General features: G+C 37.8%; 107 protein-coding genes, 3 tRNA genes and 3 pseudogenes (1 of these 113 running past the window's edge). 68 read left to right on the forward strand and 45 right to left on the reverse strand.

The genetic code is table 11. The features are described 5' to 3' along the window. The 3 genes from dnaA to ABZ559_RS00015 all read right to left on the reverse strand — a co-directional run bounded on the left by dnaA (position 1) and on the right by ABZ559_RS00015 (position 3,606). Positions 1-1,362, reverse strand: coding sequence for a chromosomal replication initiator protein DnaA (gene dnaA / locus ABZ559_RS00005; RefSeq protein WP_367006700.1), 1,362 nt, complete (start codon positions 1,360-1,362; stop codon positions 1-3). Between the two features lie 202 nt (positions 1,363-1,564). Further along, entirely contained in the window at positions 1,565-2,335 is a 771-nt protein-coding gene (locus ABZ559_RS00010; protein WP_367006702.1) for a ParB/RepB/Spo0J family partition protein, read from the reverse strand. A gap of 59 nt (positions 2,336-2,394) precedes the next feature. Beyond that, on the reverse strand, positions 2,395-3,606 hold the full coding sequence (locus ABZ559_RS00015) for a trypsin-like peptidase domain-containing protein (protein ID WP_367006704.1): 1,212 nt from the start codon (positions 3,604-3,606) through the stop codon (positions 2,395-2,397). A gap of 211 nt (positions 3,607-3,817) precedes the next feature. Here ABZ559_RS00015 and rlmH point away from each other — a divergent pair, with 211 nt between their 5' ends. Beyond that, complete coding sequence (rlmH, locus tag ABZ559_RS00020) at positions 3,818-4,297, forward strand: 23S rRNA (pseudouridine(1915)-N(3))-methyltransferase RlmH (protein ID WP_273413279.1); 480 nt, start codon at positions 3,818-3,820, stop codon at positions 4,295-4,297. 437 nt (positions 4,298-4,734) lie between these two features. Here rlmH and ABZ559_RS00025 read toward each other — a convergent pair. From ABZ559_RS00025 to ABZ559_RS00060, 8 genes are all read right to left on the reverse strand, one after another. Continuing rightward, positions 4,735-4,808 (reverse strand) — tRNA-Arg (locus tag ABZ559_RS00025). Positions 4,809-4,897: 89 nt separating this feature from the next. Beyond that, positions 4,898-5,170: a Veg family protein gene (locus ABZ559_RS00030; protein ID WP_018375142.1), complete on the reverse strand. Its 273-nt coding sequence runs from the start codon at positions 5,168-5,170 to the stop codon at positions 4,898-4,900. Between the two features lie 37 nt (positions 5,171-5,207). Beyond that, positions 5,208-6,572 carry a replicative DNA helicase gene (gene dnaB / locus ABZ559_RS00035; RefSeq protein WP_273413274.1) on the reverse strand — a complete coding sequence of 455 codons (1,365 nt, stop codon included), beginning with the start codon at positions 6,570-6,572 and terminating at the stop codon, positions 5,208-5,210. Between the two features lie 34 nt (positions 6,573-6,606). Continuing rightward, positions 6,607-7,059: a 50S ribosomal protein L9 gene (gene rplI / locus ABZ559_RS00040; protein WP_367006706.1), complete on the reverse strand. Its 453-nt coding sequence runs from the start codon at positions 7,057-7,059 to the stop codon at positions 6,607-6,609. Then, positions 7,056-9,032: a DHH family phosphoesterase gene (locus ABZ559_RS00045; protein WP_367006707.1), complete on the reverse strand. Its 1,977-nt coding sequence runs from the start codon at positions 9,030-9,032 to the stop codon at positions 7,056-7,058. The genes rplI and ABZ559_RS00045 overlap by 4 nt, the downstream gene beginning before the upstream one ends. A 101-nt stretch (positions 9,033-9,133) precedes the next feature. Continuing rightward, a complete protein-coding gene (gene mnmG / locus ABZ559_RS00050; protein WP_367006710.1) occupies positions 9,134-11,023 on the reverse strand; it encodes a tRNA uridine-5-carboxymethylaminomethyl(34) synthesis enzyme MnmG in 1,890 nt (629 codons plus the stop codon). A 303-nt stretch (positions 11,024-11,326) separates the two neighbouring features. Then, a complete protein-coding gene (locus tag ABZ559_RS00055) occupies positions 11,327-11,959 on the reverse strand; it encodes an RpiB/LacA/LacB family sugar-phosphate isomerase (RefSeq protein ID WP_367006711.1) in 633 nt (210 codons plus the stop codon). 329 nt (positions 11,960-12,288) lie between these two features. Further along, positions 12,289-12,615, reverse strand: coding sequence for a helix-turn-helix domain-containing protein (locus ABZ559_RS00060; protein ID WP_018375150.1), 327 nt, complete (start codon positions 12,613-12,615; stop codon positions 12,289-12,291). Positions 12,616-12,740: 125 nt separating this feature from the next. Here ABZ559_RS00060 and ABZ559_RS00065 point away from each other — a divergent pair, with 125 nt between their 5' ends. Continuing rightward, the gene (locus ABZ559_RS00065) at positions 12,741-13,130 is read left to right on the forward strand and encodes a nuclear transport factor 2 family protein (RefSeq protein ID WP_018375151.1); all 390 of its coding nucleotides are present in this window, start codon (positions 12,741-12,743) and stop codon (positions 13,128-13,130) included. Positions 13,131-13,172: 42 nt separating this feature from the next. Here ABZ559_RS00065 and mnmA read toward each other — a convergent pair whose 3' ends face one another. Continuing rightward, a complete protein-coding gene (gene mnmA / locus ABZ559_RS00070) occupies positions 13,173-14,294 on the reverse strand; it encodes a tRNA 2-thiouridine(34) synthase MnmA (RefSeq protein ID WP_321058633.1) in 1,122 nt (373 codons plus the stop codon). Between the two features lie 201 nt (positions 14,295-14,495). On the opposite strand from mnmA, the gene sdaAB reads away from it, so the two are divergent. From sdaAB to ABZ559_RS00090, 4 genes are read left to right on the forward strand one after another with little or no spacing between them, the layout of a single operon-like run. Then, complete coding sequence (gene sdaAB / locus ABZ559_RS00075) at positions 14,496-15,167, forward strand: L-serine ammonia-lyase, iron-sulfur-dependent subunit beta (protein WP_367006715.1); 672 nt, start codon at positions 14,496-14,498, stop codon at positions 15,165-15,167. Between the two features lie 11 nt (positions 15,168-15,178). Next, positions 15,179-16,051, forward strand: a complete 873-nt coding sequence (sdaAA, locus tag ABZ559_RS00080; RefSeq protein WP_277290575.1) for an L-serine ammonia-lyase, iron-sulfur-dependent, subunit alpha — start codon at positions 15,179-15,181, stop codon at positions 16,049-16,051. Continuing rightward, complete coding sequence (locus ABZ559_RS00085; protein WP_367006718.1) at positions 16,048-16,644, forward strand: histidine phosphatase family protein; 597 nt, start codon at positions 16,048-16,050, stop codon at positions 16,642-16,644. The genes sdaAA and ABZ559_RS00085 overlap by 4 nt, the downstream gene beginning before the upstream one ends. Beyond that, entirely contained in the window at positions 16,625-17,260 is a 636-nt protein-coding gene (locus ABZ559_RS00090) for an HAD-IA family hydrolase (RefSeq protein WP_321058636.1), read from the forward strand. The genes ABZ559_RS00085 and ABZ559_RS00090 overlap by 20 nt, the downstream gene beginning before the upstream one ends. 519 nt (positions 17,261-17,779) lie before the next feature. On the opposite strand, the gene ABZ559_RS00095 is transcribed toward ABZ559_RS00090, so the two are convergent. From ABZ559_RS00095 to ABZ559_RS00135, 9 genes are all read right to left on the reverse strand, one after another. Continuing rightward, positions 17,780-18,451, reverse strand: a complete 672-nt coding sequence (locus ABZ559_RS00095; RefSeq protein WP_367006720.1) for a transglycosylase SLT domain-containing protein — start codon at positions 18,449-18,451, stop codon at positions 17,780-17,782. Positions 18,452-18,643: 192 nt separating this feature from the next. Beyond that, entirely contained in the window at positions 18,644-19,168 is a 525-nt protein-coding gene (locus tag ABZ559_RS00100) for a LysM peptidoglycan-binding domain-containing protein (RefSeq protein ID WP_367006722.1), read from the reverse strand. A gap of 130 nt (positions 19,169-19,298) precedes the next feature. Further along, positions 19,299-20,096 carry an energy-coupling factor transporter transmembrane protein EcfT gene (locus ABZ559_RS00105; protein WP_367006723.1) on the reverse strand — a complete coding sequence of 266 codons (798 nt, stop codon included), beginning with the start codon at positions 20,094-20,096 and terminating at the stop codon, positions 19,299-19,301. Next, entirely contained in the window at positions 20,089-20,931 is an 843-nt protein-coding gene (locus ABZ559_RS00110) for an energy-coupling factor transporter ATPase (RefSeq protein ID WP_367006726.1), read from the reverse strand. The genes ABZ559_RS00105 and ABZ559_RS00110 overlap by 8 nt, the downstream gene beginning before the upstream one ends. Beyond that, positions 20,907-21,746, reverse strand: coding sequence for an energy-coupling factor ABC transporter ATP-binding protein (locus tag ABZ559_RS00115; RefSeq protein ID WP_367006727.1), 840 nt, complete (start codon positions 21,744-21,746; stop codon positions 20,907-20,909). The genes ABZ559_RS00110 and ABZ559_RS00115 overlap by 25 nt, the downstream gene beginning before the upstream one ends. Beyond that, a complete protein-coding gene (pgsA, locus tag ABZ559_RS00120; protein WP_273413229.1) occupies positions 21,746-22,300 on the reverse strand; it encodes a CDP-diacylglycerol--glycerol-3-phosphate 3-phosphatidyltransferase in 555 nt (184 codons plus the stop codon). The genes ABZ559_RS00115 and pgsA overlap by 1 nt, the downstream gene beginning before the upstream one ends. 9 nt (positions 22,301-22,309) lie before the next feature. Further along, on the reverse strand, positions 22,310-23,230 hold the full coding sequence (locus ABZ559_RS00125; protein WP_367006729.1) for a RodZ domain-containing protein: 921 nt from the start codon (positions 23,228-23,230) through the stop codon (positions 22,310-22,312). A 58-nt stretch (positions 23,231-23,288) separates the two neighbouring features. After that, the gene (locus ABZ559_RS00130) at positions 23,289-24,572 is read right to left on the reverse strand and encodes a pitrilysin family protein (RefSeq protein WP_367006732.1); all 1,284 of its coding nucleotides are present in this window, start codon (positions 24,570-24,572) and stop codon (positions 23,289-23,291) included. A 3-nt stretch (positions 24,573-24,575) separates the two neighbouring features. Beyond that, on the reverse strand, positions 24,576-25,820 hold the full coding sequence (locus ABZ559_RS00135; protein WP_367006734.1) for a pitrilysin family protein: 1,245 nt from the start codon (positions 25,818-25,820) through the stop codon (positions 24,576-24,578). 84 nt (positions 25,821-25,904) lie between these two features. Here ABZ559_RS00135 and yaaA (ABZ559_RS00140) point away from each other — a divergent pair, with 84 nt between their 5' ends. Both yaaA (ABZ559_RS00140) and recF read left to right on the forward strand, forming a co-directional pair. Beyond that, the gene (yaaA, locus tag ABZ559_RS00140; RefSeq protein WP_367007665.1) at positions 25,905-26,297 is read left to right on the forward strand and encodes a S4 domain-containing protein YaaA; all 393 of its coding nucleotides are present in this window, start codon (positions 25,905-25,907) and stop codon (positions 26,295-26,297) included. 2 nt (positions 26,298-26,299) lie between these two features. Beyond that, the gene (recF, locus tag ABZ559_RS00145) at positions 26,300-27,412 is read left to right on the forward strand and encodes a DNA replication/repair protein RecF (RefSeq protein ID WP_367006736.1); all 1,113 of its coding nucleotides are present in this window, start codon (positions 26,300-26,302) and stop codon (positions 27,410-27,412) included. Positions 27,413-27,580: 168 nt separating this feature from the next. Here the strand turns inward: recF and guaB are convergent, their stop codons facing one another. The 3 genes from guaB to ABZ559_RS00160 form a co-directional block, all read right to left on the reverse strand. Then, positions 27,581-29,062 (reverse strand): IMP dehydrogenase, encoded by a 1,482-nt coding sequence (gene guaB, locus ABZ559_RS00150; protein WP_018375168.1) that lies wholly within the window; start codon positions 29,060-29,062, stop codon positions 27,581-27,583. A gap of 242 nt (positions 29,063-29,304) precedes the next feature. Then, positions 29,305-30,327, reverse strand: coding sequence for a tryptophan--tRNA ligase (gene trpS, locus ABZ559_RS00155; RefSeq protein ID WP_321058477.1), 1,023 nt, complete (start codon positions 30,325-30,327; stop codon positions 29,305-29,307). Next, positions 30,324-30,899 carry a GNAT family N-acetyltransferase gene (locus ABZ559_RS00160; protein WP_367006738.1) on the reverse strand — a complete coding sequence of 192 codons (576 nt, stop codon included), beginning with the start codon at positions 30,897-30,899 and terminating at the stop codon, positions 30,324-30,326. Before ABZ559_RS00160 ends, trpS begins: the two co-directional genes overlap by 4 nt. Positions 30,900-31,295: 396 nt before the next feature. Between ABZ559_RS00160 and ABZ559_RS00165 the strand changes: the two genes are divergently transcribed. From ABZ559_RS00165 to ABZ559_RS00175, 3 genes are all read left to right on the forward strand, one after another. Beyond that, positions 31,296-32,168: a YitT family protein gene (locus ABZ559_RS00165; RefSeq protein ID WP_018375171.1), complete on the forward strand. Its 873-nt coding sequence runs from the start codon at positions 31,296-31,298 to the stop codon at positions 32,166-32,168. A 78-nt stretch (positions 32,169-32,246) separates the two neighbouring features. Continuing rightward, positions 32,247-33,866 carry an ATP-binding cassette domain-containing protein gene (locus tag ABZ559_RS00170; RefSeq protein ID WP_273413208.1) on the forward strand — a complete coding sequence of 540 codons (1,620 nt, stop codon included), beginning with the start codon at positions 32,247-32,249 and terminating at the stop codon, positions 33,864-33,866. 48 nt (positions 33,867-33,914) lie between these two features. After that, a complete protein-coding gene (locus tag ABZ559_RS00175) occupies positions 33,915-36,497 on the forward strand; it encodes a YfhO family protein (protein WP_367006740.1) in 2,583 nt (860 codons plus the stop codon). A 152-nt stretch (positions 36,498-36,649) separates the two neighbouring features. Here ABZ559_RS00175 and ABZ559_RS00180 read toward each other — a convergent pair. Continuing rightward, a tRNA-Asn gene (locus tag ABZ559_RS00180) sits at positions 36,650-36,723 on the reverse strand. A 30-nt stretch (positions 36,724-36,753) separates the two neighbouring features. Further along, positions 36,754-36,825: transfer RNA gene (locus tag ABZ559_RS00185), tRNA-Glu, on the reverse strand. A 504-nt stretch (positions 36,826-37,329) separates the two neighbouring features. Between ABZ559_RS00185 and rpmF the strand changes: the two genes are divergently transcribed. Then, positions 37,330-37,509 (forward strand): 50S ribosomal protein L32, encoded by a 180-nt coding sequence (rpmF, locus tag ABZ559_RS00190; protein ID WP_018164771.1) that lies wholly within the window; start codon positions 37,330-37,332, stop codon positions 37,507-37,509. A 16-nt stretch (positions 37,510-37,525) separates the two neighbouring features. Then, positions 37,526-37,675: a 50S ribosomal protein L33 gene (gene rpmG / locus ABZ559_RS00195; protein WP_001265622.1), complete on the forward strand. Its 150-nt coding sequence runs from the start codon at positions 37,526-37,528 to the stop codon at positions 37,673-37,675. Positions 37,676-38,257: 582 nt separating this feature from the next. On the opposite strand, the gene ABZ559_RS00200 is transcribed toward rpmG, so the two are convergent. Continuing rightward, a complete protein-coding gene (locus ABZ559_RS00200; protein ID WP_018376949.1) occupies positions 38,258-38,863 on the reverse strand; it encodes a CoA pyrophosphatase in 606 nt (201 codons plus the stop codon). Between the two features lie 176 nt (positions 38,864-39,039). Between ABZ559_RS00200 and ABZ559_RS00205 the strand changes: the two genes are divergently transcribed. From ABZ559_RS00205 to ABZ559_RS00220, 4 genes are read left to right on the forward strand one after another with little or no spacing between them, the layout of a single operon-like run. After that, positions 39,040-39,366, forward strand: coding sequence for a PadR family transcriptional regulator (locus ABZ559_RS00205; protein WP_018376434.1), 327 nt, complete (start codon positions 39,040-39,042; stop codon positions 39,364-39,366). Then, positions 39,353-39,931, forward strand: a complete 579-nt coding sequence (locus ABZ559_RS00210; protein ID WP_367006744.1) for a DUF1700 domain-containing protein — start codon at positions 39,353-39,355, stop codon at positions 39,929-39,931. Before ABZ559_RS00205 ends, ABZ559_RS00210 begins: the two co-directional genes overlap by 14 nt. Before the next feature lie 3 nt (positions 39,932-39,934). After that, positions 39,935-40,840, forward strand: a complete 906-nt coding sequence (locus tag ABZ559_RS00215; protein ID WP_367006745.1) for a DUF4097 family beta strand repeat-containing protein — start codon at positions 39,935-39,937, stop codon at positions 40,838-40,840. A 14-nt stretch (positions 40,841-40,854) separates the two neighbouring features. Continuing rightward, positions 40,855-41,919, forward strand: coding sequence for a DUF4097 family beta strand repeat-containing protein (locus ABZ559_RS00220; protein WP_367006748.1), 1,065 nt, complete (start codon positions 40,855-40,857; stop codon positions 41,917-41,919). Positions 41,920-42,001: 82 nt separating this feature from the next. Here ABZ559_RS00220 and ABZ559_RS00225 read toward each other — a convergent pair whose 3' ends face one another. After that, positions 42,002-42,355, reverse strand: a complete 354-nt coding sequence (locus ABZ559_RS00225) for a DUF1304 domain-containing protein (RefSeq protein WP_367006750.1) — start codon at positions 42,353-42,355, stop codon at positions 42,002-42,004. A gap of 10 nt (positions 42,356-42,365) precedes the next feature. Further along, positions 42,366-42,791 (reverse strand): MarR family transcriptional regulator, encoded by a 426-nt coding sequence (locus tag ABZ559_RS00230; protein ID WP_018376439.1) that lies wholly within the window; start codon positions 42,789-42,791, stop codon positions 42,366-42,368. Positions 42,792-43,076: 285 nt separating this feature from the next. Between ABZ559_RS00230 and ABZ559_RS00235 the strand changes: the two are divergent. The 3 genes and pseudogenes from ABZ559_RS00235 to ABZ559_RS00245 all read left to right on the forward strand — a co-directional run. Beyond that, a pseudogene (locus ABZ559_RS00235) lies at positions 43,077-43,705 on the forward strand (recombinase family protein); the annotation flags it as partial. 364 nt (positions 43,706-44,069) lie between these two features. Further along, the gene (locus tag ABZ559_RS00240) at positions 44,070-44,837 is read left to right on the forward strand and encodes a hypothetical protein (protein WP_367006753.1); all 768 of its coding nucleotides are present in this window, start codon (positions 44,070-44,072) and stop codon (positions 44,835-44,837) included. A gap of 17 nt (positions 44,838-44,854) precedes the next feature. Next, positions 44,855-44,965: pseudogene (locus ABZ559_RS00245) on the forward strand (LPXTG cell wall anchor domain-containing protein); the annotation flags it as partial. A gap of 210 nt (positions 44,966-45,175) precedes the next feature. On the opposite strand, the pseudogene ABZ559_RS00250 reads toward ABZ559_RS00245, so the two are convergent. Both ABZ559_RS00250 and ABZ559_RS00255 read right to left on the reverse strand, forming a co-directional pair. Continuing rightward, a pseudogene (locus ABZ559_RS00250) lies at positions 45,176-45,383 on the reverse strand (DALR anticodon-binding domain-containing protein); the annotation flags it as partial. Between the two features lie 188 nt (positions 45,384-45,571). Next, positions 45,572-47,902, reverse strand: coding sequence for a YhgE/Pip domain-containing protein (locus ABZ559_RS00255; RefSeq protein WP_367006756.1), 2,331 nt, complete (start codon positions 47,900-47,902; stop codon positions 45,572-45,574). Positions 47,903-48,032: 130 nt separating this feature from the next. Between ABZ559_RS00255 and ABZ559_RS00260 the strand changes: the two genes are divergently transcribed. Further along, entirely contained in the window at positions 48,033-48,569 is a 537-nt protein-coding gene (locus ABZ559_RS00260) for a TetR/AcrR family transcriptional regulator C-terminal domain-containing protein (RefSeq protein ID WP_367006758.1), read from the forward strand. Positions 48,570-48,624: 55 nt separating this feature from the next. On the opposite strand, the gene rpsD is transcribed toward ABZ559_RS00260, so the two are convergent. Both rpsD and ABZ559_RS00270 read right to left on the reverse strand, forming a co-directional pair. Next, positions 48,625-49,236 carry a 30S ribosomal protein S4 gene (gene rpsD, locus ABZ559_RS00265; RefSeq protein ID WP_321058153.1) on the reverse strand — a complete coding sequence of 204 codons (612 nt, stop codon included), beginning with the start codon at positions 49,234-49,236 and terminating at the stop codon, positions 48,625-48,627. 736 nt (positions 49,237-49,972) lie between these two features. Continuing rightward, entirely contained in the window at positions 49,973-51,997 is a 2,025-nt protein-coding gene (locus tag ABZ559_RS00270) for a 4-alpha-glucanotransferase (protein WP_367006760.1), read from the reverse strand. A 277-nt stretch (positions 51,998-52,274) separates the two neighbouring features. On the opposite strand from ABZ559_RS00270, the gene hisS reads away from it, so the two are divergent. Beyond that, complete coding sequence (gene hisS, locus ABZ559_RS00275) at positions 52,275-53,552, forward strand: histidine--tRNA ligase (protein ID WP_018376082.1); 1,278 nt, start codon at positions 52,275-52,277, stop codon at positions 53,550-53,552. A gap of 29 nt (positions 53,553-53,581) precedes the next feature. On the opposite strand, the gene ABZ559_RS00280 is transcribed toward hisS, so the two are convergent. Further along, the gene (locus tag ABZ559_RS00280; protein ID WP_367006762.1) at positions 53,582-53,905 is read right to left on the reverse strand and encodes a hypothetical protein; all 324 of its coding nucleotides are present in this window, start codon (positions 53,903-53,905) and stop codon (positions 53,582-53,584) included. Positions 53,906-53,917: 12 nt separating this feature from the next. After that, positions 53,918-54,325 (reverse strand): helix-turn-helix transcriptional regulator, encoded by a 408-nt coding sequence (locus tag ABZ559_RS00285; protein WP_026217173.1) that lies wholly within the window; start codon positions 54,323-54,325, stop codon positions 53,918-53,920. 244 nt (positions 54,326-54,569) lie between these two features. Here ABZ559_RS00285 and aspS point away from each other — a divergent pair, with 244 nt between their 5' ends. The 4 genes from aspS (at position 54,570) to ABZ559_RS00305 (ending at position 59,184) form a co-directional block, all read left to right on the forward strand. Continuing rightward, a complete protein-coding gene (gene aspS / locus ABZ559_RS00290) occupies positions 54,570-56,318 on the forward strand; it encodes an aspartate--tRNA ligase (protein WP_277291202.1) in 1,749 nt (582 codons plus the stop codon). Continuing rightward, positions 56,314-57,252, forward strand: coding sequence for a YitT family protein (locus tag ABZ559_RS00295; RefSeq protein WP_367007666.1), 939 nt, complete (start codon positions 56,314-56,316; stop codon positions 57,250-57,252). Before aspS ends, ABZ559_RS00295 begins: the two co-directional genes overlap by 5 nt. A 15-nt stretch (positions 57,253-57,267) precedes the next feature. Then, positions 57,268-58,149, forward strand: a complete 882-nt coding sequence (locus ABZ559_RS00300) for a YitT family protein (RefSeq protein WP_367006764.1) — start codon at positions 57,268-57,270, stop codon at positions 58,147-58,149. A gap of 162 nt (positions 58,150-58,311) precedes the next feature. Then, positions 58,312-59,184, forward strand: a complete 873-nt coding sequence (locus ABZ559_RS00305) for a YitT family protein (protein ID WP_273403276.1) — start codon at positions 58,312-58,314, stop codon at positions 59,182-59,184. A 55-nt stretch (positions 59,185-59,239) separates the two neighbouring features. Here ABZ559_RS00305 and argS read toward each other — a convergent pair whose 3' ends face one another. Further along, positions 59,240-60,931, reverse strand: coding sequence for an arginine--tRNA ligase (gene argS / locus ABZ559_RS00310; RefSeq protein ID WP_367006765.1), 1,692 nt, complete (start codon positions 60,929-60,931; stop codon positions 59,240-59,242). A 614-nt stretch (positions 60,932-61,545) separates the two neighbouring features. On the opposite strand from argS, the gene argR reads away from it, so the two are divergent. The 8 genes from argR (at position 61,546) to ABZ559_RS00350 (ending at position 69,435) form a co-directional block, all read left to right on the forward strand. Continuing rightward, on the forward strand, positions 61,546-61,983 hold the full coding sequence (argR, locus tag ABZ559_RS00315; RefSeq protein WP_018376074.1) for an arginine repressor: 438 nt from the start codon (positions 61,546-61,548) through the stop codon (positions 61,981-61,983). Further along, positions 61,980-62,330 carry a YlbF family regulator gene (locus ABZ559_RS00320; protein ID WP_018376073.1) on the forward strand — a complete coding sequence of 117 codons (351 nt, stop codon included), beginning with the start codon at positions 61,980-61,982 and terminating at the stop codon, positions 62,328-62,330. Before argR ends, ABZ559_RS00320 begins: the two co-directional genes overlap by 4 nt. After that, on the forward strand, positions 62,320-64,875 hold the full coding sequence (mutS, locus tag ABZ559_RS00325) for a DNA mismatch repair protein MutS (protein WP_367006769.1): 2,556 nt from the start codon (positions 62,320-62,322) through the stop codon (positions 64,873-64,875). Before ABZ559_RS00320 ends, mutS begins: the two co-directional genes overlap by 11 nt. 122 nt (positions 64,876-64,997) lie before the next feature. Beyond that, complete coding sequence (gene mutL / locus ABZ559_RS00330) at positions 64,998-66,941, forward strand: DNA mismatch repair endonuclease MutL (protein WP_367006772.1); 1,944 nt, start codon at positions 64,998-65,000, stop codon at positions 66,939-66,941. Position 66,942: 1 nt separating this feature from the next. Then, on the forward strand, positions 66,943-67,533 hold the full coding sequence (gene ruvA, locus ABZ559_RS00335) for a Holliday junction branch migration protein RuvA (protein ID WP_367006774.1): 591 nt from the start codon (positions 66,943-66,945) through the stop codon (positions 67,531-67,533). A gap of 215 nt (positions 67,534-67,748) precedes the next feature. After that, positions 67,749-68,312, forward strand: a complete 564-nt coding sequence (locus ABZ559_RS00340; RefSeq protein WP_018376069.1) for a DNA-3-methyladenine glycosylase I — start codon at positions 67,749-67,751, stop codon at positions 68,310-68,312. A gap of 74 nt (positions 68,313-68,386) precedes the next feature. After that, the gene (locus ABZ559_RS00345; RefSeq protein WP_018376068.1) at positions 68,387-68,797 is read left to right on the forward strand and encodes a helix-turn-helix transcriptional regulator; all 411 of its coding nucleotides are present in this window, start codon (positions 68,387-68,389) and stop codon (positions 68,795-68,797) included. 134 nt (positions 68,798-68,931) lie between these two features. Beyond that, positions 68,932-69,435, forward strand: a complete 504-nt coding sequence (locus ABZ559_RS00350) for a CPBP family intramembrane glutamic endopeptidase (RefSeq protein ID WP_367006776.1) — start codon at positions 68,932-68,934, stop codon at positions 69,433-69,435. Positions 69,436-69,594: 159 nt separating this feature from the next. Here ABZ559_RS00350 and ABZ559_RS00355 read toward each other — a convergent pair whose 3' ends face one another. Next, complete coding sequence (locus tag ABZ559_RS00355; protein WP_018376066.1) at positions 69,595-70,443, reverse strand: helix-turn-helix domain-containing protein; 849 nt, start codon at positions 70,441-70,443, stop codon at positions 69,595-69,597. 678 nt (positions 70,444-71,121) lie between these two features. Between ABZ559_RS00355 and ABZ559_RS00360 the strand changes: the two genes are divergently transcribed. From ABZ559_RS00360 to spx, 6 genes are all read left to right on the forward strand, one after another. Further along, a complete protein-coding gene (locus tag ABZ559_RS00360; protein ID WP_273403251.1) occupies positions 71,122-71,427 on the forward strand; it encodes a lactococcin 972 family bacteriocin in 306 nt (101 codons plus the stop codon). A 57-nt stretch (positions 71,428-71,484) separates the two neighbouring features. Beyond that, entirely contained in the window at positions 71,485-73,491 is a 2,007-nt protein-coding gene (locus ABZ559_RS00365; protein WP_018376064.1) for a DUF1430 domain-containing protein, read from the forward strand. Position 73,492: 1 nt separating this feature from the next. Beyond that, entirely contained in the window at positions 73,493-74,134 is a 642-nt protein-coding gene (locus ABZ559_RS00370) for an ABC transporter ATP-binding protein (RefSeq protein ID WP_018376063.1), read from the forward strand. A gap of 497 nt (positions 74,135-74,631) precedes the next feature. Further along, complete coding sequence (locus ABZ559_RS00375; protein ID WP_317334318.1) at positions 74,632-75,891, forward strand: competence/damage-inducible protein A; 1,260 nt, start codon at positions 74,632-74,634, stop codon at positions 75,889-75,891. Positions 75,892-75,941: 50 nt separating this feature from the next. Next, entirely contained in the window at positions 75,942-77,096 is a 1,155-nt protein-coding gene (gene recA, locus ABZ559_RS00380; protein WP_018376061.1) for a recombinase RecA, read from the forward strand. 275 nt (positions 77,097-77,371) lie between these two features. Continuing rightward, positions 77,372-77,770 carry a transcriptional regulator Spx gene (gene spx / locus ABZ559_RS00385; protein ID WP_026217171.1) on the forward strand — a complete coding sequence of 133 codons (399 nt, stop codon included), beginning with the start codon at positions 77,372-77,374 and terminating at the stop codon, positions 77,768-77,770. Positions 77,771-77,841: 71 nt separating this feature from the next. Here the strand turns inward: spx and ABZ559_RS00390 are convergent, their stop codons facing one another. The 3 genes from ABZ559_RS00390 to ABZ559_RS00400 all read right to left on the reverse strand — a co-directional run bounded on the left by ABZ559_RS00390 (position 77,842) and on the right by ABZ559_RS00400 (position 80,334). After that, positions 77,842-78,285, reverse strand: coding sequence for a DUF3021 domain-containing protein (locus ABZ559_RS00390; protein WP_018376957.1), 444 nt, complete (start codon positions 78,283-78,285; stop codon positions 77,842-77,844). Positions 78,286-78,302: 17 nt separating this feature from the next. After that, complete coding sequence (locus tag ABZ559_RS00395) at positions 78,303-78,746, reverse strand: LytTR family DNA-binding domain-containing protein (RefSeq protein ID WP_273403238.1); 444 nt, start codon at positions 78,744-78,746, stop codon at positions 78,303-78,305. A 421-nt stretch (positions 78,747-79,167) separates the two neighbouring features. Beyond that, on the reverse strand, positions 79,168-80,334 hold the full coding sequence (locus ABZ559_RS00400; RefSeq protein ID WP_367005779.1) for an IS30 family transposase: 1,167 nt from the start codon (positions 80,332-80,334) through the stop codon (positions 79,168-79,170). Positions 80,335-80,537: 203 nt separating this feature from the next. Here ABZ559_RS00400 and ABZ559_RS00405 point away from each other — a divergent pair, with 203 nt between their 5' ends. The 9 genes from ABZ559_RS00405 to nrdG all read left to right on the forward strand — a co-directional run bounded on the left by ABZ559_RS00405 (position 80,538) and on the right by nrdG (position 87,332). Further along, complete coding sequence (locus tag ABZ559_RS00405) at positions 80,538-80,807, forward strand: IreB family regulatory phosphoprotein (protein ID WP_026217175.1); 270 nt, start codon at positions 80,538-80,540, stop codon at positions 80,805-80,807. Next, positions 80,804-81,223, forward strand: coding sequence for a Holliday junction resolvase RuvX (ruvX, locus tag ABZ559_RS00410; RefSeq protein WP_367006780.1), 420 nt, complete (start codon positions 80,804-80,806; stop codon positions 81,221-81,223). Before ABZ559_RS00405 ends, ruvX begins: the two co-directional genes overlap by 4 nt. 16 nt (positions 81,224-81,239) lie before the next feature. After that, the gene (locus ABZ559_RS00415) at positions 81,240-81,554 is read left to right on the forward strand and encodes a DUF1292 domain-containing protein (protein ID WP_367006781.1); all 315 of its coding nucleotides are present in this window, start codon (positions 81,240-81,242) and stop codon (positions 81,552-81,554) included. A 177-nt stretch (positions 81,555-81,731) separates the two neighbouring features. Then, complete coding sequence (locus ABZ559_RS00420) at positions 81,732-81,860, forward strand: hypothetical protein (RefSeq protein WP_273413704.1); 129 nt, start codon at positions 81,732-81,734, stop codon at positions 81,858-81,860. Between the two features lie 41 nt (positions 81,861-81,901). Continuing rightward, entirely contained in the window at positions 81,902-83,485 is a 1,584-nt protein-coding gene (locus ABZ559_RS00425) for a DUF2079 domain-containing protein (RefSeq protein ID WP_367006784.1), read from the forward strand. A 96-nt stretch (positions 83,486-83,581) separates the two neighbouring features. Further along, positions 83,582-85,786, forward strand: a complete 2,205-nt coding sequence (gene nrdD / locus ABZ559_RS00430; RefSeq protein ID WP_367007667.1) for an anaerobic ribonucleoside-triphosphate reductase — start codon at positions 83,582-83,584, stop codon at positions 85,784-85,786. Positions 85,787-86,076: 290 nt separating this feature from the next. Next, on the forward strand, positions 86,077-86,208 hold the full coding sequence (locus ABZ559_RS00435; protein ID WP_273413709.1) for a hypothetical protein: 132 nt from the start codon (positions 86,077-86,079) through the stop codon (positions 86,206-86,208). Further along, positions 86,208-86,711 carry a GNAT family N-acetyltransferase gene (locus tag ABZ559_RS00440; protein ID WP_018376116.1) on the forward strand — a complete coding sequence of 168 codons (504 nt, stop codon included), beginning with the start codon at positions 86,208-86,210 and terminating at the stop codon, positions 86,709-86,711. Before ABZ559_RS00435 ends, ABZ559_RS00440 begins: the two co-directional genes overlap by 1 nt. Positions 86,712-86,720: 9 nt before the next feature. Beyond that, the gene (gene nrdG / locus ABZ559_RS00445) at positions 86,721-87,332 is read left to right on the forward strand and encodes an anaerobic ribonucleoside-triphosphate reductase activating protein (RefSeq protein ID WP_273413716.1); all 612 of its coding nucleotides are present in this window, start codon (positions 86,721-86,723) and stop codon (positions 87,330-87,332) included. Positions 87,333-87,713: 381 nt separating this feature from the next. Here nrdG and yaaA (ABZ559_RS00450) read toward each other — a convergent pair whose 3' ends face one another. Further along, positions 87,714-88,445, reverse strand: a complete 732-nt coding sequence (gene yaaA, locus ABZ559_RS00450; RefSeq protein ID WP_367006786.1) for a peroxide stress protein YaaA — start codon at positions 88,443-88,445, stop codon at positions 87,714-87,716. A gap of 488 nt (positions 88,446-88,933) precedes the next feature. Beyond that, positions 88,934-89,653: a trehalose operon repressor gene (gene treR, locus ABZ559_RS00455; RefSeq protein ID WP_367006787.1), complete on the reverse strand. Its 720-nt coding sequence runs from the start codon at positions 89,651-89,653 to the stop codon at positions 88,934-88,936. 244 nt (positions 89,654-89,897) lie between these two features. Between treR and treP the strand changes: the two genes are divergently transcribed. Together treP and treC are read left to right on the forward strand one after the other, a co-directional pair. Continuing rightward, positions 89,898-91,868, forward strand: a complete 1,971-nt coding sequence (gene treP / locus ABZ559_RS00460) for a PTS system trehalose-specific EIIBC component (protein ID WP_367006790.1) — start codon at positions 89,898-89,900, stop codon at positions 91,866-91,868. Positions 91,869-91,967: 99 nt separating this feature from the next. Beyond that, the gene (gene treC, locus ABZ559_RS00465; protein ID WP_367006792.1) at positions 91,968-93,587 is read left to right on the forward strand and encodes an alpha,alpha-phosphotrehalase; all 1,620 of its coding nucleotides are present in this window, start codon (positions 91,968-91,970) and stop codon (positions 93,585-93,587) included. A 154-nt stretch (positions 93,588-93,741) separates the two neighbouring features. Here treC and ABZ559_RS00470 read toward each other — a convergent pair whose 3' ends face one another. Beyond that, positions 93,742-94,722: a Gfo/Idh/MocA family oxidoreductase gene (locus ABZ559_RS00470; protein WP_367006795.1), complete on the reverse strand. Its 981-nt coding sequence runs from the start codon at positions 94,720-94,722 to the stop codon at positions 93,742-93,744. A 128-nt stretch (positions 94,723-94,850) separates the two neighbouring features. On the opposite strand from ABZ559_RS00470, the gene ABZ559_RS00475 reads away from it, so the two are divergent. From ABZ559_RS00475 to dexB, 3 genes are all read left to right on the forward strand, one after another. Then, positions 94,851-95,705: a helix-turn-helix domain-containing protein gene (locus tag ABZ559_RS00475; protein WP_367006797.1), complete on the forward strand. Its 855-nt coding sequence runs from the start codon at positions 94,851-94,853 to the stop codon at positions 95,703-95,705. Positions 95,706-95,833: 128 nt separating this feature from the next. Continuing rightward, the gene (gene ugpC / locus ABZ559_RS00480; RefSeq protein WP_367006799.1) at positions 95,834-96,967 is read left to right on the forward strand and encodes a sn-glycerol-3-phosphate ABC transporter ATP-binding protein UgpC; all 1,134 of its coding nucleotides are present in this window, start codon (positions 95,834-95,836) and stop codon (positions 96,965-96,967) included. A gap of 265 nt (positions 96,968-97,232) precedes the next feature. Continuing rightward, entirely contained in the window at positions 97,233-98,843 is a 1,611-nt protein-coding gene (dexB, locus tag ABZ559_RS00485; RefSeq protein WP_367006801.1) for a glucan 1,6-alpha-glucosidase DexB, read from the forward strand. Between the two features lie 445 nt (positions 98,844-99,288). On the opposite strand, the gene ABZ559_RS00490 is transcribed toward dexB, so the two are convergent. Next, positions 99,289-100,050, reverse strand: coding sequence for a DeoR/GlpR family DNA-binding transcription regulator (locus tag ABZ559_RS00490; protein WP_367006802.1), 762 nt, complete (start codon positions 100,048-100,050; stop codon positions 99,289-99,291). A 258-nt stretch (positions 100,051-100,308) separates the two neighbouring features. Between ABZ559_RS00490 and lacA the strand changes: the two genes are divergently transcribed. From lacA to ABZ559_RS00560, 14 genes are all read left to right on the forward strand, one after another. Beyond that, a complete protein-coding gene (gene lacA / locus ABZ559_RS00495; RefSeq protein WP_273413735.1) occupies positions 100,309-100,734 on the forward strand; it encodes a galactose-6-phosphate isomerase subunit LacA in 426 nt (141 codons plus the stop codon). A gap of 16 nt (positions 100,735-100,750) precedes the next feature. After that, positions 100,751-101,266, forward strand: coding sequence for a galactose-6-phosphate isomerase subunit LacB (lacB, locus tag ABZ559_RS00500; protein WP_273413737.1), 516 nt, complete (start codon positions 100,751-100,753; stop codon positions 101,264-101,266). Between the two features lie 11 nt (positions 101,267-101,277). Then, positions 101,278-102,210 (forward strand): tagatose-6-phosphate kinase, encoded by a 933-nt coding sequence (locus tag ABZ559_RS00505; protein WP_367006806.1) that lies wholly within the window; start codon positions 101,278-101,280, stop codon positions 102,208-102,210. 7 nt (positions 102,211-102,217) lie between these two features. Continuing rightward, positions 102,218-103,195, forward strand: a complete 978-nt coding sequence (gene lacD, locus ABZ559_RS00510) for a tagatose-bisphosphate aldolase (RefSeq protein WP_367006807.1) — start codon at positions 102,218-102,220, stop codon at positions 103,193-103,195. 156 nt (positions 103,196-103,351) lie between these two features. Next, the gene (locus ABZ559_RS00515) at positions 103,352-103,663 is read left to right on the forward strand and encodes a PTS lactose/cellobiose transporter subunit IIA (RefSeq protein ID WP_018376131.1); all 312 of its coding nucleotides are present in this window, start codon (positions 103,352-103,354) and stop codon (positions 103,661-103,663) included. 12 nt (positions 103,664-103,675) lie between these two features. Beyond that, positions 103,676-105,379, forward strand: a complete 1,704-nt coding sequence (locus ABZ559_RS00520; RefSeq protein ID WP_367006808.1) for a lactose-specific PTS transporter subunit EIIC — start codon at positions 103,676-103,678, stop codon at positions 105,377-105,379. Positions 105,380-105,393: 14 nt separating this feature from the next. Beyond that, entirely contained in the window at positions 105,394-106,800 is a 1,407-nt protein-coding gene (lacG, locus tag ABZ559_RS00525; RefSeq protein ID WP_367006810.1) for a 6-phospho-beta-galactosidase, read from the forward strand. Between the two features lie 85 nt (positions 106,801-106,885). Beyond that, positions 106,886-107,782 (forward strand): aldose 1-epimerase family protein, encoded by an 897-nt coding sequence (locus ABZ559_RS00530; protein WP_367006812.1) that lies wholly within the window; start codon positions 106,886-106,888, stop codon positions 107,780-107,782. 91 nt (positions 107,783-107,873) lie between these two features. After that, entirely contained in the window at positions 107,874-108,896 is a 1,023-nt protein-coding gene (locus ABZ559_RS00535; RefSeq protein WP_367005659.1) for an IS30 family transposase, read from the forward strand. A gap of 257 nt (positions 108,897-109,153) precedes the next feature. Then, entirely contained in the window at positions 109,154-109,990 is an 837-nt protein-coding gene (locus tag ABZ559_RS00540) for a PRD domain-containing protein (protein WP_367006814.1), read from the forward strand. 10 nt (positions 109,991-110,000) lie between these two features. Continuing rightward, positions 110,001-111,401: a 6-phospho-beta-galactosidase gene (gene lacG, locus ABZ559_RS00545; protein ID WP_367006816.1), complete on the forward strand. Its 1,401-nt coding sequence runs from the start codon at positions 110,001-110,003 to the stop codon at positions 111,399-111,401. Positions 111,402-111,413: 12 nt separating this feature from the next. Further along, positions 111,414-111,725, forward strand: coding sequence for a PTS lactose/cellobiose transporter subunit IIA (locus ABZ559_RS00550; RefSeq protein WP_003063087.1), 312 nt, complete (start codon positions 111,414-111,416; stop codon positions 111,723-111,725). A 140-nt stretch (positions 111,726-111,865) separates the two neighbouring features. After that, positions 111,866-113,545: a PTS lactose transporter subunit IIBC gene (locus ABZ559_RS00555; RefSeq protein WP_367006817.1), complete on the forward strand. Its 1,680-nt coding sequence runs from the start codon at positions 111,866-111,868 to the stop codon at positions 113,543-113,545. A 30-nt stretch (positions 113,546-113,575) separates the two neighbouring features. Beyond that, the gene (locus ABZ559_RS00560) at positions 113,576-115,186 is read left to right on the forward strand and encodes a glycosyl hydrolase 53 family protein (protein ID WP_367006818.1); all 1,611 of its coding nucleotides are present in this window, start codon (positions 113,576-113,578) and stop codon (positions 115,184-115,186) included. A gap of 92 nt (positions 115,187-115,278) precedes the next feature. Here ABZ559_RS00560 and ABZ559_RS00565 read toward each other — a convergent pair whose 3' ends face one another. Beyond that, positions 115,279-115,343, reverse strand: the 3' portion of a protein-coding gene (locus ABZ559_RS00565; protein WP_367006819.1) for an AraC family transcriptional regulator. Its footprint extends 769 nt past the window's final position; 65 of the gene's 834 nt are visible here — the last part of the coding sequence; the start codon falls outside the window, past its right edge — the gene reads right to left on this strand; the stop codon is at positions 115,279-115,281.

Genomic DNA, 115,343 nt, shown 5'->3' on the forward strand with positions numbered 1-115,343 from the left:
CTATTTTATTTTATTTCGAATAGTATCAATTTCAATTCGCAAACTATCGTCTTGGGCAATCATATTTTTGATTTTATTATAGGCATGAAGGACAGTTGAGTGATCTCGTCCTCCAAATTCCTTACCTATTTTAGGCAAACTGTTATCAGTCATTTCTCGGGTTAAAAACATAGCCACCTGACGTGCTAAGACGATATTTTGTGTGCGCTTAGTAGCTTTAATCTCCTTGACAGTTACTCCATAAAATTTGCCAACTTGACTTTGGATTACTTCAATAGGAATAACGGTCATTTTTGGGCTATCTTGCTTCCGAGCTCTGATAGCCTCGGCGGCGATATCAACGGTAATGGTGTTGACTTGCTTAAAATTAGCCACTAGACTAATATCTTTTAGAGCTCCCTCAAGTTCACGAACGTTTGAATTAAATTGTCCCGCTAAATAACTAATAGTATCTGCCGGAAAAATGTAAGGATAATCCTGAATTTTATCTTCTAAGATAGCAACCCGTGTTTCAAAATCAGGAGGGGTAATATCTTGGATAAGCCCCCACCCAAAGCGCGTGACTAAACGCTTTTCAAGATCATTAAGTTGATCAGGAGTACGGTCACTGGTTAAAACAATTTGCTTCCCAGCCTTGTAAAGCGCATCAAAAGTGTTGAAAAATTCCTCTTGAGTACCAGACATACTTTGTTTAGCTAAAAATTGAATATCATCGATAAGTAGAACATCCAGATTGCGGAATTCTTCCTTTAATGAATCCATATCTTTGAGCCTGATATGAGTGATAAATTGATTGATAAAGTTTTCAGTTGTAATGTACTTAACACGCGCAGATGGTGTATTTTTTAACACGGTATTACCAATGGCATTGAGAATATGAGTCTTACCGAGACCTGGTCCACCCCAGATAAAGAAAGGATTATAAATGCCACCTGGGTCATTAGCAACAGCGAGTGCGGCTGCAAATGCCCACTGGTTACCTTTACCTTGAATAAAGTTGTCAAAGCGATATTTAGGGTTTAAATCAGATTTGATAGCAGGTAAAGGTGTCGTAGAAACTGGAACAGAATAATTAGTATCTTGTTCTTCAACGCTGTCAGGAGTAGATTGAGTAGTTTTATCAAATGTATACTCAACTGATATTTCAGCATTGAAAACTTCAAAACCAGCTGTTAGGATAACAGGTTTTAAATTTTTCTCCCAAAACAATTCTTTCATCTTATCAAGATGAATAATAGCAACGTTATTTTCGACTTTTATTAAATAAGCATCAAGCACAAAAAATTCGTAAGTAGCTTGTTTTAATTGACTTTGGGCGAGTTCCAAAATTCTATTCCAAAAAATTTGTTCATTTTTAGTCATAAAAGGTCCTCTTGTGGATAATTCTAGTAACATTCTATCATAAAAAAAAAAAGTTTTCCACAAGGTTAAAAAAGAAAATCCTCAGTGTTAAAAAAAGTTTTCCACAATCTGTGGAAAAGAAAAAAAGCCTTGTCTTTTTGAGGCTTTTTGCAATACATAAGGTGTGGAAAAACATGAAACTAGAAAAAGGAATACCAACAGGCTAATCTAACTTGTTGATAATTCTGTTAAAATCTTCCTCGTTTGAAAAATGAAAAGTGAGTTGTCCCTGTCCACCTTTTTTCTGACTAATAGTAACAGGTAGTCCTAATAATTTTGACAACTCTTTTTCTTTATCTTTTATGAAAAGATTGACTGTTTTGTTAGTTTTAACCTTAGGAGTTTCTTTTAGTAATTTTTCAAGTTGTCTCACACTCAGAGACTCTTTGAGAATGCGCTGATACCAGTATTCTTGTTTATCAGAACTGTCTAAAGTGAGGAGTAGTCGCGCATGCCCTTGAGAAAGGTTATCAGTTTCCAAGGCTTGAATTAAAAATGAAGGAAGGTTAAGTAATCGCAAACAGTTAGTGATATAAGGGCGTGATTTTCCCATATATTGGGCAAGTTCTTCGTGAGTCATCTGATTTTTATCAAGGAGTTGCTGGTAGGCTTTTGCTTCTTCAATAGGATTAAGATTGGAACGTTGTAAATTTTCAACAACGGCCTGTTGCATACTTTCTTGATTGCTTAATTCCTTAACAATAGAAGGAATTTTATCAAGTCCAGCTAATTCGCTCGCCCGTAAACGTCGTTCTCCTGCAATAAGTTCATACCCGAAAATACTGGAAGGCCTAACGATAATTGGCTGGATCAAACCATTTTTCTTAATTGAATTTGCTAACTCCTCAAGATCTTTTTGATTAAATTCCAACCGTGGTTGATAAGGATTTGGAGAAATATCCCTAATGGGTATCAATTCTAATTTTTCAGACATAAAACCTCCTAAAAAATACCTTTACATCATTGTAAAGGTATTTTACACTACTTGTCAAGTTACTCATCAGATAAATCTTTGGTTGTCTTAGTTAGTTCAATCGTTGTTGTTTTTTTCTCTGTCCCACGATAGAATGTGACTTTGATAGAATCATTAATAGAGTGACCATAAAGGATACTTTGGAGATCTGAAGAGGAGGTTACTTCTTTGCCATCAATTTCAGTAATGACATCATACTTTTCAAGTTTTCCTTGAGCAGGCATACCATCAATAACTTTTGCAACGACGACACCATTTGTAATACTGCTAGGAATATTCAGCTGTGAGATAGCATTTGTGGAGAGTTCACTGAGTGCTGCCATTCGAATTCCTAATGCTGGACGTACAACTTCTCCATTTTGTTCAAGTTGATTAATAATCTTTACAACATCGTTTGCAGGGATTGCAAAGCCCATACCTTCTACAGATTCACCAGATTGGCTCGAAGTAGAAGAAATTTTACTTGAGTTAATGCCAATGACTTGTCCTTCAACATTGATAAGAGCACCTCCAGAATTTCCTGGATTGATGGCAGCATCTGTTTGAATAGCATTAGTTGAAATAGTTTCACCATTGCTATTTGTGAGTGTTACAGTACGGCTTAGGCTGGATACGATCCCTTGTGTTACTGAATTTGCATACTCGGTACCCAGCGGACTACCGATAGCAATAGCAGTTTCCCCTACAGTTAATTTATCAGAGTCTGCAAACTCTGCTACTGTTGAGATATTTTTTGAGGAAATTTTGACGACTGCAATATCTGAATAGGTATCTTCCCCAACTAACTCACCGACGACTTTGGTGCCGTCTGAAAGCATAATTTCAATTTGTTTTGCACCTTCAATAACATGTGTGTTTGTGACAAGGTAAGCGGAGTCACCGTCTATTTTATAGATAACTCCAGAACCTTCACTATAGACACTGAGTTCATCTGAAGAAGAACTATCAGATTGATCACCGAACATTTGTGTAGAAAAATTATTTTCGAGTGAACTACTTTGTGATTGATAATTGATTACCGAAACGACAGCCTCCTGCACTTTTTTTACGGCTTCTGTAGTACTCGTTGAGTTTTTATAAGAAACGCTACTAGTGGTTACATTAGAAGAGCTAGATACAGTTGTTTGAGACTTATTTGTTATATTCAAAGCGACTAAAGCTCCTGTTAGACCTGCTAAGAATAAAATAATAACAGCTGCAACAGGTTTCAGCCAATTTTTCATTTTTTTCATTATTGAACCTCCAATATTTTGTAATAGCATATAAAATGTGACTTAATTATACCTTAAAAAAAATGAAAAAGAAAGAAATCCACAGCCTGTGGAAAACTGTTAATAAATTTTGATATTTTGGGCATAAAATGGTAAAAAAAGTAGAAAGGATGAGACTAGTAGCTTGTGGATAAGTTGTGCAATCTATGTGGATATATGTTAAAATATCTCTATGAAAGTTAAATTAATTACTGTTGGAAAATTAAAAGAAAAGTACCTTAAAGAAGGTGTCGCAGAATATGTTAAAAGGCTTGGAAGATTTGCTAAAGTTGAGCAGATTGAATTGGTCGATGAAAAAACACCTGACAATGCTAGTCAGGCGGAAAATCAAAAAATTCTCTCTAAAGAAGCAGAACGTATTTTAGCGAAAATTTCAGATAGAGAATATGTTATTGCTTTAGCGATAGAGGGAGAACAGTTTCCTTCAGAAAAATTCAGTAGGCTTCTTTCAGAGGTTACGCTAAAGGGGTTCTCAGATATCACGTTTGTCATTGGAGGAAGTCTGGGATTATCATCTGAGGTGAAAAAAAGAGCTAATCTATTAATGAGTTTTGGGCTACTTACTCTTCCCCATCAATTGATGCGTCTAGTCTTAGTCGAACAAATTTATCGTGCTTTTATGATACAGCAGGGGAGTCCATACCATAAGTAAACAGAATTGTCACTTCTACTTTATGATCCTTTATACTCTTAGAAAATCAAACTCAGACGTTGTTGCTTTTATTGATGAAGACAACAACATCTGCAACTGTGTCGCTTAGTCTGAGTATAAGTGTTTATCTTTTTGCCATACCTCAGTACAGCTTACAGTTTGCTATCTAATACTAAGAACCTGTATTCACAGTTCAGCACTTCTATCTAAGGTTAGTTTTTTTCAAAATACAGTCAGTATTTTCTCAATAAAGAACCTGCCTTGATTAGCGAAAAACTATCTCTTATCTATAAGCACTTCACTTGTGAATACAGATTCTAAAAACAATCTAATGGTTAACCTGAAATTCCTTCAAAATTTTGGGTACAAAAACATAGTGGAGACAGTAAACAAACAAAATAAAAAGTGCCTGAATAATGTTCAGACACTTTTTATTTTGATCCCAGCAGGATTCGAACCTGCGACAGTTCGCTTAGAAGGCGAATGCTCTATCCAGCTGAGCTATGAGACCACTAACCTATTTATTTTAGCAAAATATCTGTTCTTATGTCAATATATAATTTCATATTTGATAAAATAAAATGGAAAGAATTAAGGGGGTTAGTCTAAATAGTGTATAAGTGTTTTTTCTGTAAGGATATCTGAATAGGTATATGACTCAACGTAGGAGTTGTTAATCGCGCCAGGAACATCAGAATGTTCGTTGTATTCAACGACAAAAAGAGAAGGATATACCTCTGTTAAACGACCAATTTTATTTTTCTCACGTTTGCGGCCATTTTCTAAGGTCAATTCAACTAATTTTCCTTCATGTGCTTTAATTTCTTCTTTTATTTTTTTCATCTTTGCAACATCTGCAAATGCATCACTCATGTATTTTCTCCTTAAATGTAAAAATTAATTTTTTCAATTAGCGTTCTTCAAATTGTGCGATACTGGAAAATTTATTATATTCCTTTTGAAACATTAATTTAACGGTGCCACGTGCGCCAGCACGGTTTTTTTCAAGAATAACTTCAATAGTATTATCTTCCACAGCATCATCATTTTCTTCATCAGTATCTCGTCGGTAATAATCATCTCGATAGAGAAAGGCAACAATATCAGCATCTTGCTCAATTGAACCAGATTCGCGAATATCTGATAAGACAGGTCTTTTGTCTTGTCGTTGTTCCACACCACGGGAGAGCTGACTAAGCGCAATGACAGGAACTTTTAATTCTTTAGCTAAAATTTTTAATTGACGGGAAATTTCTGAAACCTCTTGTTGTCGATTTTCTGGACGGGTTCCTGTAATTAGTTGCAGGTAGTCAATGACAATCAATCCTAGTCCGCCTTCAACCTCTTGAGCAAGCTTTCGAGAACGTGCACGAATTTCTGTAATTTTAATCCCTGGGGTATCATCAATATATATGGGAGCCTCTGCTAGTGCCCCTTGCGCAATGGTCACATTATTCCAATCTTGTTCAGTCAGTTGACCTGTCCGTAAAGCATGAGAATCAACAAGACCTTCAGCAGCTAGCATACGATCAACGAGGCTCTCAGCTCCCATTTCGAGTGAGAATATGGCAACGGGTTTATTTTGCTTAGTTCCTACATTTTGAGCAATGTTGAGTACAAATGCTGTTTTACCCACTGCGGGCCTCGCAGCGAGAATAATAAGCTGATCAGGGTGTAAACCTGTTGTAATTTTATCTAAATCTCTAAAACCAGTAGGTAGGCCAGTGACATCACCTTTTTGTTGGGAACGGATTTCAAGATTTTCATAGTTAACTTTTAAAACATCTGAAATTTTACGAAAACCGGTTCGATTGCTATGTTCATTGATTTGGATAAGTGCTTGCTCTGCCTTAGCCAAAATATCTTCTGAAGTGGTCTCACCATTATAGGCTAGGTTGACACTATCTGTCAACCTAGAAATAATATTCCGCAACATAGCTTTCTCAGCAACAATTTTAGCATAGTAGTCTGCATTTGCACTTGTTGGAACGCTACTAACCAATTCTGCGATATAGGATAGACCACCGATATTTTGTAAATCTCCTTGATCAGCCAGAATTGATCGAACAGTTGCAGCATCAATCGCTTCATTTCGATCACTCAGTGTAATCATCGCTTGGAAAATGACTTTATGGGAGTGTTTATAGAAATCATCTGCCTCAATAAATTCACGGATGGTTATAAGCTTATCAGGGGAGATAAAGAGAGAACCTAAGACAGCCTGTTCTGCGAGAACATCTTGCGGTAAAACTCTTAATTCAGTTACATCAGCCACTACTACACCTCCTATGTAATCAAACTGAATAGGGTTAAGCTTGTTTGATATTAAGTTTTATTTCAGCTGTAACTTCTTTGTGTAGTTTCACAGGTACCTCAATTAAACCTAAAGCACGAATAGGATGTGACAACTCAATGTGGCGTTTATCAAGTTTTACTCCAAACTGTTTTTGAAGTTCTTCAGCAATTTTTTTAGCGGTAATTGAACCAAAAGTGCGTCCATCGGGTCCCACTTTCTCAGTAAATTGAACACGTGTAGTCTCTTTGTCAAGTTCAACTTTGATAGCTTTAGCTTCAGCAAGTAATTCAGCCTGTGCTTTTTCTTCGGACTTTTGTTTTCCTTTTAATTCACTAATAGCTTGGCTTGTTGCTTCTTTAGCTAAATTCTTCTTAATAAGGAAATTTTGAGCATAACCAGTTGGAACTTCTTTAATTTCTCCTTTTTTACCCTTACCTTTTACATCAGTTAAAAAGATAACTTTCATGATTCAGTCTCCTTATATTCGTTTAATTCTTCATTGATTTGTTTTAATAATAAAGCTTGTGCTTTTGAAAGTGATGTGTCAGGAAGTTGACAAGCTGCTAGATTGAAATGACCGCCACCACCAAGTTTTTCCATAATACGTTGAACATTAATCTTACTTCGACTGCGAGCAGATATAGAAGTAAGATTGTTAGGTGTGCGTGTTATAACAAATGTTGCTTCAATTCCCGACATTGATAATAGTGTGTCTGCAGCTTTACTAGAAATAACATTACTGTAAACAGCATTTTCAGCTCCACACGCAATAATAATATTTTCTGTAAATTTTTGACCTCGCAAGATTAACTCATTGATGAGACGGTATTCATCAAAATCAGTAGCTGAGATGTTCTGAATCTTAAGACTATCACTTCCCAAAGTTCTTAGATAACTTGCTACATCAAAAGTCCGACTTGTTACGCTAGCTGTGAAATTTTTGGTATCAAGCATAATACCAGCCATCAAAATACTGGCTTGTGTGCGACTGAGCGTATTTTTAGAACTTTGAAATTGTATGAGTTCTGTCACCAATTCGCTTGCGCTACTAGCTCCACTTTCAATGAAAGTGAGAACAGCGTTTTCAGGAAAATCTTCATCTCGACGATGATGATCAACAACAATGACATCTGTAAACATGCTGTAAAGATCTTTTGACAAAGTTAAAGCAGTTTTTGAATGATCTACCATGACCAACAACGAGTGTGGCGTCACGAGTTCTTTAGCACGTTCATCTGTTATTAACCGAGTATTCTTGTCATCTTTTATTAGATTAATTGCTCTAGAAATATCGGGGCTCATTTCATTTGGGTTATAGACGGCATAGGCATTATCAATGAGATTTCCAGCAAAAAATTGCATACCAATTGTTGCACCTAAGGCATCCATGTCAAGATTACGATGCCCAACAACAAATACGTTGTCAACCATTTTGATACGATCTGAGATAGCAGTCATCATAGCTCTGGTACGAGTTCGTGAACGTTTCACTGTTGATACTGATCCACCACCAAAATACATCGTTTTTTTATGTTCTTCATTCTCACGAACAACCGCCTGATCTCCTCCGCGAACAAGTGCAATATTCAAATTTTCAAGAGCTACTTGACCGATTTGTTGATGGTTACTTTGTCCAAAGGAAATTCCCATACTTAAAGTTAGTGGTAATCCATACTCTTTCGCTTTTAAGCGAAAAGTCTCTAAAATATCGAACTTCGTTTCAACTAAATCATTTAATACAGAGTAGTCGGTAAAAAAGTAAAAACGATCCATATTGACACGACGGTAAAATATATTTTTACTATGTGCAAAATCAGAAATGAAATTAGCAACAAAACTGTTAATTTGTGAAGTTTCCGCATCGGACAAATCATCGGTAACATCATCATAATTGTCAATAGATATGATTCCGATAACAGGTCTTAAAAAGGTAACATCCTCTTTTTGGCGATTTCCCATGAAACCATCAAAAAAGTAGAAGATACCAGATGTCAAATCGAGATATGATGAGTATTTATTTCCGCCAATTTCAAAACTTTGACTAGCGGCCCCATCACGCTTGGATTGAATAATGTCTTGAACAATATTTTCTTCAAAGTCTCCATTTTCATTGGTGAAAATAAGTTCTGCAAAGGGATTGAACCACTCAACTTCGGTTGTCTCTTCATCGAATTGAATAACACCAACCGGCATTTTTTCCAACAAGTGCTTTAGACTTAGCTCTGTTTGATTATTTAGGAGTTCGATTTGATCTAATTCTGATAACTCATAGGCTTCTTTTTGATAATAAAGCAGAGCTACCATAGCAGATAACGCTAAAAAAATCAGTAATAAAAGAATAGTTTGTGAGTGTAATAAACGTACAGAAATTGCTAGAATTCCAAACAAAATTAAACCAATTAAAACCAGATGAATGGTCTCAAAACGAAATCTTTTCATTGAATAACCTCTTAACTCATTATTATACCATAAAACAGCCCTAAGTTATAGGACCGTTAAGGGGAGATTCATTACAGTTTTGTAACACAAACTTGAGATTCTTACTTATTTTTTTGCTTTCCTTCTAGATAAACCATCAAAATAGAAATATCTGCTGGATTTACTCCTGAGATACGACTAGCTTGACCAATGGTTTCTGGATTGATCTTTTTAAACTTCTGGCGAGCTTCTGTTGCGATTGAATCAATATCATCCCAATTAATGTTTTTTGGGATACGTTTTTCTTCCATTCGCTTCATTTTAGCTACTTGCTCAAGTGCCTTATTGATATAACCTTCATATTTGATTTCTGTTTCTAATAGTTCGATAACTTTGCTATCTAGTTTTTCTGCTGCTGGTCCAACAAAGCTTGTAGCGATATCATAATTGATTTCTGGGCGACGCATAAATTCTTTGGCAGAAAGTGCATCTGTGAGTGGTTTAAAGCCAAGTTCCTCAATTCGTTTATTGGTTTCAGTAATGGGTTTTAACTTAATAGTTGACAACCTTGTCAATTCGTTGTCAAATTGACTTTTGCGAATTTTGAAACGCAAATAACGTTCATCGTCAACCAGTCCCACTTGGTGTCCAATTTCTGTCAGGCGCATATCTGCATTATCATGACGCAAAATCAAGCGGTATTCAGCACGGCTAGTTAAGAGGCGATAAGGTTCCAAGGTTCCTTTGGTTACCAAGTCATCAATCATCACGCCGATATAAGCATCACTTCGTTTCAAAATCAATTCAGGTTTTCCCTGAACTTTCAGGGCTGCATTGATACCCGCAACAATACCTTGTCCTGCTGCTTCTTCATAACCTGAAGTTCCATTGGTCTGTCCAGCTGTAAAAAGCCCTGAGATTTTCTTTGTTTCCAAAGTGGCACGAAGTTGATGAGGTAAGACAATATCATATTCGATAGCATAGCCTGTTCGCATCATTTCAGCATTTTCCAAACCTTTAATAGAGTGAATTAAATCTTTTTGAACGTCTTCTGGTAAACTAGTTGACAAACCTTGAATGTAAATTTCTTCGGTTTCACGTCCTTCTGGTTCGAGGAAAAGTTGGTGTCGTTCTTTATCTGAAAAGCGCACAATTTTATCTTCAATGGATGGACAATATCGAGGACCAACACCTTTGACAATTCCTGAAAACATTGGTGCTCGGTAGAGATTTTTATTGATAATATCGTGGCTAGTTTGATTGGTATAGGTCAGCCAGCAAGGAATTTGATTCTCGAGGTAGTCTTGGTCATTTGACATAAACGAAAAATGATTTGGTTTTTCATCACCAGGCTGAATTTCGGTGGCTTCATAATTGATAGAGGAGGCTTTGATTCGTGGAGGTGTTCCTGTTTTGAAACGGCCAATTTCTAAGCCTAATTCTTTCAAGTTGTCAGCTAATCCAATGGAAGCTAGACTATTATTGGGACCAGAGGAATATTTGAGTTCACCAAGGATAATTTCGCCGCGAAGTGCGGTTCCAGTCGTTACAACGACAGCCTTAGCCGAGAAATTTTGATTCGTAGCTGTACGGACACCGACTACCTTTCCATCTTCTACCAAAATTTCTTCAATCATGGACTGGCGGAGTGTTAAGTTTTCCTGTTGTTCAACGGTATGTTTCATAGTGCGGGCATAGAGTGCTTTATCAGCTTGTGCCCGAAGCGCTCGAACCGCAGGACCTTTACCAGTATTAAGCATTTTCATTTGAATATAGGTTTTATCAATATTGCGTCCCATCTCACCGCCCAAGGCATCAATTTCACGAACGACAATTCCTTTTGCAGATCCTCCAATAGATGGATTGCAAGGCATGAAAGCTAACATTTCAAGATTAATGGTTACTAGTAAAGTTTTACAACCCATACGGCTGGCAGCTAGACTAGCTTCAACACCAGCATGCCCAGCTCCAACGACAATTACATCATAATTTTCAGCAAATTCTCGTGTCATTATTTCTCCTTATCTGAATAGATATCAATCAGTCCCCAGAATAACATAATCCGAGTAAAACTTAGGTTACACTCTATTGAAATCATTTTAAAAAGAACATATATACTATACTCTTGATTAAGTTTATTGCGATAGACACTGCAAATGTTCCATGTATGATTTTTTCGCAACAGAGTACCTCCTTTTAATACGCAAAAACAGCCAAAACCCTCGAAAATTGTACGCCGAAAAGACCTACAACTCCCATGAGCTTTGACCATCATGTTTATTGTTACGTTTATTTTATCAAATTCAACCTAAAAGTCAATTCTTAAAAGTGTGTAATCGAGTTAATAGTGCTTGATTATTCCCATATTTAAATAAATAATCGGTAAAATTTTTTCTTTCCAAAACTTTAGAAAGCAATCTTGAGTCTAAAACATCAATAATATCTAAGAAACTTTTTTTAGTTAGTTTATTTAGCTCTAAAAAAAGCTGAACTTCTTGACGTTTTCGGTCAGCTGCTTCTGGTGGATAGCCAATATTAAATTCCCCATGAAAAAGTTCGTTTAAGGTATATTGCAAATTTAATTCACCAGACCAACCAAAATTTAAGCCTAGTGGTAAAGAAACCACATTGCCGTTGTTAATCCGACCAAATAGATAGGCATCCTGAGGTGTTTGCACAAAGCCACAACGTAAACCTGGCAAACTATTGCAAGCCATCATCATTCCTTGTCCAGAAGAACACCCCGTTACAATAAAATCAGCTGCATTTGTTTCAATCAACAGACTAATCATAACAGCTACTTCCACATAGGTGTAGTTTTCTATTTCTTCTGGAAACACGCCTAGATTAACAACATCATGTTGTCCGTCCACTACCTCACAAACTGTGTCAAACAAGAGCTGGTTGATCTCAGTTCTTGTACTAGCTTGAATAACTACAACACGCATTTTCCCCTCCTTTACACATCTGTCAATTAGATTGACAAGCTACTCCTTAATCAAAAATCGAAGACCTTTCGATTTCAAGAACAGTTTTACATCATCTGTCATCAATAACACTGTTCCATCAATCGTTTTTAGATTAGGAAACTGACTCAGTTCTGATTCTGAAATTTTTGTAATATCAAAAAGGTCATCTTCTCTCCCCAATCGCAAAAAATAGCCAAAACTCTCGAAAATTGCAGGACAAAAAAGCCTACAATTCCCATGAGCTTTGACCATCATGATAATTGTTACTCTTATTCTATCAAAAGATTTGTAGAATTTCAAATCTGGTGTTACGTTAACGTTTCAATATATTCTAAGCCCCAAACCTCAACAGCATCCAGCACCGAACGAAATTTTTCACCCATTTCAGTCAAGCTGTACTCTACACGAGGGGGGACTTCTGCATAGACCGTGCGACTAATAATGCGATCCTCCTCCAATTGTCTAAGGTGCCTTGTTAACATGGTTTGAGTAATACCTGGAATCAGTCGCTGTAATTCATTGAAGCGTTTCGTTCCTGTACTGAGTTGGTAGATAATAACCAATCCCCACTTACCAGTCAAGACTTTTTGTGTTGTTGCAAAAGGGCAAATACCATATTCACTAACTTTTTTCAAAAAAATTCTCCTTTATTTATCACAATAGTATCACTTTTGATACCAACCAATGCAAAAGTACCTACTTGCATATTGGAATGCTTCAGCTATAATTGTACTATATCAAAAAAATTGGAGGACATCAAATGTCAACAAACTTGGAAATTTTTAATGCCTATAACAATGCTCTCATCGCTGGTGATTTTGCAGCTCTTTTTGAAACAATGGCAGACGACATTATCTGGCATCAACCCGGAAATCATTCAACATCTGGTGCTAAAATTGGTAAGGAAGTACTCGGAGCACATCTAGCAACTTTCGCTGAAAAAACAAATGGAACATTCAAAGTAGTGACAAACTGGGTATCCGATAATGATACTCTTGTTGCCGCTAACGTAACATTCCTCGGTACTAGAACAGATGGTGAAGAACTAAACATGAATGGTATCGATCTTTTCCGTATGGAAGAGGGCAAAATCAAGGAAGTTTGGCTCTTCTCAGCCGACCAAAAAGCCGAAGATGCTTTCTGGGGATAAGATAAAAAGCTCAGCACGAGGGTGCTAAGCTTTTATTTTTGATTAAATATACTGACAAGCCTCTCCATCTTTATAGGCCATGTCGATCATGCCACCACCCAGACACTCTTGACCGTCGTAGAAAACAACGGCTTGTCCTGGTGTGATAGCCCGTTGTGGCTCTGCAAAGATAACCTCTGCCTTGTCCCCTTTCACCTTGACAGTCACTTGACTATCTGGTTGACGATAACGAAACTTAGCTGTACATTCCAACGTGAATTCTTCAGGCATATCGCGTGTAAAGTGGACTTGACTTGCTTGTAAAGAGGTTGACATAAGAGATTCATGATAGAAACCTTGGCCGACATAGAGAATATTTTGGGATAGGTCTTTTCCGACAACAAACCATGGAGTATTGTCCCCACCGATTTGTCCACCGATACCAAGCCCTCCACGTTGTCCAATGGTGTAATACATCAAGCCTGCATGTTCTCCCATATCACGACCATCAACCGTCATCATACGACCTTTTTGAGCAGGTAGATACTGACTGAGAAACTCTTTAAAGTTTTTTTCACCGATAAAACAAATTCCAGTTGAATCTTTCTTTTTAGCCGTTGCTAAACCAGCTTTCTCAGCAATTTCACGAACTTCAGATTTTTGCAAATGCCCCAAAGGGAACATTGTTTTCTGCAGCTGTTCTTGAGATAGTTGGCTCAAGAAGTAAGTTTGATCTTTGTTATTATCTGCACCACGTAACATATGAACTGTGCCATCTTCGTCACGAGAGATTTGCGCATAATGTCCAGTTGCTACATAGTCAGCTCCGAGTGTCATGGCATAGTCAAGAAAGGCTTTAAACTTGATTTCCTTGTTACACATAACGTCTGGATTGGGTGTGCGTCCTGCCCGATATTCCGCTAGGAAATATTCGAAAACGCGATCCCAATATTCTTTTTCAAAGTTTACAGAGTAGTAAGGAATTCCAATTTGATCAGCTACAGCTGCCACATCTTTATAATCTTCGGTTGCTGTACAAACACCGAATTCATCTGTGTCGTCCCAGTTTTTCATAAAGACACCAATAACGTCGTAACCTTGCTCTTTCAAAAGGAGAGCTGTTACAGACGAATCAACGCCGCCACTCATACCGACAACAACACGTGTTTTTGAATTATCTGTCATGATAATCCTCCCATCAAGATATTTTTAGAACATAGGCTTGAAGGGCCTAGTTTTTCAAAAATCGATTTGAAGGTCGATTTTGAATGCACCGAGGTGCTCATCTATTATAACATGAAATTGATTTTAAATAATAAATTCTCCCTCTGATCACGTTTTCTTTGTTATAATAGGAAAGCAGAAATCCACTTGCAGGAGAAAGTCATGAAACATTTAAAATTTCAATCTGTCTTTGATATTATTGGACCAGTCATGATTGGACCGTCTTCTAGTCATACTGCTGGAGCGGTTAGAATTGGAAAAATTGTCAATTCTATTTTTGGAGAGATTCCAGAAGAAGTTACTTTTCAACTTTACAATTCTTTTGCTAAAACTTATCAAGGACATGGGACAGATAAAGCATTAGTCGCGGGAATATTAGGAATGGATACAGATGATCCTGAGATTAAAAATTCTCTAGAAATTGCTCATCGAAAGGGAATTAAATTATATTGGAATATCCTCAAAGATAGCAATGCTCCTCACCCCAATACTACAAAAATTACTGTTAAAAAAGGCAGTAAGGACATGAGTATTACAGGGGTGTCAATTGGTGGAGGTAATATAGAAGTTACAGAGTTGAATGGTTTCTCTGTTTCTTTAAAAATGAATACCCCAACATTAATTATTGTTCATCAAGACATTCCTGGTATGATTGCCAGAGTAACGGATATTTTATCAGATTATAACATTAATATTGCTCAAATGAATGTTACACGTGAGAAGGCGGGTGAAAAAGCTATTATGATTATTGAAGTAGATTCACGGGACTGTCAAGATGCTGTCAAACGTATACAGGCCATTCCTCATCTCCATAATGTCAATTTTTTTGACTAGAAAGGAAGCTTATGTTTTATAGTATTAGGGAGCTTGTTAATCAAGCAGATGAAAAATTTTCAGGTAATATTGCTGAACTTATGATTGAAACTGAAATCGAACTATCTGGTCGAAGTCGTCAAGAAATTATTTCAATCATGAAACGAAATTTAGAAATTATGAAAAATTCAGTTGTCAACGGATTGACAACTGGAAAATCTATTAGCGGGTTAACAGGTGGAGATGCCTTAAAATTAAATCACTATATGACAAACGGAAAAACCTTATCTGAAAAGAGTGTTTTAACAGCAGTTCGTAACGCCATGGCTGTCAATGAACTGAATGCTAAAATGGGACTAGTTTGTGCAACCCCCACTGCAGGTAGTGCTGGTTGCTTACCTGCAGTTCTGTCAACTGCTATTGAAAAACTAGAACTATCTGAAAAGGAACAGCTTGACTTTCTCTTTACAGCTGGTGCCTTTGGACTTGTCATAGGAAATAATGCATCCATTTCTGGTGCAGAAGGAGGTTGTCAAGCAGAAGTAGGATCGGCAGCTGCTATGTCTGCTGCAGCTCTCGTAAAGGCAGCCGGAGGAACGGCTTTTCAAGCCAGTCAAGCTGTAGCCTTTGTTATTAAGAATATGCTGGGACTAATCTGTGATCCCGTGGCTGGATTGGTCGAAGTGCCTTGTGTTAAGCGTAATGCATTGGGAGCTAGCTTTGCCCTTGTTGCCGCTGATATGGCATTAGCAGGTATCAAATCTCAAATTCCAACGGATGAAGTTATTGATGCAATGTATCAAGTTGGTTCAAGTCTGCCAACAGCTTTCCGTGAAACTGCAGAAGGGGGACTGGCAGCAACTCCAACTGGAAAGCAATTGAGTAAGGAGATTTTTGGGAAATGATTACAACAGTCTATCTTGTGAGACATGCCGAACCCAATTTTTACAACCATAATGATATGGATCGAGAATTAACACCAAAAGGTTTACAAGATTGTCAATTGTTATTAAACTATTTTTCTAAACAAACTATTCATGTGATTTATTCAAGCCCCTATAGAAGAGCTATTGAAACAATTAAATCCACAGCTGAGTTTCATCAAGTGAGTGTCATTAAAAGGGATGCTTTTAGAGAAAGAAAAATTAGTAGCAATTGGATTGAAGATTTCCAAAATTTTGTGCAGAAACAATGGCAGGATTTCTCGTTTAAATTGCCAAGTGGTGAATCTTTGGAAGAAGTTCAAGAAAGAACTATTCATGCTTTAAAGTGTCTATTAAAAGAAAGGCCAGGAGAGCAGATAATTATCAGTTCGCATGGAACAGCTATTTCAACAATTGTAAATTATTTTTATCCTCAATTTGGTTTATCTGATTTTCAAAAACTGAAGCGTCTATTTCCTTTTATCATTAGAATGACATTCGATAAAGAAAGATGCCTATCTATTTATCTTGACAACATCTTTACAGGAGAATCTAATGAAATCTATTCTATTTGACCTTGACGGAACCTTGGTTGATTCCAGTCAAGGTATCTTATCTGCATTCCGCTATACTTTTGAAAAGTTACAACTATCTGTACCCTCTGATAAGGAATTGTCAACCTTTATTGGTCCTCCCTTAGAAGTTACCTTTGGTCACTACTTTCAGGACCAATCTGAGTTAGACAGAGCTATTTCTATCTTTAGAACTTACTACAATAGCAAAGGTGTCCATCAAGTTACTCTCTTTTCAGGAATTATCCCACTATTAGAAAAACTAGATTCTGCAGGTTATCAACTTTTTGTCACGACTAGTAAATATGAGCCAATGGCTGTCTTGATGTTACAAGAACTGGAAATTATTGACTATTTTAAAGCAATTTATGGTTCTCTTACAGGTCGATTTCACAAGGCAGATGTTATTTCTGCTTGTTTAGCTGAACAACAAATTTCTCAAACAGATGCTATTATTATTGGAGATACAAGGTTTGATATCATTGGTGGTAAAAAGGTAGGAATAAAAACACTTGGAGTAACTTGGGGATTTGGTTTACAATATGATTTACAGAAAGTCGGAGCCAATTATATTTGCCATCAACCTCAGGACGTTTTAAAAACGCTAGAATGTTTTTAAAAAACTTTTCACTCAGCTTTATTTAGTTTTAGTTCCAAAAATTGTTATTTTAACATATATTTTTAAGATAAAAAATGTGATGCTCTAATTCAAGTTATATAGCCTTTTAGTTTGTTTTTAGTACTAGGCAACGAGCTGCAGGCTGTACTGGAGTACGGCAAGGCGAGTGAACGAAGTAATAAAAGATAAGCTAGTTGACTATATCAGACAAGAAGTGCTCAACGACACTTATATTTGATAGCTTGTAAACATCTTTTAATGAGCGGTATTTGAATATCGTAAAAATTGTTAAGGAACCTTCCAGTAAAAATTTAGAGATAATTTTTCAAATTCATCATAAAAAATAAAATTTATAACACATAATGCAGTGAGTTGACATAGAAATGTGTTTATGGAATAGCTATATAGACTAGAATAAAAATCAGCATCTAAAATTAATTTTAAATACAGTATCATAAAAAGCCATCAAATGATGACTTTTTTAGTATGATAGGTTCAGCAATTTCTAGCTATTTTAACTCAGTATCCCCAGGCTGATAGCCCTTGTGCTTTATAAGCATTAATAGCAGAATTTACCTGATCTTGAACGGTTGCTGTGGAGCCCCATCCTGGCATTGTTTGGAATAGCCCTGATGCACCAGAAGCATTTGAAATATTTGGGTTACCGTTGGATTCACGTGCAATAATATGTTCCCACGTAGATTGTGGAACTCCGGTTGCTGCAGCCATCTGCGCTGCAGCTTCGGAACCGATTTGACCAGCAGTATTTCCATTACTTAAAGTAGTATTTACTTGAGATGTGGGGGTGTAAGATGTGGTAACAGGAGTATTTGCTTCTACATAGGAGTAATTATCTGTACTAGCATATGTTGTGTAAGCTTGTTCTTCTTCAACCACTGGAGAACTTTCGACAACAGTCACCGCATCAACAGACATTTCGGTTGTTTCTGGTGAAGTGGTACTTTCGATGACAGCGGTACTTGGTTCAGTTGAAGAAGATACAGATGAAGCAGTTTTTAGTTCCTTTGAAGAGGATATAGTATTTTCTTTAGTTGCAACAGATTCAGTGTTGACGTTTGTAGTTGAAAAAACAAAAACTAATGCGATGATACTTGACACTAATGTCAAGCTAAGCAAACTTGTAATAATTTGTTTTCGACGACGAGATTTTGCAATTCTGCTGTAGTTCATAGATTACCTCACATTATTCTACAGTTTACATCATAACTTTTTTTTATTACTTAAAGATGTTTCTTTTGTTAAAATTATTACAACAAAATTGAAATTTAAAGCTCTTTTGTAAATATATTGACAGTTTGTGTAAACCAATGAAAAATTTCGAAAACAAACGAAAAAAGCCTGAAAATATCAGACTTTCTCCTCTTAATACCAACCATTAGCATTCCAGAAGGCAAGGGCAGCAGACCATGAACCATAACGTCCTGCAACGTATGCGTCAGCAACTTTTTCTTGGTTTTCAGGCGATAGATCTCCATTTAAATATGAAAGGGATAATTGATAGCGACCATAGTATTGACCATTTTGAGCGGTATAGCTACCACTTGATTCGCGTTGAGCGATTACTTCTTTAGCTGCTGCATCAGCTGCACTCAATGAAGAAATGTAGGTTGTTTCTGTACTAGCAGTAGTACTGTTAATATCTATTGTTTCAGCTGTTGAAGAATTGATTTCCAATACTTGTCCCACACTGATCAAGTTGATGTTGCTAATTTGGTTACTGTTAGCAATTTCTTCAACACTTGTATTATATTGTTTTGCAATTGCTGAAAGAGTATCACCTGATTTTACAGTATAAGAGTCAGCGTTTATTAGTGTAGGGAGCATTAGGAAAGATAAGACTACAAGTCCAGCAACTCCGATTTTAAATTTTTGTGTTTGTTTAAGCATAAGAAGCCTCTTTCTTTTAAAAATGTATATCTTATCATACCTTCTTTTTATTACTCTAGTTTTTGTTTAAGATTAAAATTATTACAAAGAGATTGATAGCAGATAAAGAAAACGCCCACAAAGAGGCGTTTTAAGCATTCTTTAAGAAAAAAAGAAAGATTCCTAGACTAATAATGACTAAAATAGTCAGACTGTCTTTAGTAGTCCATTTTAATAGTCGATATTTTGTTCGACCATCCCCTCCTTGATAACCACGAGCCTCCATGGCAATTGCTAAGGCATCGGCTCGTTTGAAACTAGATCCAAATAAAGGGATGAGAATTGGAATGATAGATTTTACCTTTTGAATTAAATTTCCTTCTCCAAAGTCAACTCCACGCGCTCGCTGAGCATTCATAATACGGGTAGTGTCATCCATCAATGTTGGGACAAAACGAAGACTGAGAGAGAGCATCAGGCCAATTTCATGCGCTGGAACTTTTAGTCTTTCCAGAGGCTTTAAAAGGGATTCTACAGCATCAGCTAAGCTTAGGGGAGTTGTTGTTAAAGTTAGTAGGGTAGAAAACAATATAATCAGTAAGAAGCGCGTAAAAATCAAGGCAGCTTGGCTAAGACCATAGCTTGTAATTTTGATGATCCAAAGACTGAGAAAAACCTCCCCTCCTTGTGTAAAGAGCATTTGAAAAATTGTTGTAAAAAGAATAATTCCCACCATGGGTTTAATACCATTGAAGAAGAAACTTAATTTAACTTGTGATAAGAAGATAACAACAAGTGTGAAGGTTAACATAATAAGATTGGTAATGAAATTGTTAGCCCAAAAAACAATGATAATGTACAAAATCATTGCAATAAGCTTGCTGCGAGGATCCAATCTATGAATGAGCGAGTTTCCAGGAATATAGCGTCCCAGTATGAGTTTATCCATGCTTCAAGGCCTCCGAAAATTCTTCAATAGTAATAGGCAGAGGATTAATATCTAGGCCACGTTTAACAAGATTATGGGCAAATTTTGTAATTTTTGGCACTCCGAGTTGTTTGCTTTCTAGAAAGTCAACTTGTTGAAAAATGTCAGCTGGCTTTCCGGACATAACAAGTTTTCCAGCTTCCAGAACATTGACTGCATCAGCATAGTTAGCAACATCATCCATTAAGTGCGTTACTAGAACAATTGTCATGCCTTCTTGATGCAAAGTTTTAAAGAGTGTCATGAGTTCACGGCGTCCTTTAGGATCCAATCCTGCAGTGGGTTCATCTAAGACCAAAATATTTGGTTCCATGGCAAGGATACCTGCAATAGCTACACGGCGCATCTGACCACCAGAGAGTTCAAAAGGATTTTTATGGAACAAGTCCTCTGTAATACCTACCAAAGCTAATTTTTGACGAGCTAAATTTTCTGCATCACTCTTGCTCACACCAAAATTTTGCGGACCGAAGGCAACGTCTTTTAAAACTGTTTCCTCAAAAAGCTGGCTTTCAGGAAATTGAAAAACGAGTCCAACTTTTTGACGGACAGATTTGATGTCTTTATTTTTTGAGACTGATGTTATGGCAATATCATCAACAAATACTGTTCCTTTTGTTGGTACATTGAGACCATTTAAAAGTTGCATGATGGTTGATTTTCCAGAACCTGTGTGACCAATGAAGGCAGTGTAGGAGCCGTCTGTTATTGCCAAATTGATATCAAAAAGAGCACGTCCTTCAAACGGCGTCCCTTCTTGATAAGTATAGTCTACGTTTTGGAGAGTAATTCCCATAACTGTTCTTCCAATTCCTTTTCTGTGAGATAATCGTCTTTTATTTGTATTCCTTGAGTCCTTAGTTCTTCAATGAGATTAGCAGTAAATGGGATATCCAGACCGAGCGTCAGTAAATCTTTGCCACGAGCAAATAATTTTCGCGGTGTTGAACTTGATTCCACTCTCCCCTCCTTCATTACTAAGACACGGTCACTTAGTGCAATCTCGTCCAAATCATGTGTAATTGAAATGACTGTTATTCCGTATTGCTCTCGTATATTTTTCATGGTCTTAATAAGATCAAGTCTGCCTTCAGGGTCTAACATGCTGGTTGACTCATCTAAGATGATAATACGAGGACGCAGGGCAACAGCTCCAGCGATGGCTACGCGCTGTTTTTGGCCTCCAGATAAACGTGCTGGTTCTCGATTCGCAAATTTTGACATCCCAACAAGATCAAGGGCATCTTTGACTCGCTTGCGCATCTCTTCTAAAGGTAGTCCTTTATTTTCAAGCCCAAAAGCAACATCGTCTTCAACCGTGGCACCAACAAACTGATTGTCAGGGTTTTGAAAAACCATACCAATCTTGTGGCGAATATCCCAGACATTTTCTTCTGTTAACTCTTGGCCTTCAATAAAAATCTGACCAGATTCAGCTTTTAAAAGCCCATCTATTAGGCGTACAGTGGTTGATTTTCCAGAACCATTATGCCCAATAATAGACAGCCACTCACCTTGTTTCACGTGAAACGAAACACCATTAAGCGTGTAACCTTCTTGTTCTTTGTTATATTTGAATTTTAGATCTTTAATATCAATACTATTTGCCATTATTTGAAGGTATCCTTAAAGAGAAATCCTGCTCCTTTGAAATAATCATATCCAGAATAGATTGTAAAAATTAAGGCTACATAGAGCAAGAGAGTTCCAAAACTTGTCCAATGGAACAGCAAAAAGATAATGGAAAACATTTGTGTAAATGTTTTGATTTTTCCAGGCATAGCTGCAGCCAAGACGGTACCGCCGTTTTCAACTAAAAGGAGACGAAGTCCTGTTACTGCTAGTTCACGGCAGATAATAATAGCTGAAATCCAAGCAGGTACCATTCCCAACTCAACCAACATGATAAAAGCAGTCATTACTAACATTTTGTCGGCTAGAGGATCTGCAAATTTACCAAAATTTGTCACTACTTTCCATTTACGGGCTAGATAGCCATCTAAGTAATCCGTAATACTAGCAATGGCAAAGATAATAGCAGCAAAAATGTGGCCAGCCTGACTTTTCCAAAAACAAAGAATCAGAATGAATAAAGGAATCATAATAATTCTAGCCAGTGTAAGTAAATTTGGAATATTTTCTTTTTTCTTAAAATCAATCATCATAATTATCTCCTACTTGATATTAAGCGTTATGTAGCTGACAGAAGTTGATGCCAAATTTGATAAATCAACAACTTGACCATTGATTGTGACAGTGACACCAGCAGTTACTCCCAAAGTTATTACGGATGAAGTTGTTCCTGAGAGAAGTTTAGTTGTTAAGCTGTTATCATTTGAGGTCAACAAGGTCCCCCCATCGCCAGCTTCTGAATTTGTCACTGATACCCAGCTACTTTCAGCTCCAGCAAGGCTAATTGAAATCTCAACGTCATTATTAGCATTTTCCACGTTGACTGATAGACTATCTCCACTACCCGTTGTAGTAAGTGTTGTTTGATTTTCGCTGCTTGAAGTAGGTGTTTCAGAAGTACTTGATGATTCTTCTGAAACTTGACTAGATGTACTGCTTACAACAGAGTAATCTGAAGTTTTTGTCTGGTTACTTTGCTTGGTCTGTTGCCAGACAGTATAAAAAACAAAAGATAAGATAGCTAATGTTGCAAAGCAAAGGGAAATAATAGGAAGATAAGATGGTTTAGATTCTTTTGTGCGATATCGGCTACTTCGAGTTGAAGTTATCGGAGAAGGACTTGGAGATATTTCCAAAGTCTTTATTGATTCATCTTTTTCCGGTGTTTCAAACTCATGCGTTTTTGGTAAAATTACAGTGTCAATCTTCTCTTCTTGTGTATTTAGTTTTTCTTCTGGTCCTTGCTGTGAGGTCATTAAATCGGCAAGATTTAGCCCAACAGCAGCAGTATAGTCTTTCAAATAAGGATCCAATTTTTCCTGTGGAAGAATATTAAATTGATCTAATTCCATAGCAAGTAAGTAGTGTTGTGGAATTTTTGTTTGTTTCTCAATATCTTCTAAACTTAATTTTTTCTGGACCCGTGCCTCCCTCAGGAGATCACCCATATTTATTTCACTCATGACTCTTCCTTTTTTATATAATCAACTCCATTATAACAAAAATGTGGGAATTTTTCGATTATTTTGGAACAATTGTAAAATCAGTAACTTCAGCTGCGTCAAAAAAAGCATTCCCGATTTCTATTACCTCAGTAAAGGTTAGCTGTCTTAAAATATCAGGAATATCAAAATAAGATTCCTTTTCAGTTAAATAAGACATAAATTGATTAGCAAGATGTTCTGTACTGTCTAAACTTTTAATGAAATCACCGTACATTTCTTTTTTTATAAGCTGAAGATGTTCTTCAGAAATATCTTCGATTTTGTTGCGTCTTTTTATTAGTTGTCGGATTTTATTTGATAATGCAATTGGTTCAAAAGTATCTGAACTTAAAATAATAAATTGAAAATCTGAATTCACTTCGATTTCAATATCAAAAGAATCATCAATTTGGCCAGCATCATACCAATCTTGGTAGCTATTTGAAGTCCAGCCAAGCAGCATGGCAAGCAGTAAACGAAGTGCAATTTTTTGCTTTAAAAGTGATTGCTTAGTTTTAAAATGTCTACCACGGTAAGCAACTGCTAATTTTGGTAAAGCGACATCCATTTGGACAGTTCTCGTTTTAATGACAGGGTTATGGACAATCTGATTTCTAATAGGAAGTTGGAAATTAGGAAATGACAGTTTTTCTTGATCTTTAATGATTTTTTGAATAATCTCATCTTTATTGATGTCACCAACAATTAGAAGTGTCATATTTTTGGGGTGATAAAAGAAATGGTGATTCTCCTTTAAATCTCTTAGCGTAATACGATTAACACTATCTTTATTTCCGGCAATATCTTTGGCGAGAACAGTTTCTGGATATAGATTTTCAAGAATTCCCTGATAGAGCTGATATTCGGGATCGTCTTGATACAGATCAATTTCTTGCCTAATAATATCTTTTTCTTTTTCAACCGAGTCATAGGTAAAATGTGGTGATGCCACAAATGTCTGTAGTAAACTAAGAGCCTCATCAAAATCACTTGTTGATGAAAAGAAATAAGCTGTACGATCAAAGCTAGTAAAGGCATTCAGATCTGCCCCAAGATTTGTGAATTGGATGGCAGCATCTTTATTATTTTCCATTTCAAAAACTTTGTGTTCTAAAAAGTGAGCAACACCCTCAGGATAAGAAAATATTTCCCCTGTCTTTGTTGTAAATGAGTTGTCAAGGGAACCGAAACCAACTGTCAACATACAGACAGTTTCTCTAAAATTTTGCTTCGGAACGAGGATAATTTTGAATCCATTTTCTAGAGTTATAGAGAAAAAATGCTCTTCTATTGTACTGAAGTTGTCTTCTGTCAGTCTCATCACTTACTCTCCTTCTAAGAAATAAAAAACCTGCAATTTAATTTTACCAGCTACTCTTATAATATCCTCTTTACTAACTTGGTTAATATGATTTACCCAGTTGTCAATATCAGGGTTTTCTTTTAAGTACTTACTGTTATAAACTTTTTCAATAGTAGCTTTGGGAGAATCCAATATTGCTTGCCTATTTGTAATCAGCATTTTCTTTGTTTGCTTAACGAGTGTACTTGAAAATCGTCCCAATTTAATATCTGATAATTGCTTATTGATGAGTTTTAAAGTTTTATCTCGATTCTTTTTGTCAATACCAGCGTAAACATTGAGTAAACCCGTTAAACTATTGATTTGACTGTTAATCGTGTAAGCTAAGCCCTCTTTTTCCCTGATTTCAGTAAATAGTTTTGAATGAGGAAAGTTACCAAATAAACCATTAAAGACAAGAAGTGCAAAATAATCTTCATCATGATAAGAAATTGGGTTGTGGTAAGCCAACTGAAGGACTGACTGATTGACTGAACGTTTTTCAATAACTTCAGTGATGATATTCTTGTAGTCTTGTTGGTAAATAAAATTCAATGGTTTCAAGCGGTTCTCAAAAGGAAATTGATGAATCAGACGAACAACTTTATAATCATCAAAATCACCAAGAACAAAAATATCAATCTGATCTTGGCTTAACATGTGTTGAAATTCCTGATAAGCAGTATAGGAATTCTCAGCTTGAACTAAATCAACTTGTCCATATTTCGAAACCTGTAAACTTGGATTGTCAAAAAATAATGTTTTAAGGGCTAGGTGGCTACTGTAAAAACTATCTTCTTTATCAACTTCAAGATAATTGATCAGATTTTTTTTCTCAAGATCAAAGATCTTATGTTGGTATTGAGCGGTGGCTGCAAGTGGTGAAAATAAACATTCTTTTAGAAATATAAGAATGTTTTGAAGTATCTCTTCTCCATTAAAAGTAAGTTCATCACGAATAAAACTAATGTCAATATCAACAATATGAACAAGCCCTTTGGTTGACACTTTAGTTGACAAATTTGCTCCGTAAAGTGCAGCGAGTCTTTGGCGAAACAGCCTTGCGGTAGGATAACTAGCATTTACAGTTGCAAGCATTTGGGCAGCTAGAACTCGTTTGGCAATTGTTCTTTTTGTTAAATCACCTGAAAAGCGGAAAGTAATGTGGTTGGTTTTAAATTGTTTCGTTTTTATTAAATGAAGGTTGACACCTTGAGCAATTTTCATGATTTTTCCTTTATTAAAGACTTAATTCTCTAATTATACCACGAATATGGTATAATTACTTGAAACAAAAAACGGAGAGATATGATGGAATTTAAACTGTTTGATGATTACATTACCTTGCAGGCTCTTTTAAAGGAACAAGGAATTATTCAAAGTGGTGGAGCAATTAAGAGTTTTTTATTAGAGACCATAGTTCTCTTTAACGGAGAAGTTGAGACTCGTCGTGGAAAGAAGATTCGTATTGGAGATGTTATTACATTACCCGAACACAATATTGACATCAGGATTATGGAGCCTACTGAATCAGAAAAGTTAGAGCATTCAGAAAAACTAGCTGAAAAAGAACGCATTGCTAAAATTGTTAAGCAGATGAATCATGAGAATAAGAAGAAACAAAAAGCGAAGCGCCCCAAAATTCCGTTGTCAAAACAGAAAAACAAAACTAAATGTAAGCCTGTTCGCTTTCCAGGAATCTAAGCATGTGGATTAAGGAAATAAGATTAAACAATTATCGAAACTATAAGAATATTTCAGCAACTTTTTCTCCAGGATTAAATATCTTTATTGGAAAAAATGCTCAAGGGAAGACCAATTTTTTAGAGTCTATCTATTTTTTATCGCTAACAAGAAGTCATAGAACACGTTCGGATAGAGATTTAATTCATTTTTCTGAAAATAATCTCACAATTTCTGGAAAGTTGTCACGGGCAAGTGGAAATGTTGATCTCAGCATTTCTTTATCAGAAAAAGGGCGTGTTACTGAAATAAACCATCTGAAACAGGCAAAACTATCGGATTATATTGGTACTATGACGGTTGTTCTTTTTGCACCCGAAGATTTACAATTGATAAAAGGAGCTCCGAGTTTACGTCGTAAATTTCTTGATATTGACTTGGGACAGATTAAACCTCTTTATTTATCTGATTTATCTAATTATAATCATGTATTAAAGCAGCGTAATACTTATCTTAAAACAGCCGAGAAGGTTGACAGTGATTTTCTAGCGGTACTAGATGACCAATTATCAGATTATGGTAGCCGTGTCATGGAACATCGTTTAGATTTTATTATTCAGTTGGAAAAAGAAGCAGATAAGCACCATGCTAGTATTTCTAATGGGTCAGAGCACTTGACAATAAAATACCTCTCTTCAGTGACTTTCTTAGACCGGCAAGATATTCGGAAGGAATTTTTACAACAATTAAGAAGAAACCATCGACGTGATATTCTTAAGAAGAATACAGGAGTAGGTCCTCATAGAGATGATTTAGAATTTTTCATCAATAATGTGAATGCTGATTTTGGTAGTCAAGGACAACATCGTAGTCTTATCCTATCTTTGAAATTAGCTGAAATAGAACTCATTAAATCAGTTACAGGAGACTACCCAATTTTGCTACTTGATGATGTCATGAGTGAATTAGATAATTACAGGCAAACAAAGCTTTTGGAGGGAATTAAGGAGCATGTTCAAACCTTTATTACGACCACAAGTTTAGACCATTTATCACAATTACCAGATAATCTTAAGATTTTTGTGATAGAGCAAGGAGATATTCTTACAGATGAAAGAACAACCTCCAACGATTGATTTCTTCCCATTATCATATCTGTAGCTCATCTTTAAGATAATGAAATAAAAGATTGGCATAAAGGTGCTGATCTTTTGTTTTGTCAACGGACAATTACAACGATGACAATATAAGTTTACAGTTGTGTAAACAAAAAAACTGAGGGGACTGCCTCAGCTTTTTTATAATTAGTGAACAGAGTAATTTGGAGCTTCATTTGTGATTTGAACATCATGTGGATGGCTCTCTTTTAATCCAGCACCAGACATTTCAACAAATTGTGCATTATCACGAAGTTCTTCGAGTGTTCCAGCACCACAATATCCCATACCTGAACGGATTCCACCAATCATTTGGAAGACGATATCTGCGGCAGATCCTTTATAAGCGACACGCCCTTCAATTCCTTCTGGGACAAGCTTGTTGGCTTCATTGACAGATCCTTGGAAGTAACGATCACTTGATCCCTTCTTCATAGCCGCAATTGATCCCATACCACGATAGGATTTGTATTTACGCCCTTGGAAAATTTCAGTCTCACCGGGAGCTTCATCAGTACCTGCAAACATGGAGCCAAGCATAACAGCATTACCTCCAGCAGCAAGAGCTTTGACAATATCACCTGAATACTTGATTCCACCATCAGCGATGATTGTTTTACCATATTCACGAGCAACTCCAGCAGCATCATAAATGGCAGTAACTTGTGGAACACCTACCCCTGCAACAACACGTGTCGTACAGATTGAACCAGGTCCGATACCAACTTTAACAACATCCACCCCAGCTTCATAAAGAGCACGAGCTCCCTCAGCAGTAGCAATATTTCCAGCAATCAAAGTTTTATCTGGGAAGGTAGCGCGGATTTCAGCGATTTTACGAAGAACTCCAGCTGAGTGACCGTGTGCTGTATCAATAACGATAGCATCAGCCCCAGCATCAAAGAGAGCTTTAGCACGTTCAAAGGTATCAGAAGTAACACCAACAGCCCCGGCTACTAGTAAACGACCAAATTCATCTTTAGCTGCGTTAGGGAATTCAATCACTTTTTCAATATCTTTGATAGTGATTAGACCAGACAAACGTCCGTTTTCATCAACTAACGGTAATTTTTCAATACGATGTTCATGTAGGATGCGTTCAGCGGTTTCGAGATCTGTTCCGACAGGAGCAGTAACCAATTCTTCGCTAGTCATGTGATCAGCAATTGGAGTATGGTAATCACTGATAAAACGCATATCACGGTTGGTAATAATACCAACAAGTTTACGATTTTCAAGTGTTTCAACAATTGGGACACCGCTAATACGGTAACGTTGCATGAGTTCTTCAGCCTCAGAAACAGATTGTTCAGGTGTCAAGAAGAACGGATCAATAATAACTCCGTTTTCCGAACGTTTTACCTTGCGAATTTCTTCAGCCTGTTCAAGAATAGACATGTTTTTATGAACAACTCCCAGTCCTCCAGCACGTGCAATGGCGATAGCCATCTTGCTATCAGTAACGGTATCCATGGCAGCTGTTATAATCGGAATGTTTAATGTCAAATTTTTAGCGAGTTTTGTCTGCATGTTGACTTCGTTAGGAAGTACATGACTTTCGGCTGGAATAAGTAGTACATCGTCAAAAGTGTAACCTTTTTTCAAAAATTTAGTGTCCCAATTTGACATTAGTTAGTCCTCTTTTCTATTGTTTTGATGGGATAAAACACCCAGTCTATTTTTATTGTTACTATAATATCACGCTAAAATCATTTGTCAACTCCCTATACATTATTTTTTAGCGCTAACACCTTTATTAGAGAGAGACGTTCGTGTTTTTCTATTAATAAGATATAAAAATTGATTTTTCAGAAAATTCATTCGCTTTTTGAAAAAAACTAGAATGTGGCATAACATTCTAGTTTTGAATTTTAGAAATAGTTAATTCCCATAGCTGCTTTCACTTCTGAGAGCGTTTGGGCTGCAACTGATTGAGCGTGTTTACTACCTTTTTTCAGCATGTTGAAAACTTCTCCCATGTCTTTAGCGTACTCTAAACGACGCTCGCGGATTGGTGCCAATTCACGTTCAAGAATATCAAGGAGATAACGTTTAGTTTTGACATCTCCCAGACCTCCCCGCTGATAGTGTTCTTTCATCTCAGCAATAGTAGTTGCATCTTCCTCGCGACCAAAGATATCAAGGTAGTGGAAGACCATATTTCCTTCAAGTTGTCCTGGATCTTCAACACGAATGTGGTTTGGGTCAGTGTACATGCTCATAACTTTTTTACGGACTGTATCTGCGTCATCTGATAGGAAAATACCATTGCCAAGCGATTTAGACATTTTAGCATTACCATCAAGCCCAGGTAAGCGTCCAGCAGCTTCATTTTCAGGATAAATTCCTTCAGGTTCGACCAAGACGTTGCATTTATATGTATGATTGAAACTACGTGCGATTTCACGTGTTTGCTCAATCATAGGTTTTTGATCGTTTCCAACTGGTACAAAATTAGCCTTGAAGGCTGTAATGTCTGCCGCTTGAGAAATTGGATAAACTAGGAAGCCTGTTGGAATAGATTCACCAAACCCTTTTTGAGCAATTTCTGTCTTGACAGTGGGATTACGTTCAAGGCGAGCAAGTGAAACAAGATTCATATAATACATGGTCAATTCCGCTAATTCAGGAATTTGGCTTTGGATAAAAATGGTAGATTTAGTAGGATCAAGGCCCACAGATAAATAATCCAAGGCAACATTTCCAATAGATTCCTTAATGATTTCAGATTCCTTGGCATGATCAGTCAAAGCCTGCTGATCTGCTAGGAAAACGAACATGTCGTATTTACCCTCGTTTTGTAAAATGACACGATTTTTGAGGCTGCCTACATAGTGTCCCAAGTGCAGTTTTCCTGTTGGACGATCTCCTGTTAAGATAATTGGTTTAGTCATTTGTTTTTCTCCTTAAAATAATGTTCTTTAGTAATGGCGTAGCGTTTGACTGATATGAAAAGATTAGGATTCTTCCAATCTTTTTTGGAATAAGGTTCTTCAGCAATTAAAGTCATGCCCGATTTTTGCATGACCCGACCAGAAGCTAGATTTTCTTTGACATGCTCAGCAATGAGACAATTCATTTCTAAACGTTCAAAGAAAATTTTGATAATTGCTACCAAGACTTCCGATGCATAACCTCGATTCCAATATTTTTTATTCAGAGTATAGCCAACCGTAGCAGTCCCAAGTTCTTCGTTGATATTCATCAAATCAATCGTTCCGATAAATTCATTTGACGATGTTAGTTCAATTCCCCAACGCCCAAGTGGTGAAGCTAGGTAGATGGATGCGATGATATTCTCTGTTTCCTCCAATGAGCGATTAGGAGGAAATGTCCAGCGGATGTTTTCTTCGTCAGAGGCATAGGAATACATAGCCTGAGCATCTGTCAGAGTCACTGGACGAAGTAGTAATCGTTTTGTTTGAATGATACGATGCTTGTCTAATTTTTGATAGATATTTTTCATGTCTATTTCCTATTGATAAAAATAAAAAAGTCCCCACGTAGTAGATTTACGTGAGGGCGTAATGTCAATAATACGCGGTACCACCTCAGTTGACAGGCGTGTTTACACGGGGTTTACACTTTTGTCATCTTTAAGGCACGATAAGGGGTGCTAAACCTGAAACTTATGTGTTTGTTTCACGTGGAACATCAGCCCATTTCATAAAAAGATGCCTCTAGCTCACAGCAACCGCTAGTTTTCTGAACACATCTTGAAATTACTCTTTCTGAATATGGCTTCATTTTATGATAAATTTTCATCTTTGTCAAGTTTCTTTGAAAGCACTAACAAATAACTTGACGAAATCGCCTTACTTTGCCATAATAAATCTTGTTTTTATAAGAAATGAGGGGGAAAATGAAAAAGAGAGTTATTGATTTTAGTCTGGTAACGCTAGGCTCTTTTGTTGCCGCTGTTGGCTTTAATAGCATGTTTTTAGCGAATAATATTGCTTCTGGTGGTGTTGTAGGGCTGGCTGTCAGTTTGCAAAAATTATTAGGATGGAATCCTGGTAATTTTGTCATGTTTACTAATGTTCCCTTACTTTTGTTGTGTTTTCTATTTTTGGGAAGAGAAAGCTTCTTAAAGACCATTTACGGTTCGTGGATCTATTCGTTTTTTGTGAAGTTTACAGAAGATTTACCGACTATTACTAATAATGCTTTATTAGCGGCCATTTTTGGTGGTGTAGTTGTTGGCTTGGGTTTGGGATTGGTTTTCTGGGGAAACTCTTCTACGGGAGGAACCGGAATTATCACTCAAATTCTACATAAATACACACCACTACCCCTTGCTGTGGCGATGGCCGTTGTTGATGGTTTTAGTGTTGCTATGGGACTTGTTGCCTTTGATATAGACACTGTCATGTATTCAATTCTTGCTCTTTTTGTCATTAGCTATGTTGTTAATAGTATGCAAACTGGTTTATCATCTTCACGGAATGTTATGATTATTTCCAAAGCTACTGAGGAGATAAAAAAATATATTGCTAATCAGGCTGACCGCGGTATGACAGAAATTCCAGTAAAAGGAGGCTTTACAGGCAAAAGTCATACGATGTTAATGACGACGGTTTCTATTCAAGAAGTTCCCAGACTTGAAAGGCATATTTTAAAAATTGATGAAACTGCTTTTATTGTTGTTATGCCAGCAACGCACGTTATGGGTAGAGGATTTAGTTTAACGAAGCGTTATCAATTAGATGAAAAAGATATTTTGTTACCTATGTAAAATAAGCCTCCTTTATGTTGAAAAAAGGGGGCTTTTCATGTAAAATGAAGCATAGATAAATAAGGTGAGGTATTAGAATTGCTTACAGTTTCAGATGTGTCACTGCGTTTCAGTGATAGAAAATTATTTGATGATGTTAATATTAAGTTTACAGCAGGGAACACTTATGGGTTAATTGGTGCCAATGGTGCAGGTAAATCAACTTTTCTTAAAATATTAGCAGGGGACATTGAACCATCAACAGGTCACATTTCACTCGGTCCAGACGAGCGCCTATCTGTCCTTCGTCAAAATCATTTTGACTATGAAGAAGAAAGAGCCATCGATGTTGTTATTATGGGAAATGAGCGTCTTTATAATATCATGAAAGAAAAAGATGCTATTTATATGAAAGCTGATTTTTCAGACGAAGATGGTGTGCGTGCTGCAGAATTGGAGGGAGAATTTGCAGAGCTAGGTGGCTGGGAAGCTGAAAGCGAGGCTTCACAACTACTCCAAAATTTGAATATTCCAGAAGAGCTTCACTATCAAAATATGAGTGAATTGGCCAACGGTGATAAGGTAAAGGTTCTTCTTGCTAAAGCGCTTTTTGGTAAACCTGATGTTCTTCTTCTTGATGAGCCGACCAATGGTTTGGATATTCAGTCTATTTCTTGGTTAGAAGATTTCTTGATTGATTTCGAGAATACTGTAATTGTTGTGTCCCACGACCGTCATTTTTTAAATAAAGTGTGCACTCATATGGCTGACCTTGATTTTGGTAAAATTAAACTCTATGTTGGTAACTATGATTTCTGGAAGCAGTCTTCAGAATTAGCTGCACGTCTGCAAGCCGATCGTAATGCCAAGGCAGAGGAAAAAATCAAAGAATTACAGGATTTTATTGCTCGCTTTTCTGCGAATGCTTCTAAATCTAAGCAAGCAACCTCTCGTAAGAAAATGCTTGATAAAATTGAATTGGAAGAGATTGTTCCTTCTAGTCGTAAATACCCATTTATTAACTTTAAAGCAGAGCGTGAGATGGGAAATGACTTTGTAACAGTTGAAAATCTTTCGGTGAAAATTGATGGTGAAACCGTTATTGACAATATTAGTTTCATTTTACGTCCAGGTGATAAGACTGCAATCATCGGACAAAACGATATTCAGACGACGGCACTTATGCGGGCGTTGATGGATGATATTGATTATGAAGGTACTATCAAATGGGGTGTGACAACTAGTCGTTCTTACTTACCCAAGGATAACACAAAAGACTTCGCTTCTGGAGAATCTATTTTAGAGTGGCTTCGCCAGTTTGCTGAGAAAGGTGAAGATGATGACACATTTCTTCGTGGTTTCTTAGGGCGTATGCTCTTTTCAGGAGATGAAGTTAACAAGTCTGTCAACGTTTTATCAGGTGGTGAGAAAGTGCGCGTGATGCTCTCAAAACTTATGCTCCTAAAATCAAATGTTCTGATTTTGGATGATCCAACCAACCACTTGGATTTGGAATCTATTTCAAGTTTGAATGATGGCATCAAAGATTTTAAGGAATCTGTTATTTTTGCCAGCCATGATCATGAGTTTATTCAAACAATTGCAAATCACATTGTTGTCATTTCGAAAAATGGTGTGATTGATCGAATTGACGAAACCTATGATGAATTTCTTGAAAATGAGGAAGTGCAATCTAAAGTTAAAGAACTTTGGAAATAAAATAAAGGCGTTAGCGCCTTTTATTTTTACAGTAACGAGGAGACTACAATGACTACTTTATTAAAAAAATATCAAACGATTATAGTGTTTTTGCTAAGCTTTATGGTACCTGTGGTCATCCTTTTTTTGGTATTTCTATCGCAGAATATCTATTGGAATAGTGAACGGACGATTTTAGCCAGCGATGGTTTTCATCAGTATGTTATTTTTGCGCAGAACCTCCGAAATATTTTGCATGGTTCAGATAGTATTTTTTACACCTTTACAAGTGGGCTAGGGTTGAATTTCTATGCTTTAATTAGCTATTATCTCGGAAGTTTTTTGTCACCATTAGTTTACTTCTTTGATTTAAAAAGTATGCCAGACGCCATTTACATCTTTACGTTAATCAAGGTTGGGTTGATAGGGTTGTCAACTTATTATAGTCTTAGTAAAATGTATTCGAAAATCATCAAGCCATTCATATTAGTTTTATCAACGTCCTATGCGTTAATGAGTTTTACAATAAGCCAAATTGAAATTAATATGTGGTTAGATGTGTTTGTTTTAATTCCTCTGATATTATTGGGATTGAATCGTTTACTAAATCAGCAAAAAATTGTCCTTTACTACATCTGCCTAACTTTGCTTTTTATCCAAAACTATTATTTTGGATTTATGGCTACCATCTTTTTGACACTATATTTTTTAGTACAATTACAAGTGGACTGGTCATGGAAAGTAATTTTTCGGAAAACAATTAACTTTACAATTGTGTCAATATTATCAGGTTTATCAAGTAGTATTATGCTACTACCGACCTTTTTAGACTTATCTACACATGGTGAAGAATTAACTAAGATAACAAAAATCTTTACAGAAGATAGCTGGTACCTAGATTTCTTTGCTAAAAATTTCATAGGAGCCTATGATACAACAAAATTTGGTGCAATTCCTATGATTTCAGTAGGGATTTTACCTCTTATTTTAGCTTTAGTATTTTTTATATTAAAGACAGTAAGGTGGCAGGTGCGCTTGGCTTATGGTGTTTTGATCGCTTTTATTCTGTCAAGCTTTTATTTACAACCTTTGGATCTGTTGTGGCAAGGAATGCATGCCCCAAATATGTTTTTACATCGCTATGCTTGGGTGTTATCAACAATTATAATTTTATTAGCAGCAGAAACTTTGACGCAATTGGATAATATTAAGTTGACACAGGTCTTTTATCCTTTAGGACTTCTGGGACTAGGTTATCTGCTGACTTTTATCTTCAGAAAGCAATATGATTTTTTAACAGATGCACAGTTTATATTGACAGCGATTTTTTTGATTGCTTATCTTATTTTATTGGTAAGTTACTGCAAACATCAGTTGCCTAAAATAATTTTTGTAAGCTTTACACTTATCTTTACAATATTTGAGGTTTCATTAAATACCTATTATCAAATTAGTGCTTTAGGTTCAGAATGGGTATTTCCAACCAGAGAAGGATATGAGAGAAATTTATCGGATATTGACAGTCTTGTCAAATATACGCAAGAGAGTAATACGACTTTTTATCGTATGGAACGTGTATTGGCACAAACAGGAAATGATAGCATGAAATACAACTATAATGGCATTTCCCAATTTTCTTCCATTAGAAATACAACTTCAAGTAGCGTCTTAGATCGACTAGGGTTTAAATCTTCGGGTACAAATCTTAATCTTCGTTATCAAAATAATACAATTCTAATGGATAGTTTATTTGGAATTAAGTATAATCTGTCAGAGACCCCTATTAATAAATTTGGTTTTGATTTACAGAAGACGGTAGGAGCAACTTCCTTGTACCAGAACCAATATTCAGCTCAGATGGCTTTATTGACAAATGACGTTTACAGCGATGTCAATTTTACAGTTAATACTCTTGATAATCAAACAAATTTTATCAATAAAATAACGGGTTTATCGGAACACTATTTTTATCGTCTGAATTCTCAAATTGTAACTGGAGGTAGTTCACTCAATGGTAGAGTTACAACTAATAATCAAAACACTGGGGACGCTAACATAACGTATAGAGTTAACATTCCCAGAGATACTCAACTTTATGTCAGTATGCCGAACATAATATTCACAAATGATAATAGGGAAGATGTCCAAATTACAGTATCTGGAAGAACATCACTTTATACAACAGATAATGCCTACAGCTTCTTTGATATAGGCTATTTTAAGGCTGGACAGACAATTGATATAACTTTTGTTTTTCCAGAGAATAGTCAGGTATCTTTTAATAGTCCGAATTTTTATGAACTAAATATTGAGAGCTTTCAAAAAGCTACAGAAGCTCTCTCTAGTCAAAACGTTAGCGTTAAAACGCAAGGGAATAAAGTAATCACCAAATATTCAGCTACAAAAGACAGCTCTATACTATTCACTCTACCTTACGATAAAGGTTGGCACGCGAGCCAAAGTGGAAAGAAAATAAAAATTTCCAGAGCACAAGGTGGTTTTATGAAGGTTGATGTGCAAAAAGGCAAGGGAGAAGTTACTCTGAGTTTTGTTCCAAATGGTTTAAAAGAAGGAACAATCCTGTCAATTATAGGCCTCATAAGTTTTGTATTATACTCAAGAACTATGAAAAGAAAAGTTATTCGAATTTGAATGATTCTACGTTGAGAAAAAAATTTAATGGAAATACAAGGCTCCCCTTCTTATCAATGAGAAAGGGGAGTCTTGTATTTCCATTATTAACGGTGATGTATATTTTAGGAAAAAATAAAAATCCTAAGAAAACTTAGGATAGTGTCTTATCACTCCGGCAGCAAGACTCGAACTTGCGACATCATGATTAACAGTCATGCGCTACTACCAACTGAGCTATGCCGGATAAAGAAAAAAACTGCTAGGCAGTAATTTATAGTCCGTACGGGATTCGAACCCGTGTTACCGCCGTGAAAAGGCGGTGTCTTAACCCCTTGACCAACGGACCATATTCACTAACAGAACAAAGACTATTCTACCTAAAAATAACACTACTGTCAATACTTTTTTAAAAAATTTTTTCTAGAAATTTAACGGATTTACTTGTCAGTTCAAGTGTCAAATTTTACATTAACTATAGAACTTATATATGTACGTTAAATTTTCAGACTAAGTTCTGTTATTGTCGCAAAAGAAGGTATTCTTAGTGGTTTCGTGGGAGATTTATTGTCAAAAAGTCTGGAAAAGGTAAATTTATAGAAAGAAATGATACATGTGTACGATTTGAGAGTGTTCAATCATTATTTTTCATAGTTTGGTTAAATATCCCAGTAGTAAATTTCTTACTTGTCCATCTCGGAATAATTTTTAGTTTTAGATGCAGCCTAGAACTTACTTTGAGAATTTAGCATTTCTAATTTTTTTGTCAAGTAACTTTACTTTACAAAAAAGATTTGCTATACTATTAAAGTTGGCGAAAGCCGAAACATACATTTGAAAGGAAATAAAGAAAATGGCAGTACCTGCACGTCACACTTCAAAAGCGAAGAAAAACAAACGTCGTACACACTACAAATTGACTGCTCCATCAGTACAATTTGACGAAACTACTGGAGATTACTCACGTTCACACCGTGTATCACTTAAAGGATACTACAAAGGACGTAAAATCGCTAAAGCTGAAGCTAAATAATTAGAAGGGAGATACCATGCGCGTAAATATTACACTTGAACACAAAGAATCTGGTGAACGCTTGTACCTTACTTCAAAAAACAAACGTAACACTCCAGACCGTCTTCAATTGAAAAAATACTCACCAAAATTGCGTAAGCACGTTGTGTTTACTGAGGTGAAATAGGGATTCACTACACGTCAATAGACGGTAGAAACCTTGATTTAATGAGATTTTTGAATTATTGAATTTCATTACATTGCAGTACAAATCAACCGAATCACTACATTTTTCTCTACACTTTTTAGATAATAAAATTTAAGTAGAACATGCAGATAATAAAAGGAACACTTCGTAGGAGGTGTTCCTTTTTAGCTTCTTATTTACCAACTGAAGAAAACCGATACAGTTATTCACCGTCTAAAATATTTTCTAACATTGGTTCGATAGAACTACATTTTAAATCTTCAATGAGCCGACGAGCATGGAAAGAATTTACTTTCAGAACTACATAACGCTAGGAAAAAATTTTATCTTTAGAAATTTTTGTATTTATATTTCATATCTAATTCTTGATAGATATAATTTCTCAGAACTTCTTGAAGAAGCAATTTAGTCTCATACATCTCATGGATACATTTGAGTAATAGGATTTTACTTTTTGAATAATAGTGTTATAGAAAGTAAGCATACGAGATATTTAGCCCTAATAAATCGGTATTCGCTTGTTTATCAAATGGTTTTTTCTTCTTTGGACTTATTATGCTCCTACTTTCCTTCTAATATCTCTGTAAACCGATGTGTAAACTGGGCAGTCATGCCCCAAAGGTTTTCATCACCGATGTCATAGAAAGGGATTCTACGGTCATAATGACTAAATTTATACTTGCGGCCATTTCGAATGCGCTCAAAAGGAAAGTCTCCTGTTGCTTGAACTTCAGTCTCCAGACGATAGTAAGTCGGGGGCTGGTTTTTCAATTTTTCCAAGGGAATAGTGAAAAGGCGTTCGACTTCTTCATTTGGCTGGATACTTTGCCAATTTTCAACAAAAAGTTGACCAACAAAGCAGTGAATGGTTTGTTGATTGCTGACTAAATAGTCAATCTCACCCCAAAGATCAATCTTCTGAGAAGGCAACTTTAACTCTTCCATAGTTTCACGAATGGCGGCTTGCTCAAACGTTTCTCCCTTTTCAACAGCACCACCTGGGAATGCAACTTCTCCTGGTTGCGAAATGCCTTCGCTACGGACTTGATAGAGAACCTCCCAACCTGATTTACCATTCCATATTAAAGGTAAAAACACCGCATAACAACGTTCTTGCCCCAAAGGATGCGGTTCATAGTGGTTTAAAATATTCTTTAAATCTTGCATGTTTTTCCTCGAAAGTTTTTTCTGAAGCTATCATAGCACAATTTCGCTAGAATTTCTGTGCTAATCACTTTTAAAAATATATAAAAATTTTATATATTTTTCCTTGACTTTATCTCAGAATAGGTTTATATTTTATATATAAAATAATTATATATAAAATATAGGGAGGTGAGTCCATGTATTTTCCAACATCTGCTGTATTGATTGAATTTCTAATTTTAGCTATCGTGGAAAAACAAGATTCCTATGGTTATGAGATTAGCCAAACTATCAAATTAGTTGCCAACATCAAAGAGTCAACTTTGTATCCCATTCTCAAAAAATTAGAAAAGGCTGGTTTCTTGACCACTTACTCCCAAGAACATCAGGGACGGAAACGTAAATACTATACCATTACTGATGAGGGAGAGGCACAGCTTATTTTTCTAAAAGGAGAATGGCAGAGCTATAAAGATACTTTAGACGGAATTATTGAAGGGAGATTACGACATGACAAGGACTGAATATCTAGCAAAGCTAGAACATTATTTAAAACGATTGCCACAAGCGGACTATCAGGAAGCTATGGACTATTTTACCGAATATTTTGATGAAGCTGGACCTGAAAATGAAGCACAAGTGATTGCAGAATTAGGAAGTCCCAAAGAAGCAGCAAGTGACTTAATAAATCGTTTGCTAGATGAAAAAATTGTAGATGATACAAAGACACCCCGAAAAACTACTAGAACTGTATGGATTGCTATATTAGCGATTTTAGGAACACCTTTGAGCCTTCCTTTAGTGTTTATACTATTTGCTCTTCTGATTACCATTTTGGCTGTAGGATTTGCTCTTGTTATTACCGTTCTTATGTTAGGCGTTGCTTTTTTAACATCGGGTCTGTATATGCTCTATGATAGTTGGTCGTATCTTAGTATTTCAACTTCAACGACAACATTAGGATTAGGAATTGGCTTATTATCTATAGGGCTATCCATATTGGCTATTATGGCTGCTGTAAGCATCGCTAAACTATCCGGTCAAGGTATCATTGCTCTAGCCAAACATACAGTAAAGAAAAGGAGATAGAAAATGAAAAAATGGGTAAAAGTTCTTTTAGGAATTGGTATCGGCGCTACTTTATTAGGTGCTACATTGGCTGCTTACGGCTTTGCAACTGGAGGAGTCTCTGATTTAACCAATGCCAAAAAAATTTCTACTAAAGTGAACTATAAAAAAATGACATTAGATACCTTTAAAAATATTACTCTTGATAGTGATGTTTCAGATGTCATTATTACTAAAGCTGATATTGACAAACCTTTTATTTCTTACTCAACTGAAACCAAATCACCTTTGACTCATGAAATCAAAGATGGGACTTTAAAGGTAAGTCAGAAAAGTTCACAGTTTCCTAAGAGTCGCACTGTCATTAATTTTTTCGACCTTTCTGACCTTATTGGTTTCACTCAAAACGGCCAAATAACTACCCCCTATACAATCTTGATTTCTGTTCCTCGAGATACTAACTTGAACTCAGTGAAAACCAACCTAAAAGCTGGGAGCCTATCTCTCAGTGATATAAATATAGCTGATGCTAATTTTGAAATTTCTGCGGGTGACCTAGATATTGAAAACACAACCATCAATTCTGGTCATGCCAATATCTCTGCTGGTAGTAGCAGTTTTGACAAGAGTTCTCTCACCAAGTTCAGTCTTACAGCCAACGCTGGTGAAGTTGATTTTGAAAATAGCACTGCTGACCAGTCAAATTTCAAACTAAATATGGGTGATTTTTCTGCCAATGATATGACTTTTAAAGGAACAAATACCCTCAATATTGCAGCTGGTGATACAGATATCACTTTAGCTAGTAAAAACCTAAAAGTTAAACTTGACAATAATCTTGGTGATGCTGATATTACTGATCAACTAAATCAATCAAGTCCAAACACACTGACTATTAAGAGTAGTATGGGTGATATTTCAATTCAATAATAAGGAGACCTCTCATGACAAAAGACGACTTTTTGAATCAACTAAGTTTACACCTCAAAAATATTCCTCAACATGATTATAATGAAATTATGGAACACTTCACCGAGTATTTTGATGAAGCTGGACCAGATAAGGAAGCGCAAATTTGTCAAGAATTAGGCGAGCCCGCTGATGTTGCAGAAGAAATTATTAACACGCTAGACATCAAAAAAATCCAACCAGAAAAAGATTGGACTGATTGGGATGATGACGAACCTATACCAGCTACTTGGATTGAGCAGAAATTCTCTTCGATAACGTCACTTACTTTCCAGCTGTACACCCTGAACCTTGATATTTTTACAGATGACATCGCACAGCCTACACTTTCTTACTACAGCGATGGTGACAACATCACTGTCAATCAGAATGGGGGCAGACTAGACATTATTGAGAATAAACTAGCACAGGAAAATAGCATGATTTTCTCTAACCTCTTCGTTGGACGTTTGTTGGAAAAACGACAAACAATTACTCTGATTTTACCAAAGAACGTCCAATTATCTAGCATTATAGGTGATAGTAAAAATGGCGACGTCTCTCTGAACGAAGTTACATGTGACAGCTTTGTCCTAATTTCTTATAATGGTAATATTGAAGTTTCTTGTCTAAAAAATGCTCACGCAAAAATCAAGAGTAAAAATGGAAATATCAAATTGACTAATTGTCAATTTATTCAGAGCAAACTAGAAACTAAAAATGCAAATCTTAATTGTTTTGAATGTCAATTATCAAACTGTCAAATTGTCAACAAAAATGGAAATATACGAACTATTCAAGGAACTATTCAAGAAACTCAGTTGGAAAATAAAAATGGAAACATTATCATCGAACACACTGAACTTACTGCAAAAATTGACGTTGAAAATAAAAATGGTTTCATTGACATCACGTTGACAGATGATAACCTTAGTCACTGCCAAGTAAAAGCACAAAATAAGAATGGTTTTGTCACTATTAGTAAACAGGCAGGAAAAGCTCTCCCAACTCAGGTTAACCTTAGCCTTACAAATAAAAATGGTGTGATTAGTTTACACTAAAAACTAGTCATGACTCCCTAAAATAGAGGTTCATCAATTACTAGATGAACCTCTATTTTTTTTATAGGAGTGGATTTTTAATTTAAAATAATAAGCTAAGTAGCGCTAAAATAGCTAAGCCACCTTGGGTCAAGATAATTTTCTTATCAGCTGTCAAGCTACCGTAAAGTGCAGCAAAGATTACATTTAACAAGAAAATTGTAACCACAGTTATACTTCCTGTAAACACACCGTAAAGTAAAAAGACTGCAATTAAACCATTGTAAATACCTTGGTTTTTAAAAAGTTTATTAACTGAATCACGTCGTAACTCTTCTTGACTCATGTTGAAAACACGGCTTGTTGCAGCTGATTGGGTTGCAAAAGTCTCCAAATACATAATATAAAAATGCTCCAAAGCAACTAAAGTTGCTAAAATTAAAGTAATAATTGACATAAACTTCTCCTTAAAAATTTATATTTTCTAATCCAGTAACCAATTTGTCAAGTAAAATGGACAAGTTTTGAACTTCTGAATCGCTTAAAATTTGTTGCATTTGTTGCTTTACTTTTTTATGTTCTTGACTCGGATTTACTTGTATTTCTTGAATGGCTTTGTCTGTCACATAAACGATCACCTGACGTTGATTTTTAGGATTTCGTTTCCTTTCAATATAAGCTGATTGCTCCAAAATCCGCAAATGTCGTGTTATCGCCGCTTGATCAATTTGTAAACTATCCTGTAAAGCTATTTGAGTGCATGGAGCCTGTTTCAAAAGCTGAGATAAAATTTCATATCGAGTCAAACTAATTCCCAACCTTTCTTCAAAAAGTTGAGTAATCTTCTGATCACTTCTTTTAAGTTGATACATCAACGAGCTAAGTTCAGTCATGTAAACCTCCTATAATTGACAAATCAATTATTGACTAGTCAATTATATAATATTCTATTTTTGATTTCAAGAAAATTGCTCTAAAATTACGATAATAGTATGCCGTCCCCCTTGAGGCAAATGTTTTAACCATAGAAAATAAAACATTTCTAAATAGAATAAAAAAACGAACATGACAAATCGGTACTATGTCCACACTGGGACAGAAAAAAACACTTTTTATGAGCTTCCCCTTTCTTCTAAAATAGAACCATCCCGCTACAATAGTAAAGGAAGGAGGAAACGGTGAAGAAAATCATTAAGCAACATCAAGAAAGCGGCTTTGTCGTTATTGGCTACGCCCGTGTCAGTTCAACAGTCAACCGCCAAGAACTGGGGCTGGAAGTTCAAAAAGAAGCTCTAAACTTTTGCGACAAGCTCTACATCGAAAAAGAATCAGGCGGCAACCAAGACCGACCGCAACTTCAAAAAGCTATCAAGCTCGCCAAGGATTGCGCTGAAAGTGGCATAGAAACCAGCTTTGTGGTCTATAAGCTAGACCACCTGACCAGAAAAATGCTCCACCTGTCGCTATCATCTCGGAACTAACCAGCTATAATATCCGCCTTCAATCTCTTCACGAACAAATCGAAACGGATTCACTAACAGGTAAATTCTTCTGTCTTATGTTGGGCTATGTGGCAGAGTGGGAGCTTCAAGCTATTTCAGACCGCACCAAAGACGGTCTGCGTAAAGCCAGAGAGCGAGGGGGCAAGTTGGGCAATAAAGGCATATCAAAATCCAAAGAAAAGCAAGTCATTAGAAGTTATCTGGAAGAAGACATGACTATCCGAGACATCGCCAAGCAGCTCCAGATTTCCACTGCCACCATTTATAGTGTTTTAAGGCGCAACAATATCCGAACAAACCGAGAAATTAACCCAAAAATCGTTGACAAAAGCTAGAAAAAACAGTAAAGTAAAATCGTATAATGTTTTAGTAGACGGTCGTTTGTTAAAACAATTAAAGTTATCAATAAAAAATGTTAGAAATGCTGATTTGACGGGTTTTTGAACTTTTGTCAGATTGGCATTTTTTGATTTTTCATTGTTTTAGTTAACGACCGTTAACTAAAACACGCACAAATCCTATTGTAGCAGGGGTTTATTCAAAATAAAAGGAGGGCAAACTAAAAAGGGTTGCGAAAAGGTGAAGAAAATGAAAAAGTTTATTAAATTAGGTGTTGTTTTTGCGTCAGTGACTATTCTTAGTGGCGTAGTCGCACCTGTGGGTGGGTAGTTGCTGAACGCTCCTACTGTTGTTCATGCAGATGAGCAACCTATTACCTATCGCATTCACTATTCCTTGAATGATACAGTGGAGAATGGAGGTGTTCCTTCTTATACGGATATCGCACCATATAAGGAGGGTGTAATTTCGAAGGGTGAAACCATTATAGAAGTGGCGCCACATATTGATGGCTATGTTGTAGATGGTGCTAATAGTATATCAATCACCTATGATTATGTTACTGGTGATAATGTTTGGCATGATGAAGACTGGTATCCTGCGGATGGTTTTCTTTATAATAAGGTTGACACTCCAAGCTCAACCCCCGAAAAACCAGTTCAGCAGCCTAAGACTCTTAATGTCGTTTGGGTCTCTATTGATGGCGACCTAAGTAACACCACTCTCAAAGAAGAAGTTATTACGGTTAATCCAGGTGAAAGCCACACTGTATCGGCGCTTGATTTCTCTGGCTATAGGCTTACAGATGGATCTAAGGTTGGCACATATACCTATGAGACAATGGAAAACAAGACCCACGTCGGTATCTGGTACACACGAGATCATTCGACTCCAACACCGGAACCAACTCCAGACCCTACTGTGACCGAAGAACCGACAACAGCGCCGACACCGACGACGGAAACACCGCAGACGGAGACAAGTAGTACCGAGTCTAGTGCAACCTCAAGCAGCAGCTCTGCTAGCACCACAAGTGGTAAAGCAGACAGCCATCAACAGCAAGCACAGAGGTCACTGAAGCTAAAACAGAGGCGCTAACAACTCAAAAAGAAGAGAAAAAGACCTTACCAAAGACAGGTGAAGAGGCACAAATGCTCCTTAGCCTGACTGGAATAGGAGTGCTAGTTGCTAGCCTACTAGCTTGGAAAGAACGCCGCAATCATTAAGGATAGATAAAAAGAGGTTGAGCAAAAAGTCCAGCCTCGCTTCTCAAAGTTCGTGTCAATATTTCATCGCAGTGGTTGATTGGCAGATTTGTTCGTGTTTCACACTCCAAATCTGACCTAAATCAACTGTGCGGGGGGTGGGAAGACGAACTCTTTTTAGACTTATTGAGTTCTTTCCCACTCCCTTTTTTAGTCCTTGTTTCTCGAATCTTACATCTTATCTGGAGCTTCTACACCAAGGAGTTGGAGGGCTTCTTTGAGGACGGTTGCATAGCTGAGGATTAGGCGGCTATCCTGTTCTGGATTTTCGTCAAGGATACGGATGTGGGCGTAGTATGCTGAAAGTCTGTGTTTGATTGATGGCAAATTTTGCTACGATAGAGGGCTCAAAGTTGTCAGAGATATGGTAGATGACCTTATGGGACTTTCATGCTTTTTCTATTTCGATACAGGATAACTTGGTTACTAACGAATAGGCTTTTCAGCCCATAACAAAACACTCCTCTTTCTAGTTTACTAGATGTCAGTGGGAGTGTTTTTCGTATGTCTTATTTTAGGGGTCAGTGCCGTTTTGATATGTCTTTTAATGCTATTTTGAGTGTTCAATTAATGAACGACTTCCTTTTTTGGTCTATAGATCAGCACAGCCATTACCATAAAAGCAAGAAGGAATGCTGATAAAATACCAACCTCTTTGCTAATGTTCCCAGTCATTGAAATCGTCTGACGTAGCCCAGATACGATATAAGACATTGGTAGATAAGGATGAACCACTTGGAAGAATTTTGGGCTGAGTTCGATAGGATAAGAACCTCCTGCTGATCCAACTTGCAATAAGAGCATTAAGAGTGAAATGAAGGAACCGTAACGGTCATCCCAACCAACTAAAGCTGTAACCAAGGCCATTAATGTCCAGCCGCTCAGAATAATCAGCATTATAGTATGCAGATTATAGTTGGCCTCAAATCCAAGGAATTGAATAGCACCATACAATACTAATGAACCAACAGTTGAAATCAATCCATTAATAAAGAATTTTTGTTTGGCCCATTCAAAACGATTTTTCACTGGGCGTCCTGACAATGAGCTGGCAAAGATAACGTTCGTTGAAAGGGCAACTACCATAAGTGATACCGCAATCATGTAAGGTGCCATACCAATACCATTTACTTTCACGCTGTCATTGTCTGTTTCTTTTGTTGATACAGGATTGGAAACCAACTTGGCGTTCTTATTTGTTACAGAAACAAGTGATAATTGCTTACTTGCATCTGTAAGTGAAGAGGACAATGTTGAAAGACCGCTTGTCAACGTTGTCAATCCACTTGTCAACGTGCCGCTGCCAGCAGCTAACTGACTTGAACCAGAAGCTAATGCTTCTGCACCAGATTGCAATTGAGAAGTACCACTTGTTAGCTGATTATTATTAGCAACCAATTGGTTAGCACCAGAAGCGATTTGCGAAACAGCGTTTGTATAGGTTGTTGCCCCTGTCAACAATTCATTTGCACCACTACTTAATTTTGTGTTAAGCGTTGAGACTGCTGAAGCGATTTGACTACTTCCAGGAACAAGTTGTGTAGTGGTAACTGTATTAACCTTAGTTAAACCAGCAGATAATTTTGTTAAAGCTGCAACAGATCCAGGTAAAGCAATATTTGATTGGCTTGCAATTTGTGAAACTCCCGCCTGCAATTCAGTTACCTTACTTGATAAAGACGATAGTGCTGCTAAAGCCACCTGCATTGCTTTGGCATCTTTTAAAATTTGTTGTGCTTGTTGACTAACACTGTTTCCTGAAGTATTTAATGCATTAACCAGTTCAGCCTGCTGACTTGCATCTAAACTTTGGTAAGCAGCTGTTGCTTGAATAGCAGCTAATCTGTCTGAACTATCCTTTTCCTCTGCTGATAAAATTCCTGTAGCTTGTGAAGCAATATCATTTAAAGCAGTTGAAATTTTCGTAGTGTCAATATTTGAAGATACCTCAGAAACAGAAGTATTTAGTTGCTGAATACCAGCATTTAATTGTGGTAAACCTGAAATTAATGATTGAATATTTTCAGCTTCTTCTGCCGAAAGTGTTGTAGAGGTTGCCAGTTGCTGTAAACCATCTGTTAAACTATTAGCCCCATCAACTAGTCGTTGTACTTGTGTAGAACTTTCTTTCAGCTGAGCGATACCACTGATAAGAGCCGCTGAGTTACTATTTAATTCATTTGCACCACTCGCCAAAGTTGATACACCATTTGTATAAGTTGTTAAACCACTTGAAAGTGTTGCTGTTCCATCTGCTAAAGTTTGGCTGCCTGATGCTGCTGTATTGAGGTTGTCTGTAATAGTTTGACTACCAGATTCAAGTTGTTTACTTCCTGAGAGCAATTCATTACCACCATCACTTGCTTCTTGTAAACCATCTTGTAAACTAGACATACTCTTAAATACAGCCTTTGTATAAGTTGTCGTGATATTCTTAGAAACGGTATCCTTAAGCTTAGTCATTGCAGACTCGCTCATCTTAGAGGCTACAAAGCTACGTCCAACTGTTGTTTGATAATTTATCGTTAATTTTTCAGGGTCATCTGTCAAAAGACTAGCTGCTTTTTCAGACAAGTCTTTTGGCAAAGTGATAACCATATAGTAATCACCGTTTCCTAAACCTTCTTCAGCTTTTTTTTCGCTAACAAAGTGATAATCTAATGCTTTATTTTTAGACATACTGTCCACCATATCATCACCAATTGATAAGGTCTGATTATTAAGCGTTGACGACTTATCTTGATTAACGACTGCTATTGGTAAATTATCCACATTACCGTAAGGATCCCACATGGAACCTAAGAAAGATAAGTTATAAAGTGCTGGAATAAGAGCAACACCAATCATTGTTACCCAAAGTTTGGGACTTTTTATAAGTGCTTTTAATTCTTCTAACATATTTTCTCCTATTTTGGACACATTGTTCAAAAATTGTGATAAAATATATTATACAGAGATATGAAATAATTTCAAGAAAAAGAAGGAGTTTTTGGACACTCTGTCTATAAGTGTTCAAAAGAGTTTTATTATGGTACGTGATAATCGCAGAGCTAATACAAAAAAAGCCATTCAAGAGGCGATGGTAGCTCTCTTAAAAATAGAGAGTTTTGACGACATTACCACCATTAAAATTGCCAAAGAAGCTGGCATCAGCCGCTCAAGCTTCTACACACACTATAAGGATAAATTTGAATTGATTGACTCTTGTCAACAAACTCTTTTTAATCAAGTTGAATATATTTTTGAAAAGCACGAAGGCAATAAGGAGCAAGCATTTTTAGAGATTTTTGAATTTCTAAAACGTGAGCGGTTACTTTCTACCTTAATTTCGGCAAATGGGACACGGGAATTTCAAGCTTTTATTATTAATAAGGTGCGCATCTTTATCAACACTGATTTTCAAAATCGCTTTGGGCGTGAAGAACTTTCCTCTGTTGAAAAAGAATACAGTAGTATCTACTTTGCCTACGCCTTTTTTGGCCTCTGTCAATCTTGGATTGCCAATGGTAAAAAAGAATCTCCGCGTCAGATGACTAACCTAATTCTAAAACTCTTACCTATTTAATTTTTTGACAAAAGTAAAAAGAGTCGCAAGGACTCTTTTAATAATACTTTTAAAATTAAAGTTGTTTGTTGTAGTATTCAACGACAAGTGCTTCGTTGATTTCTGGGTTGATTTCATCACGTTCTGGAAGACGAGTCAATGAACCTTCAAGTTTTTCAGCATCAAATGATACGAAAGATGGACGTCCAAGTGTTGCTTCAACAGCTTCAAGAATTGCAGGAACCTTAGCTGATTTTTCACGAACTGAGATAACTTGACCAACTTCAACACGGTATGATGGGATATCAACACGTTTACCATCAACAAGAATATGACCGTGGTTTACAAATTGGCGAGCTTGACGACGAGTTGTTGCCAAACCAAGACGGTAAACAACATTGTCAAGACGGCGTTCCAAAAGAACCATAAAGTTGAAACCAAGTGTTCCACCTTTGATTTTAGTAGCTTGTACGAACAAGTTACGGAATTGTTTTTCACCCAAACCATATGAGAAACGTAATTTTTGCTTTTCAGCTAATTGCAAACCGTATTCTGAAAGTTTTGAACGGTTGTTTGGACCGTGTTGTCCTGGTACGTAGTTACGACGTGCCAACTCTTTACCTGTGCCTGTAAGTGACAAACCAAGGCGACGTGATTGTTTCCATGATGGACCTGTATAACGTGACATTTTCATGTCCTCCTATAAAAATATAATTTTGTAGGAAATAACGTTTTAAGAAACCCTGATTCGTGCAGGTGTCCTTCGCCTAAACAGCCAAGGTTACTTATAGCAAGACAACTGTTGACGAGCTTCATGTCTCTCTGCTGTTATTTCACACGAAAACCAGTATAACACAAAAAAAAGGCTCTGTAAAGCCTTTTTAGTTGCTAAATCAGGACAAACGCATGAAGAAAATCATTTGTTGAAAAACTTTTGAAAACGTAAAAATGTCAAATTTTAGGTATTTCGAGAGAGTTTACTCAAAAATGGTTGTCTTCTTTTCCCAAAATAGCTCTTGAAAAAATTGCTTTCTGTAACTATTGTTCTTGACACCCTAACTTTTCAGAATAAATTTTTGTATTTCAGAAATTTATTGGAACTTTTTTCTTCATGCGTTTGTTGTGATTGCTAAATTCAGTTATCAGACCATTTCCTGCGGAGTTCTTAATATAAAAACGACCTCCACTAGAAAAATCAAAAATATCCTAAATAATTGTTTACCAGAGGATTTGACTTTTTGAAGTCTTTCTTCCAACTTATTAGAATAAAGAACAGGTAGCGGAGGTTGCATCTTAGACACCACACCAATGCCAATAGTCATACTAATGGTATTGAGTATTCTCGTTTTTATGTTCTAATCCTAATTAAGAGGCTAGGCAAAAAGTCCAGCCTCGCTTCTCAAAGTTCGTGTCAATATTTCTTTCTAGTAAACATGATGGTACGATCGACGTGTTGTGTGAGAGAGCTCAGAAATCTTTCCGATTAGGTCTGTTTTTTGTAAAAGCTCCTCTAATGGCAGATGAATACGATAATTCCAGTTGTTTAATGGATCGCTCGGATCATTAATACGCTCACTGTTGATATCAGCGATAGTTGTCTCTGGAGCTAAAGCAAATAAGTCTTGTAAGGGGACTATAACCAGCATGGCATTTGAGTTAAAATGTCTTCGGATAATTTCACGAATCACATCATGATTAATAGGATGTGGTGCTGGCCCATACCAGTGTAGAACGTTGGAATAATAATTTTGGCTATTTTCGTAGTCTTCTTCCCACCACTGTCTAAGCGTAGCGGTATCATGAGTGGATGGTGTAGCAACGCAGAGGTAATCTAAGTTATCAAGATTTTGAACAAATTGACTAGGATCACTAGGCATGCGTTCCACAGCCAGACTTAAAATTTTCAGCTCATCCATCACCTCTGGGACGGTTGTAGGAACCATGCCTAGATCTTCTCCACAAGCAAGCATATCTGTCGAAGTAACCAAAGCGGGTAATTTTTCGAATGCCTTTTCTTTCCAGAAATGGTTGTTGCGGTTGTAGTAATAGTCATCGTGCATCCATCGCAGTGTTTGTTGAACATTATGGCCAAATTCTGCAAAGGAAATTGTATCCATGAGTTCAATACGTGGGTGATAAAGATTTGGGTTTGCATGGTCTTTGATAAAGACAACATTCTCAGTCAACTGATAGAGACCTTGACGAATATTTTCATCAATATCTAATTCTTGTAACACACGTTGATCTTGGAATTCAGCTTTGATCTCATAATTTTCAAAACCGATGTAGTTGAGGTAATTTTGAATAACCATGTCGCGATTATCGCGACCAAAGATACGATCAATCACCCAGTCCTTAATAAAAGGTTGAGTGAAGCGAGCATCTCCCCCCCAAGAACGATAAGGAATACCAAAATATTCAATTTCCTCGACGGTGAATCCTTTAGCGGGTGTAAAATGACCTAGCAGACCACGAACAGAGGTCTCAGGAATTTCCCAGATACGGAAGAATCCGAGAATATGATCCAAACGGAAGGCATCAAAGTAGGTTGCCATAGTTTTCAAGCGATCTTTCCACCATTGAAAATCAGTTGCTTCAATAGCAGACCAATTATAGGTTGGTAGCGCCCAGTTTTGTCCAGTGGTTGAAAAAGCATCTGGTGGAGCCCCAGCTTGCATGTCCAGATTAAAGAGGTCAGGATTTTCCCATGCATCAACTGAATAGCGTCCAACGCCAATGGCGATGTCTCCTTTTAGAGTAATTCCCAAAGAATGACAATAGTCACTAGCTTCTAAAAGCTGCTGATGGAGCAAATATTGCAAATAAAATTGAAAATTGATGAAGTCGCTGGCCTTGTCATCCTGACAGAGACTTTCAAAAATTTCTTGGCTAAATTTCTCATAACCCGCCCATTGGTCAAAATCTTTCGTTTCAAATGTTTCTAGTAAATAATTGAAGGTGGCATAAGCAGGTAACCAAAATTGTCTGTCTTTAACAAAAGTCTTAAAAGCAATGTCAGTGAGTAGATCCTTTTTTACAGCATCAAAAGCTAGGCGGGCATATTTTAATTTTCCAGTGATAACAGCAGCATAATCTGTTTCGCTAAGTTCATTGAGATGTTTCTTCTCTGCCTCGTAGTTTTTAAGCGTCTTCGTATCTAAATATTTAATAAGAGGTTCCAAATCAAGATAAATAGGATGAAGAGCAAATACCGAGATGGCTGTATAAGGAGAAGAATCCTTAGAAGTTTTTGTTACAGTTGTGTCATTAACTGGCAACAGTTGAATCAGATCAAGCCCAGCCTGATGACAGAAATCGGCTAATAATTTAATGTCACTAAATTGACCAATACCAAAATCACGGTCGCTTTTTAATGAAAAAACAGGTATAGCAGTACCTGTGTGATAAGCCTTTTCTCCATATGGTCTAAATGAAAAATTAGTAGCCATAAAATCTCCCCCAGCAAGCGTTTTCTTTGTTTTAATTATACCCTTTCAGGGTCTTAATTGCAATAGAATTGTAACAGAAGATGAGAATTTCATAAAAATGGCTCACCTACGTTTATAAGATGCTTTTTTTATGTTAAAATAGAAAAGAATTTAAGTGAAAGGTGAGGGTTAAAAGGGTGTTTTTGAGAAAAAACACAGTCTCCACAAGGAAAATACAATCATTATGTAGAAAAATGTTACTGTTTTAGCTAGTAGGAGACATCCTTTATATCATAAAATGAAACTTCAAAAACCTAAAGGAACTCAAGACATTCTGCCAGGACAATCAGAAAAATGGCAGTATGTAGAAAATGTTGCACGTGAAACATTCAAAAAATATAATTATGGTGAAATTCGTACGCCATTATTTGAACACTACGAAGTCATTTCGCGCTCAGTGGGCGATACGACTGACATCGTAACAAAAGAAATGTATGATTTTTACGACAAGGGGGATCGACACATTACCTTGCGTCCAGAAGGAACAGCACCAGTAGTGCGTTCATATGTGGAAAATAAACTTTTTGCACCAGAGGTTCAGAAACCTGTCAAAATGTATTATATTGGCTCGATGTTCCGCTACGAACGTCCGCAAGCTGGTCGTTTACGTGAGTTCCACCAAATTGGCGTGGAGTGCTTTGGTTCCAGCAATCCAGCTACAGACGTTGAAACTATTGCCATGGCTTACCAACTCTTCACAGAACTTGGTATTAAAGATGTAACCCTGCATCTCAATAGTCTAGGGAATACGGAAAGTCGACTAGCTTACCGTCAAGCTTTGATTGACTATTTGACACCGTTGCGTGATTCTTTGTCAAAAGACAGCCAACGTCGCTTGGATGAAAATCCTCTACGCGTGCTGGACTCTAAAGAAAAGGAAGATAAGGTTGCGGTGGAAAATGCTCCGTCAATCTTAGATTATCTTGATGAAGATAGCCAAACTCATTTTGATGCTGTGCGTAGTATGCTAGAAGTTTTAAATATTCCTTATGTCATTGATACCAATATGGTACGAGGTCTAGATTACTATAATCACACCATTTTTGAATTTATCACAAAAGTTGACAAATCTGAACTCACTATCTGTGCTGGTGGTCGTTATGATGGATTGGTAGAGTATTTTGATGGACCAACTACCCCAGGATTTGGTTTTGGACTAGGTTTAGAGCGCCTTCTTCTCATATTGGAAAAACAAGGTATTGAGTTACCGCTTGAGCAAAGTCTGGATGTCTATTTGGCTGTTTTAGGGGATAAGGCTAATAGCAAAGCTTTAGAGTTAGTGCAAGCTATCCGCCATCAAGGGTTCTCAGCAGAGCGTGATTACCTTGAGCGCAAAATCAAAGCGCAATTCAAATCAGCAGATTACTTCAAAGCAAAAACGATTATTACCCTAGGTGAAAGTGAAATTGAGGCTGGGCAAGTAACACTTAAGAATAATAAGACACGTCAAGAGATCACCGTTGGATTTGAAGAAATTAATAGCAATTTTGCTGAAATTTTTAAAACATTAGTATAAAAATCAGCTAGACTTGTTCTAGCTGATTTTTAGTGGTAAAAGCAAATACCGATAAGAAATAGAACTGCGCCAATCACTTCAAAGATAAATGCCGCAATTGCTTTCTTTTTACCTTTTTGAAAGGCTAGAAAGTCATCATCGGAGAACGCCTCTCTGGGATGTTTTTTTCGTGTAAGAAGATAAAGAATAAGCCCTTCGCTATGTTGACCGCTAATAGAAAACCAGGCCCATAATTTAGGTTTCTTGATATGGCGATACTGGGCATCAAGGTAAACGACTTGAAAAACTTGATATGTCAAATAGATACCTGAGAGAATAATAACGCTACAACCAAGACTAACAAATAAAAGCATGTAAATCACCTCTTAAATGCGATTGATAATTTGGTAAAAAAGGAAAGTTGTACTTGCTAAAGCAATTAAGAAGCAGGTGAAAAGCAAAGTAGTATTTTGGGTAATGAGGCTATTAAACAAAATAAATGCAATTAAAATAATGATATTTAAAATAATAGCCGTTAATAAGCGCCGATTACTAGCGACAGTATTAGTACTTTTTGATAAATGTTCAATCATAGCTTTGTCTCCTTTCAGAAGTTGATCAAGGCTAATTTGGTAAAGCTCACTTAGTGTAATAAGGCTAACGATATCAGGATATGACTTATTATTCTCCCAATTAGAAATTGTTTGGCGAGAAACTTGAAGTTGTTGAGCTATTTGTTCCTGTGTTAGCCCTTGTTTGTTACGAGCCATCTGCAGTTTTTGTCCAACATTGATATTTTCTGTCATATTAACCTCTCCTTTTCTCACCCTTAGTGTAAAAGATTTCATCCCGTTTGTCTATCAAATATTGTTGACAACTGTGGTTTTCGAGTGACAAAATTTTTTGACAAGCCTGTTTTAACAAATTAGCTCTGCTATTTCTTTAAAAATCTAAAAAAGTCCCCACAATGGGTGGGGTTTTTGTGTGCTTTCTGCTATAATAGATGGGAATGAATATTTTAGATGGAGAATGTATATCATGGAACGTACAATGTATGCTGGTCGCGTTCGCGCGACACATATCGGACAAGAAATCACGTTGAAAGGCTGGGTGGGTCGTCGTCGAGACCTCGGTGGGCTGGTTTTCATTGACCTTCGTGATCGTGAAGGGATTATGCAGTTGGTCATCAATCCTGAGGAAGTTTCTGCTGATGTTATGGCAACTGCTGAAAGCTTACGTAATGAATTTGTAATTGAAGTAAGTGGACAGGTTGCTGCGCGTGAGCAGGTAAATGCTAACTTGCCAACAGGTAGCGTTGAGTTGAAAGTATCTGCCTTAACTATACTAAATACAGCTAAAACAACGCCTTTTGAAATTAAAGATGGTATGGAGGCTAGTGATGATACCCGTTTACGTTACCGTTACTTAGACCTTCGACGCCCAGAAATGCTCAGTAATTTTAAATTACGTGCAGCCGTAACACATAGTATTCGTAACTACCTAGATGAGTTGGAGTTTATTGATGTCGAAACACCGATGCTGACCAAATCAACACCAGAAGGTGCGCGTGATTATTTGGTGCCAAGCCGTGTTAGTCAAGGTCATTTTTACGCGCTTCCACAAAGTCCGCAAATCACCAAGCAACTTTTGATGAATGCTGGTTTTGATCGCTATTACCAAATTGTTAAATGCTTTCGTGATGAAGATTTGCGTGGAGACCGTCAACCTGAGTTTACACAAGTTGACTTGGAAACATCATTTCTTTCAGAGCAAGAAATCCAAGACATTACAGAAGGAATGATTGCTCGTGTTATGAAGGAAACCAAAGGGATTGATGTTACACTGCCATTCCCACGTATGGTATATGATGATGCCATGAATAACTATGGTTCAGACAAACCTGATACTCGGTTTGATATGCTTTTACAGGACTTGACAGACATTGTCAAGGAAGTTGACTTCAAAGTTTTCTCAGAAGCACCGTCGGTCAAAGCCATTGTTGTGAAAAATAATGCTGATAAGTATTCTCGCAAAGCTATTGATAGATTGACAGATGTTGCTAAACAGTATGGTGCTAAAGGGCTAGCTTGGGTTAAATATAATAATAGTTCCTTAAATGGTCCAATTGCTAAGTTCTTGACAAGTATTGAAGGCAAGTTGACAGCAACTTTACAACTTGAAGAGAATGACTTAGTTCTTTTTGTAGCAGATACGCTTGAAATCGCAAATGCGACACTGGGTGCTTTGCGGACGCGTATTGCTAGAGAGCTCAACATAATTGATGGCTCGAAATTCAACTTCCTTTGGGTTGTAGACTGGCCGATGTTTGAATGGTCAGAAGAGGAAGGACGCTACATGTCTGCCCATCACCCATTCACTTTGCCGCAAGCTGAAACAGCGCATGAGCTTGAAGGTGATCTCGCTAAAGTTCGTGCAGTCGCCTATGATATCGTTTTGAATGGCTATGAACTTGGTGGTGGAAGTCTACGGATAAATCAAAAAGAATTGCAAGAACGTATGTTCAAGGCTTTAGGCTTCTCAACTGAAGCAGCTAATGAACAATTTGGTTTCTTATTGGAAGCTATGGACTATGGTTTTCCACCGCATGGTGGCTTGGCGATAGGTCTTGATCGTTTTGTTATGCTACTTGCTGGTAAGGATAACATCCGTGAAGTGATTGCCTTCCCTAAAAATAACAAAGCTTCTGATCCAATGACTCAGGCACCAAGTGTCGTTTCAGATAAACAGTTAGATGAATTAGCATTATCAATCGATAGCAATGATTAAAAAAGCATCTTTATACAAACGAAGTAAGTTTGTCATTAGCCGATGGGCAAAAAAATTCGGATTGTGGCGTACTCTTCGGAGTATTTCCAAAGAAAAATATGCAGAGAAGTTTTCCGCTTCTCTCTTTTATGGCTTGATGTCGGCAATTGCGGTCAATTTCTTTTTTCAGCCAGGTCATGTCTATTCAAGTGGTGTTACTGGACTAGCACAGGTGGTGTCAGCTCTGAGTCACCATTTGCTTGGATTTACCGTTCCTGTATCGCTGACTTTTTATGCAATCAACCTCCCACTTTTAATTTTGGCTTGGTATAAAATTGGTCATAAATTTACAATTTTCACTTTTATAACAGTAACCATGAGTTCGCTTTTCATCCAAATTATGCCACAGATTACGTTGACAACAGATCCGCTCATCAATGCAATTTTTGGTGGTTTGGTCATGGGAACTGGGATTGGCTATGGCTTAAAATCCCGAATTTCAAGCGGTGGAACTGATATTGTTAGTTTGACAATCCGTAAAAAAACAGGTCGTGATGTGGGAAATATCTCTCTTATGGTTAATGGACTTATCATGATTTTTGCGGGTCTTTTATTTGGTTGGCAATATGCTCTTTATTCGATGGTTACCATCTTTGTCTCTAGTCGTGTGACGGATGCGCTTTTCACCAAACAAAAGAAAATGCAAGCCATGATTGTCACAAGCAATCCAGATCGGGTTACGCGTAAAATTCATAAGCAACTCCATAGAGGTGTTACTTGTATCAATGATGCTGAAGGAACGTACAATCATGAGAAAAAAGCAGTGCTAATCACTATTATTACTCGTGAGGAATATAATGATTTTAAGCACCTCATGTTAAGGGCAGACCCAAAAGCCTTTGTTTCCATAGCTGAAAATGTCCATGTTATGGGACGTTTTGTTGACGTTGATTAGAAATGGTAAGGGAAAATGCAGATTGATTATACATTTCGTCTGAAAAATTTTATCTTCATTGCGTTAGGCGCAGCCATCTATGCCTTTGGCTTTGTTTATTTTAACATGGCAAATAAGGTTGCGGCGAACGGGATTGCTGGTTTAACGCTTGTTTTTCATGCTCTGTTTGGGGTGAATCCAACGTACTCGGGGTATCTTATCAATCTTCCGCTGGTTATTTTAGGAGCTTATCTCTTTGGTCGAAAAGCTATGGTTTACACACTTGAAGGTATCGCTTCGCTTTACTTTTTTATCTGGCTCTTTCAGAAAATTCCTTTAGTCGTTGATTTGCAACAGGATTATTTGGTTGTCTCTTTGATTGCGGGAACCATAGCAGGGCTAGGTGGTGGTATTGTTTTTCGATACGGTGGAACAATTGGTGGGTCTGATATCATTGCTCGTGTCATTGAAGATAAGTTTGGAATCCAGCTTAATCAAGCCTTGCTCGGATTTGATATTTTTGTGATGATACTATCATTGACCTACATTACCATTCCCCAGATGATGTATGCCTTGATTGCTAGTTTTATGTACAGTCAAGTGGTTAATATCATTCAAAACGGTGGCTATTCTGTACGTGGTATGATGATTATTTCAGATCAAGCTCCAGAAATTTCTCAACAGATTATGGAAAAACTTGGACGAGGGGTTACTTATCTTAAAGGTGAGGGAGCCTATTCTGGAAAAGAAAAGCAAGTCATGTATGTGGCGATGAGCCCGCAGGATGTGAGAGAAACCAAGGACATGATACGAGAGTTAGATCCGATGGCTTTTGTTTCTGTCTTTAGCATTGATGAAGTCATGAGTCCAGAGTTCGTGGCTGCTAGGAGCAAATACAAGCGTCCAATAAAAAGATAATAATTAAACCGTGTTAGGCAATGGTCTTTTGTAGTATCTTTATAGTTTTCAGCTTTATTACCAAACTTTAATTGGAAATTGATCTAGAAAAAAACGATTTGAAAAATCATAAAAGCTGAGCTGGGTGACTATAGTTGAAGAATAGTGATAAGGTGAGGTAATATGGAAAAAGAAATTTTAACGAAAACGAAAGAGTTGCTTCTCATTGCTCTGGGGATAGCCATTTATACATTTGGTTTTGTTAAATTCAATATGGCTCACGAACTAGCAGAAGGTGGAGTTGCAGGTGTGACCTTGATTATTCATGCCTTGTACCGTATCAATCCAGCCTACTCTTCTTTGGTTTTTAATATTCCACTTTTTATCTTAGGGGCAAAAGTTCTTGGGAAAAAGTCTTTAGCATTAACGATTTATGGGACGGTACTCATGTCTATTTTTATTTGGATATGGCAGTGTGTCCCAATCGAAATTCCCCTTCGTAACGATATGATGTTAGTGGCTATTGTAGCTGGGCTTTTTTCCGGAGTTGGAAGTGGTTTAGTTTTTCGTTACGGAGCTACAACAGGAGGTACCGATATTATTGGTCGAGTAGCAGAAGAAAAAATGGGCTTTAAACTGGGACAAACTTTACTGTTTATTGATGCTATCGTCTTACTAGCTTCGTTGTCTTATGTAGATTTACAACATATGCTTTACACTTTAATTGCAAGTTTCGTTTTCAGCCAAGTTCTAACAATTGTCCAAAATGGTGGTTACACTGTTCGTGGTATGATTATTATTACGAAAAGGTCTGAAGAAGCTGCAGAAGCAATTCTTAATGAAATAAATCGAGGAGTTACCTATTTAAAGGGACAGGGGGCATATTCGGGAGCGGATTTTAATATTCTTTATGTTGTCCTTAACCCCAGTGAGGTGCGTGATGTTCGGGGAATAATGGCAGAACTTGATCCCGATGCCTTTATTTCTATTATTGATGTTGATGAGGTAGTTTCTTCTGATTTTAAGATTCGACGAAAAAATTATGATAAAAGTTAGAATATAAAAATCCCGAATTCATTTGAATTTGGGATTTTTGAAATATCTTTTATTATTACATCTCATCAGGTGCTTGAACACCAAGGAGTCGTAAAGCTTCTTTTAGAACAGTTGCGGTTGCGTAGCAGAGAGCTAGGCGACTATCACGCTCAGAGCTTTCGTCAAGAATACGAGTATGAGCGTAATATTTGTTAAAGGCCTGTGCTAGGCTGATGGCAAATTTTGCTATGATTGATGGTTCGTAATTGTCAAAGCTACGGTTGATGATGCGTGGGAAGTCTTGAATTAGCTTTATAATTTCCCAACTTTCAGGGTCATTTAAACTGTAAACTTGGTTGACAATTGGTGTAAAGCTGGCTTTTCGTAAAATAGATTGGATACGGGCATGAGCATATTGAACGTAAGGTCCGGTTTCGCCTTCGAAAGATACCATGGCTTCTAAATCAAAGTCATAACCGTTCATACGATCGGTTTTAAGGTCATAAAACTTGATGGCTCCCACTCCAACTGCATGAGCAACGGCTTCTTTATTTACTAGATTTGGATTTTTTCCTTCGATCTGTGCTTGAGCACGGCTGACAGCTTCAGCAATGGTTGGCTCAAGGAGGATAACATTACCCTTGCGGGTCGAGAGTTTCTTACCACCCTTTGTTACAAGCCCAAATGCTACATGGGTCATATCATCTGACCAATCATAGCCCATTTCTTTTAGAACTGCTTTTAACTGTTTGAAGTGAGCAGCTTGTTCGTTTCCGACAACGTATATGGCCTGTGCGAAATCATAAGTACGTTTGCGATAGAGGGCTGCAGCTAAATCACGAGTGATGTAAAGTGTTGCCCCATCTGATTTTTTTATAAGAGCTGGGTGTTCAATGCCGTACTTTTCAAGATTAACCACTTGTGCACCTTGTGACTCTACTAGCAAGCCTTTTTCTTCCAGAAGATTCACTATTTCGTCCATCTTGTCGTTATAAAAGGCCTCGCCATTATAGGAATCAAAGGAGACATCAAGCTCTTTATAAAGACGATTGAATTCAACTAAGCTTTCGTCACGGAACCATTGCCAAAGTTCGGTAGCCTCTTGATCGCCTGCTTCAAGTTTTCGGAACCACTCACGTGCCTCTTCATCAATCGTAGGATCTTTTTCTGCCTCGGCATTGATACGGACATAAAGTTTTAGCAATTCTGAAATCGGATTAGCTTCAACGGCTGCCTTATCACCCCACTTTTTATAGGCTACGATAAGCATTCCGAATTGTTTACCCCAATCACCTAGGTGATTGATACGGACAGGTTTATAGCCAAGTTTCTCAACGACATTAGCCAAACTATCGGCAATGACAGTGGAGCGCAAGTGACCGATAGAGAAGGGTTTAGCGATGTTTGGGCTAGACATGTCAAAGGCGATATGACGTCCCTGTCCTAAATCTTGCTGACCGTAGTTCCGACCTTCTGAGATGACCTGTTTAAGGACATCGGCTGAAACTTTGGATTTATCGAGGAAGAAATTAATGTAAGGACCAACTGCTTGAACCTTTTCAAAAGCAGAGGTATCAATCTTCTCGGCGATTTCAGTAGCAATCATCTGAGGTGCTTTACGTAACACTTTTGCCAGAGAAAAGGCAGGGAAGGCAAAGTCTCCCATATCAGTATTTTTAGGTTTTTCGAGTAGTTTTAAGATATTATCTTGCTCAAGTTCGGGAACAACTTTAGCAATTTCTTGGGCAATGAGTATTTTGGTATCCATGAAAGTCTCCTCATAATAGTGTAGTCATACTATTTTATCATAAAAAAGCAGAGCTGTAGAGCCAGAAAACGTTTAAAAAAGATAAAATTCAAAAAAGTAAACTCTTAGATTTCTAAACCTAAACAAAAATTGTATTTTCTTGTAAGAAGTTGATATTAGGTAGGTAAACATAATTAACGATAAAATAAAAATACTCATACTCTTCGAAAATCAAAATTATCCGTTGTCAACTTGCCTTGATGAACTCAAGTTCTATCGTCGGCTTCGTTTCCTAGGCTACTTTTGATTTTCATTGAGTATCAGACCTTTTCAAAGCTCTTGACCTGATGAAATTTGAAATACAACACGTTGAAATATTGATTTTCTTCGAAGTTACCATTTATACTTTCCGAAGGAAATCAAACTCAGACGGCTGTTGCTTTATTTGATGAAAACAGTTCTATCTGCAATTATGTCGTCTAGTCTGGTTTTGATTTTCATTGAGCATTAGAACTGTTTTTGAAAATTTAGGGTAAGTTTTACGTGACTTCTCTTTTAAAGAACAATAGATAGATGAAAAAAAAGAAAATTTTTGGTATAATTTTAGGGATAATTATACTAAACGAGGAAAATAAATGAATAAAATTAGTCGACAAAATTTGATAAAACGTCTGATTCAGTCGGGACAAATTGGTACTCAAGAGGAAATCAAGAAAAAATTGCATGAGGAAGGAATTGATGTAACTCAGGCAACATTATCACGTGATTTGCGTGAAATAGGTCTGCTCAAGTTGCGTAATGCTGAGGGGAAACTCTATTATAGCCTCGCAGAAACAAGTAATAGTAGTTTTAGTTCGGCAGTAATTCCCTATATTTTGAAGGTTGCGCGCGCAGGCTTTATGCTAGTATTGCACACAAATTTGGGGGAAGCAGACGTCCTTGCTAATGTCATTGATAGTGATGGAGTTCCAGAGGTTCTGGGAACAATTGCTGGCGCAGACACTCTCCTTGTGATTTGCAAAGATGAGGAGATAGCTCAAAAATTTGAGCAGGAGTTATCGGCGACACTATGAGTAATTACGAAGAGGCTGTTTTACGGCTGGCCGAAGCTGTTCAGCATCATGAAAGTGTTCAATCTTTTCAGAAAGTTGAACAAAAACTGAAATCTTATCCAGAATTAAAACATTTAGTACATAAAATGAAAGCTCATCAACAAGATGCTGTGCTATTTAAAAAAATTGATAAGCAAAAGGCAGAACATGAAGCGGATAAGCAAGCGCAGCAAATTCAGAAAGACCTTTTAGAGCTTCCGATTGTTCAGGATTACCGTAGTAAGATGCAAGATGCAAGTGATCTCATCCAGTATGTCACTAAACGTATAGAAGACAGAATTAATGAGGAGTTAGTCAATGGCAAATGACAAAATTTCTCCAGGAATGCAACAGTATTTGGATGTCAAAAAAGATTATCCAGATGCTTTTTTGCTTTTTCGTATGGGGGATTTTTATGAATTATTTTATGAAGATGCGGTTAAGGCTGCTCAGATTTTAGAAATCAGTCTAACTAGCCGAAACAAAAATGCAGAAAATCCAATTCCGATGGCGGGGGTTCCATATCATTCGGCGCAACAATACATTGATGTGCTTGTGGAGATGGGTTATAAAGTTGCTATTGCAGAGCAGGTTGAAGATCCTAAAAAGGCTGTTGGCGTGGTTAAACGTGAAGTGGTACAAGTTATCACACCAGGGACTGTTGTTGATTCTACTAAACCAGACAATGCCAATAATTTTCTTGTGGCTATTGACACTGATGGCCAAATGTTTGGTTTGGCTTATATGGATGTATCAACGGGTGAATTTTTTGCCACAAACTTGAACGATTTTGCAGCTGTTCGCAGTGAAATTCAGAACCTTAAAGCTCGTGAACTTGTTATCGGTTATGATCTATCAGAGGCAGATGAGCAGGTGTTAGTAAAACAGATGAATTTACTTTTATCAGCTGAAAAAGATCGTTTTGACGATGTACACTTGATTGACACTAACTTGACAGAAGTGGAGATCTCAGCAGCTGAGAAATTGCTCTGCTATGTTCATAAAACACAAAAACGTGAACTCAGTCACTTACAGAAGCTTGTTCATTATGAGATAAAAAACTATCTGCAGATGTCTTATGCAACAAAAACAAGTTTGGATTTATTAGAAAATGCAAGGACAGGAAAGAAGCATGGTAGTCTCTATTGGTTGCTAGATGAGACTCAGACTGCAATGGGGATGCGTCTTCTGCGAAATTGGATTGATCGTCCATTGGTAAATTTGGAGAGAATTCTTGAGCGTCAAGACATTATTCAAGTTTTTTTGGATCATTTTTTTGAGCGTAGTGATTTATCGGAAAGCCTTAAGGGTGTTTATGACATTGAACGACTGGCTAGCCGTGTTTCATTTGGAAAAGCTAATCCCAAAGATCTCCTTCAATTGGGAGATACCTTGGCACGAGTTCCCTTGATAAAATCGATATTGGAATCTATCGGCGCACCTGAACTTGATAAGCTTGTCAACCAACTTGATACGTTACCTGAGTTAGAAAGCCTTATTCGTTCAGCCATTGATCCAGACGCTCAAGCGACAATTACTGAAGGAAATATTATTAGGACTGGCTTTGATGATACCCTTGATAAGTATCGAAAAGTATTACGTGAGGGGACAGGTTGGATTGCAGAAATTGAGGCAAAGGAGCGTCAGGCTAGTGGAATTAGCACGCTTAAAATTGATTATAACCGCAAAGATGGATATTATTTTCATGTGACCAATTCTAATCTTTCGTTGGTTCCAGATTATTTTTTCCGTAAGGCTACTTTGAAAAACTCAGAACGGTATGGGACTGCTGAACTAGCTAAGATTGAAGGAGAGATGCTAGAAGCACGTGAACAGTCAGCTAGTTTAGAGTATGATATTTTTATGAGTATCCGTGCACAGGTTGAACGCTATATTACGCGTTTACAAGACCTTGCCAAAGCAATTGCTACTGTTGATGTACTGCAAGGTTTAGCGGTAGTAGCTGAAAATAACCATTATGTTCGGCCAAGTTTTAATGATACCCATCGTATTAAGATTGAAAATGGGCGTCATGCAGTTGTTGAAAAAGTTATGGGAGTGCAGGAGTACATTCCAAATACCATTGTTTTTGATGAGAATACTAGTATTCAGTTAATCACAGGTCCAAACATGAGTGGGAAATCCACCTATATGCGTCAGTTGGCCTTGACGGCTATCATGGCTCAGTTAGGCTCCTTCGTAGCAGCTGACAAGGTTGATTTACCGATTTTTGATGCAATTTTTACGCGTATTGGTGCAGCTGATGATTTAATTTCGGGGCAATCAACTTTTATGGTTGAAATGATGGAAGCTAACCAAGCTATTAAACGCGCCAGTCAAAATTCTTTGATTTTATTTGACGAGTTAGGCCGCGGGACAGCAACTTATGATGGTATGGCACTAGCTCAATCTATCATTGAATATATTCACAATTATATTGGTGCCAAGACGATGTTTGCAACTCACTATCACGAATTGACAGAGTTGTCAACGGAGTTGACGCAACTTGTCAATGTTCATGTGGCAACTTTAGAAAATGATGGCGAAGTGACTTTTCTTCATAAAATTGCAGAAGGTCCAGCAGATAAATCCTATGGTATCCACGTTGCCAAGATTGCTGGTCTCCCTGGAAAGCTTCTTGAGCGAGCAGATTCAATTTTAAGCAATTTAGAATCTAATGCTGTTCAATTACCGATTTTAGAAGATTCTAAGACTTCTTCCTTTTCAAAAGAAATGAATAGAGTGGAGCAATTATCCTTGTTTGAAGAGAATACTGATCAGCAGGTTATAGCAGCCTTAAGAGCTGTTGATTTGATGAATCTAACTCCAATGGAGGCTATGAATACTATTTATGAATTGAAAAAGTTGTTGTGATGATTGACGATAAATTGACAGTTGTGACAAGAACAATGATAAGTTGACAAGGTGGAGAATGGCTTTATGAAAAGTCTCCGCCTTTTATGTTATAATAGGTTTGACATAAAGTGAGGACTACTATGACAAAAATTATTGAACTTCCAGAAATTCTAGCCAATCAAATTGCAGCTGGTGAGGTAATTGAACGCCCAGCTAGTGTTGTGAAGGAGTTGGTGGAGAATTCCATAGATGCAGGGAGCACACAAATTACCATTGAGATTGAAGAATCTGGTCTCAAACTCATTCAAATTACGGATAATGGTGAAGGAATTGCAGCTGATGATGTAGCGCTTAGTTTGCGTCGTCATGCTACTAGTAAAATTAAAAGCCAGTCAGACCTTTTTCGCATTCGTTCACTGGGCTTTCGTGGTGAAGCCATTCCTTCAATTGCTTCTATCAGTTCCTTTACAGTGAAAACAGCAACAGCTGATGAACCACATGGAACCTTATTAGTTGCAAATGGGGGCAAAATTGAAAAACAGGAAGTGACTTCTACACCAGTCGGAACGAAGATTACTGTTAAGAATCTCTTTTTTAATACCCCTGCCCGTTTAAAATACATGAAAAGTTTGCAGGCAGAGTTAGCTCATATTGTAGATGTAATAAATCGGCTTGGTTTAGCTCATCCTGAAGTGGCTTTTACCCTCATTAGTGCTGGACGTGAGTTGACAAAGACAAGTGGAACAGGTGATTTACGTCAGGCTATTGCTGGAATCTATGGGCTCAATACGGCTAAGAAAATGATTGAAATTTCAGCAGCTGATCTTGATTTTGAGGTATCAGGCTATGTCAGTTTACCAGAATTGACACGAGCAAGCCGTAATTATATTACAATCCTTATCAATGGTCGTTACATCAAAAATTTCTTACTTAATCGTGCTATTTTAGATGGCTATGGGTCAAAGCTGATGGTGGGACGTTTTCCTATTGCTGTGATTGATATCCAGATAGATCCATATTTGGCAGATGTCAATGTTCACCCCACCAAGCAAGAAGTTCGTATTTCCAAGGAAAAGGAACTTATGCAGCTAGTTAGTTCTGCGATTGCCCAGAGTCTAAGGGAACAAGACTTGATACCAGACGCTCTTGAAAATTTAGCCAAATCTAGCACACGAGGTTTTCCAAAACCTGAACAGACAACCCTTCCTCTCAAACAAAGCAAACTTTATTATGATAAAGAACGAAACGATTTCTTTATGAAGTCTGATGTGGTTGAGGAGACGACTGCTCAATTTGATAAGGTTGACGCTGTTGTCAACGAAATTGACACTGAGCAACCTACCCAAAACATCAAACATGCCAAGCGCCCAGCAGATGAAGCAGTGGGTGAGCACGAAAGTCTGGATTTTAAAAATAAGGCAAAGATTAACCGGATGCTTGATAATTTGGAAAATGAAGAACAGTCCAGCTTCCCAGAATTGGATTACTTTGGCCAGATGCATGGCACCTATCTTTTTGCTCAAGGAAATGGCGGTCTTTATATCATTGATCAGCATGCTGCACAGGAGCGTGTTAAGTATGAATATTATCGTGACAAAATTGGGGAAGTTGACAGTTCTTTACAGCAGTTGCTAGTGCCTTATCTTTTTGAGTTCTCAGGAGCGGACTTTATTAGTTTGCAAGAAAAGATGCCAATGCTTAATCAGGTTGGCATCAACTTAGAGCCCTATGGCAATAATACGTTCATTCTGCGAGAACACCCTATCTGGATGAAAGAGACTGAAATTGAGGCTGCTGTCTATGAAATGTGTGATATGCTTCTTTTGACCAATGATGTTTCGGTAAAAAAATATCGTGCAGAGTTGGCTATTATGATGAGCTGTAAACGTTCCATTAAGGCTAATCATAGTTTGGATGATTATTCAGCACGTAATTTGCTTGTGCAGCTTGCTCAGTGTAAAAATCCATACAATTGCCCTCACGGTCGTCCTGTTCTAGTCAACTTTTCTAAGTCTGATATGGAAAAGATGTTTCGCCGTATTCAAGAGAATCACACCAGTCTAAGAGAATTAGGAAAATATTAACATGTACGATTATATCAAAGGAAACCTGACTAAGATTACTGCAAAATACATTGTTGTGGAGGCATATGGTCTGGGTTATATCATCAATGTCGCTAATCCCTATAGCTTTTCTGGTCAGATGAATCAGGAAGTGCAAGTTTATCTTCATCATGTGGTGCGGGAAGATGCACAATTACTTTATGGTTTTCACACAGAGGATGAGAAGCAAGTCTTTCTCAACCTCATCTCGGTTTCAGGTATAGGTCCGACAACTGCGCTAGCTATTATTGCTGTGGATGATAACGAAGGCCTTGTTAATGCTATTGATAATAGCGATATCAAATACCTGTCTAAATTTCCAAAGATTGGCAAAAAGACTGCCCAACAGATGGTTTTGGATTTAGCTGGCAAGTTTGTAGAGCTTCCCGTGGAAAATGGCAAAGCTTCTAAGGCTTCTTCAGCTAATAATGAGCAACTAGAAGAAGCTATGGAAGCCCTTCTAGCTCTAGGTTATAAAGCCAACGAACTCAAGAAAATCAAAGCCTTTTTTGAAGGTACCACTGAAACCGCTGAACAATATATCAAGTCCAGCTTGAAAATGCTGATGAAGTGAAGGTATAAGGAGCGTTAAAAGGACAAAGTGACAATGGGAAATCTGACGAAGAGCCAAGAAGTTTTAGAAAGACTTATCTTTTTCACACAGTCCTTAGCTTCGTGTTTAGTTAGTAACGTGCTAAGAAATCTGTAAAGTCCACAAAACTAAAAAGGTGTCCAATTGATAAAATTTGGCTTTATCAATCACCTACCAGCACTGAAGGAAAAAATATCATGACAAAACGTTGTACTTGGGTCAAGCTGACCAACCCTCTATATATCGCCTACCATGATCAGGAGTGGGGGAAACCGCTACATAACGAACATGATTTATTTGAATTGCTATGTATGGAGACCTATCAGGCGGGTCTTTCCTGGGAGACCATTCTTAATAAGCGTCAAGCTTTCAGAGAAGCCTTTCATGGCTATGATCTTAACAAGGTGGCCACTATGTCAGATGCAGAGTTGGATGAGATTTTACAAAACCCCAATGTTATCCGCAATCGTCTGAAAATCTACGCCACCAGAGCTAATGCACAGGCTTTTCTTCAAGTTCAAAAAGACTTTGGTTCTTTTGATCATTACCTTTGGTCCTGGGTAAACTTTACACCGCTTGACAACTCTGTCAAGGATTACAGGCAGGCTCCGGCTAAGACAGATTTGTCTGAGAAATTATCCAAAGATATGAAGAAGCGGGGCTTCAAATTTACGGGGCCGGTCTGTGTCTATTCCTACTTGCAAGCAGCGGGGCTCGTCAATGATCATGAAAATAGCTGTCATTGGAAAACGTCACTGTAAAAGGATTTTGACAATAGTAGTCAAAGGATTTTATCCTGCATCATTTTCAAAAAAGCGTAAACTGGAGAGGTAAGATGACCATTGGTAAAATAATTAAACAGCTAAGAAGTGTACACAGTCTATCCCAAGAAGATTTGGCAGAGCAATTAGGTGTTTCACGCCAAACGATTTCTAATTGGGAGAATGATCGAACGGTGCCTGCCTTAGATTACATGAAAAAACTGTGTGAAGAATATCAGCTATCCTTGGATCAGTTATTTCGCTTAGAGACAAATGAAGTAGGAAAGACCAAGCTGTCTAAGCGACTGCTTTTCTACCTAAGCGTCCTGTTTGCTTTTCTCTTTCTCTTACCATTTTCAGAGAGCAGTCTGTCGTCCTTGATATTTATCTTCACCGCTATCGTGATTGTTTTTGCCTCTTGGGATCTTGCACGATTACTATTCAAAGAGGTGGTATTATGGTACTCCCGAAGAAAGAAACTCTAGTCTTTTTCTTCCTTTATACGTTTATTTTTTTACTGAATGGCTACCAGCTTCTCCCTAGAGCAGTATGGGATCCATTTCAACTTGCTACCTATGTCCTTCTGGCCCTCCTAGGTCTGCATGCATGGAGGAGAGAGTTGGCAGACAAGCTAGGATGGATTGTTCAGCACAAGTGGAAGTCCTGTCTTATTCTGCTTCTTGGCTATGTCTTGGCAATATGCTGTGATGGGATATTTTCTCTGTTTCTGGGCTACTTGCAGGAATTGGCAGGTGGTACAGTAGCTATGATAAATGAAGGGAATATAGGGAAGATACTTCAGCTCTACCCCGCATGGATGATTATTCCTATTGTGGGAATCCTGGGTCCTGTAGTTGAAGAGTTGTTTTATCGGCAATTTTTAGCAAGTTACCTAGAGGATAGGTTTGGTAGGGTAGCGGCAATAAGCCTGTCTGGTTTGCTATTTGCTGCTAGTCATTTGCATAGCTGGGAATTACGGGAAGTGATAGGTTTGCTGGGCTATCTAGGTTCAGGCTTGGTTTACTCAGGTTTATTTTTAAAAACCAATCGGAATATCTATTTTTCAAGTCTGCTACATATTTTTAGCAATACCAGTTTGCTCCTTGTTTATTATCTGCAATAAAGAAGATTTCTTCAAAAAACTTACAAGATAAGGATATAAGAAAGCTACCGCCAAGTTTAATCTCATACTCTTCGAAATCTAACTCGGACGTTGTTGCCTTGTTTTGATAAAGATGATTCTATTTGGGATTGTATCACCTCGTCTGGTTTTCACTGAGTATCAGCGGTAGTTTTTGATTTCTTTTTCAAGCACTTCTAGTAATTGAGTTTCTTCAGTCAGCCGCAGGAGAGCCCTTCCTCTGTCAATCAGAACATCATCTCCACGGCAAATACCGAGATAAATATAAGCGATAGCCATTACATCGTATTGTTTAATATCTTTTGCAACAAGTAACAGTCGGGAACTAATGTCTTCACAGTTATCTTTTCTATCATGATGTAGATAAAGTTTGGCAATGTTAGCTAGCAAATTAACTTCCAATGGTTTAATGTTTCTGTAGTATTGATATTTTTTTAGACTGCGAAGTAACTTATCAGTAACTAAAGGCAGATAGTCAATAGGATAGCTGTAAAGAATAGTTCCTAAAAGCTTAATGTCATTTTCATACCATTCATCTTGTTTTTCAATATAATTCCAAATACGCCGTGTAGCTTCTAAAAATTCTTCACTAGATTTAGAGAGCCCGTGCTTTCGTAGATGGATGACAATAGTCAGCGTATCGTTGATGTGTTGAATTGGAACATCATGGTGTGTTTTTAGATACGTTAGACAATCTTTTTGGATACCTTCTAGTTCTGTGGTGTCAGTTGAGGATGTATGGTTATATATTTTGTTAAAAATAAGCTGCTTTTTACTAGGCTGATAATAATTGCAAATATAGCGGAACTCTTCCAAACTCATATCAATCTGATTAAGTAGAAAAATCATGTTTTCAATGTTTGGCACACGCTCGCAGGCTTCGATTTTTGACAGACTAGTTCGGGAAAGTTGATTACCACAAACTTCTTTTTGTGATAGTCCTTTGGATTTTCTGATTTTCTTGTAAATGGCTCCAAAATCCCAACGCATAAAAACTCCTCCAATAGTGTGACAAAAGATTACATTTTATAAAAACAACTTATTTTTATGCTAGTATTATAGCATAAAATATGGAGGTAGAAAGATGAAAAAATTATTATCGCAGTTTGTGTTGCCTTTATCTGCTGTTGTACTATTTACTAGCTTGCTATCTGAAGATTGGTGGAGATGGCTATGGCCGTTTTAAATTATAATAGAAAAAGGGAGGAGATGAGTCCAATGGGATAGGAAACTTAATATATTGTGTTAATTCAGGATACTGTCTGATTATCCTAGAAAGACAAGTTATAAGAAAAGTCAATAGTTTCGTCTGAAATAATTCTTGTTTCAATTTGGCTAATTTTAGAGTCAGCCAAAGAACCTTTGAAAAAGCCAATTTTTTCAAGGGATTACGTTATTAGCTATCGTTGTTTATCTCACTTTTTCTCATCAATGAGATGTTGCTTTTGAGTAGATGAATATGTCTGGTAAGAATTTTCAACACACGAGATAAAACATCTATGCGTTATCAAACTCATTACCAATTGAAACAAAAAGCTGTGGTTAGAGCCTTTTTGAAATCGTCAAACGATTGGAGCAAAAGAACTAATTCACAGTGGCTTATTCCAAGTGTATCACTTGGACCTTGGCAGTAGCTAACTGCACTAAATATAATATAAGGAGTTAATCATGAAAGTCAGATATAATGTTGTAAAAATTTGCACAGTGATTTTATTGTCTTTAGCAATTGCTCCAGGAGTTCTTGCAGCGCAAAATATTTATGGTGGTGTTTGGTCATACGGTGGACATCATGATCCTAATAATTGGGGAGCTTTTTCTAATTATTACCATCGAACCAGAAGACACTGGTCAAATGTTATCAGAGCTAGCGATTCAAAAGCTAATTATAGCGAAGTAGGGGCGAATGCAACTTCGACAGCTTTTATAAATACTAGTGTAGGTGAGGTAGCCTATTTCAATTGTGGCGTTAAGTAGAACAGTTGTAAATGAGGAGCTATTTCATTAGCTCCTCCGTGGTTATAGGGGGCAAAGATGAGACGAGTTTTTATTTTTCTATCAACTGCTATCATGACCTTATTTTTTGTGTGGGTTATCTCTGAGAGGTCAACTCAGTTGAGATATATGAGCTATCCTTCTGTTACAATCATGGGGACTTTAGGGACTCAAGAGCCCCCTTCTCGCGGAGATTTTGAAAAGGTACTAGAAGACTTAGCTAATGAAACGCATAGCTTGGTTGCTCGACGTATTGCCGAACCACAACGCTCTGGAAAGGCTAATTTTAGTTATGCAACTTACGGACAAGGACGGTTGCCTAAGACGATGCGTCAGGCATCTGTCGCAAGTGCTAAAAGCAGCTCTCTTGCTAATAGCTATTTGATTATCAAGGGAACATTGACTAAGAAAAAGCTTCTTGAGACCTTTACACAACTGGGGTATCAGGCAGTTGATTTTGGTGAACAATCGAATCCCTTATACTTTTTTGTATCCTGTTTGTCTAAAGGAGCACAATTTTTAGCCTTGCTTATTTTTCTCCTAACCTTCTTGGCTTTGACTTTGATTTATCGCGTTAGAGAGTTAAGGTCCGCTGGTATTAGGCTTATTTCTGGTCAGGCACTGTTGGAAATCACGGTTAAAACGGTTAAAAAAGATTTCTTTCTTATTTTACAGGCTTATGTCGCTTCAGTATTATTAGGATTGGGCTTTCTGGGGATTTTAGGATTGTTTGAATCCTACTTTATTCTCTTAATAGCAGGGACAACTCTTTGCTATTCGCTTCTATTAGCTTTCGTATCTCTTTTGTTAAGTGGTGTTTATCTTCTTGGTTTAAAAAAGACCAGTCTGATTGAAGTTATTAAAGGAAAACTTCCTCTGCGGCGTTTAATTATTTTAATGTTGCTGGGGCAACTCTTGGCAGTGGTTATTGTTGGCAATAGTGTCAACCGTATTATTATTTATAATCGAGAACTACAGCAACAATCCTTATCACAAGTAGCGTGGAGAAAAGAGAAAAACTGGTTCAATCTTGGTTTTAATCTTGGTGGACAGCAACCGTATAACAAGAAAGAGCAGGATCGTCGAGAAACTATCTGGTATCAGTTGATTCAAGATGGTGTTACCAATCATGGTACCATGCTTGTGCAGCACAATTTTGCCAACTATATGCTGAGTTCTCAAACTGTTCAAGGTACCAGATTGACAGACTACGCGCCTGAAGGAAACACACTCTTTGTGACACCTAATTATTTTACCAATCAGAAGATTGATGTGCCTAGTCATGTGATGGAGCAACTGACGCAACTCAAAGAAGGTCAATTTGGTCTTATCTTGCCTAAGAAATTATCAAAAGATAGTCAACAATACATTAAAATCTATGAGGACTATTTTGCTAAAATGATGGGGCTGGAGCAGGTAGAAGCGAAGGTTTCCTATCTACCTAATCATCGCTCTTACTTTGTCTTTAATCAAACACCAATTGCTTCACAACAATATGTCACTGATCCGATTTTTTTGGTCTTAACTCCAACTTCAACGGGTAATGGTACTTTAGCGAAGTCGTTTTGGAATAATGCTCTTAACTACTATCTTTTCTTTAATGGTTATGATAAAACGATTGAGATGTTGAAAGACTACGGTACTTACCCTTGGATTTCCTATGTTGAAAATAGCCAAGCCAGTTACGAAATGCAGGTCAGTAATATTCAAACAGAAGTTATCAGCACTTTGGCTGGAAGTGTTCTAGGGGTACTGACGTCTATTTTACTTTTCAACTCTATGAACCTTTTGTATTTTGAGCAGTTTAGAAGAGTTATCTTTATTAAACGTATTGCGGGCATGTCCCCTTTATCCATCCATAGAAACTATTTAGTGGCACAATTTGTGGTTCTTTTAATCGGCTTTGCAACGGTTGTTTTCATGAGTCAGAATTTACTTATAAGTTTAGTTACTTTATTGCTTTTTATTGGCTGCTCGTTGGCTACGCTTGTTTGGCAATTGTCAGCTGAAAATCGCTTAGCTGTTACTGTATTGAAAGGGAAATAAGATGATAGTGATTGAACAATTAACAAAAACATTTGGGCAGCGCAAAATTTTTTCAAATACGACACTTCAGTTTGAAGATGGGAAGGTGTATGCCTTGGTTGGCTCAAGTGGTTGCGGTAAAACTACTCTACTCAATATTCTAGCTAAGTTGGAAACTTACGACAGTGGAAAAATTAGTTACGAGGGTACCGATTTGAGAGAGATAAAATCACGAGTATTTTTCCGAGATTATCTTGGTTACCTTTTTCAAAATTTCGGTTTACTAGAAAGTCAGACGATTCAGGAAAATCTTGATTTAGGTTTGGTAGGTAAAAAGATTAGCAAGACCGAGCGTAGAGCTTTGCAAAAGCAAGCTATTGAAACCGTTGGTCTAGGCTATCTTGATTTATCGCAAAAAATTTTTGAATTATCGGGAGGCGAAGCACAGCGTGTTGCCTTGGCGAAAATTATTTTAAAAGACCCTCCACTAATCTTTGCAGATGAGCCAACAGCTGCTCTGGATCCTAAAACTTCTGAAGAGATTATGAAGATTTTACTATCCTTAAGGAAGAGTGAGAGAATTATTATCATTGCAACCCACAATCCAAGAATTTGGGAATTGGCAGACGAGGTTGTTGATATTCCTAGTGTTGCTAATGTGTAGGAGAAATGCTTTAGGAGGTTCAGGCACACATCATATATGGCAAGCAATGGCATCTCTTGCTTTCAAGTAAAAGTAATTGCTGTCGTCTGAAGTTATGTTATTTTATTCTGAACTGTCGCAAAAACATCTTAAGTCAAACAAGTAGAACTACCTAAGTAGCTTTCATTGTGATTGGTAAAGGTGACCAAATTCTAAGTCTTTGCGAATTTTACTGAGAAAGTCATCATAAGATGGCTTTTTTATTATAGAATTAGGTGGGTTCAAGTCTACGCTTGAAAATCATACTCTTTGGAAATCAGTTCATTTTAGGCCCTTATCCTCAGTTTACATGATATCGTTGTTTCAAAAATACGGCTATTTACTAAAATAAGAGAAGATACCGTGTTTTATAGTTCTAATAAAAGATTTTAAACAACTTTTCAGTGAATTTCTACGTGATTTGGGATTTTTTGTTAAAATAATAGACAACATTACGAATAACTAAGTAGGTGGTAAATATGAAAGCTGAACTGATTGCTGTAGGCACTGAGATTTTAACAGGACAAATTGTCAATACTAATGCCCAATTTTTATCGGAGAAATTTGCAGAGTTGGGAATAGATGTCTTTTTCCAGACCGCTGTCGGAGATAATGAAGAACGGCTCTTGTCTGTTATTGACCTTGCCAGCAAACGTAGTAATCTGGTAGTACTTTGTGGTGGTCTTGGCCCAACCGAAGACGATCTGACCAAGCAGACTTTAGCCAAATATCTAGGGCGTGAGTTAGTTTTTGATGAAGAAGCCATTCAGAAGTTGGATGACTTTTTTGCGACGCGTCCTCAGTATGCACGTACACCCAATAATGAACGGCAAGCACAGATTATTGAAGGGTTTATCCCTCTCCAAAATATCACTGGTTTGGCAGTTGGAGGCCTACAGGAGGTCAATGGCGTAACTTATGTCGTCTTACCTGGTCCACCAAGTGAACTCAAGCCCATGGTCAATGAGTATCTTGTTCCTCTGTTGTCAATTAATCACACCAAGTTGTATTCGCGTGTGTTACGCTTCTTTGGGATAGGTGAGAGTCAGCTAGTGACTGTTTTGAAGGAATTGATTGATAATCAGACAGATCCCACTCTGGCACCTTATGCTAAGACAGGAGAGGTTACGCTGCGCTTATCGACTAAGGCAAAAACACAAGAAGAAGCTGATGCCAAACTGGATGTTTTGGAAACTCAGATTTTATCAGTTAAAACTTTGGAAGGGGTGGAGCTGAGTCAGCTACATTATGGCTATGGTGATGATAATAGTCTTGCACAGGTAGCTTTTGGATTACTTAAAGAGAAGGGGAAAACTATCACTGCTGCTGAAAGCTTGACGGCAGGTCTCTTTCAAGCCAGTCTTGCTGATTTTTCAGGAGCCTCTGAGGTATTCAATGGTGGTTTCGTAACTTACAGTATTGAGGAAAAATCTAAAATGTTGCAGATTCCTTTGGAAGACTTGCAGTCACATGGAGTAGTTAGTGCTTTTACAGCTGAAAAAATGGCAGAGCAGTCTCGCTTTTTAACAAATGCCGACTTTGGCATCGGTTTGACTGGTGTTGCTGGTCCAGACGAACTTGAAGGACATCCAGCAGGAACAGTTTTCCTTGCCATCGCTAGTAGGGAAGAAGTTCGTTCTATAAGGGTTGTTATTGGAGGACGTAGCCGCTCGGACGTTCGTTACATCGCAACTTTATATGCTTTCAATTTAGTACGCCAAGCTTTATTAAATGCTTAAAATTTGATATAATATGCGGAGTATATCTCTCAAAGAGAAGGAGAAAAAATTTGGCTAAAAAAACAAAAAAAATAGAAGAAGTCACTAAGAAATTTGGTGATGAGCGCAAGAAAGCGCTAGACGATGCCCTAAAGGTCATTGAAAAAGACTTTGGTAAGGGAGCGGTCATGCGTTTGGGTGAGCGCGCTGAACAGAAAGTTCAAGTGATGAGTTCAGGTTCGTTGGCTCTTGATATTGCCCTTGGTGCAGGTGGCTATCCTAAAGGACGTATTATTGAAATCTACGGTCCTGAAAGTTCAGGTAAAACAACAGTGGCTCTTCATGCGGTTGCTCAAGCTCAAAAAGAAGGCGGAATTGCTGCCTTTATCGATGCTGAGCACGCCCTTGATCCAGCTTATGCACAGGCTCTTGGCGTTAATATTGATGAATTGCTCTTGTCACAGCCTGACTCTGGAGAACAAGGTCTTGAAATTGCTGGTAAATTGATTGATTCTGGAGCAATTGACCTTGTAGTTATTGACTCGGTTGCTGCTCTTGTACCTCGTGCCGAAATTGATGGGGATATTGGAGATAGCCACGTTGGTTTGCAGGCGCGGATGATGTCGCAAGCTATGCGCAAACTCTCTGCTTCAATCAATAAAACAAAAACCATTGCGATTTTTATCAACCAGTTACGTGAAAAAGTTGGCGTTATGTTTGGAAACCCAGAAACGACGCCTGGTGGACGCGCACTGAAATTCTATGCTTCTGTTCGTCTAGATGTTCGTGGCAATACGCAAATCAAAGGTTCAGGTGACCAAAAAGATAGCAACGTTGGTAAAGAAACTAAGATTAAGGTTGTTAAAAACAAGGTTGCTCCACCATTTAAGGAAGCCTTTGTCGAAATCATGTATGGTGAAGGAATTTCGCGGACAGGCGAACTTGTTAAGATTGCGACTGATTTGGACATTATCAAAAAAGCTGGCGCATGGTATTCCTATAATGGTGAAAAGATTGGCCAGGGTTCAGAAAATGCCAAGAAATATTTAGCTGACCATCCTGAAGTTTTTGATGAAATTGACCACAAGGTGCGCGTGCATTACGGCTTAATTGAGGATGATGCAGCGACTGCAAATGCAACCCAGTCAAAAGAAGTACCAGAAGTTGAGGACAACACCGCTGATCTTGTTTTGGAACTTGAAGATGCTATCGAAATTGAGGAATAGGAATGAGATGTAAGGCTTTTTCGAATGCTAAAGTTTCATGTGTTCGGTGATTAAACATAAAGGAGATAATTCTTATTTAACTTGAATTTGTCTAGAAAGTTTGGAGCTGATCTTGCCTCCAAACTTTTTTACTCTGGTTTTGTGACAATTAGATGACAATGTGTCGTTTTTTAACTTTTTAGTTGACTTTTTTAAAATAGGTCTCTAGACCTATTTTTTACTGGTTAAGCCTATGGTATAATACAAGTATCATGGGATAGAAAGTGAGAATGAACATGATTAAGATTTATACAATTTCAAGTTGTACAAGCTGCAAAAAAGCAAAGACTTGGCTCAATGCTCATCAGCTCCCTTACAAAGAACAGAACCTCGGAAAAGAACCACTGACACGCGCAGAAATTATGGCAATCCTTACAAAAACAGAAAATGGTGTTGAAAGCATTGTATCTTCTAAGAATCGCTATGCTAAAGCCTTAAATTGTGATATTGAAGATTTGAGCGTTAGCGAGGTGATTGATCTCATCCAAGAAAATCCTCGTATCTTGAAGAGTCCGATTTTGATTGATGATAAACGTTTGCAAGTTGGCTACAAAGAAGACGATATCCGTGCTTTCTTGCCACGCTCCATTCGTAATGTTGAAAACGCAGAAGCCCGTTTGCGCGCTGCTTTATAAATTAGTTAGAAATTGAAAAACCATGTGGAACAATTATTTCACATGGTTTTTTGTAGAATTGATTGTAAAACTTAACCGAGCTTAGTATTGATTTCTCGAATATCTTTTTTGATAGCTAGGTAGTTAAAGAGATAAACAACCCCATAAATGCCGCTGATAAGAAGGAGGAAACCTATGAAAGCAGGAAGATTAAGTGAGAACCATTTGAGGTACCAACCAGCCAGCAGTAGAGGCAAGACGATTAGTCCATAGTGGATGCCTGTTAAGGCTAGCAGGCTACGCTTAGCATCAACTTTGCTAAAAATAGAGCCAGCCATTCCTTGCAGAATGCCTAATCCTGCAAAAATCATCAGCTGAACGCCAATAGCTGTCGTTTTATCTGGAAATTGTTCTAGAAAAGCTGGGATAGCAGGAGAAAATCCTTTTCCGATGATAAGACTAGCCAAGTAGGTAGCCAGTGTACCTATTCCCATGCCAATGAAGGTGTAGGCAATCAATTTTTTAAGTGTTTTCATGATTATCCTCCTTTCTTTTAAACCCCCAGCGCTTTCTTAACATTTTTCAAGGAACGCCGAGAGACAAAACTGGTTTGTCCAGTTGTTAAAGTAATTTCAATAGTCCCTTTTAAATTGAGATTAAGTCGTTTAATGTAGTCTATATTCACTATCTCGCTATGTGAAATTCTGACGAAATTTTCAGGGAGTTCTTGCTCTAGTTGGTAGAGGCGAAGTTTGCTAGTATAAACTTTATCGGTAGTTTCTAGACAGACTTTTTTACCGTCTGTATAAATGCGGCTAATATCCTTAGGAGGGAGAAAGTACAGTTTTTCTATCCAAAAGGCACGCACATAATTCGTAGTAGTTGTGCCTTTGACAAGGTCAATTACTTGCTGAGTTTTGTGGTCAATAGGCTGCGCTGTGTAAATTTTAATCAGCGTTTCAGGAATGATCATGTTTTTGAAGATTTCGAGCTTCATAAGAACCTCCCCCTTTCTGATTGTAGTATAACCTAAATCCTCATCTAAAACCATAAATTTGGAATAAGTGGTTATTTTGGAGGGATAAGTGGTCCATGTTTTGAAAAAACAAGGATTTTCAAAAATTTCAAGATTTTTTGTAAGAGTGGTAAGAGTTGGTAAATTCTCAAAGTAAGTTCTAGGTCTGAGTCTCCCAGAAGTTACTATGAGAAAACTGCATAAAACCAACAGAATTTAGTCTCAGACTAAGTTCTGTTTTTGACTAAAATGAGGCTTCAAGGGTGTTTTTGGCTTGAAATTGTTGAAAAAAAGAGTACACTAAAGTTACTGGCTCTGAGACGTCTCAAAGTAAGTTCTAGCTATCTGGAATTTGGGATGGGACAAGTTCCTTTCTATTTTTGATTAATTTTTTTGATAAAAACTAGTGATTATTTAGTAATCGTGGAGATTGAATGACGTTCTCAGGGTCAATTTTAGAGATACCCAAAAGTGTTGCCAATTCCTCACCGTAGGTAAATGTAAAGAGTTCATAAGCCGATTTTCCGTTGAAAGAAGCTCGTTTGACGCTGTTGACATGCGAACAAACCAGGTTGATGTCCTCCTGTGTCAAGTTGTCAAACGAACTGCCTTTAGGAAGAATATCTCTGATAAGTGTGTGATTCTTCTCAATTCTCCCTTTCTGGTCAGAACGATTGGGGTCACAGAAGAATAGCTTTGATTCTCCGCGAACATCCCTTTCGATGTCGTCCACTCTGGCGAATTCACCACCATTGTCGGTCAGAATGACAGGGAATAGTTCGCAGAAGTCTATCTCTTTCTGATGCAGGTCGTTTTTGATAATGTAGAGGTGTTTAGCGACCTCATTAGCTGTTTTATTATCAAGCAATCGAGCGAAAATAAAGTTACAGAAGGAGAGGTTGAAGGTTAGAAGAACTTTTCCTCCAATCCGTCCAGTAACGGTGTCCATTTCCAGCCAATAGCTGATGCCTTCTTTTGTGAGAAAGCGTTGGAAGTCCTCATAGGACCGTCCTTCTTTGGCAGTTTTAGGAATGGGAGGAAGATCTCTTGTTCGACGTTTTCTGAATTTCACGACACGGGGGAAATCAATAGGCTTTGTGGAAAGATATCCTTTTTCAAGGTATCGGTAGATAGAAGCTCTGGATGCCGAAAGTTCGTTTGAGGCGATGATGTGGTTGAGATGTTGTCCCTTTTGTATGGCTGAAGAGACAATCTCGTCCATACGATAGAATTCTTCTTTGTTTAGGGCAACGCCTGTTCTCGACTCCGAGAGCTTAGCTTCATAATCAAGCTGAGCTCTTTTGGCATAGTAGAACTGTTTCTGGTATCCACAGTTCAATCTCTTTTTCGGACAGGCATTACAAACGTAGGGAGCCTTTTTGAGCAGAGGGCAGGCCTCACAATTGGAAGCACTAGAGTTCTCTTTTGTCACCCTATTTCTCCGAACTTCTTTTGAAATTGTGGACGGATCTTTTCCTAACTTAGCTGCTATAGCCGAAAAGGTTTTGAGCTGTTCAATTCCTATTTGAATATCATTGCGATCAGAGAGAGTTAAGTGTTTGTTTTTCATTGTCAGTTACCAACTTGTCCCATAGTAAGTTCTACCTTATTTTTTTGTCTCAGTCTAATTTCCAGCTTTGGGGGTAGACTAGAACTTACTTTGAGAATTTAGGAGTGGTAAGAGTTTACATGAAAAGCAATTGAAATCCTTGTTAAATATCTTTAAATGAAGTATAATAAGGAATAATGGAATTTCAGAAAGTAGGTGTAAGTATGGGATTTACAGAAGAGACTGTGCGCTTCAAATTAGACGACGGCAATAAAAAAGAAATCAGTGAAACACTCACAATGGTTTACCGTTCGCTTGACGAAAAGGGCTATAATCCAATCAATCAAATCGTGGGTTACGTCTTGAGTGGGGATCCAGCTTATGTTCCTCGCTATAATGATGCCCGTAACCAAATTCGCAAATATGAGCGTGATGAAATCGTTGAAGAACTTGTCCGCTACTATCTTAAAGGAAACGGGATTGATTTAAAATGAGAATCATGGGACTAGATGTCGGCTCTAAAACTGTCGGAGTAGCGATTAGCGACCCTCTCGGTTTTACAGCGCAAGGACTTGAAATCATTAAAATCAATGAAGAAGCTGATGAATTTGGCTTTGACCGCTTAGGAGAACTTGTTAAGCAATACAAGGTTGATAAGTTTGTAGTTGGTCTGCCCAAAAATATGAATAATACAGAAGGCCCTCGTGTTGAGGCTAGCAAAGCCTACGGTGAGAAGATTACAACTTTATTTAATCTTCCAGTTGAGTATCAGGATGAGCGTTTGACGACTGTGCAGGCAGAGCGCATGTTAGTTGAACAAGCTGATATTAGCCGTGGTAAACGTAAAAAAGTCATTGATAAATTAGCGGCACAGCTTATTTTACAAAATTATTTAGACAGAATGTTTTAAACAAAAAGGAGAATCTATGGCACATAACCATAATCACGATCATGACCATGATCACGAAGTCATTACACTGGTAGATGAGCAAGGCAATGAAACTTTATTTGAAATTCTTTTAACCATTGATGGTCGCGAAGAATTTGGCAAGAACTATGTTCTTTTGGTACCAGCGGGTGCAGAAGAAGATGTGAATGGTGAAATTGAAATTCAAGCTTACTCATTTACAGAAAATGAAGATGGTACAGAAGGTGACCTTCAACCAATTCCAGAAGACTCGGATGCCGAGTGGGATATGATCGAAGAAGTTTTCAATAGCTTCCTAGATGAAGGTGAATAAGATATAAGAAAGTGGTCTGAAAATGATGCATGTCAGGAAAGTTGACTAAAGTAGGTAAACTTTCCTGTTGTTTAATCTTTTAAGTAAAATCACGATACAAGGAGCTTGGGACATTGCATTGTCCCAGCTTTTTTGTTATCTTAACTTATTTTCGAATAAATAGGTTGGAGGTAACAAATGGCAAAATTATCACTGTTAACCAAGGAAGAGGAACTTTTTTTGGATGACTATCAAAAGCAGACCTATCACCGTTTTAGAGATATTTTATTTTATGCTTTACTTATTGAAAAATTGACTAAATCTTAGTTTCTGATATACTGGAAGTATATTAGTCAAGGAGAAGAGATGTGAATCAAACACCAGAAGAGCTCCTCTTGGAGAAGGATAGTCGTGTAGACTATAGTCGTTCACAACGTCGTCAAGCAGAAAAAAACACGCACCGCGAAGAAACGAAAAAAACAAAGGTGCCACTTGTACATAAATTTCATATTGCTTTTTTTAGTATTTTAACAGCCTGTTTGACAGTTGCTTTACCATTTTTTTCAGATTTGGTAAATAGTCTGCAATCTCAAAATATTTATACCGGTATGATGATGACCAGTGGTCAGTTACCTTTTAGTGATATCTTTGCTACCGGTGGTTTTCTCTATTATGTTTTGATTGCCATAGGGTACTATTTGGGCACAAGTCTCTGGTTGGTTTTGGTCACTTTCTTGGCAACTTACGTATCAGGAATTTATCTTTATAAAATTTTTAATTATTTTACCAATAGTACCAAAATTTCTGCGGCAGCCAATACTATTTTTTATTTGTTGAACATTGCATTAGGGTTTGGTGGTCTATATCCTAGCCAATGGGCCATACCTTTTGTGCTAGTCTCTCTCTGGTTTTTGGTGAAATACTTTGCAGGAATTATTAAGGATGAAGCCTTTATTCTCTATGGCTTTGCAGGAGCTGCTGCCATGCTTTTAGATCCTCGCACCTTGGTTTTCTGGGCTTTGTCTTTCTTAACAATTGGAGTTTATAATATTGGTAAAAAACATGTTGCTAGAGGTTTTTATCAGCTTCTGTGCATCATTTTTGGAACTATTTTAGTCTTTTATACAGCTGGTTTCTTTATTCTCAATTTGCAGATTTTATTGCCTTATCTGAAACAGGCTGTGGTGTACCCTTTTACTTTCTTTGCAGCTGGTAAGGAAAATTTTCTATTAGGAATTGCTTTCCAAATGTTCGCTGCTTTAGCATCGGGATTGCTTCTCGGATTTTTTACTTTCCTTAAGCACATTTCTAAAGGAGAAGATAAAATTGCAAAATGGCTAATTTTTCTCACTGCTATTGTCTATCTTGTTATTGCTTGCCTATCTCAAGATTTTCATTTGTATCACTTGTTAAACTTCTTGCCATTTGGTTTGGTATTGTCTGTTTTGGGGTTAAATCACTATTATCAATCAAGTCGTAGTAAATCTGCCCATCGTAGTAAAAAATCAGGTCGTGAGGGTGCTCGTTTCTTTGAGTTGTATTTGGAACGTCATCTGTATTTCCCTGTTTTCGTCTTTTTAGTAAGTATAGGTTTGTCAGCTTTCCACTATGTCAGTTCACTTGATATTAACGCTCAACGTTCAACAGTCGCCACCTACCTTTCAAGTCAGGTGGCTAGTGATGACAAGGTCTATGTTTGGGATGATTCAGCCAAAATTTACATAGATGGACAATTGAAGAGTAGTACAGAGTTTCCGCTTCCTTCGGTCAACACGATGAAAAAATCGCAGGCGAAGTTATTAGAAGATGAACTTCTTCAAAATAAGTCAGCATTTGTAGTGGTAAATAATGATGAAAAAATTTCTGAGACAATAGAAAACAATCTCAAAGCTAATTACGATCCGCTTTCAGTAGATGGTGTTTCTAGTTTCACGATTTACAAGAAAAAATAATGAAAAATCAATATCTTGTGTTTATTTAAAAAAACTAACACAAGATATTGATTTTTTTCCCTCTCATGATATAATAGTTGAGCGGAGGATTTTATGATGATGACCTTGGAAAAAGAAAAAATAGTGACACGTTCAGACATGAAAGTTATTAAGCGAGATGGCCGCTTAGTGAATTTTGACGCAGATAAAATTTATAGTGCACTCTTGAAGGCAAGCAACAATGTGACCAAAATGTCACCATTGATTGAGGCTAAGTTGGAGGCTATTGCGGATCGTGTCATTGCTGAAATTTATGAACGTTTTCAAAATAATATTAAAATTTATGAAATTCAAAATATCGTTGAACATGAATTATTAGAAGCAAACGAGTATGCTATCGCTAAAGAATACATCAATTATCGGACAAAACGTGATTTTGATCGTGCTAAAGCGACTGATATCAACTTTACTATTGATAAATTACTCAATAAGGATCAAACGGTTGTTAATGAGAATGCAAACAAGGATAGTGATGTTTTTAATACACAGCGTGATTTAACAGCAGGTATCGTTGGTAAATCAATCGGTCTCAAGATGTTACCTGCCCACGTTGCGAATGCTCACCAAAAAGGTGATATTCATTACCATGACCTTGATTACAGTCCATACACACCGATGACTAACTGCTGCCTTATCGATTTTAAAGGGATGTTGGCGAATGGTTTCAAGATTGGAAATGCTGAGGTTGAAAGTCCTAAGTCTATTCAAACAGCAACAGCTCAGATTTCGCAAATCATTGCCAATGTGGCTTCAAGCCAGTATGGCGGTTGTACGGCAGACCGCATTGATGAATTTTTAGCACCATATGCGGAGCTCAATTATCGAAAACATCTCAAGGATGCACAAGAGTGGGTTGCTGAGGATAAGCGTGAAGATTATGCGCGTGCCAAGACTAAAAAAGATATCTATGATGCCATGCAAAGCCTTGAATATGAAATCAATACACTTTTCACTTCAAATGGGCAGACTCCATTTACTTCACTTGGTTTTGGTTTGGGAACTAACTGGTTTGAACGTGAAATTCAAAAGGCTATTTTGGAAATTCGCATCAAAGGGCTTGGTTCAGAGCATCGCACAGCCATTTTTCCTAAACTCATCTTCACGTTGAAGAGTGGCCTCAATAAAGAAGTTGGGACACCAAACTATGACATCAAGCAGCTGGCTCTTGAGTGTGCTACTAAGCGTATGTATCCAGATGTGCTCTCTTATGATAAGATTATCAGTTTGACAGGTTCTTTCAAGGCACCAATGGGCTGCCGTTCATTCTTGCAAGGATGGAAGGATGAAAATGGGGTGGAGGTCAACTCAGGCCGTATGAACCTTGGTGTTGTCACTGTCAACTTGCCTCGTATTGCTATGGAGTCAAACGGGGACTTAAATAAATTCTGGGAAATCTTCGACGAACGTATGGGAATTGCTAGGGATGCTCTTGTTTACCGCGTGGAGCGTGTCAAGGAAGCGACTCCTGCCAATGCTCCAATTCTCTACCAGTACGGTGCCTTTGGTCAACGCCTTGGAAAATATGACAATGTCGATGAACTTTTCAAACATCGTCGTGCTACGGTATCGCTTGGTTATATCGGGCTTTACGAAGTCGCTACTGTCTTTTATGGTGGAAATTGGGAACACAATGCAGAAGCTAAAGAATTTACGGTTTCTATCATTCGTGCTATGAAGAAGTTATGCTCAGATTGGTCTGATGAATACGATTATCATTTTTCGGTTTACTCTACCCCATCAGAAAGCCTAACAGATCGTTTCTGCCGTTTGGATACTGAAAAATTTGGCATCGTGGCTGATATTACGGACAAGGAATATTATACCAATTCATTCCACTATGATGTTCGTAAAAATCCAACGCCATTTGAAAAGTTGGACTTTGAAAAAGTTTATCCAGAAGCAGGAGCTTCAGGTGGTTTCATTCACTACTGTGAGTATCCAGTTCTTCAGCAAAATCCAAAGGCTTTGGAGGCTGTTTGGGATTACGCTTATGACCGTGTTGGTTACTTGGGAACCAACACGCCGATTGATAGATGTTATCAATGTGGTTTTGAAGGAGACTTTGAACCAACCGAGCGTGGCTTTACTTGTCCCAATTGTGGGAATAGCGATCCTAAGACGGTAGATGTGGTTAAACGGACTTGCGGTTACCTTGGCAACCCTCAAGCGCGTCCTATGGTAAACGGTCGTCACAAGGAGATTTCGGCCCGTGTTAAACATATGAATGGTTCAACAATTAAGAACCCAGGAGTTCATCAGTGATATTATGAGGCTGGGACTGAAGTCACCAGCTTCTTGTATTTTATGCTCTTTGAGGCCAATCTCAGATTTTGTCGCCATGATTTGATGAAGCTCTATAGTGCAAGTCATAAAGAAGTTTTTGGAATCCTTGAGCAGATTTTGGAAAGTTAGGCTTTACTTTTTATAGTTGTCCAATTGATGTGTTTTATCATTTTGTACGTCTCTCTAGAACAGAAAGTGATAGAGAAACTTTGAATTTCAAAGGCTATGAAAAGTTTATTTTTTTGTTTTTATCATAGAAGGAGAAGATAGTGGGAAAGTATCAATTAGATTATAAAGGTATGCAGCAAGTGGAACGGTTTCACGAGAAACATTCCAATGTCAAAAGCGATAAGAAAGCACGTGTACAGGCTTTATTAAAAAAAGTTGGGAAGAAGAAATAATGGAACTACGAAGACCAACTTTGGCTGACAAGGAAGCTGTCTTGGATATGATGACTGAGTTTGAAGCGACAGGCTCTAGAACTGATGGTGGTTTTTGGAATACTGAAAATTTTGACTACGAGGAGTGGTTGGTTGGAAATGCTCACGCAGAGATGGGGATTAATATTCCAGATGGTTGGGTGCCAGCTATTCAGTTTGTTTCTTTTGATAATGGCAGAGCAATTGGTTTTTTACATTTGCGGCTTGCCTTAAATGCGACTCTTTTGGAAAAAGGCGGTCATATAGGATATTCTGTTAGACCTAGTGAGCGCCATAAAGGATATGCCAAAGGGCAACTAAGGCAAGGTTTGCGACAAGCAGCTAAAAAAAATTTATCCAAGGTGTTAATTACTTGTGATAAAACCAATGAAGCTAGTCGAAGAACAATCTTGGCTTGCGGTGGTATTTTAGAAGATGTCAGGGAGGGAACTGAACGCTATTGGATAGATACGCTCAATAAATAGGAGGATGCAATGGTAGAGACATGGAATACGCCAAAACCCGGAGAGTGGAAATCAGAAGAACTTAGTCAGGGACGAATTATTGATTACAAGGCCTTTAATTTTGTGGATGGAGAAGGTGTACGGAACTCACTATATGTTGCGGGGTGCATGTTTCATTGTCAGGGATGTTATAATGTGGCTACATGGAATTTCAAAGCGGGCATGCCTTACACACAAGAATTAGAAGAGCAGATTATGGCAGATTTGGCGCAACCTTATGTTCAAGGTCTAACCTTGCTGGGTGGGGAACCTTTTCTGAATACAGGTATTCTTATTCCGCTTGTCAAACGAATTCGTAAGGAACTGCCTGAGAAAGATATCTGGTCTTGGACGGGCTACACTTGGGAAGAGATGATGCTAGAAACGCCAGATAAGTTAGAATTATTAAGTATGGTAGATATTCTGGTAGATGGACGCTATGATCGGTCCAAGCGCAACCTCATGTTGCAGTTTCGTGGCTCGTCAAACCAACGTATCATTGATGTGCAAAAATCTTTGGCTCAAGGTAAAGTCGTTATCTGGGATAAGCTCAATGATGGTGACCAAAATTTTGAGCAAATCAAACGTGACCGTTTAATATAAGTAAACTGGGCTGGGCGAAATGCCCAGTTTTTTAAGAGCGGTAATAGAGTGATTTCAAGGATATTGAAAACCTTTCCTAACTTTCTCGGTTGTCAACTTGTTTGATGTAGGACAACTTAAAAAACTAAATGTGCATTACTAAGCTATTCTGGATTGTCATTGCGTATAGGTTTTACAGAGGTCTGATTTCCACAAGTTATCCCCAGAAATAAGATAGAGTTATCCACAACTTGTGAATAAGTGTGGATAAAGCTGTGGGTTTTAGTAAGAACTAATATCCAAAGAGTGTCTAAATAAGCTTACAAAAAGCATTTTCAAAAAGAGACTTTTCCACAATTCCTGTTCATTTAGAGGAAATCTTGTGGAAAAGTCTTTTTCAATTTATGAAACTACTTTAACAAAAACAAGTTGTTCTTCAGTTGATAGGTCAGGGCGATAGCTAAAACCACCAAATGTTAGGGATTTAATCTCTGTAACAGTCTCTACAGAGGCTTTCACGGCTGCAGTTAAAAATTGTCCGCGTGCTTTTTTTGAAATTGTAGAATGTTTTTTGAGTTGCCCATCCTTTTCTTCCATGAAAATAACATTGACAAAATTTTTGCGAATAGAGGTGGAAAAAACCTCTTCAAACTCACTGGAAAGTAAAGAAATTACTACTTTGTTATTGGTGACGAAATTGTCAAACTCCTTACGCCAAAAGGCTTTTAGGGATTTGCCATCAATCTTAAAAGGCGTGTTGAAGTCTAGTCGGTGCGCAGCAATACTTTCACGCACGGGTATGATCCCGTATAAGGCACTTGTAATAAAAATATGCTCGTCTAAGTAAGCAAGTTCGTCTGTGGATAACTCTTCGCGGACAATGTGCCGATACATAAGACCGTTAAAGAGGTGTAGGGCCGGGTAGTTTGCTGCTTGATTGGTAACAAGAAGAGCCCAACGTTTGGCTTCTTCCTCGGCAGCAGGAAGGCTGAGTTTGTAGCATCTGGCTAGTTCATCTGTGGATAACTTTGCCAGTTCATGGGCAATAGCAGAGCTTTTTGAAGTTAGTGGCTTATGAGAGCTCTGAGTCAGAATTTTCATTTCTTTAGCAGTAGGAATTAAAAAGGTTATCATGCTTTTATTATCAAAAAATGTCTGAAGAATGTCAAGCGAGGAGAAACTGCAAACTTGCTAACAAGCAAGGCAAGTTCATCATTTTTGTAGAGAGTAAAAGTAGAATACTTTTAACTTGATAAAGGTGAAGAGAGGTGTTTTAAACTTTTTGAAATCCAATTCAGCTATTGTTGGCTTGATGAACTTCAATCTTATCTATCTTAGAACCTGTATTCACAGTTCAGTACCTCCATCTAATACTCTTCGAAAATCAAAATTATCCGTTGTCAACTTGCCTTGATGAACTCAAGTTCTATCGTCGGCTTCGTTTCCTAGGCTACTTTTGATTTTCATTGAGTATAAGGCTAGTTTTTGAGCTACTCCTCGTTAGTTTTTTTCAAAATACAGTCAGTATTCCCTCAAAAAACTACCTTGATTAGCAAAAAACTATCTCTTATATAAAAGCACTTCACTTGTAAATACAGGTTCTTAGTGTATGACATTGATTGTCATTGAGTATCGGTTTTTCTCCGAGCAAAATCAATAAATTTAAATTTTTCAAGTTTGTGTCGGCTCTCAGTGAATTGAAATTGCTGATTAGTGGTGAGATAGACTTTTGATTTAACAGAAACGACATGATGTTCAGAGCCGATGTCAAGGAGAATTTTATCTTGTTCAGTAAGTTGATCAATTGTAATTTCTTTTTGGGCATAAGCGATGTCTAAATGCAATTGATTTTCTAAGTAATTATAGATTGAACGCTCTGCTATTTCTCGTGTGAAATTTGGGACAATAGCCTTGCTAAGGTAATCAATATCAAGAACGGAGGCTGTCCCATCAACAACTCTTTGACGCGTTATGCGCCAAACAAGACTGTTAATAGGGAAACCTGTTAAGTCATTTAGTGCCTTGTTGATAATTACTTTATCAATGCTGATAACATTTGTTTTTGAGTTTATTCCCAATTTATTGACAAGTTCTTGGTAACTGGTAAGCTCTGAGACTGGAAAATTGATGTGTTCGTGCTTGATGATTTGAGAACCGGATCCATGGCGTTTTTGGATTAACCCTGCTTCAGCTAGTAGTGATAGGGCTTTACGAATCGTATCGCGACTAGCTTGGTAAATCTGAGTTAGTTCGGATTCGGTTGGGAGGTAGTCTCCAACGAGGTAGCTGCCGTTGTGGATGGATTCTTCGAGTTGTTTAAAGATATGCTCATATTTTTTCATGTTATTTTCCCTGTATAATGATGTCTAAACAAAAAATTAATTTTAAGTTGTTTTTATTTTACCATACAACTAGCTTGATTTAGGGTGAAAAATTATTTTTTTATCACAAACAACTTGCAGACAAATAAGTAAACGATTACAATATAGGTGTAAATCATCCGTACGTAAGATTTCGAGTCAAGTGAGATCAACTCTTGCTAATAAGGGCAAAAGCTCTGCTATTTTATAAAAAAGGAGTCCTATCATGGGAAAATTTGAAAAAGAAGCCCGCGAGCTGTTACAGGCAATTGGCGGTAAAGAAAATGTTGTCGCGGTAACCCACTGTGCAACTCGAATGCGTTTTGTTTTGGGAGATCCAAGTAAGGCTGATGTCAAAACAATTGAGAAAATTTCAGCTGTTAAAGGAACTTTCACAAACGCGGGGCAATTCCAAATTATTATCGGAAATGACGTGCCGATTTTCTACAATGACTTCTCTGCTGTTTCTGGCATTGAAGGCGTGTCTAAAGAAGCGGCTAAGTCAGCAGCCAAATCTAACCAAAACCCAATTCAGCGGGTGATGACCATGCTGGCTGAGATTTTTACACCGATTATTCCAGCCATTATCGTGGGTGGTTTGATTTTAGGATTCCGTAACATCCTCGAAGGGGTTCCGTTTGATTTCTTAGGCGGTAAAACAATTGTTGAGGTTTCCACTTTCTGGAGTGGGGTTAACCATTTCTTATGGTTGCCAGGTGAAGCGATTTTCCACTTCCTTCCAGTGGGGATTACTTGGTCTGTGACGCGTAAGATGGGAACGACTCAGATTTTAGGGATTGTACTCGGGATTTCATTGGTGTCTCCTCAGTTGCTGAATGCTTATGCAGTGGGAAGTACTTCCGCAGCAGAAATTGCGAAAAATTGGGTTTGGGACTTTGGTTTCTTTACCGTTAACCGTATCGGTTATCAGGCACAAGTTATTCCAGCCCTCTTAGCAGGTCTGTCCTTATCTTATCTTGAAATTTTCTGGCGGAAACGCATTCCAGAAGTGGTGTCAATGATTTTTGTTCCATTTCTGTCCTTGATTCCAGCTCTGATTTTGGCGCATACCGTGTTAGGTCCAATTGGCTGGACTATCGGTAAAGGTATTTCCTTCGTGGTTCTGGCAGGTCTGACTGGCCCTGTGAAATGGCTCTTTGGTGCAATTTTCGGTGCCCTTTATGCGCCGTTGGTTATTACTGGTCTGCACCATATGACCAATGCGATCGATACCCAGTTAATTGCGGACACAGCTACTCACACAACTGGCCTTTGGCCAATGATTGCCCTGTCAAATATTGCTCAAGGTTCAGGCGTCTTGGCTTACTACTGGATGAATCGTAAAAATGAACGTGAAGCTGAAATTTCACTTCCAGCAGCTATCTCAGCTTATCTAGGCGTTACAGAACCAGCCCTCTTCGGTGTCAATGTGAAATACGTTTACCCATTTGTGGCAGGAATGATTGGTTCTGGTATTGCAGGCCTTTTGTCAACAACCTTCAATGTTCAGGCTAACTCTATCGGTGTCGGCGGACTGCCAGGCTTCATGGCGATTAACACCAAATACATGATTCCATTCTTTGTTTGTATGGCAGTTGCTATCGCTGTTCCATTTGCCCTGACCATCTTCTTCCGTAAAGCAAATATTTTCACTAAAACAGAAGATGAAGGAAAAGAAGTAGAAGAAGCTTCAGCTGCTTCAACATCAGTGGAAGATGCACAAGTTCCATCAGGAACAAAAGTTATTCTGCAAAGTCCCCTCACTGGTCAAGCGCGTGAACTTAGCACTGCTGTTGACCCAGTATTTGCTCAAGGGGTTATGGGACAAGGCGTCCTTATAGATCCGACAGAAGGTGAATTGGTTGCGCCGGTAGATGGTATTGTTTCGGTGCTTTTCCCAACGAAACATGCTATTGGTCTTGTTTCTAAAGATGGTGTAGAAATTCTAATGCACATTGGTATGGATACGGTTAACCTTGATGGAAAAGGGTTTGAAGCTCATGTTAAACAAGGGGATCATGTCAAGGTTGGTGATAAGTTAATAAGTTTTGATATTTCAGCTATCAAAGAAGCAGGCTATCCAGTCGAAACACCAGTCATCGTGACGAATCAAGACACTTATCTTCCGACAGAAATGGTTTCACTTCCGACAGATATTGAGCGTGGTAGTGAGTTGATGACTGCAATGAAATTGTGATGACTGCTAAGGGTATCTTTTAAATTATTGGTCTAGCTTGTTTTTATCCTAAAAGTCGTTATAATTAGTGTGAAAACATCCATGAGAAAGGAATAGAGAATGTTTGATAGGACTAAAGTTGTGTACCAAATCTATCCCAAATCTTACAAGGACACGACAGGAAATGGTGTGGGGGATTTACGTGGTATTATTGAAAAACTCCCTTATCTTCGTGAGTTAGGGATTGATATGATTTGGCTAAACCCATTTTATCCAAGTCCTCAGCGTGACAATGGTTATGACATTTCAGATTACACTGCGGTGAATCCTGACTTTGGCACCATGGCAGACTTTGAAGAAATGGTGGCGGTCGGAAAAGACTTAGGCATCGAATTCATGCTGGACATGGTTCTCAACCACTGCTCGACAGACCACGAATGGTTCCAAAAAGCCTTGGCTGGCGACAAATATTATCAAGACTTCTTTATCCTTCGTGATCAGCCGACTGACTGGGTATCTAAGTTCGGTGGCAATGCTTGGGCGCCATTTGGTGATACGGGGAAATACTATCTCCATCTCTTTGATGTGACGCAAGCAGACCTTAACTGGCGCAATCCTCATGTTCGTGAAGAACTTTTCAAAGTCGTTAACTTTTGGAAAGATAAGGGGGTTAAAGGCTTCCGTTTCGATGTTATCAACTTGATTGGTAAAGATGAAGTCCTAGAAGACTGCCCTATCAATGACGGCAAACCTGCCTACACCGATCGCCCTATTACGCATGATTACCTCAAGATGATGAATAATGCTACCTTTGGAAAAGAAGAAGGCTTTATGACGGTTGGGGAAATGTCTGCTACGACCATTGAAAATTGCATTCTCTACACGGCTCCTGAGCGTGAAGAGTTGTCTATGGCTTTCAACTTCCACCACTTGAAAGTGGATTACAAAGATGGTCAAAAATGGACTATTATGGATTTTGACTTTGAAGAACTCAAACGTCTCTTCCATACTTGGGGAGAAGGAATGAGTGAAGGCAATGGTTGGAATGCGCTGTTTTACAATAACCACGATCAGCCGCGTGCCCTCAATCGTTTTGTGGACGTGAAAAATTTCCGCAATGAAGGAGCAAGCATGCTGGCGGCCTCTATCCACCTTTCTCGAGGCACACCTTATATCTACATGGGAGAAGAGATTGGGATGATTGACCCAAATTATGATTCTATGGCAGACTATGTGGATGTTGAGAGTCTCAATGCTTATCAAATCATGTTGGACGAGGGCAAATCTAAAGAAGAAGCTTTCAAAATTATCCAAGCTAAATCTCGTGATAACTCGAGAACCCCAATGCAGTGGGATGATAGCCAAAATGCAGGCTTCTCAACAGGGACACCTTGGCTAAAAGCGGGCAAGTCTTATCCAGAGATTAATGTGAAAAATGAGATGAACGGCCCAATCTTTACCTTCTATCAAGACTTGATTCGATTACGTAAAGAGATGCCTTTAATCGCAGAAGGAGACTATAAGGCGGCTTATAAAGATAGTGATAAGGTTTATGCCTTTGAGCGTCAGCTTGGCGATGAAAAACTCCTTGTCTTAAACAACTTCTTTGCTGAGGAAGTAACCCTTGACCTAGCTGATTATGCCTCAGGTCAAGTTTTGATCAGCAACTATAAAGACAATGTCTTAGCAGATCAGATTACCCTCAAACCTTATCAAACCCTTACTATTTTAAAAAAATAAAATGTGTGTTATCCAGTAGTAAGAGTGGAAATAAGATGAGATTTAACTAAAAAGAGAAGGGTTAAGTAATAATATCCTTCTCTTTTTAGTTTCTAATAGATAATATTGTAAAACTCTTCCCCAATCATTTATTTTGGTGGAAGAGTTTTGTGATTTATTCTTCTTCTGGATAGACTAAGCCCCAGTCTTTTCTGAGTTTGGTCATGATAGCCATCACTTCTTGGCTATAAGCCAGGTGCATCTCATTTTCGATACCAGCGACAGCTTTTTCCATATCTTGGACCTCATAGGAGAGGGCTTGACTGGTGTCTCCTGCTTCAATGATATCTTGGTGGCCATCTTCTGTATAGGTGATGATGGCTTTTTGACCACGAGGGTATTCATAAAGTTCAATGTAGCCTTTATCGTAGGCAATGGTACCGCGTTTAGGTTGTTTAGCGTGTAAGGTAAGGGCAATAGTAGCCATTTCTCCTTTGGGATTACTTAATAAAATTCCCACCTGTTCATCAACCCCAGTTGGTGCTAATTTTACTTGAGAGCTGATTTGATCAGGCGTTTCAGACATAAACCAGCGAACAAAAGATAGGGCATAAACCCCAATGTCAAGGAGGGCTCCACCAGCTAGATTTCTATTAAAGAAACGATTGGTCATGTCGTAATCTTTATAGCTTCCAAAGTTCATTTGAATCATTTTTAGATCCCCCAAGGCTTGTGATTGGACCAGTTCGCGGAGACGGTGGTAAATAGGCATATGGAAAATAGTCATCGCTTCAGCAAGAATGACTTGGTTTTCTTCGGCAAGCGCGATAGCCTCTTCCAGTTCCTCTGAATTGAGTGTAATAGACTTCTCACAAAGGACGTGCTTTCCTGCTGACAAGGCCTTTCTTAGATAGTTAATATGGGTATTATGCGGGGTTGAGATGTAAATAATATCTACCTCAGGATCTTCAAATACTTCATCAATGGTTTGATAAACTTTCTGAATGCCATATTTTTGAGCAAACGCTAGACCTTTATCATAGGTACGATTGGCAACGGAGTAGAGGTTGCCACCTAGCGACTGCAAAGCTTGAGCTAATTCATTAGCAATGACCCCAGTTCCTAGGGTAGCCCATTTGTATTGTGTTTTATTCATAAATAAAACCTCCTTGATTTTAGTATAGCATTATTTTTGTAAAAGGGTGTCATCCGCTTTGCAGGAAATACTGATTTTTTTGTGACTATGTTATAATGATTGTATGAATTCAAGAGAAGTGAGCTACTATGAAAATTGAAACATTATTTCCAGAGGCAGTGATTCGTCAAGATAGAGATTTGTCACTGGTTCAGGATTACTTAGAATTATTGTTAGACGAGCAGTATGTTTATTTGCCAAAGGCATCCTTATCAAAACGTGAACAGCTTTTATTAGGACTATCCTCCAAAAGTTTGCTAGGAGAGCCACAGATGGTTGATGCATGGCAGACTTATTTTTTACAAAAGCAGGGAAGAATTCCTCAAAGTTTTGAATGTGTTCAAATGGTTTACATTGAGCACCGACAGCCATTGTCACAGGAACTGAAGGAATTTTTTACTAGTTTATTGGTTAATTTGGAGGCTTTAGTTGATCTGTCTCCAACGCGTACCTTACTTCTACTTAATCAAGAAACATTCTTTGATGTTGAAACACTTGTTCAGGATATTTTACCGACGATTGAGAGTGATTTCGGGATGAAGTTGACGGTATTTTTTGGTAATAGTTGGACAAAACTTAAGGGTGATGAATTGCGGATTTATTTTGACAATGAAAACAGTCTCTTTTCTGAGTTTATTCACTACAAGTCAGACGAAAATCTAATTTCTTTCTCGCAGGCTATTCTTTGGGGACTAGCTCATAGAAGCAATCTCTCAGCTATCAAATCCAAAATTTTGCAAGATATTAATGAGAGTAAAGATATTAGAGACATCATCGTAACGATGTGGGAAGAGCATGGCAATTTAGTTCAGACGGCTCAAAAACTTTTTATTCATCGGAACTCTCTGCAATACAAGTTGGATAAATTTGCCAGCTTGTCGGGACTTAACTTGAAAAAATTAGATGATTTGGCCTTTTGTTATCTCCTCATTTTGACGGATTGATTTTTAGTCACCTTGCACAAAAGACTTTGTCAGGGATGACTATACCATGAAAACGTTATCTTTGTTATAATGAAACCATCAAATAAGAAGCTCTGTTATTTTCCAGAGCAATGAAAAAGGAGCCTATCATGGTTGAATTAAATCTAAATCACATCTTTAAAAAATATCCAAACGCAACTCACTATGCTGTTGAAGATTTTAATTTGGATATTAAAGACAAAGAATTTATCGTTTTCGTTGGTCCTTCAGGTTGTGGTAAATCAACAACACTTCGTATGGTGGCAGGTCTTGAAGATATCACTGAGGGTGAATTGAAGATTGATGGTGAAGTAGTTAATGACAAAGCACCAAAAGACCGTGACATTGCCATGGTTTTCCAAAACTATGCCCTTTACCCACACATGACTGTTTACGATAATATGGCTTTTGGCTTGAAATTGCGTAAATACTCTAAAGAAGATATTGACAAACGTGTGAGAGAGGCTGCTCAAATCCTTGGTTTGACTGAGTTCTTACAACGTAAACCAGCAGATTTGTCAGGTGGTCAACGTCAACGTGTAGCTATGGGACGTGCTATTGTTCGTGACGCCAAAGTATTTTTGATGGATGAGCCTTTGTCAAACTTGGATGCTAAATTGCGTGTATCAATGCGTTCAGAAATTGCAAAAATTCACCGTCGTATTGGGGCAACTACTATCTACGTTACTCACGACCAAACAGAAGCCATGACTTTGGCTGACCGCATTGTCATTATGTCTTCCACTAAGAATCCAGATGGTTCAGGTACTATTGGTCGTGTTGAACAAATTGGATCTCCACAAGAACTTTACAACCAACCAGCTAATAAATTTGTTGCCGGATTTATCGGAAGTCCAGCGATGAACTTCTTTAATGTCACTGTTGAAAAAGATCGTCTTGTTAGCAAAGATGGCTTTACTCTCGCTCTTCCTGCTGGTCAAGCTAAGGTTCTTGAAGGTAAAGGTTATCTTGGCAAAGAAGTTATCTTTGGTGTTCGTCCAGAAGACGTTTCAAGCAATCTTATTGTTCAAGAAACTTATCCAAACGCAACTGTTACAGCAGAAGTCATGGTATCTGAATTGCTTGGTTCAGAAACAATGCTCTATGTTAAAATTGGTGATGCAGAGTTCGCTTCTCGTGTAGATGCACGTGATTTCCACAACCCAGGAGAAAAAGTTTCTCTTACATTTAACGTAGCTAAAGGACACTTCTTCGATATTGAGACAGAACAAGCAATTCGTTAAGGACCTCCTAAAGAATGAAATCCTCAAGCTTTTGGGGATTTTCTTTTCGGGGGAGATGCAAACGATTGCATTTTAAAAGAATTTTTACTAATACTAAAAAAAATTCAGAATCAGGCTAGGCCTCAAAACAAGATAGTACTGGTGTAAGGTACAGAGGGTAAAGCCAACATTTAGGTTGATTTTAGTGGTTTTGAACGTCAGAACAGTATTTTTATACTAATTGCTATTGAATACAAATGTTAACAGAAGAAAGCGAGATAATGTGATGAAAAAACATTGGTGGCATCAAGCGACAATATATCAAATCTACCCTAAGTCTTTTAAGGACTCTAACGGTGATGGTATTGGGGATTTAAAAGGGATTACGAGTAAGTTGGATTATTTACAAAAGCTAGGAATTACAGCTATCTGGTTATCTCCTGTTTATCAAAGTCCGATGGATGATAATGGTTATGATATTTCAGATTATCAGGCCATTGCCGATATCTTTGGTGATATGGCTGATATGGATGAATTACTAGCACAAGCCAATCAGCGAGGCATCAAAATTATTATGGATTTGGTGGTTAACCATACCTCTGATGAGCACGCTTGGTTTGTAGAAGCGCGTGAACATCCAGATAGTGATGCGCGTGATTACTATATCTGGCGTGATCAGCCCAATGATCTGGACTCTATTTTTGGAGGGTCTGCTTGGCAATACGATGACAAATCTGGCCAATACTATCTTCATTTTTTCAGCAAAAAGCAGCCTGACTTGAATTGGGAAAATGCTGCCCTCCGTCAAAAAGTCTATGATATGATGAATTGGTGGATTGACAAGGGGATTGCTGGTTTTCGTATGGATGTTATTGACATGATTGGAAAAATTCCTGATCAAAAGATTGCTAACAATGGTCCAAAACTTCATGATTACTTGAAAGAAATGCATCAAGCGACTTTAGCTGGAAAAGACTTGCTGACAGTTGGGGAAACTTGGGGAGCGACTCCTGAAATTGCTAAAAAATACTCTAGCCCAGCTGAGGAAGAATTATCTATGGTCTTTCAGTTTGAGCACATTGGGTTGCAACATAAGCCAAATTCGCCTAAATGGGATTATGAAAAAGGCTTAAATGTTCCAGCGCTTAAGGATATTTTTAACAAATGGCAGACTGAACTAGAGCTGGGTCAAGGTTGGAATTCGCTTTTCTGGAACAATCATGACCTGCCTCGCGTCTTGTCAATCTGGGGTGATACGGGCACCTATCGTGAAAAATCAGCCAAAGCGCTAGCTATTGCCCTCCACCTTATGCGTGGCACACCTTACATCTATCAAGGTGAGGAAATTGGCATGACTAACTATCCTTTCAAAGATTTGGGAGAACTTAATGACATTGAGTCTTTGAATTTTGCTGCTGAGTCTTTGGAAAATGGCAGAGCGATTTCAGAGATTATGGACAGTATTCGCATGATTGGTCGTGATAATGCTAGAACACCAATGCAGTGGGATGCTGACGCTAATGCTGGCTTTTCTAGCAGTCCTCAGACTTGGCTCCCAGTCAATCCAAACCATACACAAATCAATGTTGAAGCTGCGTTGGCTGATCCAGATTCAATCTTCTACACTTATCAAAAGCTCATCAAGCTTCGCAAGGAGAATGATTGGCTAGTTGATGCTGATTTTGAACTTCAAGAAACTACAGATAAAGTTTTTGCCTATAAACGCGTGACAGCTGATGCTAGTTATCTAGTCGTTATTAATCTTTCTGGAGAGGCTCAACCCTTTGACTTAGATATAGATTACCAAGAAACTATTATAACTAATACCTGTGAATTTGAAGTATTTGAAAAGCTTCAACTTCAACCTTGGGACGCTTTCTGCGTTAAGGTCGGATGAGGCATAAGCAAAGTGGAGTTTTAGTTTGATGATATAGTTTCTCAGCCTATTTTTGATGGCTGTGTTGATTTGCATTTTTGAACGATACACATCTGCAACCCACTACTGTTTCACATTAAAGAAATTGCAAATTGTAAAAAACACGATTTAATTCCATGCAATATGGTAATTAAGTCGTGTTTTTTTGTGAACTTCAAATAATAGAATTTTTATCATCACCTAAATCTCAAAGAAAATCAACATTAGACTAGATAACAGACGTAGGTAGCATTTATGCTAATACTCTTCGAAAATCAAAATTATCCGTTGTCAACTTGCCTTGATGAACTCAAGTTCTATCGTCGGCTTCGTTTCCTAGGATACTTTTGATTTTCATTGAGTATAAGTATAATTACTAAACCTTAGTTAATCCTAATTGGCAAGGGCTGTGACAAATCTGAGAGTTTTACTTAGAGGCGTGATTGATTTTTGTGAATTGGCTGTAGTGGTCAACCTTGTCCTTAGAGATGTTAGAGTCTGTAATAACGCAGTCAAAATTTCTAGTTTCATAAAACACATAGAAGTCATAAGAATCAAATTTATGATTGTCAACTAGAAGGTACTTTTCAATAGATTTGCTTAGGGCAAGCTGCTGGATGAGTCCTTCCGCTTCACTATATGTCGCAACAGCATTTTCAAATACAGCATTAGCACTAATGAAAGCCTTTGAAAATGTTAATGACTGGATATTGTTGCTAGCGAGTGATCCTACAAATGCTCCAGTAATTGGTCGGTATTCACCACCTATGAGTAATAAATCAATATCAGCACAATCCTTTAAAATGTCAAAGACAGGCAAGCTGTTGGTTACAATTCGTATTTTTCTAGTTGTTAATTCTTTTGCCAAGCTTTCAAGTGTTGTACCCGGGCCGATAAAAATTGTTTCACCATCAGTTACTAGTTGGCTAGCAAATTTAGCGATTTCTTTTTTTTCTTCAACCTGTAAGTCGTGTTTTTCGTTATTAGACTTTTCTTGCTTATCTAGAAGCTTGATGCTCTGAGCTCCTCCGTGTACACGAATAAGCTGGTTATTTTTTTCTAGTTCAGCCAAATCACGACGGACGGTCATGTCTGAAATCCCTAGTTCTTTAATGATCTCGTTAACGGTAATGACAGCTTGTTTGTTAAGTTTTTCAAGTATCCAATTTAGTCTTTCTTTTTTTATCATCAGTTCTACCTTACCATTCATACTTTGCTTATATTATAGCATATAAAATAAAATAATAACATTTACAAACAGAAAGAAACAAAAATATATTTGTTTTATTTTGGTGTTTCTTATCAAAAAGTCAATGAAATGGGGGAAAGAATAAAAAAAACGTAATTTTGTATCAAACAAAAATAAACAAAAAACACTTGACAAGGTGTTTGATTTAGTATATTATTATTTTGCAAACAAACAAAAACAAACAAAAGGAGAATGAAAATGACAGTTATTCTTGGTTCAGATGCCGCAGGTGAAACTTTGAAAAATATTATCAAAGATTACTTGCTTGCAAATGATTATGATGTTAATGATGTGACAGATGTGACTAAAGATTTTGTTGATAATACGCTTGCTGTTGCGGCGGGTGTCAATGCGGCTGAGGGCAATCTTGGCATTATGATTGATGCTTATGGTGCTGGTAGCTTTATGACAGCAACTAAAATCAAAGGTATGGTCGCAGCGGAAGTTTCAGATGAACGCTCTGCTTACATGACACGTGCTCATAATAATGCTCGTATGATTACCATGGGTGCAGAAATTGTTGGTGTTGAATTAGCTAAAAATATCGCTAAAGGATTCTTGGAGGGTCACTATGACGGCGGTCGTCACCAAATCCGTGTCGATATGTTGAATAAAATGTGTTAGGAGCGAGGAAGATAAAATGAAAATTGCAATTGGATGTGACCATATCGTAACAACAGAAAAAATGGCAGTGTCAGATTTCTTGAAATCAAAAGGCTATGAGGTTATTGATTGTGGAACATATGACCACACACGTACACATTATCCTATCTTTGGTAAAAAAGTCGGTGAAGCGGTGACAAGTGGTCAAGCTGACTTAGGTGTTTGTATCTGTGGAACAGGTGTTGGGATTAACAACTCTGTCAACAAAGTTCCAGGTATTCGCTCAGCTTTGGTTCGCGATATGACAACAGCGATTTACGCCAAAGAAGAATTAAATGCCAATGTCATCGGTTTTGGTGGCAAAATCACTGGTGAATTGCTCATGTGCGATATTATTGAAGCCTTTATCAAAGCTGAATACAAACCAACAGCAGAAAATAAAGCTTTGATTGAAAAAATGGCACAAGTCGAAACGGTTAATGAGGACCAAACATCACCAGATTTCTTTGATGAATTTCTTGAAAAATGGGACCGTGGCGACTATCACGACTAGGAGAAAATCAGATGATTCTTACCGTAACATTGAATCCGTCAATTGATATTTCTTATCCGCTTGATGAACTAACTTTGGATACGGTCAATCGTGTTTCTGAGGTTAAGAAAACAGCAGGTGGTAAGGGTTTGAACGTCACACGTGTGCTGTCAGAAATAGGTGACAATGTGACTGCGACAGGCTTTATCGGTGGAAAGCTCGGTGACTTTTTAACAAGTAGGCTTGACCAAAATGGTATCCAACATCGCTTTTTCAAAATTCACGGAGAAACCCGCAACTGTATTGCGATTTTACATGAAGGCTTGCAAACAGAAGTCTTGGAAGCAGGTCCGATGATTGACCAAGATGAGGCAGATGGTTTTCTTAATCATTTTCGTTACCTTTGCCCGTCTTATGATGTTATCACGATTTCGGGAAGTCTTCCAGCGGGGCTTGAAAACGGTTATTATCAAAAAGTCATTGGACTTGCTAACTTGCAAGATAAAAAGGTGGTGCTAGATTGTTCTGGTAAGGCTTTGGAAGCTGTTTTAACAGGTGATGATAAACCGTTTGTTATCAAGCCAAACACAGAAGAATTATCACAGCTTGTTGGAAGAGAAGTGAGTGATAATGAGGCTGAGTTAAAAGAAATCTTGCAAGATGATTTGTTTGCAGGGATTGACTGGGTGGTTGTTTCACTAGGTAGCAAAGGGGCTTTTGCCAAACACGGTGACCACTATTATCGCGTTACTATTCCAAAAATCGATGTGGTCAATCCTGTCGGTTCTGGTGATTCAACGGTGGCTGGCATTGCGTCAGCGATTATCCATAATTTCTCCGATGAAGATTTCTTACGCCATGCGAATGCCCTTGGCATGCTTAATGCTCAAGAAAAAATGACAGGTCATGTCAATATGACAAATTACGAAAACTTATTTAATCAAATTCAGGTAGAAGAGGTATAAGAAAAAAATGGTATTAACACAAGAAAAACGCAGATTACTTGAGAAGCTTAGCTGTGATGGCGTGATTTCTGCTTTGGCATTTGACCAACGTGGAGCACTTAAACGCATGATGGCAAACTATCAAACAGAAGAACCAAGTGTTGAACAAATCGAACAATTGAAAGCTTTGGTTTCAGAAGAATTGACACCGTATGCGTCATCTATTCTTCTTGACCCTGAGTATGGTTTGCCAGCAAGTAAGGTTCGTGATGCGAATGCTGGACTTTTGCTTGCTTATGAAAAAACAGGTTATGATGCGACAACGACTAGCCGCTTGCCAGATTGCTTAGTCGAATGGTCTGCTAAACGTCTTAAAGAAGAAGGAGCTGATGCAGTGAAATTCTTGCTTTATTATGACGTTGATGGTGATGAATACGTTAATCTTCAAAAACAAGCTTATATCGAACGCATTGGTGCCGAATGTAAAGCTGAAGATATGCCATTCTTCCTTGAGATTTTGACTTATGATGAAAACATCACTGACAATACAAGCGCAGCATTTGCCAAAGTAAAACCTCACAAAGTTAACGAAGCCATGAAAGTTTTCTCTGACGACCGCTTTGGTATTGATGTGCTCAAGGTTGAAGTCCCTGTCAACATGACATATGTTGAAGGTTTTGCGGACGGTGAAGTGGTTTACACAAAGGAAGAAGCTGCTAAAGCTTTCAAAGACCAAGAAGCAGCAAGTCATTTGCCATATATCTATCTTAGCGCAGGTGTTTCAGCAAAACTCTTCCAAGAAACCTTGGCATTTGCGGCTGAATCAGGTGCTAAATTCAACGGTGTCCTTTGCGGACGTGCTACTTGGGCTGGCTCTGTACAAGTATATATCGAAGAAGGCGAAGCAGCAGCGCGTGAATGGCTAAGAACACAAGGACGCAGGAATATCGAAGAACTCAACGCAGTCCTTACCAAAACAGCCAGCTCATGGAGTGAGAAAGTGTAATATACTATTTCATATAGCGGATCGTGACTATTCAATTAGGCGACACTGCAAAACGAGAGACTATCAGATGCTATAAAAGGTAAATGGTCTCTTTTTGCACCTCGAAACGCCTTTGATTACTAAAAGAAAAAGAATAAGAATAGGAAGGACTATACAATGAATAAAGAAGAAGTGACTATGTTAGGTTTTGAAATTGTAGCATTAGCTGGTGATGCACGTTCAAAAATGTTAGAGGCTTTAAAACTCGCAGAGGGTGGTAAATTTGATGAAGCAGACCAAATGATCAACGAAGCAAATAAGATTCTCGTAGCTGCTCATAATAGTCAAACAGATATGCTGGCAAAAGAGGCTTCAGGTGAAGATATTGCGCTAGGTCTGATTATGATGCATGGTCAGGATCACCTAATGACGACAGTTTTACTTAAAGATTTAATCCACCATTTAATTAATATCTATAAAAAAGGTTAGGAGAGAAAGCTTATGAATGGCTTAGTTAATCAAATTGAAAAAATGAAGCCTTTTTTTGAAAAGGTTTCTAGAAATAAATATTTGCGGGCAATTAAAGATGGTTTTATCGCAGGTATGCCAATTATCATCTTCTCAAGTATTTTTATGTTAATTGCTTATGTTCCTAATATCTGGGGATTTTATTGGAGTGATGAGGTAACGGCACTTATCGTTAAGCCTTATAACTATTCAATGGGGATTTTAGGAATGTTAGTGGCTGGAACTACAGCTAAAAATCTGACAGATTCGTTTAATCGTGACTTACCGGCAACAAACCAAATCAATAATATCGCAACATTGATTACAGCAATTGTTGGTTTCCTACTTCTTTCTTCGGATTCTATAGACGGTGGTTTTGGAAGTGGTTACCTAGGAACAGCGGGCTTGCTTTCTGCGTTTGTTGCAGCTTTTATTACTGTTAACATTTATAATTTCTTTATTAAACGGAACATCACTATAAAAATGCCATCGGAAGTTCCACCAAATATTGCTCAAACATTTAAGGATATTTTCCCTCTTTCAGCAGCTATCCTTATCATGTATGCTATTGATTTGGTAGTTCGCCAAGTTGTTGGAATTAATTTTGCACAAGCAGTTATCCAATTATTTCAACCACTCTTTACAGCCGCAGATGGTTACCTTGGTATAGCAATTATTTATGGTGCCATGGCAATGTTCTGGTTTATTGGTATTCATGGTCCTTCTATCGTTGAACCTGCAATCTCTGCTATTGCTCTGATCAACATTGATAAAAACTTGGCACTTCTTGATGCAGGACAACAAGCTACCAATATTATCACGCCAGGTTTGCAATATTTTGTAGCAACAATGGGTGGTACTGGGGCAACCTTAGTTGTTCCGTATATGTTTATGCTTTTAGCAAAATCAAAACAGAATAAAGCTATAGGTCGTGCGGCAGTTGTACCTACTTCCTTTGGTGTTAATGAACCAATTTTGTTTGGTGCACCTCTTGTTTTAAACCCGGTATTCTTTGTTCCATTTATTGCTGCTCCTATTCTTAACGTGTGGATTTTCAAATTCTTTGTTGAAGTTTTAGGGATGAACAGCTTCTCTTATGTACTACCATGGACAACACCAGGTCCTCTAGGGCTGATTTTAGGAACAGGTTTTGCAGGAATGTCATTTGTGTTAGCGGTAGTCTTGATTGTGGTGGATGTTCTGATTTACTACCCATTCTTTAAAGTGTACGACAATCAAATTTTAGCTCAAGAAGCGGCAGCTGATGCTCAAGTAGTGTCAGATGCAAAAACACAAACAGTCGTAGAACCAGTTGTTGAAAAAGTTGCAGAAGTGAAAGAAGAACCAGTTGTATCAGAAGCTATTCAAACTTCAGATAACTTTAGTAAGAAAGTTCTTGTTCTTTGTGCTGGTGGTGGTACCAGTGGTTTGCTCTCAAATGCTTTAAACAAGGCTGCGAAAGAATATAATGTTGATATTTTATCAGCAGCAGGAGCTTATGGTGCTCATCAAGATATGTTAAAAGACTATGACTTGGTTATTCTGGCGCCACAAGTTGCTTCAAACTACCAAGATATTAAGAAAGATACAGATCGCCTTGGTATTAAATTGACTAAGACTGAAGGTATGGAATACATCAATTTGACTCGTGATCCGAAAGGTTCTCTTGAGTATGTAATGAAACAATTTGAAGATTAGAAGGTCTGATTATTATGAAACAGTTACCAGAAAATTTTATTTTAGGAGGAGCTACAGCTGCTTATCAAGCAGAAGGAGCTACTCAAGAAGATGGCAAAGGTCGTGTAGCCTGGGATACTTATCTAGCAAAAGAGGAGCGCTATACTGGTGATCCCGCTAGCGATTTTTATCATAAATATCCTATTGATTTAGAATTATCGGAACGCTTTGGATTAAATGGTATTCGGATTTCGATTGCTTGGTCGCGTATTTTTCCAAAAGGTTTTGGTGAAATCAATCCAAAAGGTGTTGCTTTCTATCATGATTTAATTGCAGAGTGTCATAAACATCATGTTGAACCATTTGTCACTCTTCATCATTTTGATACACCAGAAGTTTTGTTTGATAATGGAGATTTTCTAAACCGAGAGAATGTCGATCATTTCGTCAATTTTGCTAAATTCTGTTTTGAAGAGTATGGAAATGAGGTCAACTATTGGATTACATTTAACGAAATTCTATCTGTAGCTGCGGGACAGTATTTACTTGGCAAGTTTCCACCAAATGAGCGTTTTGAAAATGGCAAGATGGTGCAATCTATGCACAATATGATGGTAGCTCATGCGCGTGCTGTTCTTGAATATAAAAAGATGGATTTAAATGGTGAAATCGGCATTATTCACATTTTAGAACAACGCTATCCATATAATCCAGAAGATGAAAGGGATAGATTGGCTGCCAAAAAAGATGATACAATGTCAAATCGCTTCTTGCTAGACAGAACATTCTTGGGAGAATTATCACCAGAAACAGATGAAATTGTAGCATCTGTTCTGTCTCAAAATAATAAAACTTACACCGTTTATGATGGAGATCTAGAAGAATTAAAAGCAGCAGCGCCTTTACTTGATTTCTTAGGAATCAACTACTATCAGAGTACCTTTGTTGAGTATTATGAAGGTGAAAGTGCCATCAATCTTAACGGTACTGGTGAAAAGGGAACGTCTTTATATGCTTTCAAAGGTATTGGAGAGTATAAATTTGATATGGACATCCCAAGGACTGACTGGGATTGGTTGATCTATCCGCAAGGGCTTCATGATATGATTATGCGCATTGTACGAGATTATCCGAATTATAAAAAACTTTATATTACGGAAAATGGCATGGGATATAGGGATGACTTCGTTAATGGAACGATTGATGATCAGCCACGTATTGACTATATCAAAGGACATTTAGAAGCTATTGCTCAAACTATCAAAGAAGGCGCTAATGTTCAAGGTTACTTCCTCTGGTCATTAATGGATGTATTCTCATGGGCTAATGGCTATAATAAGCGCTACGGTCTTTTCTACGTAGATTTTGAGACGCAGGAACGTTATCCTAAGAAGAGTGCCTATTGGTACAAACAAGTAGCAGAAACGAAGATTATTGAGTAGTCATTATTCTTCTTAAAAATTTATAACATAAGATAAGAGTGTGGGTTTATACTGACGCTCTTGTTTTGATAAAAGAGGACAAATAATGGTTATTGAATTAAAAAATGATTTCTTAACAGTTCAGTTTAAGGAATTTGGTGGTGCTCTGTCATCCATAAAAGATAAAGACGGCGTCGAATATTTGTGGCAAGGAGATCCAGAGTATTGGAGTTCACAAGCACCAGTATTATTTCCGATTTGTGGGAGTTTGCGTGATGATAAAGCGATTTATCGTTCAACTGTCCGTTCACATTCTACTGGTGTGATACCGCGGCATGGTTTGGTGCGTAAGAAGACTTTTACTTATGAGCCAATATCAGAAAATAGCCTTGCTTTTTCCATTACTCCTGATGCGGAAATGTTGGCAAACTATCCTTATGATTTCGAGTTGAAAATCATTTACACTTTGATTGGAAAGATGATTAGGACAAGATATCAAGTGACCAATCGCGAGAAAGAAAAGGCCATGCCTTACTTTGTTGGTGGGCACCCTGGGTTTAATTGCCCATTGCTTGCTGATGAGTGCTATGAAGATTATTATCTCGAATTTGAAAAAGAAGAGACTTGCACCATTCCAGAATCGTTTCCAGAAACAGGGCTTCTTGATGTGAATAAGCGTACGCCATTTTTAGAAAAGCAAAACATTCTAAATTTGGATTATGCTTTGTTTGCCAAAGACGCCATTACTTTGGATAAATTAGCTTCACGCAGCGTTTCTTTGAAATCTCATAAACACGAAAAAGGATTGCGTTTGGATTTTGAAGATTTTCCAAATTTGATTTTATGGTCAACCGTCAATAAGAGCCCTTTTATTGCTCTAGAGCCGTGGAGCGGCTTGTCAACGTCACTTGATGAAGGTGATGTTTTAGAAGATAAACGTCAAGTAACCTTTGTAGCGAGCGGCGAAATGAGTGAGAAAACCTTTGGAATTACAATTTTTTAAAAATCCCGCGTTGTAAAATGAAGTGCAACAAAAAAGACATGCTCGTCTGATATACTAGAATTCCCCAACTCAGTATAGAAAGCAGATGAACATGTCCACTAATCATTCTACCAAAAAATCGTTATATTCACACCTTTCAGCCTCTGAACGCGGAGAAATCAGCGCCTATCTCAAGATGGGCAAAAACCCCTCTGAGATTGCTCGTCTGCTTGGGCGTCATCGCTCAACCATCAGTCGTGAAATCAAACGAGGAAGTGTTTCTCAGGTTCAAGATAAGAACGGGAAACGAATCTACTCAACGGTTTACTTTCCAGATAGTGGTCAACGTGTTTATGAAACCAATCGTCGAAAAAGTGCCTATCATAAACTATCGTACTGCTCCCAGACCTTCTTCAAGGAACTTGAGAAAGCCCTGAAAACGAAACCTCGCTGTCACAGTGTCGATAGCTTTGTTCAAACTTACCGAGAAAAACATCCACTGGAAGTTATCCCTTCCACCAAGACAGTGTATCGTTACATCAAAGACGGACTGTTGAGGGTTAAACCGATTGATTTACCTAAGATGGTAAGCATCCGAAAACGGTCTAAAGTAACGCCTAAGGCCACGAAGATAATCTTAGGAAAATCCATTGAAGAACGTCCAGAGTGTATCAATGACCGTTCTGAATTTGGGCATTGGGAGATTGATCTCATGCTTGGCAAGAAGACCAGAGGGGAAGCTGTTGTCATGACCCTAGTAGAGCGTCAAACACGATTTGCCATCGCTGTAAAACTGGCTAATAAACAAGCAGAAACCATCAATAGGGCTGTTAAGAGCTTACTATCACAGTACCCTATTCGCTCTATCACATCGGACAACGGCTCAGAGTTCAGTAACTTGTCAGACTTAAAAGGTGTGGAAGTCTATTTTGCCCATCCTTATGCTTCTCATGAAAGAGGAACAAATGAAAATTTCAATGGTCTCTTGAGAGAGTTTCTCCCAAAAGGTGTCTCTCTTAACTCACTAACGACAGAAGAACTCAATCACTACGTCTCTGCTATCAATGACAGACCTAGACGAATTCACAAGTATAAAACCGCAAATATTTTGTTTGGGCTAGCCCAAACAGCTTAACCTCTGGAACTCTAGTTATCAATGAACTTGTTGCACTTGACTTGACAAGTGGGGATTTTTTAAAAATGTTTAAAACAAACAAAAAAACACAAAGAAAGGGTTTACAAAATCGAAATTGTGTGTTATATTATAATCGTAGAAATTAATAGAGTGGATTGTAACTAAGATAATTAGGCAAGACCGCAAATGACCTAGAGGAGGAGGCTCTAGTTTGTTTGCGGTTTTTTATTTGTCAAAATCTTTTAAGGGAGGATATAATGTTTCGGATTATACAAGCGCTCAATAATAATGTTGCTTTAGTGAAAAACGAACAAGATGAACAAGCCGTTGTCATGGGGCTAGGAATAGTCTTTCAAAAGAAAAAAGGTGATTTGATCACTCCAAGCAAGGTCGAGAAAGTTTTCCTTTTGAAAACAGAGGAATCCAAAGAAAACTTTTTAACCCTTTTGAAAAATATTCCGCTTGATATCCTAACAGTGACTTATAACATGATTGATGATTTGGTAGCAAAATATCATTTTCCGGTTCAGGAATACCTATATGTAACCCTTACCGACCATGTTTATTCGGTCTATCAAAAGCTTTTAAAGGGAACTTATCAGGAAAGTCATTTACCAGATATTTCAGCGGCGTATGTTACTGAGTTTCAAATGGCGAAAGAGGCTGTTGTCGTTTTAAGTCAAAAGTTGTCGGTAACTTTTCCAGAAGATGAAGTTGGACGAATGGCTTTACATTTCATTAATGCCAAAGGGGATTACGAAGTTTCTGATAATAACAAAGAGGATGCAACGAAAAAAGTGCTAACTTTGATTGAAAACGAGCTGGCAAAAAATAATATCAAGCGCAGCGCAGAAAATAGTAATCTTTACGACCGTTTGATGATTCATTTAACCTACCTCATTAATCGATTGCAGATGAATCAGCAAGATAATACATCGTTGATTAATTTGGAAGAATATGTGAAATCAGATTATCCGCAAGCCTATCAAATTGGGCAAGCTATTTATGATTTGATTGAACAAGAACTAAACATAGATTTATCGCGTAGTGAACGTGTTTACCTTGTGATTCACATTCAACGCTTATTGAAATAAGGAGAAAATTATGTATCAATTACCAGAAGATTTTATTTTTGGTGGGGCAACAGCAGCCTACCAAGTTGAAGGAGCTACTAAAGAAGGTGGTAAAGGTCCAGTAGCTTGGGACGATTTCTTAGCAGAACAAGGGCGTTTCAGCCCAGATCCTGCTAGTGATTTCTATCATCAATACCCACAAGATATTGAACTTTGTGAAAAATTTGGTGTCAACGGACTTCGCTTATCCATTGCTTGGAGCCGTATCTTCCCAAATGGTACTGGTGAGGTCAACCAAGAAGGAATTGATTATTACCACAAAGTGTTTGCGGAATGTCAAAAACGCAACATCACAGCCTTTGTCACGCTCCATCACTTTGACACGCCAAAAGTTTTGTTTGACAATGGTGATTTCTTAAACCGTGACACGATTGAAGCTTTTGTTAACTATGCAAAATTCTGTTTTGAAGAATTTACAGAAGTTCGTCATTGGAGCACATTCAATGAAATTTACCCAGTAGCAACCAACCAATATTTGCTTGGTATTTTCCCACCAGGAATCAAATATGACCTGTCAAAAGTCATTCAATGTCTGCACAATATGATGTATGCGCATGCGCGTGTGGTTAATTTGTTCAAAGACGGTGGCTACCAAGGTGAAATCGGTGTGGTACATTCTCTTGAAACAAAATACCCAGCAACAGATAGCAAAGAAGATAAACATGCTGCTTTCTTAGATGATGCTCTTTCTATTCGATTCTTACTGGATGCAACTTATCTAGGTTATTATTCAAACGAAACAATGGAAGCGCTTAACGAAATCTGCGCAGCTAACAATGCCAGCTACGACTTCCTTGATAGTGACTTTGAGGAAATGAAAAAAGCCAGTCACCGCAACGATTATCTTGGTATCAATCATTACCAATGTCACTTTGTTAAAGCCTACAATGGCGAAAATGCCATTCATCACAACGGTACAGGTGACAAAGGAACATCTGTTTACAAAGTTAAAGGTATTGGCGAACGCATTTACAAAGAAGGTATTCCAAGAACGGACTGGGATTGGATTATCTATCCAGAAGGTCTGTATGATTTGCTTCTTCGTATCAAAGCAGATTACCCACATTACAATAAAATCTATATCACAGAAAATGGTATGGGCTATAAAGATGAATTTGACGATGGTATCATCATGGACCAACCGCGTATTGATTATTTGAAAGTTTACTTGCAATCTCTTGCCAAAGCAATTGGTGCTGGGGTTAATGTTAAGGGTTATTTCCTTTGGTCATTGATGGATTTGTTCTCATGGTCAAATGGTTATAATAAACGCTATGGTTTGTTCTATGTGGATTTTGAAACACAAAAACGTTATCCAAAAGCATCAGCTTACTGGTACAAACACATTAGCGATACAAAAATTGTAGAATAGGGGATTTAGAAAATGGATAAAAAAGAATTACAAATGTTAGGTTTTGAAATTGTGGCTTACTCAGGTGATGCAAGAAGCACACTTCTTCAATTGCTTAAGGAAGTTCGCTCTGGAAACTTTGATAATGTTGATAAAGCAATTAAAGATGCTGACGAAAATTTGGCTAAAGCTCACAATGCTCAAACACAATTGTTAGCACAAGAAGCAGGTGGCGAAGATTTGGAACTTGGTTTCATCTTTGTTCACGGTCAAGACCACTTGATGACAACCTTGTTGCTACGTGACCTCATTACGGATTTTATTGAATTATATAAAAATCGCTAATTTTGAAAAAAAGAAAGGACATGAACTAGGGCTTGGTAACAGCAAAATCTCCTCTCAATAGTCATTTTTGACATATCCTATTTCTTTTAAAGATGTGTCAGAAATAACTAACCAAGCTTATGTTCTTTGGGAGTTGTATCATGAACAAACTCATTCAACAAATTGAAAAAGGGAAACCTTTTTTTGAAAAAATTTCTCGCAATATTTACCTTGGTGCTATACGTGATGGTTTCTTAGCAGCCATGCCCGCCATCTTATTCTCAAGTATTTTTATCTTGATTGCTGCCTTGCCAGAAGTTGTCGGAATAACACTTCCAGAAGCTTTTTCTACTTGGCTTTGGAAGGTTTACGGTTATTCTATGGGGGTCGTTGCAATTCTTGTTTCGGCAACTACGGCACGCTGTTTGGCAGAATCTGTTAATCGTCAAATGCCAAGCAATAAAAAAATCAATGCGGTTTCTGTTATGCTTGCATCAATTGTTAGTTTCCTTTTGTTGAGCGCAGATCAAATTGATGGTGGTTTGGCAAATGGCTATATGGGGACAAAAGGGATTCTAGCTGCTTTTGTAGCCGCCTTCATCACCGTTAATGTTTACAAATTCTGTGTGTTGCGCGATATCACCATTAAGATGCCAAAGGAAGTGCCAGGGACTATTTCGCAAACATTCCGTGATATCTTCCCATTCTCATTTGCAGTTTTTGCTGCTGTTCTCATTGATACTGCCATCCGTTATTTCTTTGGCACGTCATTTGCAGAAGCAATTATCACACTTCTTCAACCATTGTTTACAGCAGCAGACGGTTACCTTGGAATTGCTATTATCTGGGGTGCTATGGCACTCTTCTGGTTCGTTGGTGTGCATGGTCCATCAATTGTAGAACCAGCTATTGTTGCAGTTATTTACGCTAATGTTGAAACTAACTTACAGTTAGCCAAAGCAGGAGAACATGCTTCAAATGTTCTTACAGTCGGTCTTGGAAACTTTGTTGGTACAATGGGTGGCACAGGTGCTACTTTAGTCGTTCCTTTCCTATTCCTACTCTTTGCAAAATCAAAACAACTAAAGGCTGTTGGTAAAGCTTCATTTATCCCAGTAAGTTTCGCTGTTAACGAACCATTGCTTTTTGCAACACCGATTATTCTTAATCCATATTTCTTTATTCCATTCCTTTTGGCACCAATTGCCAACGTTTGGATTTTCAAATTCTTCGTTGATGTGCTTCAGATGAACAGCTTCATGTATGTTCTTCCTTGGGCAACACCGGCACCAATCGGACTTATTCTTGGTACAGGCGTTAGCCTTCTAGCTGTTGTTCTTGTCCTTGTTTTAATCGTTGTTGATGCGATTATCTACTTCCCATTCATCAAAGCTTATGATGCCTCACTTCTTGAAGAAGAAGCTGAAAATGCTGCGCAAGAAACTGCTGCTGAAAGTGCAACTCCAGTAAAAACTGCAGCTGAAAAAGTTGTTGAGGAAAAACCAGCTGTTAAAGTCACGACTGATAAACCAATCAACGTTTTGGTCCTTTGTGCTGGTGCTGGTACAAGCGCTATGCTTGCTAATGCTCTTACTGAAGGTGCCGCTGCAACAGGTGCTAATATTACAGCATCAGCAGGTGCTTACGGTTCACATTATGAGATTATGAAAGATTTTGACATGATTGTGCTTGCTCCCCAAGTTAATTCATTCTACGAAGATATTAAGAAAGATACTGACGCGCTTGGTATCAAGTTAGCAGCTACAAAAGGTGCTGAATATATTAAATTAACACGTGACCCAGAAGGTGCCGTAGCCTTCGTAATGTCTTACTTTGCCTAACCTATTTTAGAAAAGCTAGGGAGAAAGATTATGAAAATACTAAAAAAGATTTTTTTGACGACTGTTGCCCTTATTGGTCTTGCTGCGCTTGGAAATACCGTGACTAAAGCAGATGAGTTCATCAACGGAGCTGATATTTCGATTCTTGATGAAATGGAACAAAGCGGAGTGATTTACAAGAGTAATGGTACTCAAAAAGACCCGCTGACCATTTTGAAAGAAAATGGTGTTAACTACGTTCGTTTGCGACTCTGGGTTGACCCCTATGATGCAAATGGCAATGCTTACGGCGCAGGAACCAATGACTTAAACAGAACACTCAAATTAGCCAAACGTGCTAAAGATAAAGGCTTGAAAGTCTTAATCGATTTTCATTACAGCGATTTCTGGGTTGACCCCGGAAAACAAAATCTTCCCAAAGCTTGGCAGAATCAATCCTTTGAACAATTAAATTCAACAGTGTATTCTTACACAACTGATGTCCTTAATCAGATGAAGTCACAAGGCATTTACCCTGATATGGTGCAAATCGGAAACGAATTAAACAGCGGTATGCTTTGGCCTTACGGGAAAAGCTGGGGCGGTGATGGAAAGGAATTCACTCGCCTAGCGACTTTCTTAAAATCTGGTGTTCAAGCTGTGAAAGACACGCAGCAAAGCAACACCCCAATTATGCTTCATTTAGCAGACGGCGGTGACAAATCAGCTTTTCAATGGTGGTTGGACGAAATCACTAAGCAATCCGTTGATTTTGATATTGTCGGTATTTCTTATTACCCATATTGGCACGGTACATTAGCGGAACTCTCTGAAAATATGGATAATATCAGCGAACGCTACAACAAAAAAGTTGTTGTGGTTGAAACAGCTTATGCAAATACCCTTGATAATGCTGACCAGAAAACAAATGCCTTTACGGCAACAGAAGAGACTGCTGGTGGTTACAAAGCTAACCAAGATGGTCAGTATGAATTTTTGACAGACTTGGTTGATAAAATTAAAGACGTCAAAAATAACAACGGTCTCGGTTTCTTCTATTGGGAACCACTTTGGTATAATGGCAACGTCTCATGGGCAACACAAGCAGGTATGTCATATCTTGGTGTTTCAGATGTGACGGGTAATGAATGGGAAAATCAAGCGGTCTTTGATTTCTCAGGAAATGCTCTACGCGCCGTCAAAGCCTTTAATTACGCTAACCTAACAAACGTTGTTGCTAATAACAGTTTTGAATGGGACGGTTATACCGAAACCCCATCTTCTTGGAACAAATGGACCAACAGTCAAAATGCAGGTATCAAGACAGAAGTTTACGACGATACACGTTACAAGCTCACTTTCTGGTCAGACACAGCTTTTGAAAGTTCCATTTATCAAACGATTAGCAACCTCGGCTCAGGTACTTACAAATTAAGCATTGACGCCATGGGGGACACTAGCCTTGAGACTGCTCAGCTTTATATCAAAAACTATGGCGGCAGTGAGCAAAACATCTCCCTAAAAGACTCTAGCACATGGAAAACGTACACGATTGATAACATCCAAGTCACATATGGGAAATGTGAAATTGGCATTTACGTCAACGCTTCTGCTAACAAATGGTTAAACATTGATAACGTCAGACTTGTCAAAGTCGCTTAGTTATACATTTCATTTCACCCCCAAGAGCTTAGACTCTTGGGGGATTTTTGTTCCTTAAAAAACGTTAGGTAAGAAGTTCCTAACGTTTTGTTTTATTTCCTAAGTGCTTTTCGGTAATTGCTTGGGCTTTGGCTGAAGTATTTTTTGAAGGCTTTGC

Origin of the sequence: Streptococcus sp. ZY19097, from assembly GCF_040731245.1 — a bacterium.
Classification (GTDB): domain Bacteria; phylum Bacillota; class Bacilli; order Lactobacillales; family Streptococcaceae; genus Streptococcus; species Streptococcus orisratti.

Excerpts from the sequence above, each read along its gene's own strand:
- ABZ559_RS00125 (WP_367006729.1), bottom strand. The coding sequence starts at position 23,230 with ATGAGTGAAATAAATATGGGTGATCTCCTGAGGGAGGCACGGGTCCAG.
- ABZ559_RS00280 (WP_367006762.1), bottom strand. The coding sequence starts at position 53,905 with ATGCTTTTATTTGTTAGTCTTGGTTGTAGCGTTATTATTCTCTCAGGT.
- ABZ559_RS00300 (WP_367006764.1), top strand. The coding sequence starts at position 57,268 with ATGCAGATTGATTATACATTTCGTCTGAAAAATTTTATCTTCATTGCG.
- ABZ559_RS00370 (WP_018376063.1), top strand. The coding sequence starts at position 73,493 with ATGATAGTGATTGAACAATTAACAAAAACATTTGGGCAGCGCAAAATT.
- mnmA (WP_321058633.1), bottom strand. The coding sequence starts at position 14,294 with ATGACAGATAATTCAAAAACACGTGTTGTTGTCGGTATGAGTGGCGGC.
- ABZ559_RS00130 (WP_367006732.1), bottom strand. The coding sequence starts at position 24,572 with ATGAGACTGACAGAAGACAACTTCAGTACAATAGAAGAGCATTTTTTC.
- mnmG (WP_367006710.1), bottom strand. The coding sequence starts at position 11,023 with ATGACACGAGAATTTGCTGAAAATTATGATGTAATTGTCGTTGGAGCT.
- sdaAA (WP_277290575.1), top strand. The coding sequence starts at position 15,179 with ATGTTTTATAGTATTAGGGAGCTTGTTAATCAAGCAGATGAAAAATTT.
- nrdG (WP_273413716.1), top strand. The coding sequence starts at position 86,721 with ATGGTAGAGACATGGAATACGCCAAAACCCGGAGAGTGGAAATCAGAA.
- argR (WP_018376074.1), top strand. The coding sequence starts at position 61,546 with ATGAATAAAATTAGTCGACAAAATTTGATAAAACGTCTGATTCAGTCG.
- ABZ559_RS00085 (WP_367006718.1), top strand. The coding sequence starts at position 16,048 with ATGATTACAACAGTCTATCTTGTGAGACATGCCGAACCCAATTTTTAC.
- ABZ559_RS00355 (WP_018376066.1), bottom strand. The coding sequence starts at position 70,443 with ATGCGTTGGGATTTTGGAGCCATTTACAAGAAAATCAGAAAATCCAAA.
- ABZ559_RS00230 (WP_018376439.1), bottom strand. The coding sequence starts at position 42,791 with ATGACTGAACTTAGCTCGTTGATGTATCAACTTAAAAGAAGTGATCAG.
- ABZ559_RS00175 (WP_367006740.1), top strand. The coding sequence starts at position 33,915 with ATGACTACTTTATTAAAAAAATATCAAACGATTATAGTGTTTTTGCTA.
- ABZ559_RS00010 (WP_367006702.1), bottom strand. The coding sequence starts at position 2,335 with ATGTCTGAAAAATTAGAATTGATACCCATTAGGGATATTTCTCCAAAT.
- ABZ559_RS00360 (WP_273403251.1), top strand. The coding sequence starts at position 71,122 with ATGAAAGTCAGATATAATGTTGTAAAAATTTGCACAGTGATTTTATTG.
- lacD (WP_367006807.1), top strand. The coding sequence starts at position 102,218 with ATGGTATTAACACAAGAAAAACGCAGATTACTTGAGAAGCTTAGCTGT.
- ABZ559_RS00320 (WP_018376073.1), top strand. The coding sequence starts at position 61,980 with ATGAGTAATTACGAAGAGGCTGTTTTACGGCTGGCCGAAGCTGTTCAG.
- ABZ559_RS00365 (WP_018376064.1), top strand. The coding sequence starts at position 71,485 with ATGAGACGAGTTTTTATTTTTCTATCAACTGCTATCATGACCTTATTT.
- ABZ559_RS00530 (WP_367006812.1), top strand. The coding sequence starts at position 106,886 with ATGGTTATTGAATTAAAAAATGATTTCTTAACAGTTCAGTTTAAGGAA.
- ABZ559_RS00520 (WP_367006808.1), top strand. The coding sequence starts at position 103,676 with ATGAATGGCTTAGTTAATCAAATTGAAAAAATGAAGCCTTTTTTTGAA.
- ABZ559_RS00215 (WP_367006745.1), top strand. The coding sequence starts at position 39,935 with ATGAAAAAATGGGTAAAAGTTCTTTTAGGAATTGGTATCGGCGCTACT.
- ABZ559_RS00030 (WP_018375142.1), bottom strand. The coding sequence starts at position 5,170 with ATGAGTGATGCATTTGCAGATGTTGCAAAGATGAAAAAAATAAAAGAA.
- recF (WP_367006736.1), top strand. The coding sequence starts at position 26,300 with ATGTGGATTAAGGAAATAAGATTAAACAATTATCGAAACTATAAGAAT.
- ABZ559_RS00135 (WP_367006734.1), bottom strand. The coding sequence starts at position 25,820 with ATGAAAATTGCTCAAGGTGTCAACCTTCATTTAATAAAAACGAAACAA.
- ABZ559_RS00505 (WP_367006806.1), top strand. The coding sequence starts at position 101,278 with ATGATTCTTACCGTAACATTGAATCCGTCAATTGATATTTCTTATCCG.
- ABZ559_RS00260 (WP_367006758.1), top strand. The coding sequence starts at position 48,033 with ATGGTACGTGATAATCGCAGAGCTAATACAAAAAAAGCCATTCAAGAG.
- sdaAB (WP_367006715.1), top strand. The coding sequence starts at position 14,496 with ATGAAACATTTAAAATTTCAATCTGTCTTTGATATTATTGGACCAGTC.
- ABZ559_RS00165 (WP_018375171.1), top strand. The coding sequence starts at position 31,296 with ATGAAAAAGAGAGTTATTGATTTTAGTCTGGTAACGCTAGGCTCTTTT.
- rlmH (WP_273413279.1), top strand. The coding sequence starts at position 3,818 with ATGAAAGTTAAATTAATTACTGTTGGAAAATTAAAAGAAAAGTACCTT.
- spx (WP_026217171.1), top strand. The coding sequence starts at position 77,372 with ATGATTAAGATTTATACAATTTCAAGTTGTACAAGCTGCAAAAAAGCA.
- ABZ559_RS00305 (WP_273403276.1), top strand. The coding sequence starts at position 58,312 with ATGGAAAAAGAAATTTTAACGAAAACGAAAGAGTTGCTTCTCATTGCT.
- ABZ559_RS00395 (WP_273403238.1), bottom strand. The coding sequence starts at position 78,746 with ATGAAGCTCGAAATCTTCAAAAACATGATCATTCCTGAAACGCTGATT.
- yaaA (WP_367006786.1), bottom strand. The coding sequence starts at position 88,445 with ATGATAACCTTTTTAATTCCTACTGCTAAAGAAATGAAAATTCTGACT.
- rpmG (WP_001265622.1), top strand. The coding sequence starts at position 37,526 with ATGCGCGTAAATATTACACTTGAACACAAAGAATCTGGTGAACGCTTG.
- aspS (WP_277291202.1), top strand. The coding sequence starts at position 54,570 with ATGGAACGTACAATGTATGCTGGTCGCGTTCGCGCGACACATATCGGA.
- ABZ559_RS00160 (WP_367006738.1), bottom strand. The coding sequence starts at position 30,899 with ATGAAAAATATCTATCAAAAATTAGACAAGCATCGTATCATTCAAACA.
- ABZ559_RS00470 (WP_367006795.1), bottom strand. The coding sequence starts at position 94,722 with ATGAATAAAACACAATACAAATGGGCTACCCTAGGAACTGGGGTCATT.
- ABZ559_RS00225 (WP_367006750.1), bottom strand. The coding sequence starts at position 42,355 with ATGTCAATTATTACTTTAATTTTAGCAACTTTAGTTGCTTTGGAGCAT.
- rpmF (WP_018164771.1), top strand. The coding sequence starts at position 37,330 with ATGGCAGTACCTGCACGTCACACTTCAAAAGCGAAGAAAAACAAACGT.
- ABZ559_RS00255 (WP_367006756.1), bottom strand. The coding sequence starts at position 47,902 with ATGTTAGAAGAATTAAAAGCACTTATAAAAAGTCCCAAACTTTGGGTA.
- lacB (WP_273413737.1), top strand. The coding sequence starts at position 100,751 with ATGAAAATTGCAATTGGATGTGACCATATCGTAACAACAGAAAAAATG.
- lacG (WP_367006810.1), top strand. The coding sequence starts at position 105,394 with ATGAAACAGTTACCAGAAAATTTTATTTTAGGAGGAGCTACAGCTGCT.
- ABZ559_RS00515 (WP_018376131.1), top strand. The coding sequence starts at position 103,352 with ATGAATAAAGAAGAAGTGACTATGTTAGGTTTTGAAATTGTAGCATTA.
- lacG (WP_367006816.1), top strand. The coding sequence starts at position 110,001 with ATGTATCAATTACCAGAAGATTTTATTTTTGGTGGGGCAACAGCAGCC.
- ABZ559_RS00270 (WP_367006760.1), bottom strand. The coding sequence starts at position 51,997 with ATGGCTACTAATTTTTCATTTAGACCATATGGAGAAAAGGCTTATCAC.
- ABZ559_RS00560 (WP_367006818.1), top strand. The coding sequence starts at position 113,576 with ATGAAAATACTAAAAAAGATTTTTTTGACGACTGTTGCCCTTATTGGT.
- ABZ559_RS00440 (WP_018376116.1), top strand. The coding sequence starts at position 86,208 with ATGGAACTACGAAGACCAACTTTGGCTGACAAGGAAGCTGTCTTGGAT.
- ABZ559_RS00535 (WP_367005659.1), top strand. The coding sequence starts at position 107,874 with ATGTCCACTAATCATTCTACCAAAAAATCGTTATATTCACACCTTTCA.
- ABZ559_RS00210 (WP_367006744.1), top strand. The coding sequence starts at position 39,353 with ATGACAAGGACTGAATATCTAGCAAAGCTAGAACATTATTTAAAACGA.
- ABZ559_RS00045 (WP_367006707.1), bottom strand. The coding sequence starts at position 9,032 with ATGAAAAGATTTCGTTTTGAGACCATTCATCTGGTTTTAATTGGTTTA.
- treC (WP_367006792.1), top strand. The coding sequence starts at position 91,968 with ATGTTTGATAGGACTAAAGTTGTGTACCAAATCTATCCCAAATCTTAC.
- ABZ559_RS00405 (WP_026217175.1), top strand. The coding sequence starts at position 80,538 with ATGGGATTTACAGAAGAGACTGTGCGCTTCAAATTAGACGACGGCAAT.
- ABZ559_RS00015 (WP_367006704.1), bottom strand. The coding sequence starts at position 3,606 with ATGAAAAAAATGAAAAATTGGCTGAAACCTGTTGCAGCTGTTATTATT.
- ABZ559_RS00415 (WP_367006781.1), top strand. The coding sequence starts at position 81,240 with ATGGCACATAACCATAATCACGATCATGACCATGATCACGAAGTCATT.
- ABZ559_RS00055 (WP_367006711.1), bottom strand. The coding sequence starts at position 11,959 with ATGCGTGTTGTAGTTATTCAAGCTAGTACAAGAACTGAGATCAACCAG.
- hisS (WP_018376082.1), top strand. The coding sequence starts at position 52,275 with ATGAAACTTCAAAAACCTAAAGGAACTCAAGACATTCTGCCAGGACAA.
- ABZ559_RS00115 (WP_367006727.1), bottom strand. The coding sequence starts at position 21,746 with ATGGCAAATAGTATTGATATTAAAGATCTAAAATTCAAATATAACAAA.
- mutS (WP_367006769.1), top strand. The coding sequence starts at position 62,320 with ATGGCAAATGACAAAATTTCTCCAGGAATGCAACAGTATTTGGATGTC.
- rplI (WP_367006706.1), bottom strand. The coding sequence starts at position 7,059 with ATGAAAGTTATCTTTTTAACTGATGTAAAAGGTAAGGGTAAAAAAGGA.
- guaB (WP_018375168.1), bottom strand. The coding sequence starts at position 29,062 with ATGTCAAATTGGGACACTAAATTTTTGAAAAAAGGTTACACTTTTGAC.
- ABZ559_RS00550 (WP_003063087.1), top strand. The coding sequence starts at position 111,414 with ATGGATAAAAAAGAATTACAAATGTTAGGTTTTGAAATTGTGGCTTAC.
- yaaA (WP_367007665.1), top strand. The coding sequence starts at position 25,905 with ATGGAATTTAAACTGTTTGATGATTACATTACCTTGCAGGCTCTTTTA.
- mutL (WP_367006772.1), top strand. The coding sequence starts at position 64,998 with ATGACAAAAATTATTGAACTTCCAGAAATTCTAGCCAATCAAATTGCA.
- rpsD (WP_321058153.1), bottom strand. The coding sequence starts at position 49,236 with ATGTCACGTTATACAGGTCCATCATGGAAACAATCACGTCGCCTTGGT.
- ABZ559_RS00400 (WP_367005779.1), bottom strand. The coding sequence starts at position 80,334 with ATGAAAAACAAACACTTAACTCTCTCTGATCGCAATGATATTCAAATA.
- argS (WP_367006765.1), bottom strand. The coding sequence starts at position 60,931 with ATGGATACCAAAATACTCATTGCCCAAGAAATTGCTAAAGTTGTTCCC.
- ABZ559_RS00475 (WP_367006797.1), top strand. The coding sequence starts at position 94,851 with ATGAAAATTGAAACATTATTTCCAGAGGCAGTGATTCGTCAAGATAGA.
- treR (WP_367006787.1), bottom strand. The coding sequence starts at position 89,653 with ATGAAAAAATATGAGCATATCTTTAAACAACTCGAAGAATCCATCCAC.
- ABZ559_RS00205 (WP_018376434.1), top strand. The coding sequence starts at position 39,040 with ATGTATTTTCCAACATCTGCTGTATTGATTGAATTTCTAATTTTAGCT.
- ABZ559_RS00065 (WP_018375151.1), top strand. The coding sequence starts at position 12,741 with ATGTCAACAAACTTGGAAATTTTTAATGCCTATAACAATGCTCTCATC.
- ABZ559_RS00420 (WP_273413704.1), top strand. The coding sequence starts at position 81,732 with ATGGCAAAATTATCACTGTTAACCAAGGAAGAGGAACTTTTTTTGGAT.
- ABZ559_RS00200 (WP_018376949.1), bottom strand. The coding sequence starts at position 38,863 with ATGCAAGATTTAAAGAATATTTTAAACCACTATGAACCGCATCCTTTG.
- ABZ559_RS00105 (WP_367006723.1), bottom strand. The coding sequence starts at position 20,096 with ATGGATAAACTCATACTGGGACGCTATATTCCTGGAAACTCGCTCATT.
- ABZ559_RS00345 (WP_018376068.1), top strand. The coding sequence starts at position 68,387 with ATGACCATTGGTAAAATAATTAAACAGCTAAGAAGTGTACACAGTCTA.
- ABZ559_RS00220 (WP_367006748.1), top strand. The coding sequence starts at position 40,855 with ATGACAAAAGACGACTTTTTGAATCAACTAAGTTTACACCTCAAAAAT.
- ruvA (WP_367006774.1), top strand. The coding sequence starts at position 66,943 with ATGTACGATTATATCAAAGGAAACCTGACTAAGATTACTGCAAAATAC.
- ABZ559_RS00090 (WP_321058636.1), top strand. The coding sequence starts at position 16,625 with ATGAAATCTATTCTATTTGACCTTGACGGAACCTTGGTTGATTCCAGT.
- treP (WP_367006790.1), top strand. The coding sequence starts at position 89,898 with ATGGGAAAATTTGAAAAAGAAGCCCGCGAGCTGTTACAGGCAATTGGC.
- dexB (WP_367006801.1), top strand. The coding sequence starts at position 97,233 with ATGAAAAAACATTGGTGGCATCAAGCGACAATATATCAAATCTACCCT.
- ABZ559_RS00490 (WP_367006802.1), bottom strand. The coding sequence starts at position 100,050 with ATGATAAAAAAAGAAAGACTAAATTGGATACTTGAAAAACTTAACAAA.
- ABZ559_RS00540 (WP_367006814.1), top strand. The coding sequence starts at position 109,154 with ATGTTTCGGATTATACAAGCGCTCAATAATAATGTTGCTTTAGTGAAA.
- ruvX (WP_367006780.1), top strand. The coding sequence starts at position 80,804 with ATGAGAATCATGGGACTAGATGTCGGCTCTAAAACTGTCGGAGTAGCG.
- nrdD (WP_367007667.1), top strand. The coding sequence starts at position 83,582 with ATGATGACCTTGGAAAAAGAAAAAATAGTGACACGTTCAGACATGAAA.
- pgsA (WP_273413229.1), bottom strand. The coding sequence starts at position 22,300 with ATGATGATTGATTTTAAGAAAAAAGAAAATATTCCAAATTTACTTACA.
- ABZ559_RS00100 (WP_367006722.1), bottom strand. The coding sequence starts at position 19,168 with ATGCTTAAACAAACACAAAAATTTAAAATCGGAGTTGCTGGACTTGTA.
- ABZ559_RS00110 (WP_367006726.1), bottom strand. The coding sequence starts at position 20,931 with ATGGGAATTACTCTCCAAAACGTAGACTATACTTATCAAGAAGGGACG.
- ugpC (WP_367006799.1), top strand. The coding sequence starts at position 95,834 with ATGGTTGAATTAAATCTAAATCACATCTTTAAAAAATATCCAAACGCA.
- ABZ559_RS00375 (WP_317334318.1), top strand. The coding sequence starts at position 74,632 with ATGAAAGCTGAACTGATTGCTGTAGGCACTGAGATTTTAACAGGACAA.
- ABZ559_RS00095 (WP_367006720.1), bottom strand. The coding sequence starts at position 18,451 with ATGAACTACAGCAGAATTGCAAAATCTCGTCGTCGAAAACAAATTATT.
- ABZ559_RS00555 (WP_367006817.1), top strand. The coding sequence starts at position 111,866 with ATGAACAAACTCATTCAACAAATTGAAAAAGGGAAACCTTTTTTTGAA.
- trpS (WP_321058477.1), bottom strand. The coding sequence starts at position 30,327 with ATGACTAAACCAATTATCTTAACAGGAGATCGTCCAACAGGAAAACTG.
- lacA (WP_273413735.1), top strand. The coding sequence starts at position 100,309 with ATGACAGTTATTCTTGGTTCAGATGCCGCAGGTGAAACTTTGAAAAAT.
- ABZ559_RS00340 (WP_018376069.1), top strand. The coding sequence starts at position 67,749 with ATGACAAAACGTTGTACTTGGGTCAAGCTGACCAACCCTCTATATATC.
- ABZ559_RS00390 (WP_018376957.1), bottom strand. The coding sequence starts at position 78,285 with ATGAAAACACTTAAAAAATTGATTGCCTACACCTTCATTGGCATGGGA.
- dnaA (WP_367006700.1), bottom strand. The coding sequence starts at position 1,362 with ATGACTAAAAATGAACAAATTTTTTGGAATAGAATTTTGGAACTCGCC.